At 70.7% G+C, this 115,343-nt stretch carries 90 protein-coding genes and 4 tRNA genes (1 of these 94 cut by a window edge); 29 read left to right on the top strand and 65 right to left on the bottom strand.

Annotated elements, in window-relative coordinates:
• Positions 1-597, top strand: partial view of a HAMP domain-containing protein gene (locus ACLVWQ_RS00250; protein WP_414105980.1) — the end only. It extends 3,552 nt beyond the left edge of the window; the window shows 597 of its 4,149 coding nt (coding positions 3,553-4,149); the start codon falls outside the window, past its left edge; it ends in the stop codon at positions 595-597.
• An 18-nt stretch (positions 598-615) separates the two neighbouring features.
• Positions 616-1,200 (top strand): two-component system response regulator, encoded by a 585-nt coding sequence (locus ACLVWQ_RS00255; protein ID WP_414105981.1) that lies wholly within the window; start codon positions 616-618, stop codon positions 1,198-1,200.
• Positions 1,201-1,290: 90 nt separating this feature from the next.
• Here ACLVWQ_RS00255 and ACLVWQ_RS00260 read toward each other — a convergent pair whose 3' ends face one another.
• Complete coding sequence (locus tag ACLVWQ_RS00260) at positions 1,291-3,171, bottom strand: AMP-dependent synthetase/ligase (RefSeq protein ID WP_414105982.1); 1,881 nt, start codon at positions 3,169-3,171, stop codon at positions 1,291-1,293.
• 332 nt (positions 3,172-3,503) lie between these two features.
• Entirely contained in the window at positions 3,504-5,378 is a 1,875-nt protein-coding gene (gene lepA / locus ACLVWQ_RS00265) for a translation elongation factor 4 (protein WP_414105983.1), read from the bottom strand.
• A 254-nt stretch (positions 5,379-5,632) separates the two neighbouring features.
• On the opposite strand from lepA, the gene rpsT reads away from it, so the two are divergent.
• The gene (gene rpsT / locus ACLVWQ_RS00270; protein WP_414105984.1) at positions 5,633-5,899 is read left to right on the top strand and encodes a 30S ribosomal protein S20; all 267 of its coding nucleotides are present in this window, start codon (positions 5,633-5,635) and stop codon (positions 5,897-5,899) included.
• 331 nt (positions 5,900-6,230) lie between these two features.
• Here the strand turns inward: rpsT and holA are convergent, their stop codons facing one another.
• The 9 genes from holA to leuS all read right to left on the bottom strand — a co-directional run bounded on the left by holA (position 6,231) and on the right by leuS (position 18,077).
• Complete coding sequence (holA, locus tag ACLVWQ_RS00275) at positions 6,231-7,226, bottom strand: DNA polymerase III subunit delta (protein ID WP_414105985.1); 996 nt, start codon at positions 7,224-7,226, stop codon at positions 6,231-6,233.
• Positions 7,227-7,280: 54 nt separating this feature from the next.
• The gene (locus tag ACLVWQ_RS00280; protein ID WP_414105986.1) at positions 7,281-7,526 is read right to left on the bottom strand and encodes a hypothetical protein; all 246 of its coding nucleotides are present in this window, start codon (positions 7,524-7,526) and stop codon (positions 7,281-7,283) included.
• 34 nt (positions 7,527-7,560) lie between these two features.
• Positions 7,561-8,445 carry a YceI family protein gene (locus ACLVWQ_RS00285; protein ID WP_414105987.1) on the bottom strand — a complete coding sequence of 295 codons (885 nt, stop codon included), beginning with the start codon at positions 8,443-8,445 and terminating at the stop codon, positions 7,561-7,563.
• A 199-nt stretch (positions 8,446-8,644) separates the two neighbouring features.
• Positions 8,645-9,469, bottom strand: a complete 825-nt coding sequence (locus ACLVWQ_RS00290; protein WP_414105988.1) for an arylamine N-acetyltransferase family protein — start codon at positions 9,467-9,469, stop codon at positions 8,645-8,647.
• A gap of 4 nt (positions 9,470-9,473) precedes the next feature.
• On the bottom strand, positions 9,474-12,083 hold the full coding sequence (locus tag ACLVWQ_RS00295) for a ComEC/Rec2 family competence protein (RefSeq protein WP_414105989.1): 2,610 nt from the start codon (positions 12,081-12,083) through the stop codon (positions 9,474-9,476).
• Positions 12,080-13,165 carry a helix-hairpin-helix domain-containing protein gene (locus ACLVWQ_RS00300; protein ID WP_414105990.1) on the bottom strand — a complete coding sequence of 362 codons (1,086 nt, stop codon included), beginning with the start codon at positions 13,163-13,165 and terminating at the stop codon, positions 12,080-12,082. The genes ACLVWQ_RS00295 and ACLVWQ_RS00300 overlap by 4 nt, the downstream gene beginning before the upstream one ends.
• A 142-nt stretch (positions 13,166-13,307) precedes the next feature.
• Entirely contained in the window at positions 13,308-14,153 is an 846-nt protein-coding gene (locus ACLVWQ_RS00305) for a DegV family protein (RefSeq protein ID WP_414105991.1), read from the bottom strand.
• Positions 14,154-14,226: 73 nt separating this feature from the next.
• Positions 14,227-15,036, bottom strand: coding sequence for a hypothetical protein (locus ACLVWQ_RS00310; RefSeq protein ID WP_414105992.1), 810 nt, complete (start codon positions 15,034-15,036; stop codon positions 14,227-14,229).
• Between the two features lie 155 nt (positions 15,037-15,191).
• Positions 15,192-18,077, bottom strand: a complete 2,886-nt coding sequence (gene leuS, locus ACLVWQ_RS00315) for a leucine--tRNA ligase (RefSeq protein WP_414105993.1) — start codon at positions 18,075-18,077, stop codon at positions 15,192-15,194.
• Between the two features lie 416 nt (positions 18,078-18,493).
• Here leuS and ACLVWQ_RS00320 point away from each other — a divergent pair, with 416 nt between their 5' ends.
• Together ACLVWQ_RS00320 and ACLVWQ_RS00325 are read left to right on the top strand one after the other, a co-directional pair.
• Positions 18,494-19,822 carry a cytochrome b/b6 domain-containing protein gene (locus tag ACLVWQ_RS00320; RefSeq protein WP_414105995.1) on the top strand — a complete coding sequence of 443 codons (1,329 nt, stop codon included), beginning with the start codon at positions 18,494-18,496 and terminating at the stop codon, positions 19,820-19,822.
• The gene (locus ACLVWQ_RS00325; protein ID WP_414105996.1) at positions 19,822-21,447 is read left to right on the top strand and encodes an NADH-ubiquinone oxidoreductase-F iron-sulfur binding region domain-containing protein; all 1,626 of its coding nucleotides are present in this window, start codon (positions 19,822-19,824) and stop codon (positions 21,445-21,447) included. The genes ACLVWQ_RS00320 and ACLVWQ_RS00325 overlap by 1 nt, the downstream gene beginning before the upstream one ends.
• A gap of 168 nt (positions 21,448-21,615) precedes the next feature.
• On the opposite strand, the gene ACLVWQ_RS00330 is transcribed toward ACLVWQ_RS00325, so the two are convergent.
• The 9 genes from ACLVWQ_RS00330 to ACLVWQ_RS00370 all read right to left on the bottom strand — a co-directional run bounded on the left by ACLVWQ_RS00330 (position 21,616) and on the right by ACLVWQ_RS00370 (position 27,114).
• A tRNA-Ala gene (locus ACLVWQ_RS00330) sits at positions 21,616-21,688 on the bottom strand.
• Between the two features lie 122 nt (positions 21,689-21,810).
• Positions 21,811-22,044 carry a hypothetical protein gene (locus ACLVWQ_RS00335; RefSeq protein ID WP_010986886.1) on the bottom strand — a complete coding sequence of 78 codons (234 nt, stop codon included), beginning with the start codon at positions 22,042-22,044 and terminating at the stop codon, positions 21,811-21,813.
• Between the two features lie 504 nt (positions 22,045-22,548).
• Positions 22,549-22,621, bottom strand: a tRNA-Ala gene (locus tag ACLVWQ_RS00340).
• 145 nt (positions 22,622-22,766) lie between these two features.
• The gene (locus ACLVWQ_RS00345) at positions 22,767-23,468 is read right to left on the bottom strand and encodes a histidine phosphatase family protein (protein WP_414105997.1); all 702 of its coding nucleotides are present in this window, start codon (positions 23,466-23,468) and stop codon (positions 22,767-22,769) included.
• The gene (rsfS, locus tag ACLVWQ_RS00350; RefSeq protein WP_414105998.1) at positions 23,465-23,911 is read right to left on the bottom strand and encodes a ribosome silencing factor; all 447 of its coding nucleotides are present in this window, start codon (positions 23,909-23,911) and stop codon (positions 23,465-23,467) included. The genes ACLVWQ_RS00345 and rsfS overlap by 4 nt, the downstream gene beginning before the upstream one ends.
• 92 nt (positions 23,912-24,003) lie before the next feature.
• Positions 24,004-25,842 (bottom strand): LCP family protein, encoded by a 1,839-nt coding sequence (locus ACLVWQ_RS00355; RefSeq protein WP_414105999.1) that lies wholly within the window; start codon positions 25,840-25,842, stop codon positions 24,004-24,006.
• 16 nt (positions 25,843-25,858) lie between these two features.
• The gene (nadD, locus tag ACLVWQ_RS00360) at positions 25,859-26,533 is read right to left on the bottom strand and encodes a nicotinate-nucleotide adenylyltransferase (protein WP_414106000.1); all 675 of its coding nucleotides are present in this window, start codon (positions 26,531-26,533) and stop codon (positions 25,859-25,861) included.
• A gap of 47 nt (positions 26,534-26,580) precedes the next feature.
• Positions 26,581-26,745 carry a hypothetical protein gene (locus ACLVWQ_RS00365; protein WP_414106002.1) on the bottom strand — a complete coding sequence of 55 codons (165 nt, stop codon included), beginning with the start codon at positions 26,743-26,745 and terminating at the stop codon, positions 26,581-26,583.
• Between the two features lie 213 nt (positions 26,746-26,958).
• Entirely contained in the window at positions 26,959-27,114 is a 156-nt protein-coding gene (locus ACLVWQ_RS00370; protein ID WP_414106003.1) for a hypothetical protein, read from the bottom strand.
• Between the two features lie 102 nt (positions 27,115-27,216).
• On the opposite strand from ACLVWQ_RS00370, the gene ACLVWQ_RS00375 reads away from it, so the two are divergent.
• Positions 27,217-28,353 carry a M48 family metallopeptidase gene (locus tag ACLVWQ_RS00375; RefSeq protein ID WP_414106004.1) on the top strand — a complete coding sequence of 379 codons (1,137 nt, stop codon included), beginning with the start codon at positions 27,217-27,219 and terminating at the stop codon, positions 28,351-28,353.
• Positions 28,354-28,953: 600 nt separating this feature from the next.
• Here the strand turns inward: ACLVWQ_RS00375 and ACLVWQ_RS00380 are convergent.
• The 5 genes from ACLVWQ_RS00380 to proB all read right to left on the bottom strand — a co-directional run bounded on the left by ACLVWQ_RS00380 (position 28,954) and on the right by proB (position 34,657).
• A complete protein-coding gene (locus ACLVWQ_RS00380) occupies positions 28,954-30,033 on the bottom strand; it encodes a hypothetical protein (RefSeq protein WP_414106005.1) in 1,080 nt (359 codons plus the stop codon).
• A 158-nt stretch (positions 30,034-30,191) separates the two neighbouring features.
• Positions 30,192-30,809: a hypothetical protein gene (locus tag ACLVWQ_RS00385; protein ID WP_414106006.1), complete on the bottom strand. Its 618-nt coding sequence runs from the start codon at positions 30,807-30,809 to the stop codon at positions 30,192-30,194.
• Positions 30,810-30,879: 70 nt separating this feature from the next.
• Positions 30,880-32,166: a glutamate-5-semialdehyde dehydrogenase gene (locus ACLVWQ_RS00390; RefSeq protein WP_414106007.1), complete on the bottom strand. Its 1,287-nt coding sequence runs from the start codon at positions 32,164-32,166 to the stop codon at positions 30,880-30,882.
• A 124-nt stretch (positions 32,167-32,290) separates the two neighbouring features.
• Positions 32,291-32,749: a hypothetical protein gene (locus tag ACLVWQ_RS00395; RefSeq protein WP_414106176.1), complete on the bottom strand. Its 459-nt coding sequence runs from the start codon at positions 32,747-32,749 to the stop codon at positions 32,291-32,293.
• Positions 32,750-33,550: 801 nt separating this feature from the next.
• The gene (gene proB, locus ACLVWQ_RS00400) at positions 33,551-34,657 is read right to left on the bottom strand and encodes a glutamate 5-kinase (RefSeq protein WP_414106177.1); all 1,107 of its coding nucleotides are present in this window, start codon (positions 34,655-34,657) and stop codon (positions 33,551-33,553) included.
• A 346-nt stretch (positions 34,658-35,003) separates the two neighbouring features.
• On the opposite strand from proB, the gene ACLVWQ_RS00405 reads away from it, so the two are divergent.
• Positions 35,004-37,088: a hypothetical protein gene (locus ACLVWQ_RS00405; RefSeq protein WP_414106008.1), complete on the top strand. Its 2,085-nt coding sequence runs from the start codon at positions 35,004-35,006 to the stop codon at positions 37,086-37,088.
• A gap of 344 nt (positions 37,089-37,432) precedes the next feature.
• Here the strand turns inward: ACLVWQ_RS00405 and obgE are convergent, their stop codons facing one another.
• The 9 genes from obgE to ACLVWQ_RS00450 form a co-directional block, all read right to left on the bottom strand.
• Entirely contained in the window at positions 37,433-38,869 is a 1,437-nt protein-coding gene (gene obgE / locus ACLVWQ_RS00410) for a GTPase ObgE (RefSeq protein ID WP_414106009.1), read from the bottom strand.
• A gap of 193 nt (positions 38,870-39,062) precedes the next feature.
• Positions 39,063-39,317 (bottom strand): 50S ribosomal protein L27, encoded by a 255-nt coding sequence (rpmA, locus tag ACLVWQ_RS00415; protein WP_107016287.1) that lies wholly within the window; start codon positions 39,315-39,317, stop codon positions 39,063-39,065.
• 14 nt (positions 39,318-39,331) lie between these two features.
• Positions 39,332-39,652, bottom strand: a complete 321-nt coding sequence (gene rplU / locus ACLVWQ_RS00420) for a 50S ribosomal protein L21 (RefSeq protein WP_006374708.1) — start codon at positions 39,650-39,652, stop codon at positions 39,332-39,334.
• 231 nt (positions 39,653-39,883) lie between these two features.
• Entirely contained in the window at positions 39,884-41,233 is a 1,350-nt protein-coding gene (locus ACLVWQ_RS00425) for a phospholipase D-like domain-containing protein (protein WP_414106010.1), read from the bottom strand.
• 260 nt (positions 41,234-41,493) lie between these two features.
• The gene (locus ACLVWQ_RS00430; RefSeq protein ID WP_414106011.1) at positions 41,494-45,789 is read right to left on the bottom strand and encodes an Rne/Rng family ribonuclease; all 4,296 of its coding nucleotides are present in this window, start codon (positions 45,787-45,789) and stop codon (positions 41,494-41,496) included.
• A 249-nt stretch (positions 45,790-46,038) separates the two neighbouring features.
• Entirely contained in the window at positions 46,039-46,833 is a 795-nt protein-coding gene (locus ACLVWQ_RS00435; protein ID WP_414106012.1) for a TIGR03936 family radical SAM-associated protein, read from the bottom strand.
• A 135-nt stretch (positions 46,834-46,968) separates the two neighbouring features.
• Positions 46,969-48,288 (bottom strand): hypothetical protein, encoded by a 1,320-nt coding sequence (locus ACLVWQ_RS00440; protein ID WP_414106013.1) that lies wholly within the window; start codon positions 48,286-48,288, stop codon positions 46,969-46,971.
• Between the two features lie 15 nt (positions 48,289-48,303).
• Positions 48,304-48,837: a GNAT family N-acetyltransferase gene (locus tag ACLVWQ_RS00445; RefSeq protein ID WP_414106014.1), complete on the bottom strand. Its 534-nt coding sequence runs from the start codon at positions 48,835-48,837 to the stop codon at positions 48,304-48,306.
• A 36-nt stretch (positions 48,838-48,873) separates the two neighbouring features.
• Positions 48,874-49,758, bottom strand: a complete 885-nt coding sequence (locus ACLVWQ_RS00450) for an SDR family oxidoreductase (protein ID WP_414106015.1) — start codon at positions 49,756-49,758, stop codon at positions 48,874-48,876.
• An 80-nt stretch (positions 49,759-49,838) separates the two neighbouring features.
• Between ACLVWQ_RS00450 and ACLVWQ_RS00455 the strand changes: the two genes are divergently transcribed.
• Positions 49,839-50,411, top strand: coding sequence for a TetR/AcrR family transcriptional regulator (locus ACLVWQ_RS00455; protein WP_414106016.1), 573 nt, complete (start codon positions 49,839-49,841; stop codon positions 50,409-50,411).
• 69 nt (positions 50,412-50,480) lie between these two features.
• Here ACLVWQ_RS00455 and ACLVWQ_RS00460 read toward each other — a convergent pair whose 3' ends face one another.
• The 14 genes from ACLVWQ_RS00460 to ACLVWQ_RS00525 form a co-directional block, all read right to left on the bottom strand.
• Positions 50,481-51,275 (bottom strand): S1 RNA-binding domain-containing protein, encoded by a 795-nt coding sequence (locus ACLVWQ_RS00460; protein WP_414106017.1) that lies wholly within the window; start codon positions 51,273-51,275, stop codon positions 50,481-50,483.
• Positions 51,276-51,428: 153 nt separating this feature from the next.
• Positions 51,429-51,836, bottom strand: coding sequence for a hypothetical protein (locus tag ACLVWQ_RS00465; RefSeq protein ID WP_414106018.1), 408 nt, complete (start codon positions 51,834-51,836; stop codon positions 51,429-51,431).
• Positions 51,837-52,111: 275 nt separating this feature from the next.
• A complete protein-coding gene (locus ACLVWQ_RS00470) occupies positions 52,112-52,297 on the bottom strand; it encodes a hypothetical protein (RefSeq protein ID WP_414106019.1) in 186 nt (61 codons plus the stop codon).
• 1 nt (position 52,298) lies between these two features.
• Entirely contained in the window at positions 52,299-54,260 is a 1,962-nt protein-coding gene (locus ACLVWQ_RS00475) for a TIGR03960 family B12-binding radical SAM protein (protein WP_414106020.1), read from the bottom strand.
• A 151-nt stretch (positions 54,261-54,411) separates the two neighbouring features.
• Positions 54,412-55,929: a CHAD domain-containing protein gene (locus tag ACLVWQ_RS00480; RefSeq protein WP_414106021.1), complete on the bottom strand. Its 1,518-nt coding sequence runs from the start codon at positions 55,927-55,929 to the stop codon at positions 54,412-54,414.
• Between the two features lie 221 nt (positions 55,930-56,150).
• Positions 56,151-57,350 carry a rod shape-determining protein RodA gene (rodA, locus tag ACLVWQ_RS00485; RefSeq protein WP_414106022.1) on the bottom strand — a complete coding sequence of 400 codons (1,200 nt, stop codon included), beginning with the start codon at positions 57,348-57,350 and terminating at the stop codon, positions 56,151-56,153.
• Positions 57,347-59,602, bottom strand: a complete 2,256-nt coding sequence (gene mrdA / locus ACLVWQ_RS00490) for a penicillin-binding protein 2 (RefSeq protein ID WP_414106023.1) — start codon at positions 59,600-59,602, stop codon at positions 57,347-57,349. Before mrdA ends, rodA begins: the two co-directional genes overlap by 4 nt.
• 34 nt (positions 59,603-59,636) lie before the next feature.
• Positions 59,637-60,308: a rod shape-determining protein MreD gene (gene mreD, locus ACLVWQ_RS00495; RefSeq protein ID WP_414106024.1), complete on the bottom strand. Its 672-nt coding sequence runs from the start codon at positions 60,306-60,308 to the stop codon at positions 59,637-59,639.
• Between the two features lie 14 nt (positions 60,309-60,322).
• Entirely contained in the window at positions 60,323-61,267 is a 945-nt protein-coding gene (gene mreC / locus ACLVWQ_RS00500; protein WP_414106025.1) for a rod shape-determining protein MreC, read from the bottom strand.
• A gap of 214 nt (positions 61,268-61,481) precedes the next feature.
• Complete coding sequence (locus tag ACLVWQ_RS00505; protein WP_107016277.1) at positions 61,482-62,501, bottom strand: rod shape-determining protein; 1,020 nt, start codon at positions 62,499-62,501, stop codon at positions 61,482-61,484.
• A gap of 336 nt (positions 62,502-62,837) precedes the next feature.
• Positions 62,838-63,251 carry a nucleoside-diphosphate kinase gene (gene ndk / locus ACLVWQ_RS00510; protein ID WP_414106026.1) on the bottom strand — a complete coding sequence of 138 codons (414 nt, stop codon included), beginning with the start codon at positions 63,249-63,251 and terminating at the stop codon, positions 62,838-62,840.
• 302 nt (positions 63,252-63,553) lie between these two features.
• Entirely contained in the window at positions 63,554-63,898 is a 345-nt protein-coding gene (locus ACLVWQ_RS00515; RefSeq protein WP_414106027.1) for a DUF4233 domain-containing protein, read from the bottom strand.
• Positions 63,899-63,901: 3 nt separating this feature from the next.
• Positions 63,902-65,407, bottom strand: a complete 1,506-nt coding sequence (gene folC, locus ACLVWQ_RS00520; protein WP_414106028.1) for a bifunctional tetrahydrofolate synthase/dihydrofolate synthase — start codon at positions 65,405-65,407, stop codon at positions 63,902-63,904.
• Between the two features lie 231 nt (positions 65,408-65,638).
• Positions 65,639-68,269: a valine--tRNA ligase gene (locus ACLVWQ_RS00525; protein WP_414106029.1), complete on the bottom strand. Its 2,631-nt coding sequence runs from the start codon at positions 68,267-68,269 to the stop codon at positions 65,639-65,641.
• A gap of 136 nt (positions 68,270-68,405) precedes the next feature.
• Between ACLVWQ_RS00525 and ACLVWQ_RS00530 the strand changes: the two genes are divergently transcribed.
• A complete protein-coding gene (locus tag ACLVWQ_RS00530; RefSeq protein ID WP_414106030.1) occupies positions 68,406-69,359 on the top strand; it encodes a hypothetical protein in 954 nt (317 codons plus the stop codon).
• A gap of 79 nt (positions 69,360-69,438) precedes the next feature.
• Here the strand turns inward: ACLVWQ_RS00530 and clpX are convergent, their stop codons facing one another.
• From clpX to ACLVWQ_RS00555, 5 genes are all read right to left on the bottom strand, one after another.
• A complete protein-coding gene (gene clpX, locus ACLVWQ_RS00535) occupies positions 69,439-70,725 on the bottom strand; it encodes an ATP-dependent Clp protease ATP-binding subunit ClpX (RefSeq protein ID WP_414106178.1) in 1,287 nt (428 codons plus the stop codon).
• A 160-nt stretch (positions 70,726-70,885) separates the two neighbouring features.
• The gene (locus ACLVWQ_RS00540; protein ID WP_414106031.1) at positions 70,886-71,563 is read right to left on the bottom strand and encodes an ATP-dependent Clp protease proteolytic subunit; all 678 of its coding nucleotides are present in this window, start codon (positions 71,561-71,563) and stop codon (positions 70,886-70,888) included.
• 101 nt (positions 71,564-71,664) lie between these two features.
• Entirely contained in the window at positions 71,665-72,270 is a 606-nt protein-coding gene (locus ACLVWQ_RS00545; protein ID WP_414106179.1) for an ATP-dependent Clp protease proteolytic subunit, read from the bottom strand.
• A gap of 422 nt (positions 72,271-72,692) precedes the next feature.
• Complete coding sequence (gene tig / locus ACLVWQ_RS00550) at positions 72,693-74,114, bottom strand: trigger factor (protein ID WP_414106032.1); 1,422 nt, start codon at positions 74,112-74,114, stop codon at positions 72,693-72,695.
• Positions 74,115-74,325: 211 nt separating this feature from the next.
• Positions 74,326-74,402: transfer RNA gene (locus ACLVWQ_RS00555), tRNA-Pro, on the bottom strand.
• Between the two features lie 152 nt (positions 74,403-74,554).
• Between ACLVWQ_RS00555 and ACLVWQ_RS00560 the strand changes: the two genes are divergently transcribed.
• Positions 74,555-74,625: transfer RNA gene (locus ACLVWQ_RS00560), tRNA-Gly, on the top strand.
• Between the two features lie 382 nt (positions 74,626-75,007).
• Here ACLVWQ_RS00560 and ACLVWQ_RS00565 read toward each other — a convergent pair.
• Positions 75,008-75,202, bottom strand: a complete 195-nt coding sequence (locus ACLVWQ_RS00565; RefSeq protein WP_414106033.1) for a hypothetical protein — start codon at positions 75,200-75,202, stop codon at positions 75,008-75,010.
• A 656-nt stretch (positions 75,203-75,858) separates the two neighbouring features.
• On the opposite strand from ACLVWQ_RS00565, the gene ACLVWQ_RS00570 reads away from it, so the two are divergent.
• On the top strand, positions 75,859-77,082 hold the full coding sequence (locus tag ACLVWQ_RS00570) for an acyltransferase family protein (protein ID WP_414106034.1): 1,224 nt from the start codon (positions 75,859-75,861) through the stop codon (positions 77,080-77,082).
• Between the two features lie 60 nt (positions 77,083-77,142).
• Here the strand turns inward: ACLVWQ_RS00570 and ACLVWQ_RS00575 are convergent, their stop codons facing one another.
• Positions 77,143-77,652, bottom strand: a complete 510-nt coding sequence (locus ACLVWQ_RS00575) for an HD domain-containing protein (protein ID WP_414106035.1) — start codon at positions 77,650-77,652, stop codon at positions 77,143-77,145.
• A gap of 167 nt (positions 77,653-77,819) precedes the next feature.
• Between ACLVWQ_RS00575 and ACLVWQ_RS00580 the strand changes: the two genes are divergently transcribed.
• Positions 77,820-79,007 carry a cation:proton antiporter gene (locus tag ACLVWQ_RS00580; RefSeq protein WP_414106036.1) on the top strand — a complete coding sequence of 396 codons (1,188 nt, stop codon included), beginning with the start codon at positions 77,820-77,822 and terminating at the stop codon, positions 79,005-79,007.
• Positions 79,008-79,382: 375 nt separating this feature from the next.
• On the opposite strand, the gene ACLVWQ_RS00585 is transcribed toward ACLVWQ_RS00580, so the two are convergent.
• Positions 79,383-80,564 (bottom strand): PP2C family protein-serine/threonine phosphatase, encoded by a 1,182-nt coding sequence (locus ACLVWQ_RS00585; RefSeq protein ID WP_414106037.1) that lies wholly within the window; start codon positions 80,562-80,564, stop codon positions 79,383-79,385.
• 186 nt (positions 80,565-80,750) lie between these two features.
• On the opposite strand from ACLVWQ_RS00585, the gene ACLVWQ_RS00590 reads away from it, so the two are divergent.
• From ACLVWQ_RS00590 to ACLVWQ_RS00605, 4 genes are all read left to right on the top strand, one after another.
• Positions 80,751-81,986 carry a GNAT family N-acetyltransferase gene (locus ACLVWQ_RS00590; RefSeq protein ID WP_414106038.1) on the top strand — a complete coding sequence of 412 codons (1,236 nt, stop codon included), beginning with the start codon at positions 80,751-80,753 and terminating at the stop codon, positions 81,984-81,986.
• 557 nt (positions 81,987-82,543) lie between these two features.
• Entirely contained in the window at positions 82,544-83,062 is a 519-nt protein-coding gene (locus tag ACLVWQ_RS00595) for a lytic polysaccharide monooxygenase auxiliary activity family 9 protein (RefSeq protein ID WP_414106039.1), read from the top strand.
• 196 nt (positions 83,063-83,258) lie between these two features.
• On the top strand, positions 83,259-83,993 hold the full coding sequence (locus ACLVWQ_RS00600; protein ID WP_414106040.1) for a chitinase: 735 nt from the start codon (positions 83,259-83,261) through the stop codon (positions 83,991-83,993).
• An 85-nt stretch (positions 83,994-84,078) separates the two neighbouring features.
• On the top strand, positions 84,079-85,272 hold the full coding sequence (locus ACLVWQ_RS00605) for a glycoside hydrolase family 64 protein (protein ID WP_414106041.1): 1,194 nt from the start codon (positions 84,079-84,081) through the stop codon (positions 85,270-85,272).
• A gap of 1 nt (position 85,273) precedes the next feature.
• Here the strand turns inward: ACLVWQ_RS00605 and ACLVWQ_RS00610 are convergent, their stop codons facing one another.
• Together ACLVWQ_RS00610 and ACLVWQ_RS00615 are read right to left on the bottom strand one after the other, a co-directional pair.
• The gene (locus tag ACLVWQ_RS00610; protein WP_414106042.1) at positions 85,274-86,098 is read right to left on the bottom strand and encodes an Fpg/Nei family DNA glycosylase; all 825 of its coding nucleotides are present in this window, start codon (positions 86,096-86,098) and stop codon (positions 85,274-85,276) included.
• A 326-nt stretch (positions 86,099-86,424) separates the two neighbouring features.
• The gene (locus ACLVWQ_RS00615; RefSeq protein ID WP_414106043.1) at positions 86,425-86,910 is read right to left on the bottom strand and encodes a ribose-5-phosphate isomerase; all 486 of its coding nucleotides are present in this window, start codon (positions 86,908-86,910) and stop codon (positions 86,425-86,427) included.
• A 231-nt stretch (positions 86,911-87,141) separates the two neighbouring features.
• On the opposite strand from ACLVWQ_RS00615, the gene ACLVWQ_RS00620 reads away from it, so the two are divergent.
• The gene (locus ACLVWQ_RS00620) at positions 87,142-88,680 is read left to right on the top strand and encodes an amino acid permease (protein ID WP_414106044.1); all 1,539 of its coding nucleotides are present in this window, start codon (positions 87,142-87,144) and stop codon (positions 88,678-88,680) included.
• A 61-nt stretch (positions 88,681-88,741) separates the two neighbouring features.
• Here the strand turns inward: ACLVWQ_RS00620 and ACLVWQ_RS00625 are convergent, their stop codons facing one another.
• Positions 88,742-90,556 (bottom strand): protein kinase domain-containing protein, encoded by a 1,815-nt coding sequence (locus ACLVWQ_RS00625; RefSeq protein ID WP_414106045.1) that lies wholly within the window; start codon positions 90,554-90,556, stop codon positions 88,742-88,744.
• A gap of 195 nt (positions 90,557-90,751) precedes the next feature.
• Between ACLVWQ_RS00625 and ACLVWQ_RS00630 the strand changes: the two genes are divergently transcribed.
• Complete coding sequence (locus tag ACLVWQ_RS00630) at positions 90,752-91,513, top strand: hypothetical protein (protein ID WP_414106046.1); 762 nt, start codon at positions 90,752-90,754, stop codon at positions 91,511-91,513.
• Between the two features lie 116 nt (positions 91,514-91,629).
• Here ACLVWQ_RS00630 and ACLVWQ_RS00635 read toward each other — a convergent pair whose 3' ends face one another.
• Positions 91,630-92,211, bottom strand: coding sequence for a biotin transporter BioY (locus ACLVWQ_RS00635; protein WP_414106047.1), 582 nt, complete (start codon positions 92,209-92,211; stop codon positions 91,630-91,632).
• Between the two features lie 430 nt (positions 92,212-92,641).
• Here ACLVWQ_RS00635 and ACLVWQ_RS00640 point away from each other — a divergent pair, with 430 nt between their 5' ends.
• From ACLVWQ_RS00640 to ACLVWQ_RS00665, 6 genes are all read left to right on the top strand, one after another.
• The gene (locus tag ACLVWQ_RS00640) at positions 92,642-93,862 is read left to right on the top strand and encodes an ROK family protein (RefSeq protein WP_414106048.1); all 1,221 of its coding nucleotides are present in this window, start codon (positions 92,642-92,644) and stop codon (positions 93,860-93,862) included.
• A 379-nt stretch (positions 93,863-94,241) separates the two neighbouring features.
• Complete coding sequence (locus ACLVWQ_RS00645) at positions 94,242-95,309, top strand: ABC transporter substrate-binding protein (protein ID WP_414106049.1); 1,068 nt, start codon at positions 94,242-94,244, stop codon at positions 95,307-95,309.
• A gap of 5 nt (positions 95,310-95,314) precedes the next feature.
• Positions 95,315-96,211: an ABC transporter permease gene (locus ACLVWQ_RS00650; RefSeq protein WP_414106050.1), complete on the top strand. Its 897-nt coding sequence runs from the start codon at positions 95,315-95,317 to the stop codon at positions 96,209-96,211.
• On the top strand, positions 96,187-96,954 hold the full coding sequence (locus ACLVWQ_RS00655; RefSeq protein ID WP_414106051.1) for an ABC transporter ATP-binding protein: 768 nt from the start codon (positions 96,187-96,189) through the stop codon (positions 96,952-96,954). Before ACLVWQ_RS00650 ends, ACLVWQ_RS00655 begins: the two co-directional genes overlap by 25 nt.
• Before the next feature lie 162 nt (positions 96,955-97,116).
• Entirely contained in the window at positions 97,117-98,034 is a 918-nt protein-coding gene (locus ACLVWQ_RS00660; RefSeq protein WP_414106052.1) for a TauD/TfdA dioxygenase family protein, read from the top strand.
• A gap of 334 nt (positions 98,035-98,368) precedes the next feature.
• Positions 98,369-98,581, top strand: coding sequence for a hypothetical protein (locus ACLVWQ_RS00665; RefSeq protein WP_414106054.1), 213 nt, complete (start codon positions 98,369-98,371; stop codon positions 98,579-98,581).
• A gap of 15 nt (positions 98,582-98,596) precedes the next feature.
• Here the strand turns inward: ACLVWQ_RS00665 and ACLVWQ_RS00670 are convergent, their stop codons facing one another.
• Positions 98,597-99,265 carry a DsbA family protein gene (locus tag ACLVWQ_RS00670; RefSeq protein WP_414106055.1) on the bottom strand — a complete coding sequence of 223 codons (669 nt, stop codon included), beginning with the start codon at positions 99,263-99,265 and terminating at the stop codon, positions 98,597-98,599.
• A 188-nt stretch (positions 99,266-99,453) separates the two neighbouring features.
• On the opposite strand from ACLVWQ_RS00670, the gene pepN (ACLVWQ_RS00675) reads away from it, so the two are divergent.
• Positions 99,454-102,069 carry an aminopeptidase N gene (gene pepN, locus ACLVWQ_RS00675; protein ID WP_414106057.1) on the top strand — a complete coding sequence of 872 codons (2,616 nt, stop codon included), beginning with the start codon at positions 99,454-99,456 and terminating at the stop codon, positions 102,067-102,069.
• Between the two features lie 369 nt (positions 102,070-102,438).
• On the top strand, positions 102,439-103,461 hold the full coding sequence (locus tag ACLVWQ_RS00680) for a hypothetical protein (RefSeq protein WP_414106058.1): 1,023 nt from the start codon (positions 102,439-102,441) through the stop codon (positions 103,459-103,461).
• 9 nt (positions 103,462-103,470) lie between these two features.
• On the opposite strand, the gene ACLVWQ_RS00685 is transcribed toward ACLVWQ_RS00680, so the two are convergent.
• Together ACLVWQ_RS00685 and ACLVWQ_RS00690 are read right to left on the bottom strand one after the other, a co-directional pair.
• Positions 103,471-105,234 (bottom strand): TIGR03767 family metallophosphoesterase, encoded by a 1,764-nt coding sequence (locus tag ACLVWQ_RS00685; RefSeq protein ID WP_414106059.1) that lies wholly within the window; start codon positions 105,232-105,234, stop codon positions 103,471-103,473.
• A 233-nt stretch (positions 105,235-105,467) separates the two neighbouring features.
• Positions 105,468-105,947, bottom strand: a complete 480-nt coding sequence (locus tag ACLVWQ_RS00690; protein WP_414106060.1) for an NUDIX hydrolase — start codon at positions 105,945-105,947, stop codon at positions 105,468-105,470.
• 300 nt (positions 105,948-106,247) lie between these two features.
• Here ACLVWQ_RS00690 and ACLVWQ_RS00695 point away from each other — a divergent pair, with 300 nt between their 5' ends.
• Positions 106,248-109,553 (top strand): S8 family serine peptidase, encoded by a 3,306-nt coding sequence (locus ACLVWQ_RS00695; RefSeq protein WP_414106061.1) that lies wholly within the window; start codon positions 106,248-106,250, stop codon positions 109,551-109,553.
• Between the two features lie 69 nt (positions 109,554-109,622).
• Here ACLVWQ_RS00695 and ACLVWQ_RS00700 read toward each other — a convergent pair whose 3' ends face one another.
• Together ACLVWQ_RS00700 and ACLVWQ_RS00705 are read right to left on the bottom strand one after the other, a co-directional pair.
• The gene (locus ACLVWQ_RS00700) at positions 109,623-110,510 is read right to left on the bottom strand and encodes a hypothetical protein (protein ID WP_414106062.1); all 888 of its coding nucleotides are present in this window, start codon (positions 110,508-110,510) and stop codon (positions 109,623-109,625) included.
• A gap of 1 nt (position 110,511) precedes the next feature.
• The gene (locus tag ACLVWQ_RS00705) at positions 110,512-111,078 is read right to left on the bottom strand and encodes an RNA polymerase sigma factor (RefSeq protein ID WP_414106063.1); all 567 of its coding nucleotides are present in this window, start codon (positions 111,076-111,078) and stop codon (positions 110,512-110,514) included.
• Between the two features lie 215 nt (positions 111,079-111,293).
• Here ACLVWQ_RS00705 and ACLVWQ_RS00710 point away from each other — a divergent pair, with 215 nt between their 5' ends.
• Positions 111,294-112,319 (top strand): aspartate-semialdehyde dehydrogenase, encoded by a 1,026-nt coding sequence (locus ACLVWQ_RS00710; protein WP_414106064.1) that lies wholly within the window; start codon positions 111,294-111,296, stop codon positions 112,317-112,319.
• Between the two features lie 377 nt (positions 112,320-112,696).
• Positions 112,697-115,294 carry an aminopeptidase N gene (gene pepN / locus ACLVWQ_RS00715; RefSeq protein WP_414106065.1) on the top strand — a complete coding sequence of 866 codons (2,598 nt, stop codon included), beginning with the start codon at positions 112,697-112,699 and terminating at the stop codon, positions 115,292-115,294.
• Positions 115,295-115,343 lie beyond the last annotated feature (49 nt).

Raw genomic sequence — 115,343 nt, forward strand, 5'->3', positions numbered from 1 at the left:
ACCGAGGACCTGACCCTGCCCGAGCCCGAGCAGCTGTCCGGCGAGCCCTTCACCGCCCACGACCAGGACGACGGCTGGCCGGCGCCCACGAAGCTGGAGGAGTGGCGGACGGGCCGGGCGGGCCGGATCCTGCCGGGGCGGCGAGTGCTGATCGTGGACGACGACATCCGCAACGTCTTCGCGCTCACCCAGGTGCTGGGCCGGGTCGGAATGCCCGTCCTGTACGCGGAGAACGGCCGCGAGGGCATCGAGACGCTGGAGAGCGATCCGGACGTCGACCTCGTCCTGATGGACATCATGATGCCGGAGATGGACGGTTACGAGACCATCTCCGTCATCCGTCGCACCCCTCGCTGGACCGGACTTCCCATCGTCGCCCTCACCGCGAAGGCGATGCCGGGCGACCGCGAGAAGTCCATCGCGCGCGGGGCGAACGACTACGTCCCCAAGCCGGTGGACGTCGATCAGCTGCTGACCGTCGTCTGCGCCCTGCTGGACCCGGAGGGGCCGGACGCCGAGGAGCAGGGCGACTCCACCGGAACCGTCATCGCGGGAACCGGCACATCGGAGGAGCCCGTCCCGCCGACAACCGAATGAGACAGGCAACCGATCACCATGAACACTGAGGCATCGACCGACGAGCGCGCCAGCATCCTCCTCGTGGACGACATGGAGGACAACCTGATCGCGCTGGAGGCCGTCCTGGGGTCCCTCAACGAGCCGCTCGTACGGGCCCGTTCGGGCGAGGAGGCGATGAAGGCGCTGCTGCGGCAGCGGTTCGCCGTCGTCCTGCTCGACATCCGGATGCCCGGCATGGACGGCTTCGAGACCGCGGCGAACATCAAGCGGCTCGACCAGACCAAGGACGTACCGATCATCTTCCTGACCGGCACGGACTCCGACGCGGGGTACGCGTTCCGCGGGTACGCCACCGGGGCCGCCGACTATCTCACCAAGCCGTTCGACCCCTGGGTGCTGCGCGCGAAGGTGACCGTCTTCCTCGATCTGCACCGCAAGAACCGGCAGTTGGAGCGGATGCTCGCCCGCGAGCAGGCGCAGTTCGACGAACTCACGGACCGGCTGCACGCGATCGAGAACCACATGGCGGCCAGCGACCTCACGGACGTGCACGCACTGCGCGACCATGTACGCCGCATGGAGGACCTGCTGCGCGAAATGCGCAGGGGACGAGGCCTGTGACCCCGTCCCCTGCCCACGCTCACCGCGCTGCGACTGCGACTGCGGCTGCGACTGCTGCTGCTGCTGCTGCTGCTGCTGCTGCTGTCACGGCTACGCCTCGCGCGTGCCCGCGTACATCTCGTCGATCAGGTACTTGTACTCGCGCTCCACGACGGGGCGCTTGAGCTTGAGGCTCGGGGTCAGTTCGCCGTGCTCGATGTCGAGGTCGCGCGGGAGGAGCTTGAACTTCTTGATGGTCTGCCAGCGCTGGAGGCCCTCGTTCAGCGTCCTGACGTGGTCGTCGATCAGCTTGACCGTCGTGGGGTCGGCGACCACCTCGGCGTACGACTTGCCCGCCAGGCCGTTCTCGGCGGCCCAGGCCAGGATGGCCGGCTCGTCGAGGGCGATGAGCGCGGTGCAGAAGTTCCGGTCGGCGCCGTGCACGAGGATGTTGGAGACGTACGGGCAGACCGCCTTGAACTGGCCCTCGACCTCGGCGGGCGCGATGTACTTGCCGCCGGACGTCTTGATGAGGTCCTTCTTGCGGTCCGTGATGCGCAGATAGCCGTCGGGCGACAGCTCGCCGATGTCGCCCGTGTGGAACCAGCCGTCCGACTCCAGGACCTCGGCGGTCTTCTCCGGCAGCCCGTGGTAGCCCTCCATGATGCCCGGACCGCGCAGCAGGATCTCGCCGTCGTCCGCGATGCGCACCTCGGTGCCGGGCAGCGGCTTGCCGACCGTGCCCGTGCGGTACGCCTCACCGGGGTTCACGAAGGAGGCCGCGGACGACTCCGTGAGTCCGTAACCCTCCAGGATGTGGATGCCGGCGCCGGCGAAGAAGTAGCCGATCTCGGGTGCGAGCGCGGCACTGCCGGAGACGCAGGCGCGGAGGTTGCCGCCGAAGGCCTCGCGGATCTTGGCGAAGACGAGGGTGTCCGCGACCTTGTGCTTGGCGGAGAGGCCGAAGGGCGCGGTGGCGACACCGGTACGGCGGAAGTTGTCCTGCGTGGCCTTCGCGTACTCGCGGGAGACCTCGGCGGCCCACAGGAAGATCTTGTACTTGGCCCCGCCGCCCGCTCGGGCCTTGGCGGCGACCCCGTTGTACACCTTCTCGAAGATCCGCGGCACGGCGGCCATGTACGTCGGACGCACGACCGGCAGATTCTCGATGATCTTGTCGACCCGGCCGTCGACGGCGCTGACGTGCCCGATCTCGATGTGGCCGGACGTGAGCACCTTGCCGAAGACGTGCGCGAGCGGCAGCCACAGGTACTGCACGTCGTCGGGGCCGAGCAGCCCGGTCGCCGCGATGGCCTTCGCCATGTACGACCAGTTGTCGTGCGGCAGCCGTACGCCCTTGGGGCGGCCGGTGGTGCCCGAGGTGTAGATGAGGGTCGCGAGCTGATCCTTGGTGATCGCCGCGACCTTCTCCTTGATCAGGTCGGGGTGCTTCTCCAGGTACGCGGCGCCGCGTCGCTCCAGCTCGGCGAGGCCGATCACCCAGTCGCCCTCGGCCTCGTCGGCACCGGCGGAGTCGATGACCACGACGTGGGTGAGCTCGGGCAGCTCGGCGCGCTTCTCACGGGCCTTGGCGAGCTGCTCCGCGTCCTCCGCGATCAGCACCCTGCTCTCCGAGTCGGAGAGGATGAAGGCCGCCTCGTCCGGCTTGGTCGACGGGTAGACGGTGGTGGTCGCCGCGCCCGCGCACATGATGCCGAGGTCGATGAGGATCCACTCGACGCGGGTGGAGGAGGCGAGCGCGACGCGCTGCTCCGGCCGCACGCCCAGCTCGATCAGGCCGGCCGCGATCGCGTAGACCCGGTCGGCCGCCTGGGCCCAGGTCAGCGACCTCCACTCGTCGGGCCCCTCCCCCGAGGCGGCGGGGACCGGATAGCGGTAGGCCTCCGCGTCCGGCGTGGCCGCCACGCGCTCCAGGAACAGGGCCGCCACCGAGGGCGGACGGTTCTCGATCAGGGTCTGTGTGTCGCTCACGACATCCTCCGGGGCCCGCGACAGTGCGTGTGCCTGGCTCATTGCGGTCGGCGTTGCGGTCGGCCTGCGATTGGCGTTGCGGTTGGCGTTGCTGGTGCGTGCGGTCGGCTCGACGCGATCCTTGTTTAACTCGTCAGTAACGTCGAGTGGTGATCAGAGTAAAGCCCGTCCGCCCGGTGCGTAAGAGGCGGCGGCCTGTCACTTCCTACAGAGCGTGGGCGGAGCGAGGCGGTGCGTGGACACGAAGGGCCCGCCGTGCGAAAGCACGACGGGCCCACGTTGCCGGGCGTTCTCGGGCCCGGCCCGGCGGCTGCCGGTGACTCGGCCGGGGGCTACTTCTTCCCCTTGCCGGTGCCGCCGCTCTCGTCGCTGGACAGCACGGCGATGAACGCCTCTTGCGGAACCTCCACAGAGCCCACCATCTTCATCCGCTTCTTGCCCTCCTTCTGCTTCTCCAGGAGCTTCCGCTTACGGGAGATGTCACCGCCGTAGCACTTGGCGAGGACGTCCTTGCGGATGGCGCGGATGGTCTCGCGGGCGATGACCCGGGAGCCGATGGCCGCCTGGATGGGGATCTCGAAGGCCTGGCGCGGGATGAGCTCGCGCAGCTTGGCCACGAGCCGCACCCCGTACGCGTACGCCGCGTCCTTGTGCGTGACGGCGGAGAACGCGTCGACGCGGTCGCCGTGCAGCAGGATGTCGACCTTCACCAGCGAGGCGTCCTGCTCACCGGTGGGCTCGTAGTCCAGCGAGGCGTACCCGCGGGTCTTGGACTTCAGATGGTCGAAGAAGTCGAAGACGATCTCGGCGAGGGGGAGCGTGTAACGGATCTCGACGCGGTCCTCGGAGAGGTAGTCCATGCCCAGGAGGGTGCCGCGGCGGGTCTGGCAGAGCTCCATGATCGAGCCGATGAACTCGCTGGGGGCGAGGACCGTGGCCCGGACGACCGGCTCGAAGACCTTGTCGATCTTGCCCTCGGGGAACTCGCTCGGGTTGGTGACCGTGTGTTCCTTCCCGTCCTCCATGATCACGCGGTAGACCACGTTGGGCGCGGTGGCGATGAGTTCCAGGTTGAACTCGCGCTCCAGGCGCTCACGGATGACGTCGAGGTGCAGCAGCCCCAGGAAGCCGACGCGGAAACCGAAGCCGAGGGCCGCGGAGGTCTCCGGCTCGTAGACCAGGGCGGCGTCGTTGAGCTGGAGCTTGTCCAGCGCCTCGCGCAGGTCGGGGTAGTCGGAACCGTCCAGCGGATACAGACCGGAGAAGACCATCGGCTTGGGGTCCTTGTACCCGCCGAGGGCCTCGGTGGCGCCCTTGTCCTTGCTGGTGATCGTGTCACCGACCTTGGACTGACGGACGTCCTTCACGCCGGTGATGATGTAGCCGACCTCGCCGACGCCGATGCCGTCGGCAGGCGTCATCTCGGGGGACGAGACGCCGATCTCAAGGAGCTCGTGCGTGGCGCCGGTCGACATCATCTTGATGCGCTCGCGCTTGTTGAGCTGGCCGTCGATGACCCGGACGTAGGTGACCACGCCCCGGTACGAGTCGTAGACCGAGTCGAAGATCATCGCGCGGGCGGGGGCGTCCGCGACACCGACCGGTGCCGGAACGTCCCGCACGACCCGGTCCAGGAGCGCGTCCACACCGACGCCGGTCTTCGCCGAGACCTTGAGCACGTCCTCGGGCTGGCAGCCGATGAGATTGGCCAGCTCCTCGGAGAACTTCTCAGGCTGGGCGGCCGGCAGGTCGATCTTGTTCAGCACCGGGACGATGGTGAGCTCGTTCTCCATCGCCAGGTAGAGGTTGGCGAGGGTCTGGGCCTCGATTCCCTGGGCCGCGTCCACGAGGAGGACGGTGCCCTCACAGGCGGCGAGCGACCGCGAGACCTCGTACGTGAAGTCGACGTGCCCGGGGGTGTCGATCATGTTGAGAACGTGGGTCTCGCCCTTGTCGTCCCCGGACGTCGGGGCCCAGGGGAGCCGCACCGCCTGGGACTTGATCGTGATGCCGCGCTCGCGCTCGATGTCCATGCGGTCGAGGTACTGAGCGCGCATCTGCCGCTGCTCGACCACCCCGGTCAGCTGGAGCATCCGGTCGGCGAGCGTGGACTTGCCGTGGTCGATGTGCGCGATGATGCAGAAGTTGCGGATCAGAGCCGGGGCGGTACGGCTCGGCTCGGGCACATTGTTAGGGATCGCGGGCACGCAGGGTCCTGTCTCTTGAGGCGCCTGTCGCCTCGGGTCGGATCGATACGTAGGTTCCATGGTCCCACGGGTGGCGAGGTGCGACCGGTTTGGGCCGTCCGCGGGGCGACTGCTAGCCTGGACAACTGTGTCTCGTGCCCTCTCTGCAGGAGACACGCAGTAAACGCAGAATTTTGGAAGAGAAATCACCGGCGCGTGAGACGCATGTCGTGAGACGTACCGTCTCGTGCGCCTGAACCTGAGAAGGCTCATTCGTGGCGAACATCAAGTCCCAGATCAAGCGGATCAAGACCAACGAGAAGGCTCGGCTGCGCAACAAGGCCGTCAAGTCTTCGCTGAAGACCGCGATCCGCAGGGCCCGCGAGGCCGCTGCCGCGGGTGACGTCGAGAAGGCCACTGCCGCCGCGCGCGAAGCCTCGCGCAAGCTGGACAAGGCCGTCTCCAAGGGCGTCATCCACAAGAACCAGGCCGCCAACAAGAAGTCGGCGCTTGCTTCCAAGGTCGCCACCCTCAAGGGCTGAACCTCTGCCGAGCGCCGGGCCACGGCCCAGCGCTCACTTGATTCGAACGCCGGAAGGACCTGAGCGGGCCCTCTCTCATCCGCTCCCGTCCGGCACCCCGACTCGTACGCGGCCTGCGTTCGCCACGCGGGTACGAGTCCACAGCTGGAACCGGGGCCCCGGTCACCCCCTCCCCAGGGCGGAGACCGGGGCTTTCGGCATGCACACCCCTCAGCCCGTCCGGCGTTTGAGGACGAGGCCGTTCAGGCCGATGCGGGGGTCCGGGGGCGCAGCCCCCCAGGAACGTGACGGGAATGGGTAGGGGCGGCGGGGGCGAAAAAAGCCGGCAGCGCTAACTCCGTCGCGCCCGCGCCGCAAGCGCGATCGCGACAACCGCCTTCTCCAACGCGTACTCAGGATCGTCCCCGCCCCCCTTCACCCCCGCATCCGCCTCCGCGACCGCCCGCAACGCGGCAGCGACCCCGTCCGGCGTCCACCCCCGCATCTGCTGCCGAACCCGGTCGATCTTCCACGGCGGCATCCCCAGCTCCCGCGCCAGATCGTTCGGCCGCCCACCCCGCGCGGAGGAGAGCTTCCCGATGGCCCGCACCCCCTGCGCCAGCGCGCTGGTGATCATCACCGGGGCGACCCCGGTGGACAGGGACCACCGCAGCGCCTCCAGCGCCTCCGCCGCCCGGCCCTCGACCGCCCGGTCCGCCACCGTGAAGCTGGAGGCCTCGGCCCGCCCGGTGTAGTACCGCCCGACGACGGCCTCGTCGATCGTCCCCTCGACGTCGGCGACGAGCTGCGCCACCGCGGAGGCCAGCTCCCGCAGGTCGCTCCCGATCGAGTCGACGAGCGCCTGGCACGCCTCGGGCGCCGCCGACCGCCCCAGCGCCCGGAACTCACCGCGCACGAAGGCCAGCCGGTCCGCCGGCTTGGTCATCTTCGGGCAGGCGATCTCCCGCGCCCCCGCCTTGCGCGCGGCATCGAGCAGGCCCTTGCCCTTGGCCGCCCCCGCGTGCAGTAGCACGAGCGTGATCTCCTCGGCCGGAGCGCCCAGGTACGCCTTCACGTCCTTGATCGTGTCGGCCGACAGGTCCTGCGCGCCGCGCACCACGACGACCTTGCGCTCGGCGAAGAGCGACGGGCTGGTCAGCTCGGCGAGCGTGCCGGGCTGCAACTGGTCGGACGTGAGGTCCCGTACGTCGGTGTCCGCGTCCGCGGCGCGCGCGGCGGCCACCACCACCTGCACGGCACGGTCGAGCAGGAGGTCCTCCTGCCCCACGGCGACCGTGACGGGAGCGAGCGGGTTGTCGTGCGCGGAGTGTGCAGAGTTCCTGGCCATCGCGCCCAAGCATCCCACGCACCACTGACAACGGGCCCCGGCCCACGACTCGGGCTACGGCTCCTCGCGCCAGCCGTCCCACTCCCCCACGAACTCGTCCAGCTCCCGCGCGTCGAGCCGCCCCCGCTCGTCCCGGAGCACGAGCAGCCACTGCGCGTCCTCGGCGTCGTCCTCACCGGCCAGGGCGTCCCGGACGAGCTGGGGCTCCTCGTCGAGTGCGAACCGCTCCCCGAGCGCCTCCGCCGCCTCCTGGGCGGCGTCGCGGTCGGGCAGCACCAATACATGTCTCACGTCGCTCACGCACCCATGTTCCGCCACGGACCGGGCAGCGCCCCTACCGGTCCTTGGGTACGACCTGTATGTCCAGCTCGACCGTGATGCTCGTCCCGACCATGGCGATGCCCCGCGCGAGCATCGACTGCCAGCTGACCGTGAAGTCGTCGCGGCGCAACTCGCAGGTCGCCCGGCAGGCCGCCCGCTCTTCGCCGTGTGTGCCGTTGCCTACGCCGAGATACTCCGTGTCGAGCGTGACCGTCCGGGTCACCCCGTGCAGCGACAGCGCCCCGGTGATCCCCCACCTGCTGCCGCCCCGGTGCGTGAACCGGTCGCTGTAGAACTCCACCGTCGGAAACCGGTCCACGTCCAGGAAGTCCGCCGACCTCAGATGCTCGTCCCGTGTCCTGACGTTGGTGTCGATCGACGCCGCGTCGATCACCACGTGCATGGCCGACTGCTCCATGTCCTCGGCCATCCGCACTATTCCCGCGAAGGTGTTGAACCTGCCCCGCACCCGCGCCGTCCCGATATGCCGTGCCGTGAACCCGATCGAGGAATGGGTCGGCTCAATCTCCCAGTCCCCCGGGCCGGGTAACGCGGGCGGCCGGGCGATGTTCAGCGTCACGTCGCCGAGCGCGGCCACGTCGTTCTCGGCGACGGTGGCGTTCGCCCGGTACGGGGCGAATCCCTCGGCCGACACCGCGAGGCGGTACTCACCGGCGGGCACCGTCACCAGGAAGGACCCGAACGGATCCAGCTGGCCGCCGACCACCCGGCGTCCCGCGGCGTCCGTGACCAGGAACTCCGCGTCCGGCACCGGCTGGTTGACCGGGTCCAGCACCCGGCAGCCGAGCACTCCTGCGCCCTCAGGCAACGGCACGGTGGCGAGATTGCCCGCCGCCTGCGCCCGGTTCGTACGGTTCCCCAGCCAGCTGCCGACCATCTGCGACCCACCCTCGCGTCAACGCACGCTGTGAAATCACTCGTTGTTGGGGAGGTATTCGACCACCGATGCGACTTTCGAGGCAACAGACGACTACATCGCAGGAAACCAGCGCATGTGCCGGTACTACGCACGAGTAGCCCGAATTAGCCGTTCCGTTTACCTCTGTCTTCCCTCGGCAACTCCCTTCCCCAGCCGGTCACTCCTTTCCCCGGACCACCGGGACGCGCTCCAGCACGATCCCGAACCGCTCCCGATACGCCTCCAGCACCTCCTCGTCCGACGCCAGCTCCTCCGCCTTCTTCCCGCCGCCGGGGGCCGTGGCCGTGAGAGTGCGCCCGCTGAGCGTGATCCGCCCGTCGTCCTCGGTGACCCGCGAGCAGACCAGCGACCGGGTGAAGCGCGACTCCGGAGAGGTGCTGTGCCACCAGGCCCCGGCCACGAAGTCCCCGAGCACCCGCGGCCTCCCCTCCAGCCGGTACTGCGACCTGCCGTCCCGCACCACCTCCAGATCCCCGAACTCCCCGGCGCTGCCCCGCACCCCCGCCGGATCCGCCCCGGCCACGATCACCCGGAACGTGCCGGCCGGATCCGTCTGCTCGCCCCGCTCCCCGAAGGCCAGCGGGTAGTGGCTGTGCTCCCCGAACCCGACGTCGGCCAGCCAGTCGCCCCCGTCCACCGTCCGGACCCGGAGCGCCAGATGGTCGTACGGGATCCCGAGCCGCTCCTTGTCCCCGTAGACCCGCCCCGCGAGCAGCGTCACATCGAAGCCCAGCGCCTTGAGCAGCGCGCCGAACGCCCCGTTCAACTCGTAGCAGAAGCCGCCCCTGCGAGCCCCCACCAGCTTGTCCAGGAGCCGCTTCTCGTCCAGCGAGATCTCCTCACCGAGGTGGACCGACAGGTTCTCGAACGGCACGGTCAGCAGGTGTCGCAGCTGGAGTTCACGGAGTACGTCGGCGGTGGGCCAGGCGGGGTGGGTGACGCCGATCCGGCGGAGGTAGGCGTCGACCTGTGCGGGTTTCATACCCTCAGTCTCGCGTGATCAGCAGCCGCCCGCCTCCCTCTCCCACCGCGACAGCCCCGTCCACGTCCGTCCGGAGCACCTGCGCGCCGCCCGCCTCCAGCGCCGCCACCGTGCTCGGCGCCGGGTGGCCGTAGGAATTGCCGGCACCGCAGCTGACCAACGCGAGACGCGGCGCCGCCCTGCGTATCAGGTCCGGGTCCTGGTACGCCGACCCGTGGTGGGCGACCTTGAGCACGTCCACGGCCTCCAGGGCGGCCCCGGCCGGTGATCTCAGCAGCGCCTGCTGAGCGGGTGGTTCGAGGTCTCCGAGCATCAGCATCGTCAGACCGGCCGACCTGACGAGCAGGGTGACGCTCGCGTCGTTCGGCCCCTCCGGCACCGGGCCCGGACCTGCACCGGGACCGGGACCGGGGCCTGGGCCTGGGCCTGGGCCTGGGCCCGGCGGTGGCCACAGCACCTGCCAGTCGAGCCCGCCCGTGCGGCGCCGCTCCCCCGCCGCCGCCCGCGTCACCGGGATGCGCCGGGCCGCCGCCTGTCTGTGGACGGACTCCACCTGGTCCGCCGGCTCCTCCAAGCCCGTCGTCTCGATCGCGCCCACCGAACGCCCGCGCAGCACACCCGCCAGCCCCGCCACATGATCCGCGTGGAAGTGCGTCAGGACGACGAGCGGGATCCGGGTGATGCCGAGCGCGTCCAGACACCGGTCGACCAGTGTCGGGTCCGGTCCCGCGTCGACCACCACACCGCTGCCGTCACCCGCCGCGAGCACCGTCGCGTCGCCCTGACCGACATCGCACATCGCGAACCGCCAGCCGGGCGGCGGCCATCCCGTGATCACCCGGGTGAGCGGCGGTGGCTGCACCAGGACGAGCAGGAGCAGCGCTCCGCAGACCCCGCTCAGCAGGGGATGCCGCAGGAGTCTGCGCCCGGCCAGGACGACGGCGACCATCACGCAGCCGAGCAGCAGGGCCCCGGTCCAGCTCCCCGGCCAGTCCACGCCTCCGCCGGGCAGCGCAGCCCCCGTCCGGGCGATGTCCGCGATCCAGCCGGCGGGCCAACTCGCGCACCACGCCAGCGCCTTCGCGACCGGCATCGCCCAGGGAGCCGTGGCCAGCGTGGCGAACCCCAGCACCGTGGCCGGCGCGACCGCGAACTCTACGAGCAGATTGCACGGCACCGCCACCAGGCTGACCCGCGCCGACAGGACGGCCACGACCGGTGCGCACACCGCCTGTGCGGCAGCCGCGGCCGCCAACGCCTCCGCCGCCCTCGGCGGCACCCCCCGCCCACGGAGCGCGGCGCTCCACTTCGGGGCCAGGGTGAGCAGCGCGCCGGTGGCGAGCACGGACAGCAGGAAGCCGTAACTCCGGGCCAGCCAGGGGTCGTACAGGACCAGTACGAGTACCGCCGTGGCCAGTGCCGGGATGAGTGATCTGCGGCGGCCGGTGGCGATGGCCAGCAGCACGATCGCTCCGCAGGCCGCGGCTCGCAGCACGCTCGGGTCCGGCCGGCACACGATCACGAAGCCGAGCGTGAGCGCGCCGCCGCACAGGGCGGTCGTCCGCAGCGGAAGACCGAGCCGGGGCGCCAGGCCGCGCCGTTCGACCCGCTGGGCCCGGCCCGGCGGCCCGATGAGCAGGGCGAGCACGATCGTGAAGTTGGCCCCGCTGACGGCAAGCAGATGTGTGAGGTCCGTCGCTCTGAACGCCTCGTCCAGCTCCGGGGTGATCCGCGAGGTGTCCCCGACCACCAGCCCCGGCAGCAGCGCCCGCGCGTCCGGGTCCAGCCCGTCGGTCGCGGCGCGCAGCCTGCTCCGTAGCTCCCCGGCGAACCGCTGTGTGCCGGACGGTCTCCCGACCACCCTGGGCGGCCCGCTGCCGCGCACCCGGAGCACCGCCGCGATCCGGTCCCCGCCGCCGAGCGCGGGCACCACCCGCGCCGTCACCCGCACCCGGGTGGAGGGCAGGAGGGAGAGCCAGGGTGAGCCCGCCCGCTCACGGGCCACCTCCGGCTGCGCGTTCACGATCAGCAGCACCGGCGTCCGGGTCCGCGTCACCGTCCCGTCCGGCCGCTCGACCAGCCGCACATCCGCGTCGAGCAGGATCGCGGTCGGGGCGACGTGGTCCCCGCTGATCCGGGGGCGGGTGAGCCGTGGGTCCGAGGCGACCTCCGCCTCCACGGTCACCTGGGCGTACCGCCGCGCCAGTTCCGGGACCGGGCCCCTGCGCGAATCCGCGCCGTGCAGCGCACCGGAGGCGGCCGCGGCGGCGACACAGAGCAGCACGGCCCCGGCGGAGGTGCCGGAGACGACGGACGCCTTCGACCTGGACCGGCGCCCGCTCCGCCCTGAACCGGCCTGCCGGTCTCCGCTGTCGCTCCCGGCGCGGGCCGCGATCAACAGCCATCCGGCCACGGCCACGCAGACACCCACCACACCCGCCACCCACCCCGGCGGCACGTCCAACGTCACCGCCGCCGTCGCCCAGGCCGCCAGCGCCGGTGGGACCAGCCGCAGATCCGTCGGCCCCTCCTGCCGCGGATGCGCGGCACCGAGCGGACTGCCGGAACCCGCGTGCACGCCCGGCCTGCCCTCATGGACACCCTGGCCCGTCATGGCCGGACGAGATTCCGCAGATCGGCGAAGCGGCTGTCGCCGATTCCGTTCACCTCGCGCAGTTCGTCGACCGAGCGGAAACCGCCGTGCTGGGTGCGGTAGTCGATGATGTGCCGCGCGAGTACCGGGCCGACACCGGGCAGTGTGTCCAGTTGTTCCAGGGTGGCCGTGTTGAGGGCGACCGGAGCCGCCGCGGCGGGAGCGGCTCCACCGGGGCCCGCGCCCGCCGGGCTCCCCGTCGTGCCGGGACCCGCCACGGCCGGTGGGGCTCCGACCACCACCTGCTCGCCGTCCACGAGGAACCGTGCGCGGTTGAGGCCTTCGGTGTCCGTGCCGGGACGCACCCCACCCGCGGCCTTCAGCGCGTCGGCGACCCGCGAACCGGCCGGCAGCCGGTGGACTCCGGGCCGGCGCACCTTCCCGCTGATGTCCACGACGATCTCGGTGCCGGCCGCGCCCCCTGGGCCTCGTGCGGCAGCGGACGTTCCATCCGCCGCCTTCTCACCGGCACCAGCACCAGCACCGGTCCCGGATCCGGACCCGCTCCGCTCCCCGTACGGCACCGCCGCCCGGACGATCTCCGGGGCCCGTACCGGCTGGGGCCGACCGGACCAGAAGTGCTGCGCCGCGAGGGCCGCCGCGACGACCAGGACCACAGCGAGCGCGACCACACTCCTCCGCTCCAGCCCGCACCTGGACTGCAGCCACAGAGGCATCCGCTCCCGAACGGCGAGCCCGACCCGCGCCCGCCACGCACCGCCCTGGCCCCCGCCCCCGCTGCCATCAGCTCCGGTTCCGACTCCGGCTCCGGCAGCCGCGGCCACGCCCTCCCCGCCCACCTCGCTCAGCCCCACCGCCCCCGGCGGCCCGTGCCTCAATTCACCGCGCACCCTCGCCCGTTCGGCGAAGACTGTCTCCGTGCGCAGCCGCAGTGCCCGCGCCCGCGCCTGTGTCGAGGCCTCTCGGCGCAGGGACCTGCTGCGGTAGGGCTGACGGCGGTGTCGCGTACGACCGTCGGAGACCGGGCCCCGGCCCGGTCCGCTGGTGGCCGTCGCGGTCCGTGGAAGTGATCGAAGTGCCATGCCACGAGAATCGGGCACATCACCCGATCCGCGATGATCTTGCTCAATTCCCGGGGATTACCCCCCGGTTGTGGACAACTCCGTCACCCGTGCGAATGACAGCCCCGCCGCCCACCAGCCCCTCCCCTCCCTTCACCTCACCTCACCGAGGAGAGACGACCGCCCCCAGCAGGCCAGGACCGGTGTGCGCCCCGATCACCGCTCCGACCTCGCTCACATGCAGGTCGGCCAGCCCCGAGACCCGTACCCTCAGCCGCTCCGCGAGCGCCGAGGCGCGGTCGGGCGCGGCGAGATGGTGGACGGCGATGTCGACCTGGGCGCTTCCGGCCCGGTCGGCCACGATCTCTTCGAGACGGGCGATCGCCCTCGTGGCCGTCCGCACCTTTTCGAGCAGCTCGATACGGCCGCCGTCCAGTTGCAGCAGCGGTTTGACGGCCAGCGCGGATCCGAGCAGCGCCTGCGCCGCTCCTATCCGGCCGCCCCGGCGCAGATAGTCGAGGGTGTCGACGTAGAAGTACGCGTAGGTGCCCGCGGCCCGCTTCTCCGCCGCCGTGACCGCGTCGTCGACCGTGCCGCCGGCCTCCGCGGACTCGGCCGCCGCCAGTGCGCAGAAGCCGAGGGCCATCGCGACCATGCCGGTGTCCACCACCCGCACGGGCACGGGGGCCGCACGCGCGGCCAGGACCGCCGCGTCATAGGTGCCGGAGAACTCGGAGGACAGGTGCAGCGAGACGATGCCGGTGGCGCCGGACTCGGCGACGCGGCGGTAGGTCTCGGCGAAGACCTCGGGGCTGGGCCGGGAGGTCGTGACGGGCCGCCGCTTCTGCAGCGCCAGAGCCAGTGAGCGGGCCGAGATCTCGGTGCCCTCTTCGAGCGCCTGGTCACCGAGGACCACGGTCAGGGGCACCGCGGTGATGCCGTGACGCTCCATCGTCCGGGGCGGCAGGTAGGCCGTTGAATCGGTGACGATCGCGACATGGCGGGACATGAGCTGGAGGTTACCTGTCAGGAGACGTGGACGGCAGCCCGGGCTCACGCCGCCCGCGGCCGGACCGGCGGGATCAAGTCGTGCTCTCGGGGCGGGGCTTCTTCTGCCAAGGGTAGACGGGCCGCTGTGCGGGGGCGTCGAGCGCGGGGCGGGTGGGCTCCTCAGCCCTGCGCGACTCGGAGCTCTCCGGCCAGGTCTGCCGGTCCGCGGCGGAACCCGGCGCCTTCGGCCACGGCGGCGAGGACGGCGCCGCAGCCGGCCCGGTCGCACCCGCGCCCTCGGACGTGGGCGCGGACGTGGGCGTGGGCGTGGCGGTGGACGTGGACGTGGGCGACGGCTCCGTCGTCCAGTGCCGCAGGGCGCCCGCCTCCATGTCGATCTGTGTGCTCAGCGAGTCCAGGTCGTCGCCCCCGAACCGCTGTGCGCGGTCGCGCGCCGCCCAGCGCAGCGCGTCGGCGGACTTCGTGATCTGTCCGGTGCGCTCCCGCAGCGCGGGCAGGCGCTCGGCGAGGCGCGCCCTGTCCGGTTCTCGCTCCAGGCGCTTCAACTCGCCGTCCAGTTCGTGGCCGTGCGCGCTGAGCCGGTCGAAGAGGGCCAGGGACTCCTTCAGCGACTCGTCCTCGCCCACGCCCGCCTGCAGCGCGTCCTGGGTGGCCCGCATCGAGGTGCGCAGGGAGAGGCGCAGTTGAGCCAGCTCACCCTGGGCTCCCGGCTGGGCGAAGGTCTTCGCCCTGAGCGTCGTGTCCTCCACGGTGCGGCGGGCCTGTGCCACGGTGCGGTCCACGCCCCGCTTGGCGGCGCCGACCGCCTTCACCGTGGCATACACGCCCAGAACCACGAACAGCACGAAGATCAGTGCCACGATGGCGACCACGGCTTCCATGACGGTCCTCTCGGGAACTGCTTCCTCGGGTACTGCTTCCGGTGCCCGCGGGCTCTTTCACGGTAAACGGAAAAGGCAGGCCGAGGGTTCCAGCGGAACCCCCAACCTGCCCGTAGGGGACTACCCCGAGACCGGACCGACCGCCCGGCCGTCACCTACGCCGGAACGATGTTCACCAGCTTCGGTGCCCGCACGATCACCTTGCGGATGCCCGCCCCGTCCAGCGCCGCGACCACCTTGTCGTCGGCCAGCGCCACCTTCTCCAGCTCCGCGTCCGAGATCGACGGGGAAACCTCCAGGCGCGCCTTGACCTTGCCCTTGATCTGCACGACGCAGGTCACGCTCTCGTCCGCCGCGTACGCGGGGTCGGCCACGGGGAAGTCCCGGTGGACGACCGAGTCGGTGTGGCCCAGCTTGCGCCACAGCTCCTCGGCGACGTGCGGGGCCAGCGGCGCGATCAGCAGCACCAGCGACTCGGCCACCGACCGCGGGACGGGAGCTCCCGTCTTGGTCAGGTGGTTGTTCAGCTCGGTGACCTTGGCGATGGCGGTGTTGAAGCGCAGGCCCTCCAGGTCCTGGCGTACGCCGTCGATCGCCTTGTGCAGGGCGCGCAGCGTGTCCGGGTCGATGTCGGCGTCCGCGGCCTCGACGACGGTGGCCTCGCCCGTCGCCTCGTCGACGACGTTGCGCCACAGCCGCTGCAGCAGCCTGAACTGGCCCACCACCGCGCGCGTGTCCCACGGCCGCGACACGTCCAGGGGGCCCATCGCCATCTCGTACAGGCGCAGGGTGTCCGCGCCGTACTCGGCGCAGATCTCGTCCGGGGTGACCGCGTTCTTCAGGGACTTGCCCATCTTGCCCAGCAGCCGGGAGACCTGCTTGCCCTGGTGGTAGTAGGAGCCGTCGCGCTCCTCCACCTCGGCGGCCGGTACGGCGATGCCGCGGCTGTCGCGGTACACGTAGGCCTGGATCATGCCCTGGTTGAACAGCTTGTGGAACGGCTCCGCGGAGGAGACGTGCCCCAGGTCGAACAGCACCTTGGACCAGAAGCGCGCGTACAGCAGGTGCAGCACGGCGTGTTCGGCGCCGCCCACGTACAGGTCGACGCCGCCGTGCGGCTGGCCCTCGCGCGGACCCATCCAGTACCGCTCGATCTCCGGGTCGACCAGCTTCTCGGAGTTGTGGGGGTCCAGGTAGCGCAGCTCGTACCAGCAGGAGCCGGCCCAGTTGGGCATGGTGTTGGTCTCGCGGCGGTACGGGCGCGGGCCGCGGCCGTCGCCCAGGTCCAGCGTGACGTTGACCCAGTCCTCGTTGCGGGACAGCGGGGTCTCGGGGGACGTGTTCGCGTCGTCCGCGTCGAAGGTGCGCGGCGAGTAGTCCTCGACCTCCGGCAGCTCCAGGGGCAGCATCGACTCGGGCAGCGGGTGGGCGATGCCGTCCTCGTCGTAGACGATCGGGAAGGGCTCGCCCCAGTAGCGCTGGCGGCTGAACAGCCAGTCGCGCAGCCGGAAGTTGACGGTGCCGCGGCCGATGTCCTCGCGCTCCAGCCACTCGGTGATGCGGGCCTTGGCCTCGACGACACCCAGGCCGTCCAGCGAGACACGGTCGTTCGCGGAGTTGATGATCTTCGCGTCGTGCGATCCGAAGGCGTTCTCCCACGTCGACGTGTCGGTGCCCCGGCCGTCGGTGGGCTCGATCACACAGCGGACGGGCAGCTCGAAGGCGCGCGCGAACTCGAAGTCGCGCTGGTCGCCCGCCGGGACCGCCATGATCGCGCCGGTGCCGTACCCCATCAGGACGTAGTCGGCGATGAAGACGGGGACGCGCTCGCCGTTGACCGGGTTGGTCGCGTACGCGCCGGTGAAGACGCCGGTCTTGTCCTTGGCCTCGGCCTGCCGCTCGACGTCCGACTTCGAGGCGGCCTGCGCGCGGTAGGCGGCGACGGCCTCGGACGGCGTGGCGTGGCCGCCCGTCCAGACGTCGTGGGTGCCCTCGGGCCAGCCGGACGCGGTGACCTTCTCGACCAGCGGGTGCTCGGGGGCCAGCACCATGTAGGTCGCGCCGAACAGGGTGTCCGGGCGCGTGGTGTAGACCGTGATGGCCTCGCCGTCCACGGGGAAGTCGACGCGGGCGCCCTCGGAGCGGCCGATCCAGTTGCGCTGCTGCAGCTTGATGGCCTCGGGCCAGTCCAGCGCGTCCAGGTCGCTCAGCAGCCGGTCGGCGTACGCGGTGATGCGCATGTTCCACTGGCGCAGCTTGGCCTTGAAGACGGGGAAGTTGCCGCGCTCGGAGCGGCCGTCCGCGGTGACCTCCTCGTTCGCCAGGACGGTGCCCAGGCCGGGGCACCAGTTGACGGGTGCGTCGGAGGCGTACGCCAGACGGTGGTCACTCAGCGTGTCGGCGCGCTCGGCGTGAGACAGCTCACTCCAGGAGCGCCCGCCGGGCAGCGCGCGCTCACCGCTCTCGAACAGGGCGACCAGTTCGGCGATCGGCCGGGCCCTGTCCGCCTCGGTGTCGTACCAGGAGTTGAAGATCTGCAGGAAGATCCACTGCGTCCACTTGTAGTACTCCGGGTCGATCGTCGCGAAGGACCGGCGCTTGTCGTGGCCCAGGCCCAGCCGGCGCAGCTGGGAGGTCATGTTGCCGATGGCCGCCTCGGTGGTGACCCGGGGGTGCTCGCCGGTCGACACGGCGTGCTGCTCGGCAGGCAGGCCGAACGCGTCGAAGCCCAGGGTGTGCAGGACGTTGTGGCCGGTCATGCGCTGGTACCGGGCGGTCACGTCGGTGGCGATGTAGCCCAGGGGATGGCCTACGTGCAGGCCCGTACCGGACGGGTACGGGAACATGTCCATGATGAACTTCTTGGGTCTGGCGACCAGATCGGGGTCCCCCGCCAGGTCGCCGCTCGGGTTCGGGGCCTCGTACGTGCCCTCGGCGTCCCAGAAGTCCTGCCAGCGTGCCTCGATCTGCTCGGCCATGGCGGCCGTGTAGCGGTGCGGCGCCACCACCTCGGGGGCGGCAGCGGTGTTCGTCTCGCTCATGATCCTCAAAGCTCCATCGATCGTCTCTGCCCGCGGCTCAGGAAATGAAAAAACCCCTCACACAGGAGGGGGCGCCGCGCCGATGCCGGTCGCGGCTCTTCGGCGACCGGGTGTGATCAGCGCGGCTCACTAAGCAGAAGGCGTACGGCACGCATGGCGTCAGGGTACCGCAGCGGCCGAGCGGGCCGCGACGCGCTTTCGGCTACGCTCCGGCACTGAGTGTCGCTCCCGCACCCGGTCGGCAAGAGCTGAACGAAGGTCAGATGTTACTTCGCGTAAGGGCTTCTAAGGGACATCACAGCTCCCTTATCGCCCTTTGATAACAGCGATATAACTGAAACCTCGTACTCCTCGGTATGGCTCGACCTAGAGTGCGGCAGCGGGACCGCTTTCCCGAACTGTTCGGAGTTGCACCCATGAACTCTCGCCGCAACAACAGCACGCTCTCCCGGCCGAGTCGCTCGGTCCAAGGCGGAGTGATGGCTGCCGTCTTGCTGCTCATACCCCTCGTCGTCGTGATCGGAGGTGACGGACTGCGGGACTTCCTCAACTTCGGCGCGGGCGTCCTGTCGCTCGTCGCCCTCACCCTCTCGGTGCTCTGGGGGCTCGTCGCCACCGACCGGGTCTTCCTCAACACCCGCCAGCGCCTGATAGCCCAGGCCGTGCACCGCACCACCGCGGTGAGCTCGGTCGGTTTCCTGCTGCTGCACGTCTCGGTCAAGCTCGCGCTCGACCACACCTCGGCGATCGCGGCCGTCGTCCCCTTCGGCCTCGGCGTCTCCGGCACCGGCGGGCTCATCGGGTTCGGCACGCTGGCCGGCCTCCTGATGGTCTTCACCGCCCTCACCGGCGCACTGCGCAGCGCGTTCGCGTCCCCGGTGCAGGTCGCCGCCCGCTGGCGCGCGGTGCACATGCTGGCCTACCCCGCCTGGTGCTCCGCGCTGATCCACGGCCTCTTCGCGGGCCGCGAGGCGAAGCCGATCTTCGTGATCCTCTACAGCCTCGCCCTGGTCGCCGTGATGGGCGCCCTGGCCCTGCGGGCGGCCCCCCTGTCGTTCAAGCGGAAGTTCGCCAGGCGCGTCCTGTCCCTGCTCGACAACGGCAACAACCGGGCGTTCCGCGAGGAGCCCCCGGCACGCCGTGCCGCGGAGGCCCCGAAGGGCGGCGGCGGCCGGCCCGGCTTCCCCGACCAGGGGATCCCCCAGCAGCGGAACCCCTCCCCACAGCCCTCCGGAAACCAGGACGGCAGGTCCTTCACGGACACCGGATCGCTCACCGACACCGGCGGTTTCGCGGCCGCCTACCGGGCCGTCTCCACCCCGCAGCGCGGCCAGGACACCCAGGTGCCCGACCCGGCCCGGCGCATGCAGGCACCGATGGACATGCAGCCCACCGAGACGATGCCGCGCGCCGACGGCAGCGCCACCGGCACCCGCTGGCCGACCCCGTCCCCGCCGCTGTACGAGGCCCCGCCGCGCCCCGCCGAGACGCCGAACTACGACACGGGAGCGTTCAGCCCCATCTCGGACACGGGCACCTACAGCGCCGTCTCGTACGACACTCCGCCGCCGGGCCCCTCGTACGGCACGAGTGACGTGTACAACACCGGTGAGTCGAACGACCCCCTCGGTACGTACAACCCGAATGACACGTACAACAGCGGTCCCGCCACTGAAACGCTGCCCGGTTCCTACGAGGCACCAAGCAACGGCGAACCCTGGAACGCGCCTTCCGGAGGCTTTTAGTGAACGAGGCCCTTCCCGACGTACCCGAAGTCCGAGTGGTGGGCCTTCCCCAGCTCACCTCCGGTTTCGATCTCGTCGAGAGACTCGACCTGCCCATGCACCTGAAGGTGCACGGGCCGCTCGAGCCCATGGGCGGTGAGCAGCTCGCGCAGCTCTCCGAACGCATCAACCTGAAGGGCCGCGGCGGCGCCGGCTTCCCGTTCCACAAGAAGCTGCGGTCGGTCGCCGAGGCGGCGATCCGCCGGGGCGTACGGCCCGTCGTCGTCGTCAACGGGAGCGAGGACGAGCCCGCCTGCCGCAAGGACACGGTGATGATCAACCGTGCCCCGCATCTGATCCTGGACGGCGCCCTGCTGGTCGCGGAGGCCCTGGGCGCCCGCACCCTGGTCATCGGCGTGACCCGCGAGTCCACGCAGCGGTCGATGGAGGCGGCGCTCTCGGAGCGCGGGCTCACCAACCGGCGCGGGGCGACCATCCGCGCGCGGGTCCAGCGCAACCCCGTACGGATGGTGACCGGAGCGGCCGCCTCGCTGGTCCGCTCCATCGACGGCGGTCCGGCGATCCCGCCCGGCCGCAAGACCAGCGCCTCGCAGAACGGCGTCGGCGGCGCGCCCACCCTGCTGTCGAACGCCGAGACGTTCGCCCAGCTGGCGATCGGTGCCCGCATCGGCGCCGAGCGCTACGGGAACACCGGCCTGTACGACGAGCCCGGCACCGTCATGCTCACCGTCTCCGGGGCGGTCGCCCGCCCCATGGTGATCGAGGCCCCGACCGGTGTGCCGCTGCGCTACATCCTTCAGCTGGCCGGTGCGCCGCCCGTCCCGCAGGGCGTGCTGACCGGCGGCTACCACGGCAAGTGGCTGGACTCCGCGACGGTCAACGAGGCGATCGTCTCCCGCAACTCCCTGGACGCGGTGGGCGGTGCGCTCGGCGCCGGCGCGATCCTCCCGATCAGCCAGACGACCTGCCCGCTCGGCGAGTCGCTGCGCGTGGCCCAGTGGCTGGCCGAGGAGAGCGCGGGGCAGTGCGGCCCGTGCTACCTCGGGCTGCCGGCCGCGGCCCGCGGCATGGAGGACATCCTCAACGGCGGCGGCCCGGCCGCCCTGGAGGCCCTCAAGCAGGTCGCCAACGCCGTGAAGCGGCGCGGCGCCTGCTCGCACCCGGACGGCTCCGCGATGTTCCTGGAGTCGACCATCAAGGCGTTCACGGACGACCTCGCCGCCCATGTCCTGGGCAACGGCTGCGGGCGGCCCGTGGAGGGCGTGCTGCCGCTCTTCGAGGGCGGCCAGCTGCCCACCGGTATCCCCGGCGGCCAGCAGCCGGAGGAGGAGCAGGGCCCCAGCCGCCAGAAGATCTACGTGGACTGGACGCTGTGCCGCGGGCACGGGCTGTGCGCGGACATCCTCCCGGAGGTCTTCCAGCTGGGCGCCGACGGCTTCCCGACCGTCGCCCAGGCGGGGGTTCCCCGGTACGCGGAGGCGAAGGCGCTGCGGGCCGTACGACGCTGCCCCGCGCTCGCCCTGCGCCTGGAGGAGGACACCCGCGGAGCGGCTCCCCGGCAGAACCTGCCCGCCGTGCGCGAGGGCGGCGGGGGCGGCCGTCGCGCGCTGGGCCGCGGCCGCTGACCCACCGGCGGCCCGGAGGTCCGGGCCGCCGCCGAAGCGCACGCGCCGGCACACGGCGGCACTCAGCCTCACATCAGCCAGACCTCAGCTGGACCTCAGCCGTACGAAAAGACCGCAGTCATGCGAGAAGCGGGCCATCCTGATTCGGATGACCCGCTTCATCTGCTGTGGAGCTAAGGAGATTTGAACTCCTGACCCCCTGCATGCCATGCAGGTGCTCTACCAACTGAGCTATAGCCCCGTGCGGTGTTCCTCCGGGTTTCCCCGGCGGCGACGCCAACATTACCGGTCCTCCCGGTGCACCACCAAATCGTTTCCGGTGCCCCTCCACGGAGGGGTCACCGGACCCGGGCCGTACCGGACTCACGCCGTGGCGAACGAGTAGAAACGCTTGAGCGTGCAGTGCTCGTCGAGGAGCCGGCCGTAGATCGGCTCCCCCTCCAGCTCGCGGTACGTCTCGATGGGGTCGCCTTTTATGATCAGTGCCCGTGCGCATTCCTCGCACCAGTACTGGTAGTCGTGGTTGACCGGTTCCATGTCGCGGACGATCGGCGTACCGCTGCCGCACCAATCGCACTTTCGCCTGTGTGCACCCATCGATCAGCTCCAGCTGTGGCCGCAGGCCGTGCACACGTAGGAAACTCCTCCGTTGTCGCCGAGAACCTGAGCAACGTGGGCCGAACCGCAGGAAGGGCAGTCGAGGCGCGTGATCGGGTCCCGTGTCACCTCGGATCCGGAAAGGTCGACGACCTTCCGGAGAATGCTCGCAGGCATCGCCACTCCCTCCCGTCGGGCCGCGCCCCCTTCCGGCCGTTTGATTCTGCCACGGCCGGAGCAAGACGGTCAGCGACGCCTTCGTACCAGTCCGGACACGGCACCCGTCGCGACGGTCGCGGCCAGCGCGAACGTGCGGACGAGGAGCGCGTCCGAAGAGGTATACGCCCCCGGGACCCCAAGTGACTCAAGTCGTCTGGAGAAGAGTGTGCCCAACACGGCGCCGCCCAGCCCTCGTCGGGCGTACCCGTCGGGTGACGGGTGACGGGTGACGGGTGACGAAAAATCCCGCCCCCTGGTGGGGACGGGATCGTCGGTCCTGATCTGTGGAGCTAAGGAGAATTGAACTCCTGACCTCCTGCATGCCATGCAGGCGCTCTACCAACTGAGCTATAGCCCCGCGCTGTGTCGTTCCCACCGGGTCTCCCCGGCGGCGGAACAAGAAGAACTTTAGCCTGCGGTCAGCCGGAAAGTGAAATCCGCTGCCGAGGGGGGCCAAGATCCTCCGGCCGGTGCGGGCGGCCCGCACGTGCCGGCCGGAGGTCCTAGTCGTCGTCGCCCAGTACCGGCTCCGGCAGGGTCCCCGCGTTGTGCTCCAGCAGACGCCAGCCGCGGGCGCCCTCGCCGAGGACGGACCAGCAGCAGTTGGAGAGCCCGCCGAGGCTCTCCCAGTGCTGGGACTCCAGGCCGAGGAGGCGGCCGATGGTGGTGCGGATGGTGCCGCCGTGGCTGACGACCACCAGGGTGCCGTCGTCGGGGAGCTTCTCGGCATGGCTGAGCACCACGGGGGCCGCGCGGTCGGCGACCTCGGTCTCCAGCTCGCCGCCGCCCCTGCGCACGGGCTCGCCGCGCTTCCACGCCGCGTACTGGTCGCCGTACCGCTCGATGATCTCCTGGTGCGTCAGGCCCTGCCACAGGCCCGCGTACGTCTCCCGCAGGCCCTCGTCGTGCGTGACGTCGAGGCCGGTGAGCCCGGACAGCTCACGCGCGGTGTTCGCCGCCCGCTGCAGGTCCGAGGCGACGATCGCGTCGGGCTTCAGGGACGCGAGCAGCCGGGCGGCGCGACGGGCCTGGCCCACGCCGGTCTCGGTCAGCTCGACGTCCGTGGTGCCCTGGAAGCGACGCTCCACGTTCCACAGGGTCTGGCCGTGGCGCCACAGGATGACGCGGCGCCCCCGGCCGGCCCTGCGGCCGGCCTCGGACAGCGGCTTGCCGACCGCCGCCGACTCCCCCTCGCCCGCGGTCATCGCAGCTCTCCACGCAACTCCGCGGTGTCCTCCGCGTCCTGGAGCTTGTTGTGCTCGGCGGCCTTGCCCCGCGTGGCCTTGGCGTCGGCGGGCAGCTCGATCTCGGGGCAGTCCTTCCAGAGGCGCTCCAGCGCGTAGAACACGCGCTCCTCGCTGTGCTGGACGTGCACCACGATGTCGACGTAGTCGAGCAGGATCCAACGGGCGTCGCGGTCGCCCTCACGGCGCACCGGCTTGGCGCCGAGCTCCTTGTTCAGCCGCTCCTCGATCTCGTCGACGATCGACTTGACCTGACGGTCGTTGGGCGCGGAGGCTAGCAGGAAGGCGTCCGTGATCGACAGCACGTCGCTGACGTCGTACGCGATGATGTCGTGCGCGAGCTTGTCGGCGGCTGCCTGCGCGGCAGCGGTGATGAGCTCGGTAGAGCGGTCAGTGGCGGTCACTACAAGGCTTTCCGTAGGCGGTCAGGAAACCCCGAGGGGGTCTGCCCCCAGGGTCTCACGGACCGCCGACGGCCCCCACGCGATGCCGGGACCTACCCGCCCACCTTGTAGTCCTGGCCCAGCACCACCGACACATCCGCGTTCGAGGTGACCTTGCCCTTCTTGACGGACGTGGTGGGCAGGTCCAGCGTCTTGGCGACCTCCACCGCGTCCTCCTTCTTGGCGGCGTCGGCGTATGTGATCTCCGACACGGTCTGCGCGGCATCGGCCGTACCGGCGTCCACGAAGGTGTAGCCGCCGTTCAGCAGCACCACCCGGGCCTTCTCGGTGGCGTCCTCGTCGGCGGTGGCGTTACGGATGCCGACCTGGACCGCGGCGCCCTTCTCGGGGCTCTTGGCGGCCCCGCCGAGCACGTTCTTCACGACGCTGCCGGCGGCCTGCGCGTCGAGCCGCCCGTCCGTCTGGACCGGCAGCATCGCCGTCTTGAAGTCGCCCTCCTTGGCCCGGTCCGCGAGCTTGGCGAGGAACGTGCCCAGGTCCTTGTCGGTCAGCGAGGGGTCGAGGATCTGCGCGAGCGTCTGCACGGTGGTCGTCGCGGCCCCCGAGTCGGACGACAGCTTGCGCAGCACGCTCTGCATGACCTGCCCGAACCGCTGCAACTGCGCGTCCTGCGGCTCACCGGAGGCGCGGTACGTGGCGTACGCGACGGCCATCTTGCCGCTGAGCGTCTGCTGCTCGCCCTTCTTGACGAGCGGGGCCTCGCCCTTCTTCTTCGCCTCGGGGTCCGGCACGTCCGCGTCGGTGTCCACGTCGATGTTGCCGACGAGTTCGACCAGGTTGTTGAGGTACGGGGTGTCGAGGCGCCAGGTGCCCTCGATGTCCGTACCGAGGACGGTGTCCAGCTCGTCGCGCGTCCCCGAGGAGCCGTCGTCGTCGACCGACTTGGAGAGCGTGGTCGCGCCGCCGTCCTCGTCCGTCAGGGCGAGGGAGTTGGGCAGCAGGACCGTGGTGCCCTGCTTGGTGGTGGTGTTGTTGACGAGCAGGGCCGTCGAGGTGCCGGTGCCCTTGGTGTTGTGCAGGTGGACGACGATCACGTCGCGCTTCTGGGCGCCGGCCGCGACGGTCGTGCCGGTCTTCGAGTCCGACGACGACCCGGGCAGCTTCCCGGCGAACCAGAGGTAGCCCGCCCCGCCGACCGCGACCAGCGCGAACACGACGACGAGGGCGACGACCCGGCCGCGCGCCCGGCGCTTGGCCTCCTCGCGCCGCTCGGTGCGGTTCTCGGTGAACTTGAGCCAGTCGATGACGTCCTCGGACTGCTCGGGCGGCTCCTCGACGAAGGCGAACTGCTCGGTGTGGTAGCCGGGTTCACCGCCCCGCTCGTCGTCCGCCGCGGGGGCCGGGGGCTGCGCGGGACCCGCCTGCTGCGGGATGTGCGCGCTCCGCTCGGCGACTCGGGGCCGCCGCCGGCCGGTGTCGCCCAGGTCGCCCGTGTCGCCGGTGTCGTAGGGCGGGACGGGTTGCTGCTGACCGGTGTCGTAGGGCGGCACGGGCTGCTGCTGACCGGTGTCGTACGCCACCCCGGGCGACGCCTGCTGCCCTGTGTGCTGCCCCGCCTGCTGACCCGTCGCGTACGGGTCGTAGCCGTAGCCCTGCCCGTACCCCTGCTGCCCGCCGAACTCCTGCCGGCCGTAGCCCTGTTGTCCGTACCCCTGCTCGTACGCCTGCCCTTGTGCCTGCCCCTGGGTCTGCCCGCCGTAGGAGTCGTACGAGCCGTACGCGTCCTGTTGCCCGGAGTGCTGAGGGTGCTGAGGGTGCTGCGGAGACTGCCCCGGCTGCGGCACCTGTCGGTACACAGGCTGCCCGAACTCGTCGTAGCCGACGAGCTCGTACTGGTCGCCCCCGTACCCAGCGTCGTATCGGTCGTTCACCGGTGCCCCTCTCGGCTCACTCGCCGCGGTACAGCTCTCGCTTGTCGATGTAGCGCACCACACCGTCCGGCACCAGGTACCAGACCGGATCACCCTTCGCGACCCGGATCCGGCAGTCCGTGGACGAGATGGCGAGCGCGGGAACCTCGACGAGCGAGACACCGCCCTCGGGCAGGCCGGTGTCGGTCAGTATGTGGCCGGGCCGGGTGACCCCGACGAAGTGCGCGAGGGAGAACAGTTCCTCGGCGTCGCGCCAGGTCAGGATCTGGCCGAGCGCGTCGGCGCCCGTGATGAAGAAGAGGTCCGTGTCGGGGTTGAGTACCCGCAGGTCCCGCAGCGTGTCCGTGGTGTACGTCGGGCCGCCGCGGTCGATGTCGATGCGGCTCACGGAGAACTGCGGATTCTCCGCGGTCGCGATGACCGTCATCAGATAGCGGTCCTCGGCCGGGGAGACCTTGCGGTCGGTCTTCTGCCACGGCTGCCCGGTCGGCACGAACATCACCTCGTCGAGGTGGAACTGCGCGGCGACCTCACTGGCGGCCACGAGGTGTCCGTGGTGGATCGGGTCGAACGTTCCGCCCATGACTCCGAGGCGGCGCTTGCCCGGGTTCGACGGTCCGTTGCCCGTGCCACGCCGCACGCCGTGCTCCACGGCGCCCGCCGGACCGGTAGGCATGTCCTGCTCTCCCATGCGTTCAGACCCTACCGGCCCGGACGGCGGGCTCTGTCGCACGGCTGTCAGCGGTCCCGGTTGAAGCGGGTGGTGATCCACAGCAGCAGCAGGAGGGCGAGGAAGGCTCCGCCGCCGATCAGGAGGGGGTTGAGGCTCTCGTGGTTGCCGCTGTGCTCCTCGCCCTCGGCGGCGAGTGTGACCAACTGGGCAGCGGTGCTGTGGAGGCTCATCTTCGACAGGACCTATCCGATGAAGGTCCCCCGCTCGAACGGAGTCGAGAGTGGGGGAGGGCGGGATACCGGGATACGGGATCAAGACTTCCGCACATCGTAAGCGGGCGCCCTCTCCCCCATCACTCCGACTCCGCCGCGGTGCGCGGCGCGGGGTACGAAAAGCCGCCACCGGAACCTCGCGGGAGGCTTCCGGGAACCTTCCACGGGGTCTCAGTCGTCCCGTTTGTAACCGCGCAACAAGAACCAGGCCACCAGCACACAGCCGACGACCATCGCGACCAGCACGACGCGCAGGAGATTGCCCGCCCCTTGCTGCTGGGCGGCGTTCGCCGCCTCGGTGAGCCAGGACTCGGGGGAATGATCCATGACGTACTACTCCTTCGCTGTACTGCCCGTCCACGGTATCTCCGCCTAGGCTGGGCCCCGCCTCGGGGGCACAGAAGGCCATCAAACGCATGGGGGACCCACATGCCAGACGACAGCCACGAGAACGTACCGAGCAGGCAGCGCAGGCGTTTCGAGGGGATCTCCTCCCGGGCGTACGAGCACCCCGCGGACCGCTCCGCCCTGGTCGCCCTGCGCAAGCTCAGCGGCTTCGACACCGTCTTCAAGGCCCTGAGCGGTCTGCTCCCCGAGCGCAGTCTGCGGCTGCTGTTCCTGTCGGACTCGGTGCGAGTCTCGGACGCCCAGTTCAGCCACCTGCACACGATGCTGCGCGACGCCTGTTACATCCTGGACCTGGAGAAGGTCCCGCCGATGTACGTGAACCAGGACCCCCAGCCGAACGCGATGTGCATCGGCCTCGACGAGCCGATCATCGTCGTCACCACCGGCCTCGTCGAGCTGCTCGACGAGGAGGAGATGCGGGCGGTCATCGGCCACGAGGTGGGCCACGCGCTGTCGGGTCACTCCGTCTACCGCACGATCCTGCTCTTCCTGACGAGCCTCGCCCTGCGCGTGGCGTGGATCCCCCTCGGCAACATCGCGATCATGGCGATCGTCACCGCCCTGCGCGAGTGGTTCCGCAAGTCCGAGCTGTCCGCCGACCGGGCGGGGCTGCTGGTCGGCCAGGACCTGCGGGCCTCCATGCGCGGCCTGATGAAGATCGCCGGCGGCAACCACCTGCACGAGATGAACGTGGACGCGTTCCTGGCGCAGGCCGAGGAGTACGAGGCCGGCGGCGACCTCCGCGACTCCGTGCTCAAGATCCTGAACGTGATGCCCCGTTCCCACCCCTTCACCACGGTCAGGGCGGCCGAGCTGAAGAAGTGGGCGGAGTCCCGCGACTACCAGCGGATCATGGACGGCCACTACCCGCGCCGCGACGAGGACGGGAACACCTCGGTCACCGACTCCTTCCGTCAGTCCGCGTCCAGTTACGCGTCCGACGTGAAGAACTCCAAGGACCCGCTGATGAAGCTGGTCAGCGACATCGCGGGCGGTGCGGGCGACCTCGGCGGCCGGGTGCGGCGGGGCTTCGGCGGCTTCGCGGGCGGCGGCGACAGCACCGGCGGCTCCGCCAAGGACGAACCGCGCACAGACCGAACCGACCGCCCGGACCGCCCGGACCGCCCGGACGACGAGAACCCGAACGGAAGCGCCTGACGGGCGGTGCGGTGCGGCTGGCCGCCGGGGCGGGGCCGCCGGGGGCTGAGTCCAGGCGCCAGGACCCGAGGCGCGGCAGGACGCGGCGCCAGACCGGGGCACGACGCGGCGCGGGGCCGCGCCTGGCCGGGGCAAGGCAGCGTGGCAGGCCAGGGCGCGACAGCCGGCCTGCCGGAGCCGCAACCGCAGGGACATCGGCCAGGGGCCGGGGCCGCCGGGCAGAGCCCGTCAGTAGCGCGAGGCTGGCCCGGGCAAGACGTGGCGCCAGAGCAGGGCGCGGCGCGGCAGCCGACCTGCGGAGCCGCGAGGAGACCGGCCAAAGGCCCGGCAGGAGCGTGGGGCGGCCGGGGCGGGGCAAGGCGCGGGCGCCAGGCCGGGGCGCGGCAGCCTGCTTGCCAGAGCCGCGAGGAGATCGGCCGAGGGTCCCTCAGGGGTGCGGGGCTGTGTCCGGATGCGGCTCCGCCGTGTGGGCCCCACCAGCCTGGCCCCACTGGTCCCCAGCGACCCGTGAGTCACCGACGGCGTCACTGGCTCCCGGTCGAGCCCTCGCCGAGCCCTCGTCCAGCCTCACCAGACCTCGCGAACCCCCGGCGGGACCCCTCAGAGCTTGGGCTGGGCGCTGGTTGCCAGTGAGCCGCACAGGGCCGTCGCGCTGCCCGTGGCGAACGGGTCCGTGCCGGCCGGGCCGCCCGCCTTGGCCGTCTCCCCCGCGAGCAGCGGACGCAGATGGTTCGTCGCGTCCTCGGCGCAGGCCAGCGGCCCGGCCTGGAGGTAGGAGACGAGCAGCTCGGCCTGGTGCATCCGCAGGTCGTCCCGGTCGAACCGGAAGTGCAGCTCCCGCCGCACGGTGAACAGCGAGGCCTCGGCGCGCTCCTGCGAGCCGCTCGGCCGCAGCGCGTAGACGAAGGTGTGGTCCGCGCTGACCTCAAGCGTGTCGGAGTCGGTCTCCGCCGCGGTCAGCGTGCCCTGCACCCGGATCTTCGGGTCGGCCAGCTCGGTGCTCGCCGGGTCGAAGCGGACCAGCCAGCCGGTCGGCGCGTGCCGCCCGTCCGCGGTGGGGCGCTGGAAGCTCTGGTCGAACTGGTCGAGCTGCTGCGGGTCGAGCAGGATCCGCACGGGCCGGCTGGCACCGCCGGTGAGCACGTCCGGGTCGAGCGAGGACTCGACGAGGTAGTCCTTCGCCGTGGTCAGCGCCGTGACGACCTGGCTGTCGGAGAAGTGCGCGGTCCGCCGGGAGGGAGGCAGGGTGATGCCCTCGGCACCGAGCCGGAACTGGTCGGCGGGGCTGTGCGCGTACAGGGAGTCCACGTCGGCCGCCCCGGGCACGCGGCTCTGCGGCGCGAGCGGGATCACCGTCATCCGCAGCGGCTCGGGGTGCTGGGCGACGGGGGTCTGGTAGGGATGGCGTACGCCCATGTAGATCGCCGTACCGAACGCCACGGCGATCAGGACCACGAGGACCAGTGCCTGCCGGGACAGACCGCGGCGCATCGGGGGGCGGCGGCGGACGGCCGGGGTGTGGTCGCCGATCCGTTCCTGCGCGGAGAACTCCTGGAGGCGGGCAGCACGAACGAACGATTCGTCGAAGACGACGGATCGGTACTCCTCCTCGCCACCGCCGGGAGCACCCTCGATCGGTCCTTCGGATGGTCCCTCAGGTGGGTCTCCAGGCCCGCCCATACATTCAGAGTAGGTCTCCTGGACCTCAGGTAAACGCCCTGGTACACGACAACTTCTGACAGGTTCTCACCAGGTTCACCACAAGGTCCCGGGCGGGCGCCGCAAGCTGCGGGAGAGGCTTCTCAAACCTCTTTCCGGCCCTGTTCGGCCGTGCGGCCCTATGGCGTGCGGGGCACCGCGGAGACGGCCGGCTGGGAGTAGTCGGCGGAGGCCGAGGGGCCCAGGCCGGGGCCCTGTTCGAGGCCGGAGGTGGCGGGCGGCGGGACTTGGTCCCCGCTGCTCGACGAGGCGCCCCGGTAGACCGCCGCGAAAGCCAGCGCGACCATGCCGACGCCCATCACGAGGGCGAGGACCCAGGCCACGGGGCGGTGCCAGTGGGACTGTTTCCCGTACGTGCCCGGCCTGCCGTAGCCGCCGTGCAGGACATCCCGGTCGTCCAGGTCGCCCAGATCCGGGTCATGGCCGAAATCGCCCCGGTCCTCCAGGTCGAACCAGTCTTCGAGAAGCTCGTCGTCGCCTCGTACGCCCCTGGCGTGCGCCCGGCGCGCCTCTGCCTCGGAGGCTTCCGCTCGCGCCTCTGCGGCGGCCAGGAGGCGCTCCACGGCGGTCGGTTCGTGTACGGTCGCCGCCCGTACGAAGGCCTCGTCGAAGACCACGGAGGCGAACTCTTCGTCCGCACCCCCGCGGTCGCGGTCGTCGTCGGGCTCCCAGCCGTCAGGGAACGGCGTGCCCCCCACGTCCTCCGGCACGGATCCAGAGTAGACCGGGGTGGTCAATTTGGGCAGACCGTAAGGAAATTCATCCGCCTGCCGAGACGCTTTTCCGGCAGCCTCACGCCGTACCGCCTCAGCGCCGGATGTGGCCGTCACCCGTGACGATGTACTTGGTGCTCGTCAGCTCCGGGAGCCCCATCGGCCCCCGCGCGTGCAGCTTCTGCGTGGAGATGCCGATCTCGGCGCCGAACCCGAACTGGCCGCCGTCCGTGAAGCGCGTGGACGCGTTCACGGCCACCGTCGTCGAGTCCACCAACTGGGTGAAGCGGCGGGCCGCCTGCTGCGAGGTGGTGACGATCGCCTCGGTGTGCCCGGAGGTCCACAGCCGGATGTGCTCGACGGCCCGCTCCAGCGAGTCGACGACGGCCGCCGCGATGTCGTACGACAGGTACTCGGTCTCCCAGTCGTCGGTCGTCGCCTCGACGACGGTGGCCTTGGAGTCCTTGGCGTAGCCGAGGACGCGCTCGTCGCCGTGCACGGTGACCCCGGCCTCCGCGAGGGCGTCGAGGGCGCGCGGCAGGAACTGGGGCGCGATGTCCTGGTGGACGAGGAGCGTCTCGGCGGCGTTGCAGACGCTGGGCCGCTGGGCCTTGGAGTTGATCAGGATGTCGATCGCCATGTCGAGGTCGGCCTGCGCGTCGACGTACACGTGGCAGTTGCCGGTGCCGGTCTCGATGACCGGGACGGTGGACTCCTGGACGACCGTGCGGATCAGCGAGGCGCCGCCGCGCGGGATGAGCACGTCGACGAGGCCACGGGCGCGCATCAGCTCCCGTACGGACTCACGGTTGTCGCCGGGGACGAGCTGGACGGCGTCGGCGGGCAGGCCCGAGCCGCCCACCGCGTCGCGCAGGACCCGGACGAGGGCGGCGTTGGACTCGTACGCCGAGGACGAGCCGCGCAGCAGCACCGCGTTCCCGGACTTCAGGCACAGGGCGGCCGCGTCGACCGTCACGTTCGGGCGGGCCTCGTAGATGATGCCGACGACACCGAGCGGGACCCGGACCTGGCGCAGGTCGATGCCGTTGGGCAGGGTCGAGCCGCGGACGACCTCACCGACCGGGTCGGGCAGCGCCACCACGTCGCGCACGTCGGAGGCGATCGCGCGGATCCGCTCGGGCGTGAGCGTGAGCCGGTCGACGACCGTCTCGCTGGTGCCGGCCTCGCGGGCGCGCTCGACGTCCTTGGCGTTGGCCTCGACGACGTCGCTCGTACGGACCTCGAGCGCGTCCGCGATCGCGAGGAGCGCGTCGTCCTTGTCGGCCCTGGGCAGCGGGGCGAGGTCGGCGGCGGCGGCCTTGGCACGGTAGGCGGCCCGGGTGACCGGGGACATCGAGTCGTACGGCGAAAGCGTGGTCATACGTCGCAGACTAGTGCGCCCGCGGAAGCTGTTCAGCCGTTGTCCCACACCGCGAGACGGGTCCGGAAACAGCCGTGGACGGCATGGAAAGCGTGTGCCCCAAGGGCACCTGCCGTACCAGGTACTAGAACGGGTGTACGCCCACGGGTGCGGCCGGCAGCTGCCCGTACCCCTCCGCGATCCGCTGGTGGTAGGTCTCGCGGTCGATGACCTCCAGGCCGACGATCTCCCAGGGCGGCAGCTTCGCGGTCTGGCGGTGCTCGCCCCACAGCCGCAGCGCGACCGCGGCGGCGTCGTGCAGGTCGCGGGCCTCCTCCCAGTAGCGGATCTCCGCGTGGTCGTTGGCGTACCGGCTGGTCAGCAGGAACGGGTGGTCGTGGGCGAGCTGTTCCAGGCCGCGTCTGATCTCCTTCAGCGGGGCCTCCTCTCCCGAGACGCTCAGTGTGACGTGCCACAGCCGCGGCAGGTCCTGCGGCTCCTCGACCTCGTACGTGTCACCGGCAGCGACGCTGGTGAGCGCCCGCTCCTCGCCGGCCGCGCGGGAGCCGGCCACACCTCGGGGCGCCGTCGCCCCAGGGCGCACTCGTCTCACGACGGCCTCCTTTACGCAATGGGTCCGGTCGGACTCAGGGGGTCTCCCTGAGACAAAGTTGAGCAGGTGGGGAGGCGCCGCGTGGCACTTTTACCGAAGGTCCACCTCCGGACCCGGGCTTTGTCGGGCGTTCCCCACTGTTTTCAGCCGATCCCGGTCACCGGACCACGACGACACCCGAACAGCGCCACGCGCCCCCACGTACGCCGGTCACACACCCGGCGCACCCGGATCGCGTACCCGACATACGCCAACTCAGACAGCCGTCGTCGTCACGCGGGCTGACTCGTTCATGGGGTTCGCGAGGCCGCTGGGCCACTGGGCCGCTGGGCCGCTGGGCCGCTGGCGACGGGGCACGGGCCGCCAGCCGGGTCCCGGGGCGGCGGGGCACCGGGCCGGTTCACAGGTCCTGGGGCCGCGGGCACCGGGTCACCGGCCGGGTCCCGGGGCGACGGGCCGCGGGCACCGGTCTCGGGGCCAAGACCACGGGCCGGTTCACAGGTCCCGGGGGGCCGCGGGCACCGGGTCACCGGCCGGGTCCCGGGGCGACGGGCCGCGGGGTACCGGTCTCGGGGCCAAGACCACGGGCCGGTTCACGGGTCCCGGGGCCGCGGGCACCGGGTCACCGGCCGGGTCCCGGGGCGACGGGCCGCGGGGCACGGGGTACCGGTCTCGGAACCCAAGGCCACGGGCCACCGGGCCTCCAGCCGGGTCCCGGGGCACCGGGTCACGCGTCCGCCCAGGGCACCCGTCCACCCAGGCACAGGTTCACCGGGTCACGCGTTCACCGGGTCAGGGGTTCAGCAGTACCAGGTCGTCCCGGTGCACGACCTCTCGTTCGTACGCGGGGCCCAGCTCGCGGGCCAGTTCGTGCGTGGAGCGGCCGATCAGCTGCGGGATCTCCCTGGCGTCGAAGTTGACCAGTCCCCGGGCGACCGGGCGGCCCGCGGTGTCGCGCAGTTCGACGGGGTCGCCCGCGGCGAAGTCGCCCTCGACGCCGGAGATGCCCGCGGGCAGCAGCGAGGTGCGGCGGTCGACGACCGCGCGCACCGCCCCGTCGTCGAGGACGAGCGCACCCTGCGGGGTCGACGCGTGCTGGAGCCAGAGCAGGCGGTCGGCCGAGCGGCGGCCGGTGGCGTGGAAGTACGTGCCGGTGTCCCGCCCCGCCAGGGCGTCCGCGGCGTGGACCGAGTTCGTCAGCACCACCGGGATACCGGCCGCGGCGGCGATCCGGGCCGCCTCGACCTTGGTGACCATGCCGCCGGTGCCGACCCCCGCCTTGCCCGCGCTGCCGATGTCGACGTGGGCGAGGTCGGCCGGAGCGCGCACCTCCGCTATCCGTGACGTACCGGGCCTGCTGGGGTCGCCGTCGTACACGCCGTCCACGTCGGAGAGGAGGACCAGCAGGTCGGCGTGGACCAGATGGGCGACCAGGGCCGCGAGGCGGTCGTTGTCACCGAAGCGGATCTCGTCCGTGGCGACGGTGTCGTTCTCGTTGACGACCGGCAGGGCGCTCATCGCCAGGAGCTTGTCGAGGGTGCGGGCGGCGTTGCGGTGGTTGGCGCGGCGGCTCATGTCGTCCGAGGTGAGCAGCACCTGGCCGACCCGGATGCCGTAACGGGCGCAGGAGGCGGTGTAGCGGGCGACGAGGAGGCCCTGGCCCACGCTGGCGGCGGCCTGCTGCCGGGCGAGGTCCTTGGGGCGGCGGCGCAGGCCCAGCGGGGCGAGGCCCGCGGCGATGGCGCCGGACGAGACGAGGACGACCTCCTTCTCACCGCCGCTGCGGCTCTTGGCGAGTACGTCCACGAGGGCGTCCACGCGGTCGGCGTCGAGGCCGCCGGACGCGGTGGTCAGGGACGAGGACCCCACCTTGACGACGATCCTGCGGGCGTCCACCACACCCTGCCTGCTTGCCGCTGACACGTTGTACCCCAATGTTCCGACCTGCCCGGTCCGTGCACCGGTCCACTGCAATCTACGGGACGGCGGGTGCCGGACGCCCCTGTGTTTCGAGTGGCGGACGGGAGGGGGAGCCCGGTCGGAACGTCCCATAGGCTCTCGTCGTTTTAAACCGATATCCGGTGATAGTTCTCACGCAAGATTGCTAGGCGGCCCGCAGAGGTCATACGGTCAGGGATCGGCTTCTCCCGTACGTGCTTCCGTACGAGCTTGTAGGGAGGCACGGCGAGGGCCGACCCCCACGTTTCCTCCTCCATCCACCGCACCCCTCGCAGGAGTCCATTCCGTGCCCTCCGCCGGACTCGCCCCCCGCCGCATCCTGCAGCTGATCGCGCTGCTCTCGATGTTCGCGCTCTTCACGGCTCAGATCGTCTCCGCTCTGGTGCCGGCCATCCCGGTGTTCATCGCCGCGAGCGCTGCGGGCCTCGCCCTCGACGTGTTCCTGCAGTACCGCGACCCCGGTCTGCTCTCGCTGCTCGGCAAGGTCCGCTTCGACGCCACGGTCCGGCAGCTGCTGCGCGACATGATCATCATGGTGGGTTTCCTGCGGATCGAGGGCATCAACCCGACACGCGAGCAGGCGCCGCTGATGGTCGGGCTGTGCCTCTTCTTCGCCCTGCACTTCGCCTGCCAGGGCGCCGCGGTCATGGTCCGCCGCGTCCGTACGCTGCCGGTCGTCACCCGGAACATCGACGCGTCCGCGCTGCACCTGACCACCGCGCCGCCGCGCATCCTGGCCCGCCGCCCCGGCCACCGGCTGCTCACCTTCTCCGTGCCGACCACGGTCGGCCTGATGATCACCGCGGCCACCGAGGACGCGTTCTGGGGCGCCGTCGGCCTCGGGATCGCGCTCGTCCTGATCGGCGGCGGCACGATCCACCTCGCCACCTGGCTGCTGCCGAAGAAGCGCGCCAAGAGCGAGCAGAAGGTCATGGAGTGGCTGGACAAGTGGCTGGCGGACTACAAGCCGACCGTGGCCATGTACTTCTCCGGCGGCACGACCTCCGCGTACCAGGCGAACATGTGGCTCTCCACGGTCTCCGCGATCGACGCGAAGCCGCTGATCGTGCTGCGTGAGCGGTTCATGGTGCAGAAGATCGACGCCACCGACGTGCCGGTCATCTGCTTCCCGAAGGTCTCGACGATGTTCTCGCTGGAGAACTCGACGCTGAAGATGATGCTGCACCCGGCCAACGCCGCGAAGACCTCGCAGGTCCTGCGCATCCCCACGGTCAAGCACGCCTTCATCAACCACGGCGAGAGCGACAAGCTCTCCTCCTGCAACCCGTACGCGAAGGCGTACGACGAGGTGTGGGTGGCCGGTCCCGCGGCCCGCGAGCGGTACGCGCAGGCCGAGGTCGGTGTCGAGGACAAGGACATCGTGGAGGTCGGCCGCCCGCAGCTCGCGCCGATCCGCCCGTACTCGGGGGCGCCGACGGGCGAGTTCACGACCGTGCTGTACGCCCCCACCTGGGAGGGCTGGGACGGCAACCCCGGCAACACGTCGGTGGTGCTGGCCGGCGAGAACATCGTGCGGCGGCTGCTGGCCGACGACGGTGTGCGGCTCCTCTACAAGCCGCACCCGATGACCGGGTCGGTCGAGCCGCGTGCGGGCGCCGCGAACGAGCGCATCAAGGCGATGATCCGCGAGGCCGCCGCGCTGCGCTCGGGCCCGCGGCCCGACGCCGGGGCCGCCGCCGAACTGGCGCGTCGTACGGCCGAGTTGGACAAGCTGACCTCGACGGACTTCCGGAACAGCGCGGACGAGATGGAGCGGATGCTGCTGCAGGGCGTGCCGCGGGGTGACCGTGAGGCCGCCATCACCGAGGCCACGCTGGCCTGGGAGAAGGCGTACTGGGCGTCCTTCCCGGAGTGGGAGCACCAGATCATCACGGATGCGCGGCCGGGCATCTTCGCCTGCTTCAACCAGGCGGACCTGCTGGTCAGCGATGTCTCGTCGGTGGTCTCCGACTGGCTGTCGAGCGAGAAGCCGTACGCGGTCGCGAACACCTCCGGGATGTCGGAGGCGGCGTTCCGTACGGGGTTCCCGACGGTGTCCGCGGGGGTTGTGCTCGCGCCCGGGGCGGAGGGGGTGCCGGCGCTTCTCGAGTCGGTGCGGCGGCCCGAGAAGGACGAGTTCACGGCCGCTCGTGCCGCGCTGAAGGAGCACCTGCTCGGGCCGTCCGACCCGCCGTCGATGGTGCGCTTCAACGGGGCGATCGACGATCTGTGCGGGAAGGCCGACGAGCGGCGGGAGCGGATGGAGTCGCGGCTCGCCGCGGAGATTCCTTCGCCGCGGTCGGCGAAGGAGGATGCGGCGGAGGAGGCCGCGCAGGATCCCACCGAGGCGGAGGACTCCGTCAGCGCGTAGGGGTAACCACCGGCACGTGTTCGACCGCGCGCCCGGTGGGGGCTGGTCGCGCAGTTCCCCGCGCCCCTAAAAAAACGGCCCCTCCCACCCAGAGGCCTTCTTCCAAGGGCGGCGAGGAACTGCACGCTCACCCCCCACCGGCCCGCACCTCCAGGGGCGCGGGGAACTGCGCGCCCAACCCCCACCGGCCCGCACCTCCAGGGGCGCGAGGAACTGCGCGCCCAACCCCCACCGGGGCGCGGCGAAGACACCCACCCCAGCCCCTCAGGGGCGCGGGGAACTGCGCGGCCTGCCCCCTCCGGCGCGCGGGCGTGGGGGCGGCCGCGCGGCGGAGGGGCGAACCGTCAGAACGGTTTGAAGTCGTGGAACTGTTCGTCCGACTCGTCCCGCTCCGCCTGCTTGTCACGCCTCCGCTGCTCAGCCGGCCGCGGCGGCTCGAACCGGTGGTCCTCACCACGGCGCCCGAGCATCTCCGCCCCCGCCATGACCGTCGGCTCCCAGTCGAAGACGACCGCGTTGTCCTCGGGCCCGATGGCGACGCCGTCACCCGAACGCGCACCCGCCTTCGTCAGCATCGTCTCGACACCCAGCCGGCTGAGCCGGTCGGCGAGGTACCCGACCGCCTCGTCGTTGCTGAAGTCGGTCTGCCTCACCCAGCGCTCCGGCTTCTCGCCGCGCACCCGGTAGAGGCCGTCCTCCTCCTTGACCACCGTGAAGCCGGCGTCGTCGACCGCCTTGGGCCGGATGACGATCCGCGTGGCCTCTTCCTTCGGCTTCGCCGCACGCGCCTTGCCGACCAGCTCGGCGAGCGCGAAGGACAGCTCCTTGAGCCCCGTGTGGGCCACCGCCGAGACCGCGAAGACCTGGTAGCCGCGTGCCTCCAGGTCCGGGCGGACCATCTCGGACAGATCCTTGCCGTCCGGCACGTCGATCTTGTTCAGGACGACCAGGCGCGGCCGGTTGCCGAGGCCGCCGTACTGGCTCAGCTCCTCCTCGATAATGTCGAGGTCGGAGACCGGGTCACGGTCGGACTCCAGGGTCGCCGTGTCCAGCACGTGGACCAGCACCTCGCAGCGCTCCACGTGCCGCAGGAACTCAAGTCCCAGGCCCTTGCCCTGGCTGGCCCCGGGGATCAGTCCCGGCACGTCGGCGATCGTGTAGACCGTCGAGCCGGCCGTCACCACACCGAGGTTGGGGACGAGCGTCGTGAAGGGGTAGTCGGCGATCTTCGGCTTCGCGGCCGACAGCACCGAGATCAGCGAGGACTTGCCGGCGCTCGGGTAGCCGACCAGCGCCACGTCCGCGACGGTCTTGAGCTCAAGGACGATGTCGTCGAGGCCACCGGGCACACCCAGCAGCGCGAAGCCGGGCGCCTTGCGGCGGGCCGAGGACAGCGCCGCGTTGCCGAGACCGCCCCTGCCGCCCTCGGCGACCACGTACGTCGTGCCCTGGCCCACCATGTCGGCGAGCACGTTCCCGGCCTTGTCCTGGACGACGGTGCCGTCCGGGACCGGCAGGACCAGGTCCTGGCCGTCCTTGCCGGAGCGGTTGCCGCCCTCGCCGGGCCTGCCGCTGGTGGCCTTGCGGTGCGGGGAGTGATGGTAGTCGAGAAGTGTGGTGACGGCCTGGTCGACGACCAGGATCACGTCACCGCCACGGCCGCCGTTGCCGCCGTCCGGGCCACCGAGGGGCTTGAACTTCTCCCGGTGGACGGAGGCACAGCCGTGACCTCCGCTACCCGCGGCGACATGCAGCTCGACGCGGTCCACGAAGGTGGTCATGGAATGTGCCTCCAGTTACGTACGGAAAATCTCTCATCGATGATCATCACGCGCTCGTCGACGGCCGTCGGCCGACTGCCGTCAGCGACCGTCAGCGGTCTTCGGCGCCCGGTGATCACTACTCAGTTAAAACACGCGAAAGGCGGACCCGCTTCCCGTACGGGAAGTGAGGTCCGCCTCGCGAAAGATCCGATCAGGCGACCGGAACGATGTTCACGACCTTGCGGCCACGGTGCGTGCCGAACTCGACCGCACCGGCGGCCAGCGCGAACAGCGTGTCGTCCTTGCCACGGCCGACCTTCACGCCGGGGTGGAAGTGGGTGCCACGCTGGCGGACCAGGATCTCACCGGCGTTGACGGTCTGACCGCCGAAGCGCTTCACGCCGAGCCGCTGAGCATTTGAGTCGCGACCGTTCCGGGTGGACGATGCGCCCTTCTTGTGTGCCATCTCTCCTCAGTCCCTTACTTCGCAGCCGCGGGGATCTCAGTGACCTTGATCGCCGTGTACTGCTGGCGGTGGCCCTGACGACGGCGGTAGCCGGTCTTGTTCTTGTAGCGAAGGATGTCGATCTTCACACCCTTGTGGTGATCCACGATCTCGGCCTGGACCTTGATGCCGGCGAGGACCCACGGGTCGCTCGTCACGGCGTCGCCGTCGACAACGAGCAGGGTCGAGAGCTCGACCGTGTCGCCGACCTTGGCAGTGGAAATCTTGTCAACCTCAACGATGTCACCAACAGCAACCTTGTGCTGGCGACCACCGCTGCGCACGATGGCGTACACGCGGATCTCTCTCTCGCTCGAAATCGGAATCCCCGCAGTCCAGCCACCGGAGGAAGCAGGCAGCCTCTCCCGGGGCGCGAGCCACCGGGAGGAAGAGGTTTACGGGAATGCGATGCGTCAACAAACACACCGAGGGTCAAGGTTACGGGGCCCCGACCTGGGGGTCAAACCGGGTCGGGGACCGCTCCCGACCAGCCCCTGACCTGGAGCTACGTCGGCTGACCCGGGGAGCTACGTCGGCTTCTCGCCGTCGTCGGGCAGCGGCTTCACGCCCTTGCACAGGTCCGTGGTGTCCGCGGTGCCCGGGTAGGCGACCTTGACGACCCGGTCGAAGTGGGCCCGGTACATGTCGTGCACGGCGTCGTCGTCGACCTTCACGATCGACTCGTCGTTCTCGCGCAGCGCGGGCCCCGTGTAGTTGCCCGAGCCGGTGAAGCTGACCTTGTTCTTCACACCGTCGTACATGCCGTCGACCAGGATGTACTTGGAGTGGATGATGAACGGCGCCGCGAGCTTCTTGCCGGGGTTCAGCGGGTCCCGGTCGTCGTTGTAGCAGCGTACGGTCGGGCCCCCGGTGGTGTGCATCTTCTCCCAGGTGCCCTTGGTGCCGCCGCTGCTCTTGGCGCTGTCCGACTCCGCGTAGACGATGCTCACGGAGCAGCCCGCCTTCTTCAGGTCGACCAGCTTCTCCGCGATGGCCAGCCGCGTGATCTTGAAGATCGCCACCCGGACCTTGGTCGACTGCGTGACGCCCGCGGTGTCCTTGTACTTGCAGGTCACGTTGTTGAGGAGGGAGTACACCGTGTCGGTGGCCCGCGAGTTGCCCGTCCGCGGGAAGAAGTACGCCTTGTAGAGGCCGTTGCTCACCGTGCGGTAGTTCCAGGACTTCCAGTTCTTCGCGACCATCGTGTCGAAGTAGTCCGCGTACGCGTCGTACATCGTCGGGTTGTCCGGCAGCAGCAGCGCGTCGTTGAAGAACCGGGTGTGCGCGGACGGCGTGGAGTTCGAGGTGGTCTCCACGACCACGTTCGTGGCGCCCTGCACCGCCGAGAACAGCCAGAACTTGTTGTGCATGATCGACTGGCCGAACTTCGGGTCGCCCAGGCACGACTTGTTCGCCGGACAGGTCGCGACGTACGAGCCCTGCGCGCGGTTCGTGCCGAGCCCCGAGGCGAGGATCCCGTACGAGGTGTTGGTCGGGCGGTCGCTGACGCTGGACTCGTCGAGCAGCACCTGTACGTTCACGCCGCGGTTCTTGGCGGCGACGAGCGCGTTGACGACGCCGGTCTCCCAGACGTGGTACACCGCGACCTTGATGTACGAGCCGGGCAGCGCCGAGTTCGTCAGCTCGATCAGCCGTGTACGGATCGCGGCCTGCTGGTCGGTGGTGCCGAGCGGGTCGTTGAAGATCGGCCCCTCGGTCCACGTCGGGTTGTCGAGGGCCTGTGCCGTACCCGCCGACGTGGCGGCCTGTACTCCCGCCGCGGACAGGACCGTCGCCAGCGCGACGGCCTGGCGTCCGCCCTTGACCGGCTTCACGGCGCGGTGCCGCCCGGTGCTCTTGAGGCGCACGCGCGCCATGTGTTTCCCCCTCCCCCTGACACGTGCGCGCGTCTCCCCAACGCCCACCCGTGTGTTCATACCGATGACCGGTCAAGTTTCACAGGTAGACGGTCGTGTTCCAAGTGGACGAGGGGTGAATGTGATGTCCGTGATGCCGATGCCGTCGAGTGGCGCCCGCCGCCCGCCTCGGCGCCCGTACCTCCGCCGGGCACGACGACGCCCCCCGACCGGCGGTGACCGCTGGTCGGGGGGCGTCGTGAGCGGGGCTCGGCCGGGGCTCAGTCCTCGTCGGTGGCGGCCGTGACGGTGGACGGGCTCTGCTGCTCCGCCGCCGCGGTCTTCTTCGACGTCGACTTCGCGGCCGTCTTGGCGGTCTTCGTCGCCTTCTTGGCCGTGGTCTTCTTGGCGACCGTCTTCTTGGCCGCCGTCGTCGTCTTCTTCGCGGCGGCCTTCTTCGCGGGCGCCTTCTTGGCCGCCTTGCGGACCGTCTTCTTCGCCGGAGCCGCCTCGCCCTCACCGGGCGCCTCGGCGGCCGGCTCGGTGGACGACTCGGCGGGCGAAGCCGCGGGGGCCTCGGCCGGCGCGTCGGCCGGGGCCTGCGCACTCTGCGCCGGGGCTTCCGGCGCCGACGACGGGACGACCACGACGGCGTCGGCGTCCGCCGACGAGGTCGGCGCAGTGGCCTTGCGGACCGCACGACGCCTCGGACGGGCCGGGGCGGCGCTGTCGGCGGCGGGCTGCTCCGCCGGAGCCTGAGCCGGAGCGGCGGCGGCCTCGGGTGCCTCCTCGGCCTTGGTCTCGGCGGGCGCGGCGACCGGCTCGGTGACCGTCACAGCGGCCTCCTCGGCAGCCTTGGGCGAACCGGCGGGCGCGGACACCTTGCGGGTCGCCCGACGGCGCGTACGGCCCTTGGGGGCGGCGTCGTCGACGGCCGGGGCCTCGGCGGCGGCCGGAGCCTCGACCACCGGGTCCTCGACGGCGACGGGCTCGCTCTGCGCGACCGCGGCCGGCTCCTGGTGCACCGGGCGCTCGGCCTCGTCCTGCGCCGTGACGGACTGCGCGGTCGGCGCCTCCTCGTCCCTGTGCTCGGCCCGCTCGGACCGCTCCGCCCGCTCCGACCTGCGGGACTCGGACCTCGGCGCACCCGCCGGGGCCGACGCGCGCCGGCTCGACCGGCGACGCGACCGGCCGCGCGTGGCGGCGGCCTCCGCCTCGGCGGCACTGCTGTAGAGGTCCTCGTCCGGTACGAACTCGGGCGAGGCGAGCGCGACGGGCTCGGCCACCTCCGCGGCGACCTCGGCCGCCGTCTCGGCCGGCTCGACGGCCTCGGCCGACTCCGTCTCGTACTCGTGCGTGTGGTCGTGCTCGTGGCCCTGGTCGGCGCCGCCGCGACCGCGCTTCTTGCGCTTGCCGGCGCTGCCGCCGCCGCCCACCGAGGTGGGCTGCTCCATGTGCACGATCACGCCGCGGCCGTTGCAGTGGACGCAGGTCTCCGAGAACGACTCCAGGAGGCCCTGGCCGACCCGCTTACGGGTCATCTGCACGAGGCCGAGCGAGGTGACCTCGGCCACCTGGTGCTTCGTACGGTCGCGGCCCAGGCACTCCAGGAGGCGGCGCAGCACCAGGTCCCGGTTGGACTCCAGGACCATGTCGATGAAGTCGATGACGACGATGCCGCCGAGGTCGCGCAGCCGCAGCTGGCGCACGATCTCCTCGGCCGCCTCCAGGTTGTTCCTGGTGACCGTCTCTTCGAGGTTGCCGCCCTGACCGGTGAACTTTCCGGTGTTGACGTCGATCACGATCATCGCTTCGGTCTTGTCGATGACCAGCGAACCGCCGCTCGGCAGCCAGACCTTGCGGTCGAGGGCCTTGGCGAGCTGCTCGTCGATCCGGTACGTCGCGAACACGTCGACCTCGGAGGTCCACCGCGACAGCCGGTCGGCGAGGTCGGGCGCGACGTGCGCCACGTACCCGTGGATGGTGTCCCACGCCTCGTCGCCGCTCACGATGACCTTGGTGAAGTCCTCGTTGAAGATGTCGCGGACGACCCGGACGGTCATGTCCGGCTCGCCGTAGAGCAGCGTCGGGGCGTTCGAGCTGCCGCCGCTCTTCGCCTTCTTCTCGATGTCCTCCCACTGCGCCTGGAGCCGCTCGACGTCACGGCGCAGCTCGTCCTCGCTCGCGCCCTCGGCCGCGGTGCGCACGATGACACCCGCGTCGTCGGGGACGATCTTCTTGAGGATGGTCTTCAGGCGGGCGCGCTCGGTGTCGGGCAGCTTGCGGCTGATGCCGGTCATCGAGCCCTCGGGCACGTAGACCAGGTAGCGGCCGGGGAGCGAGACCTGGCTCGTCAGACGGGCGCCCTTGTGGCCGATCGGGTCCTTCGTGACCTGTACGAGGACCGACTGGCCGGACTTCAGGGCGCTCTCGATGCGGCGGGGGCCGTTGGCCATGCCCAGCGCCTCGAAGTTGACCTCACCGGCGTAGAGCACGGCGTTGCGGCCCTTGCCGATGTCGATGAAGGCGGCCTCCATCGACGGCAGCACGTTCTGGACCTTGCCCAGGTAGACGTTGCCGACGTACGAGGTCGCCTGCTCCTTGTTGACGTAGTGCTCCACGAGCACGTCGTCCTCAAGCACGCCGATCTGGGTGCGCTCGCCGCTCTGGCGGACGACCATCACACGCTCGACGGCCTCACGGCGGGCCAGGAACTCGGCCTCGGTGATGATCGGGACACGGCGGCGGCCCTGCTCGCGCCCTTCACGGCGGCGCTGCTTCTTGGCCTCCAGACGGGTCGAGCCCTTGATGGACTGCACCTCGTCCGAACCGTCGTGGGCCCGGTCCTCCTTCTTGCGGGGCTCGCGGACCTTGACGACGGTGCGCTCGGGGTCGCTGTCGCCGGCGGGCTCGGCCTCGCCGGAGGAGTCACCGGCGCGACGGCGACGGCGCCGGCGGCGACGGCTGCTGCTGGAGCCGCCGGCGTCGTCGTGGTCGTCGTCCGCGTCCGCGGTGTCCTCTTCGGCCTGCTCGACGGCGGCCGTGTCCCGGGCGTCCTCGGCCTCGGGGGCGCCCTGGGAACCCTGCGTGTCCTGGCCCGACCGGGTCTGCTGCTCGCCGCGCTCGCCCTGCTCACCGGCGAAGTCGTCGTCCGCGTCGGAGGACTCGCCCCGACGGCGGCGGCGGCCGCCACGGCGGCGACGGCGGCGCGAACCGGTGTCCTCGTTGTCGTCACCGTCGGCGGCGTCCTCGGCGGACTCCTCCTCGGTGGCCTCCTCCTCGACGGGCTCCTCGGCCTCGGGGGCGCTCTCCACCGGGGCGGCGGGCTCCTCCGCCTTGCGGCGGCGGCGACGGCGCGAACCGCCGGTCTCCTCCTCGACGGCCGCGGGGGCGGCCTCCTGGACCGGCGCGGCGACCTCCTCGGTCTCCTCGGCGGCCTCGGCAGCGGCGGCGGCCGCGGCACGCTCCGGCGTCTGGAACATCGGCTCGGTGAAGACCGGCGCCTGGAAGACGGCGACGGCGGGGCGCGCGGGGCGCCTGCCCGAATCGTCCGACTGCGTGGCCTTGCGCGGGGCGGGCGCGGAGAAGCCTCCGGCCGCCTTGCGGGTGGCCCGGCGGCGGGCACGGCGCGGAGTGGCGTCCTCGTCGGCGGGGGTCTCGGTCTCGGTGGACCGGTCGTTCTTGGCAGCGGCCACGGGGGCCTCCCTGCGCTCGTCGCGGACAGCGGCCTCGGTGGGCTCGGTCGCGGTGGGGGTCTCGGCGCGCTGGTTCTTCCGGGTGGCGCGGCGAGTGGGCTCGGCGGCGGCCTCGACGGGCGCCGGCTCGGGGTTCTCGGTCTCCGCCTGCGGTGCGCCCGCGGGGGCGGTGGCGCGGCGGGTGGCACGACGGCGGGCACGCGGCGCGGGGGCGGCCTCGGACCCGTCGGCCGGAGCCTCTTCGGCGACCGGCTCGGCGGCCGGGGCCTCGGCGCTCGCGTCGGGCGCGGGCGTCACGACGGTCACCTGGGCGGCTTCGGGGTCGGCCGTATGCGGCGTGCCGGTGGGGGCGGTGGCGCGGCGGGTGGCACGACGGCGCGCACGCGGGGCGGGAGCGGACTCGTCGGCGGCCTCGGCCTCGACGGGCGCCTCGGGCTCAGCGGCCGTCTCGGGCTCGGGCTGCGCGGCCGGCGCGGTGGCCGTGGCCTCGGGGGCGGCGTCCGCCGTCCCCGCGGTCTGCGGCGCGCCCGCGGGGGCGGATGCCCGGCGGGTGGCCCGACGGCGGGTGCGGGGCGCGGGGGCCTCGTCGGCGGCGGGGGTGTCGGCGGTCACAGCCGCCTCTTCCGTCTCCTGTGCCTCTTCGCTCTCCGGCGCGTCGGGTGTCTCCCGCGCGTCGGGGGTCCCCTGTGCCGGGGAGGCGGAGCTCACGGCAGGTATGGCCGGCGCGGTGGTCTCCGCCTCGGCGGTACCCTCGGCGTTCCCCGAGGGTGGGCCCGCGGGCCGTGAGGCGGCACGACGGCGCCGGCGTGGCGGCAGCGTGTCGCTGGGGGTGCTGTTGTCGGGGCCCTGCGAGGCCTCGGTGGGTTCGGTCGGCTCGAGCATGCGGGTGGATCTCCCGTCAGGCTCCCGGGCGCCGCGGATCCGGTGACGTCCGCGGCTCGCGCGTTGCGCGGTGCCGCCGTCCGGGGCGCGGGCGCCGCACGGGAGCTCTCTGTGTCCTGTCTCGCCGGTTCCGTACGCCATGTGTGCGTACGGCCTGGCGAAAGTCTTCTGGTCGGTGCGCTGCCCGACCCAGGTGGCTCCCGGATACAAGGGCGGCGCTTCGACGTACGTCCCTACGCGGGACCTTCCTTACGCCGACGCCTTCGCGGCGGCAGCCGCGGTGTCCCCGGTGGGAACCGGAGAGGATGCTGCTGCCTCGCGGTCGGGCGCGAGCGGGTCGGTCACCGTGCCGGTCTCTTCATCGAAAAGCCCCTGCGCCAGCCTGGTCACCGCTGCGGGGACCGGCGGCGCCAGGTCGGCCACAGCTCGGAGACCGGACAGGACGTCGTCAGGTCGAACGGCAGGCGTCACGTGCCGAACAACCAGCCGCAGTATCGCACAGGCCTGGTCCGTCGGCCTATCAGCCTGGGGACTGTCTGCTTCCGCGGCTGCGCCGAGCACCTCCAGACCGGCGACGGCGGCGCGGGCGTCGAAGGTGCGGACACCGTTCTTCGCCTTGCGCCGGACCTCCACGGTCCCGGCCGCCGTGAAGGCGTCGACCGCGTGTTCCGCGTCCTTCTGGGACACGCCGTCGAGGCGCAGTTCCCACACGGACGCGGTGAGCCGGTCGGCGAGGCCCGAGGTACGGGCCTCCACGGCGTCGACGATGTCGAGCCCGGTGGGGAGCGACTCGTCGAGGAGCTCACGCAGGGTGTCGGGGTCGCGCGCGTCGGTGAGCGCGATCTCCAGGTACTCGGCCTCACTGCCGGTGCCGGTGGGTGCGGCATTGGCGTACGACACCTTCGGGTGCGGCGTGAACCCAGCCGAGTACGCCATGGGCACCTCGGCTCGGCGCAACGCGCGCTCGAAGGCACGCTGGAAGTCACGGTGGCTGGTGAACCGGAGGCGGCCTCGCTTGGTGTAGCGAAGTCGGATGCGCTGCACCGCGGGTGCGGGCGGCGGGCCTTCGGGCTGTCGCTTGCCCAGTGTCGTTCAGTCCTTCGTGAGAGCCGTCGTACTTCTCCCCAGAGTACGTGTCCCCGCGGCCGCCCGCTCCCTCCGGGAGGGGGCCGGCGTGCGCTACAGGGGCCCGCCGGGCTTGACCAGGCGTCCCGGCTCGGGTTCACCGAGCGGTGCGGGCAGAGGTGCGGGCAGGGGCGCCGGCTCGGGTTCGCGCGGGGCTCCGAACAGGGCGCTGCGGATGTCGGCCCTGGTCCGGCGCGCCGTCTCGCGGGCGCTCGCCAGGGCCTGCCGGGTGGCGCGGCCCACGCTGCGGGCGGCCTGTGCGGCGGGCCGCCAGACGGCGTCCCGCACGAGGTGCCCCACGGGCGTGAGCAGGGACTTGTACACCCACCGCACGGGCTCGACGAAGGTCCACCGGAAGAGCCGCGCGAGGAACCGGCCGACGGCCAGGGACACGTACCCGGCGACACGCCACGCGTGCCCCAGGGCCTCGCCGATCTCCCGCGCGACGACGGCGACGGCGCGTCCGACCGGGGCGAGCACCCAGCGCCACAGGGCGACGGCGGGTACGACGAGGAGCCACCGCAGGAGGGTCCCGACGACCACGCCGAGCCCGACCAGCACGGCCCGGATCCCCCGGCCCACCCAGGTCGCACCGGCCCACAGTCCCCCGCCGACCCAGGTGACCCCGGCCCACACACCACGCGAGACCCACACCACACCGGCCCACAGCCCGCGGGAAACCCACCCGACACCGGCCCAGACGCCTCGGGAGACCCAGGTCACGCCCGCCCACACACCGCGGCCCACCCAGGTGACGGCGGCCCACAACCCCAGTGCCAGCCAGGCGAACCCCCGCCCCGTCGGCGTGAGCAGCGCCCGGTACAGCCATCGCGCGGGAGTGACCACCGTCACCCGCCACAGCCAGGCGCACCCGGCCGCGAACCCCAGCAGCGCCCACACCACGCCGTGCCCGAGGGGCGTCAGCACCCGCTCGTACAGCCGGCGGGCGGGGACGACGAGCAGCACATGCCCGAGCCACGCCAGCGCCCGGCCCACCGGCACGGCGACGTAGCGCCACAGCCCCACCCACGGCCGGACGAACACCAGCCTGCCCAGCCACAGCAGCGCGTGTCCGAGAGCGGTCAGCAGCCGTCCGACGACGGTCGCGATGCCGTCGAGGAGCCACCCGGCGGCCCGCCCGACGGGCGCGAACACCCACAGGAGGGCCCGGCCGAGCGGGCGGAACAGCGCGTCCCTGAGGAACCGGCCGCCGACGACCAGCGCGTCCCATGCCATCCGTACGGGCACGATCAGCACGAACACCACGATCCGCACCGGGATGCGGATGGCGACGGTGAGGCATCCCTCGGGCGCGTCGTCCCGCTGCGCCCGCTCGGGGACGGGGTCCCGCCGCGGCGACTTCTCCAGGTCCATATCCACCAGGACGCGTCAGGGGTGCGTTCGGATCCAGAATCGGAGTTTTCCGCCGCGCTCGTCCTCCAGGCGCCCGCCGTTGGCCTCGATCACCTTGCGGGAGGCGGTGTTGGTGGTGTCGCAGGTGACGAGGACCTGGTCGAGCCCGAGGGCGCGCGCGTGCGGCAGGACGTCGCCGAGCATGGCCGTGGCGTGTCCGTTCCGGCGGGCCGAGGGCCGCACCCCGTAACCGATGTGGCCGCCGAGGTCGCGCAGGAACGGGGTGAGCCGGTGCCGGACCTGGATCCGGCCCAGGTAGACGCCCTCGTCGACGTACCAGAACCAGCTGGCCGGTACGAAGCCGTCGGGGCGCCCGCCCTCCTCCAGCTCCTGCTCGCGGACGGCCGCCACATAGCGCGCGAAACCGTCCGGCTCGCGCCAGGCGCCGCCGTACACGTCGAGTTCACGCTTCAGCGTGTCCCCGAACAAGTCCCCCTCGGCGACGTTCTCGTCCACGGCTTCCAGGAAGGAGACACGAAGGCCCTCGTCGGGCCTGACAAGGTGCGGCATCGCCCCATGGTGGCAGAGGGCGGACAGGGGCAGGTGTCAGCCGGTCGTGAAGTAGTGGCCCGCCTCCAGGTCGGCGATCAGGCCCGGCTGGACCGGCTCCCAGCCCAGCAGCTCCCTGGTGTCCGAGTCGGGCATCGTGACGTCGAGGGCGCTGAACGGGAAGCCCGTGAAGTGGTCCGCGGCCTGCTCGGCCGGGATGCTCACCGCCGGGACACCGAGGTGGCGGCCGATGGTCTCGGCGATCTCGCGCACCGTGATCCCCTCCTCCGCCACGGCGTACAGCTGTGCGCCGGCCGGGGCCTTCTCCAGAGCCAGCCGGTAGAGGCGGCCGACGTCCAGGGTGTGTCCCGCGGGCCAGCGGTTGGCGCCGTCGCCGACGTAGCCGGACACGCCCCTCTCGCGGGCGATCCTGATCAGCGTGGGGACGAACCCGGTCCGGTCCAGGGTGCTGTGGGTGACCGGCGGAATCGCGATGAACACGGTCCGCACGCCGCGTCCGGTGTACTCGGCGAGGGCGCGGGTGACGGCGGACCGGGGGTTGGCGTCGACGACCGCGTTGAACTTCGCGTCGTCGGTGTGCGTCAGGCCGACGCTGAGGAGTGCCTTGCCGGTGCCGGCCAGCGTGTCGCCGAACGCCCGCACCACGGTCAGGTCGGCGGCCACCGCGTCGCCGAACCTCCCGGCGGCGATGGCGGCGTGGTCGAAGGCGAGGTGGACGACCGCGTCCGCGTCGGCCGCGGCCTCGCGCAGACCGTCGAGGTCGCCGAGGTCGCCGCGCCTGACCTCGGCGCCCAAGGCCTCGACGGCGGCGGCCGAGGCGTCGGACCTGGCCAGGCCCACGACCTCGTGGCCGGCCTCGATCAGTTCGGGCACCACGGCCGACGCGATGTGGCCGCCGGCACCGGTGACGAATACACGCATGTGACTCTCCTAGTGATGTGACTTGGTAACGTCACTATAGCCCTGTGACGGTACCGAGTCACATCACTTATGATGTGCGCATGGCTCGATGGGAACCGAACGCGCGAGAACGGCTGGTGTACGCAGCGGTCGAGCTGTTCACCGAACAGGGATACGACGCCACCACCGTCAACGAGATCGCCGACCGGGCGGGGCTGACCAAGACCACCTTCTTCCGGCACTTCCCCAACAAGCGGGAGGTGCTCTTCGCCGGCCAGGACACGCACGCGCGCATCCTCGGCGACGCGATCGCCGCGGCGCCCGGCGAGGCCGCCCCCCTGGAAGCGGTCGGCGCGGCCCTCGACGCGCTCACGGCCACCTTCACCGACGACCGCCGCGAACTCAGCGCCAGGCTCCGCCCGGTCATCGCCGGCCACAGCGAACTGCGGGAGCGCGCCGCCCTCAAGCGCGCCGGACTCGGCGAGGCCATCAGCGCCGCGCTGCGCGCACGCGGCATCCAGGAACCGACCGCGAGCCTCGCCGCCGAACTGGGCATCCGCGCCTACTACCAGGCCTTCGACGAGTGGGCCGACCCGTCCAACGAACAGACGTGCACCGCCCTCACCCGCCACGCCCTGAACGAACTCCGCAGAGCGGCGGCGGCACTCGGCTAGCCCGGACCACTCGACGACCGCGTCAGTGCGTACGGCCACCCGCCCCGGTCGCCGCGGGCTTCTTGGCCGTCAGCGGCAGCAGTTCCTTGCCGGTTCGGCTCGTTTGTGGCCATGTGCCGAGCAGCGGGCGCAGTCCGCACCAGAACGACCTCGAGCCTGCCGTCGGGACAGGAGCAGCCTTCGACGCTCCACATCGATTTCCGTGACCACGACCGAGACCTGATCGGCGACCTGTACGACCTCGTCCGCAGTCGCCACCGCCGTCGGCGCGAGCTCACTCAGATGAACCAGCCCCTCGATCCCGTCAGCGACCTGGACGAAGGCACCGAACGGGACCAGCCTGGTCACCCGGCCGCGCAGAACCGCACCCACCTCAGTACTGTCGGCGAACGCGGCGAAGGGATCCGGCCGCAGCGCCCGCAGGGACAGCCGCGCTTCTCCGTTCCATGTGTCGAACTGCAGGAACTCGCCCGACACGCGCTGCCCGATCTCGACGACCTCCGAAGCGTCCGCGAAGCGCCGCCAGGACAACTCGGGAATCGTGATGAAGCCGACCCCGGGGAAAACCGGGTGCCGTGGGCCGTCGTCAAGGGCGACGAACACGCCGAAGCTCTCGACCGCCGCGACCGTACCGGACAGGATCTCGCCGAGTCGAAGGCGCTTGAGGAACTTCCAGAGTTCCCGGTCCGCAGTGGCCGCCGTCGACAATCGGACCTTGCCCTCATCGAGATCGACTGCGGTCACCTCAGCGGTGATCCGCTGTCCGACCTCCACACCCGCGGCCGGACGCCGAGTCCAAGGATCGTCCAGCGGCCCCACCACCTCCAACGGGCGCCCGGCGCAGCCGTCCAGGACCACCGACATCCCAGACCGAGCAACCTCCGCAACCGTGCCTCTGCAGAGATCACCGACATGCACCGTCGCCAGGAACCTCCGAACAGCGTCGGACGATACGTCCCCCATGCCGGCCAGACTCTCACGAGGAGCCTCGCGCTGGACCCACTCGCCGCCGTCCCCCTAGCTGGCAGTGCGGTTGAAGCTGGTGATGTTGAGCTTGACGCCCTTCACGCTCTTGAGCGTCGTGGGGTACTCACCCCGGGCGGTCTGACCGGGCTGCACGTCGGTCTCCAGTTGAGAACCGTTCGTGAGTCGGGTGCCGCTGGCGTCGACCGCCTCCCAGTCCCATGAGTAGTCGGACTGCTCGCCGCTGCTGTTCTTGATCGTCCAGGCGACCCAAATATTGGTGATACCGGCTTCTGAGCGGTCGTCTAGCTGGAAGCTCGTGAGGTCCGCTCGTTCGCCCCGGGGTTCCTGCGTCTTCTCTCGCGGCGTCGTGTCGGTGTTGGTGCTACTGGGCGCAGGTGTAGTGCTCTCATCGCTGTCCCCCTGCGCGATCACCAGCACCACCACGACGATGAGGATCACCGCGGCCAGGGCGCCACCGCACCCCCAGAGACAGGCACGGCCCCGCGGCTTCTTCTGAGGCGGCTCAGCGGGAGACGTCCACTGCCCAGAGGGGGTTGGACCGTCACCCGGACTTCCCCACCGAGGACCGCCATCAGGCGGCTCATTCGCCGGCATGACTGCCTCCTCCGTAGCGGATATCGCCACGCTAGGAAGCAAGGGCGCGCCTCGCGATCTGAGAGCAGCCACTCAGGTGACAGAAGCGCCAAGTACGGCGCTCCCAGGCCGTGAGCTCCTCAGACCCACTCCACCTCGGACTGGACGGTCGCCGGGCCTCCAGGCGGCGGCAGAGGCGTTCTCGGCGCCTCCCGCACGATCGCCTGCCGGCTGCTCCGAGCGCCGAGTGTCCTGAGGACGGCAGCAACCTCTTCCTCGCTGCCGTCCCCCAGCGCCTCCACCACCCGCCGCAACGCCTCACTCACGTCAGTGGGTATGTCCGCTGGTCGTGGCGTCCTTCTTGACCGACAGTGGGAGCAGCTTCTTGCCGCTGTCGCTTACTTGTGGCCAAGTATCCATCTGCGGGCACACCCCGCAGTCGAAGCACGGTGTCCACCGGCAGTCCTCGACCTCGGTCTCGTCGAGCGCGTCCTGCCAGTCCTCCCAGAGCCAGTCCTTGTCGAGGCCGGAGTCCAGGTGGTCCCAGGGCAGGACCTCCTCGTAGGTCTTCTCGCGGGTCGTGTACCAGTCGACGTCCACACCGAAGTCGGGGAGCGTCTTCTCCGCGCACCGCATCCAGCGCTCGTAGCTGAAGTGCTCGCGCCAGCCGTCGAAGCGGCCGCCGTCCTCGTAGACGGCGCGGATGACCGAGCCGATGCGGCGGTCGCCGCGGGAGAGCAGGCCCTCGACGATGCCGGGCTTGCCGTCGTGGTAGCGGAAGCCGATGGAGCGGCCGTACTTCTTGTCGCCGCGGATCCGGTCTCGGAGCTTCGTCAGCCGCGCGTCCGTCTCCTCGGCGGACAGCTGCGGGGCCCACTGGAAGGGCGTGTGGGGCTTGGGGACGAAGCCGCCGATGGACACCGTGCAGCGGATGTCGTTCTGGCCGGATACCTTGCGGCCCTCGGCGATCACCTTCGTCGCCATGTCCGCGATCTGGAGGACGTCCTCGTCCGTCTCCGTCGGCAGGCCGCACATGAAGTACAGCTTCACCTGGCGCCAGCCGTTGCCGTACGCCGTCGAGACCGTCCGGATCAGGTCCTCTTCCGAGACCATCTTGTTGATGACCTTGCGCAGCCGCTCGGAGCCGCCCTCGGGGGCGAAGGTCAGCCCGGAGCGGCGGCCGTTGCGGGTCAGCTCGTTGGCCAGGTCGACGTTGAACGCGTCGACGCGGGTGGAGGGGAGGGACAGGCCGACCTTGTCCTCCTCGTACCGGTCCGCCAGGCCCTTGGCGATGTCGCCGATCTCCGAGTGGTCCGCCGAGGAGAGGGAGAGCAGGCCCACCTCCTCGAAGCCCGTCGCCTTGAGGCCCTTCTCGACCATCTCGCCGATGCCCGTGATGGAGCGCTCACGGACCGGCCGGGTGATCATGCCCGCCTGGCAGAAGCGGCAGCCACGGGTGCAGCCGCGGAAGATCTCCACCGACATGCGCTCGTGGACGGTCTCCGCGAGCGGCACGAGGGGCTGCTTCGGGTAGGGCCACTCGTCCAGATCCATCACCGTGTGCTTGGACACGCGCCACGGGACACCCGACTTGTTGGGGACCACCCGGGCGATACGGCCGTCCGGCAGGTACTCGACGTCGTAGAACGCCGGGACGTACACCCCGCCGGTCCTCGCGAGCCGGAACAGGACCTCCTCGCGGCCGCCCGGCCGGCCCTCCGCCTTCCAGGCACGGATGATCTCGGTCATGTCGAGCACGGCCTGCTCGCCGTCGCCGATGATCGCCGCGTCGATGAACTGGGCGATCGGCTCGGGGTTGAACGCGGCGTGCCCGCCGGCCAGCACGATCGGGTCCTCGATGGAGCGGTCCTTCGACTCCAGCGGGATGCCGGCGAGGTCGAGCGCCGTCAGCATGTTCGTGTAGCCCAGCTCCGTGGAGAAGGACAGACCGAACACGTCGAAGGCCTTCACCGGGCGGTGGCCGTCGACCGTGAACTGCGGGACGCCGTGCTCGCGCATCAGCTCCTCCAGGTCCGGCCAGACGCTGTAGGTGCGCTCGGCGAGCACACCCTCACGCTCGTTCAGGACCTCGTAGAGGATCATGACGCCCTGGTTGGGCAGTCCGACCTCGTACGCGTCCGGGTACATCAGCGCCCAGCGGACGTCGCAGGCCTCCCAGGGCTTGACCGTGGAGTTGAGCTCTCCGCCGACGTACTGGATCGGCTTCTGCACATGCGGGAGCAGCGCTTCGAGCTGTGGAAAGACCGACGCGGCGGTTTCGGCAGGCATCTGGCGAACCTTCGTGAGCTGACAAGGGATGACTTTCAAGCCTAACGTGCCCGGCGGCGCCCCCCGTCCGCCGTTCGGCGCAACCCCGCCCGGCCTCGCCTCCGGTCCCACGACCGCCCTCGCCCCGCCCCCTCCTCCCTCAGATCCTCCCTCAGAGAGCCGTCCTGCTCCTGATCGCCTCCCACACCCCGGGCAGCTCGGCCTCCACGTCCGCCGCGGCGCGCTCCTGGCGCCCGTACAGGACCCCGTACGTGAAGCCGCTCTCCCCCGCCGTGTGCGCCTGGGCGGCCAGCTCGCGCAGCGTCTGGCGGGCCATCACGCTGTCCTGGTGCTCGCCGAGCAGGCTCTGGAGGGACTTCATGTCGCTCACCAGGCTCTTCGCGGGCTTCCCGAGGAGGGGGGTGGCGAGCTCGGCCGCGTAACGGGTGCGCTTGGTCTTCTTGCGCGCGTCGTGGACGGCGAGGTCGCGGTCCGGTCCGGCGGGCAGGTCGACGGCCCTCCCGACCAGGCCGGAGAGCTTGTCGAAGTCCTTGCGGACCGCCTTCGTGATCGCCTTGCCCGTGGTGTCCGCGGCGGTCCGGACCAGCGGCGGGGTGGCGAGCAGCGCGTCCAGGGAGACGAGGAGGTCCAGATAGCGGCCGCCGTCGAGGACCGCGACCAGCCGCTCCCGGGAGCCGGACCGGCCGGCCCGCGCCCAGGTGGTCAGCCGGTCGGGGACGGGGCCGGTGAGCAGGTCGCCCGGCAGGGCGGCGAGGGCCGCCGTGAGCCGCTCGGTCAGGACCTCCTGGTCGCGGCCGACGCCCAGTTCCCCGGCCAGCCACTTCAGTTCGTCGCGGATCGGGTCGGTGACGCCCCGGTCCAGGACGTCGCCGTACGAGCGGAACGTGCTGCGCAGCCGGCGGGTGGCGACCCGCATGCTGTGCACGGCGTCGTGGACGTCCCGCCGGACGGCCGGGTCGAGTTCGACGATCGCGTCGCGCTGGGCGCGGACGTACGCGAGGACGTGGTCGCCGGCGGTGACGGGTGCCGCCGCCACGACGGCCTCCTTGCGCGGTGCGCGGCCGCCGGTCTCGCCGAGCGCCCTGGCCAGCTTGGACGCCGACCTGGAGCGGGAGACGCCGGCCTTGCGCAGTTTCTTCTCGACCTTGTCGAGGAAGGCGGGGTCGCCGTCGTCCGCCAGCTCGACCTCGATCTCGGTCCACCGGGCGGTGCCGTCGCCGCCGTTGAGCCGGTCGGCCCGTACGCGGTCGACGCAGACCTCGGCGAGCAGGCCCCCCGCCTCGTCGAGGAGGTGGCGGGTGTCCCGGGCCGACCGCAGCCGTACGACGGGGACCAGCTCGGCGTCGCGCACCCGGGAGCGGACCAGTCCGGTGAAGGCGGCGGGCACGGTGTCGGACAGCGGGGCGTGCACCTCGTCGCGTACGCCCTCGGAGACCGGGAGTTTCAGATGCCAGCCCGCGTCGCCGCCACCGGTGCGGCGGCGCAGGGTGAGGGACGCGGCGGCGAGGCGTTGGTCGGCTGTGTCGTAGTAGGTCGCGTCGAGTTCGGCGACGCCCTTGTCGATGACGGCGAAGACGCCAGGAACACGCGTCAGGTCCGGCAGATCCGACAGTCCGGCATCCGTATCGGCTTCGTACTTACGCTCGATCTCCCGCTTGATGTCCGCCATGCCCCGAATCTAGACGCGATCGAGCCCCCTGGGCAGCCCCCGAACCCCGCCGACCTGCACCGGGCCGCACACCGGCGCCCCGTCAGGGGCGCGGGTCCGACGTCGAACCGCACACCGGCGCCCCGTAAGGGGCGCGGGGAACTGCGCGCTCAGCCCCGGCGGACCGGCACCCGACAGATTCCCCGCGCGCCCGAATAAAACCGCCCAACCCAGTGGAACGCTCACGCCGACATGGGTCGCTGCACCCTGATCGACTGCAACAACCCCACCGCCACCCACACCGCGAACATCGACGACCCGCCGTACGACACGAAGGGCAGTGGCAGCCCCGCGACCGGCATGATCCCGAGGGTCATCCCGACGTTCTCGAAGGCCTGGAAGGCGAACCAGGCGATGATCCCGGCGGCGACGATCGTGCCGTACAGCTCCGTCGTCTCGCGGGCGATCCGGCAGGCCCGCCACAGGACGACCCCCAGCAGGACCAGGATGAGCCCCGCGCCCACGAAGCCGAGCTCCTCGCCCGCGACCGTGAAGACGAAGTCCGTCTGCTGCTCGGGCACGAACTGCCCGGTGGTCTGCGAGCCCTTGCCGAGCCCGGTGCCGAACAACCCGCCGGAGCCGATCGCGATCCGTGCCTGGTTGGTGTTGTAGCCGACGCCCGCCGGGTCCAGCTCGGGGTTGGCGAAGGCCGCGAAGCGGTTGATCTGGTACTCGTCGAGGATCTTGAGCTGCCAGACCGCGATCGCCCCGAGCGCGCCCGCGCCGATCAGACCGAAGATCCAGCGGTTGGAGGCGCCGGAGGCGAGCAGCACCCCGAGCACGATGATGACCATGACCATGACCGAGCCGAGGTCGGGCATGAGCAGCACGACCAGTATCGGTACGACGGCCAGGCCGAGCGCCTGGAGGACCGTACGGTGGTCGGGGTGCGGCTTGTCGCCCGCGTCGACCCGGGCCGCGAGCAGCATCGCCATGCCCAGGATGATCGTGATCTTCACGAACTCGGAGGGCTGGAGCGAGAAGCCGCCGCCGATGACGATCCACGCGTGGGCACCGTTGATGGTCGCGCCGAGCGGGGTCAGCACCGTCAGGACCAGCAGGACGGAGATCCCGTACAGGATCGGTACGGCCGTGCGCAGGGTGCGGTGGCCGAGCCAGACCGTGGCGATCATCAGGGCGAACCCGATGCCCGTGTTGAGCAGATGCCGGAACAGGAAGTAGTACGGGTCTCCCTGGTTGAGCTCGGTGCGGTTGCGGGTCGCCGAGTAGACGAGGGCCGCGCCGATGAAGGAGAGCGCCAGGGCCGCGAACAGTATCGGCCAGTCGAGTCTGCGGGCCAGTGAGTCACGGGCGAGCAGCCGCGTCCAGCCGGCGCGTTCGGGCCCGTACCCGGAGACGGAGAAACCGTTCGCGCCGGTCATACGATCAGCCTCCGCCTCTTCCTCGGGCGGGCCGAGCGCCGGCGCGTGTCCCGGTTGGTTCCGTTGTCGCGGCCCGGCACCGTGGCGGCCGGGTCGTCGGCCGCCACCTGCTGCTGCCCCTCCTCGGTGGCCTGCTCGTCGGCCTTCGGCGGGTACACCTCGGCCTTCGGGGAGTCGATCGACCCGTCCTTCTCGATCTTCGGGAGGCTCTTCTGCGGGGTGGGGAGCAGGGCCTTCTTCTGGTCGATGGCGCCGTCGTCGGAGACTCCGTACAGCGCGTCGTAGATGTTGCGCACGGCGGGGCCCGAGGCGCCGGAACCCGTACCGCCCTGGGAGATGGTCATGATGACCGTGTAGTCCTTGGTGTACGTGGCGAACCACGAGGTCGTCTGCTTGCCGTAGACCTCGGCCGTACCCGTCTTGGCGTGCATCGGGATCTTGTCCTGCGGCCAGCCGCCGAACCGCCAGGCGGCCGTACCGCGGGTCGCGACTCCCGCGAGGGCGCCGTCTATCTCGTCGCGGGTCTTCTTCGTCATCGGCAGCTTGCCGTGCGACGTCGGCTCGATCTCCTGGACGGTCTTGCCGTCCGGGCTGACGATCGCCTTGCCGACGGTCGGGTCGTAGAGCGTGCCGCCGTTGGAGATGGCCCCGTAGATCGCCGCCATCTGTATCGGGGTGACGAGTGTGTCGCCCTGGCCGATCGAGTAGTTGACGGAGTCACCGGCGCGCATCCGGTTGCCTTCGAGGCAGTTCTCGTAGGCGATCTGCTGGGCGTACGAGCCGCCCTTCTTGCCGTACTTGCACCAGGCGTCCTTGTTGGCCTTCCAGTAGTCCTGCTTCCACTGGCGGTCGGGGACGCGGCCGGTGACCTCGTTGGGGAGGTCGATGCCGGTCTCCTTGCCGAGGCCGAACTGGTGGGCGGTCTTGTAGAACCAGTTCTTGGCGTTCTTCTTCGGCGTGATGCCGCCGTCCTTCTTCCACTCCTCGTGCGAGAGGCCGTAGAAGACGGTGTCGCAGGAGACCTCCAGGGCGCGGCCGAGGCTGATCGGGCCGTACCCCTTGGACTCGAAGTTCTTGAAGACCTGGCCGCCGATGGAGTACGAGGCGCCGCACTGGTAGGGGCCGTTGAAGGAGTAGCCGGCGTTGATCGCGGCGGCCGTGGGGATGACCTTGAAGATCGAGCCGGGCGCCGACTGGCCCTGGATGGCGCGGTTCAGGAGCGGGTAGTTGGAGTCCTTGCCGGTGAGCTTCGTGTAGTCCTTGCCGGAGATCCCGCCGACCCAGGCGTTCGGGTCGTACGACGGGTTGGACGCCATCGACACGACGCGGCCGGTCTTGGCCTCCATCACGACCACGGCGCCGGAGTCGGCCTTGTAGTTCTCGCCGGTGTTCTTGTCGAACTCGGTACGGGCGACCTTCATCGCCTCGTTCAGTTCGTACTCGGCGACGCGCTGGACGCGGGAGTCGATGCTGGTGACGACGTTCGCGCCGGGCTGGGCCCGGTCGCTCTCGGCCTGGCCGATGACGCGGCCGAGGTTGTCGACCTCGTAGCGGGTGACGCCGGCCTTGCCGCGCAGCTCCTTGTCGTACTGGCGCTCCAGGCCCGAGCGGCCCACCTGGTCGGAGCGCAGGTACGGCGACTCGGTGTCCTCGGCCTTGGTGATCTCCTCGTCGGTGACGGGTGAGAGGTAGCCGAGGACCTGCGCGGTGTTGGCCTTGCCGGGGGCGGCGTAGCGGCGGACGGCCTGCGGTTCGGCGGTGATGCCGGGGAAGTCCTCAGCGCGCTCGCGGATCTGCAGGGCCTGCTTGGGCGTGGCCTCGTCGGTGATGGGGATCGGCTGGTAGGGCGAGCCGTTCCAGCAGGGCTGCGGTGTCTTCGCGTCGCAGAGCCGGACCTTGTCCCGTACGTCCGCGGCCTTCATGCCGAGGACGTCCGCGAGCTTGGTGAGGACGGCGTCGCCGTCGTCCGGCATCTTCGACAGGTCGGTCCGGGACGCGGAGACCACGAGCCGGGTCTCGTTGTCGGCGATCGGCACTCCGCGGGCGTCCAGGATCGAGCCGCGCACGGCGGGGCTGACGACCTGCTGGACGTGGTTGCCGGAGGCCTCCTTGGCGTACTCGTCGCCGTTGCGGATCTGGAGGTACCAGAGGCGCCCGCCGAGGGTGCCGAGCAGGGAGAGGACGAGGATCTGGATGACGATGAGCCGGATCTGGACCCGTGGGGTCCGGCCGGTCTCCGGAATGTTGGTCACTGCTCCCCCTCCCTCGGCGTGTTCGGTGTCGCTGTCACAGCCGCTTGACCCCCTTGATGCGTCCCGCGCGGGCCACGCGTGCCTTGGCGGCCTTCACTCTCAGTCCGCCGCGCTGGTTGCCGATGCGCAGGCCCGTGCCGGAGGTCAGCCAGCCCGCGGCGACGTCGGCGGATTTTCCGGAGCCGCCCGTGTCGGCGAGCGGGTCGTTCTCGGCGCGCCGGGCCAGGGCCATGATCCCGGGGACGACGAACGGCGCGAGCAGCAGGTCGTACAGGGCGGCGGTGAACAGCAGGCTGCTCAGGCCGACATGGCGGGCGGCGGTGTCGCCGACGAGGGCGCCCACTCCCGCGTACAGGAGGGTGGAGCCGATCGCGGCGGCCACCACCACGGCCATCGGGCCCGTCGCGGATCGGAGCTGGCCCTTGTCTGGCTTGGCGAGTCCGGCGAGGTAGCCGATGACGCACAGCACGAGGGCGTAGCGTCCGGCGGCGTGGTCGGCGGGCGGGGCCAGGTCGGCGAGCAGGCCGGCGCCGAAGCCGACGAGGGCGCCGCCGACGTGGCCGTAGACCAGGGCGAGGCCGAGGACCGTGAGCAGCAGGAGGTCCGGCACGGCGCCCGGCAGGTGCAGCCGGGCGAGGACGCTCACCTGGACCACCAGGGCGACGATCACCAGGGTCGCGGAGAGCAGCATTCGGTTGAAGCGCATGGGGAACTCAGCTCCTACTGCTCTTGCTGCACGCCGTCGGCGGGCGCGCCCGCCGACGGCGTGACCGTCACGGTCACGGTCGGCGTGGGCGTGGGCTTGGGTTTGGGCGGCAGCACCTCGTCGCGCGGGTCCTTGCGCGGGGCCTGGACGACGACACCGACGACGTCGAGCTTGGAGAACGACACGAACGGCGTGACGTAGAGCGTGCGGGTCAGGTCACCGCCGGAGGGGTCGACGCGGGACACCAGACCGACCGGGACACCGGGCACGAACGGCTTGTCGGCCTGGGAGCCGAAGGTGACCAGACGGTCGCCCTTCTTGATCTTGGCCTTGCCGTTGAGCAGTTCCACGCGCATCGGGCGGTCGCCCTGGCCGGAGGCGAAACCGAGCTCGTCGGTGGCCTCCATGCGGGTGCCGACCGTGAAGTCGGGGTCGTTGGCGAGCAGCACGGTGGCGGTGTGGGGGCCCACGGTGGTGACGCGCCCGACCAGGCCGTCGCCGTTGAGGACCGTCATGTCGCGCGTGATGCCGTCGTTCTCGCCCACGTCGATGGTGACGGTCCAGGAGAAGCCCTGGGCCGCTCCTATGGCGATGACCTCGGCGCCCTTGATGCCGTACTGACCGGCGCCCGCCGTCTTGAGGATCTTGTCGAGCTGTCCCGAGCGGCTGCGGTTGCGGTCGTCGCTGCCCAGTTTCGCCTTCAACTCGGCGTTGTCGCGCTCCAGTCGGGCGATGCGGTCGTGGCGGTCGCCGGAGTTCTTCACTGCCTCGATCGCGTTGCCGACGGGATCGACAGCGGTCGACACCCCGTCCTCGATCGGACCGAAGACCGTCGCGGCGGCGCCGCGGGCACCGTCGACCGGCGAGTCCTCACCGCCGCGGATGTCCACCGTGATCAAAGCGAACGCGATGGCGATCAGCAGCACCAGGAGCAGCCGGCTCTCTCGTGTGTCCCTCACGTGCGGCGGCCGTGCCTTCCTCGTCGGAATTCATGTATGGCTCACCCGGCGGGGTCCCGAAGAACCCGGAGCGCCCGGAAGGGCGGAACTCACCGATGTCGTTCCGTGGGTGTCGTGCGGAACTCGCGGGTGTTATGGGAGAGCTTATGCCTCGATATCAACGATCCGCCGCACGAGAGGAGATCATCTCGTACGGCGGAATCGAAGAGTTACGTCATCTGCGCGGCTGGGCGTCCAGCACCTGCTGGAGCGCCTCGAATTCCTCGACGCACTTGCCGGCCCCGAGCGCCACGCTGTCCAGCGGGTCCTCGGCGATATGGATCGGCATGCCCGTCTCGCGGCGCAGCCGCTCGTCGAGGCCGCGCAGGAGGGCGCCGCCGCCGGTCAGTACGATCCCTCGGTCCATGACGTCGCCGGACAGCTCCGGCGGGCACTTGTCGAGGGTGGTCTTGACGGCGTCGACGATCGAGTTGACCGGTTCCTCGATGGCCTTGCGGACTTCGGCCGCCGAGATGACCACGGTCTTCGGGAGGCCGGAGACCAGGTCCCGGCCGCGGATTTCGGTGTGTTCGTCATTGTCGAGGTCGTACGCGGAACCGATCGTGATCTTGATCTGTTCGGCCGTCCGCTCACCGAGGAGGAGGGAGTACTCCTTCTTGATGTGCTGGATGATCGCGTTGTCCAGTTCGTCGCCGGCCACCCGGATGGACTGTGCCGTGACGATTCCGCCGAGCGAGATGACCGCGACCTCGGTGGTGCCGCCGCCGATGTCCACCACCATGTTGCCCGTGGCCTCGTGGACCGGCAGGCCGGAGCCGATGGCCGCGGCCATGGGCTCCTCGATGATGTGCACCTGGCGCGCGCCGGCCTGGGACGACGCCTCGATGACGGCACGGCGCTCGACGCCCGTGATGCCGGAGGGCACACAGACGACGACGCGAGGACGGGCGAGGTAGCGCCGCTTGTGGATCTTCAGGATGAAGTAGCGGAGCATGCGCTCGGTGATCTCGAAGTCGGCGATGACGCCGTCCTTCAGCGGGCGCACGGCAACGATGTTGCCCGGCGTCCGCCCGATCATCTTCTTCGCTTCCGCGCCGACCGCGAGGATGCCACCGGTGTTGGTGTTGATCGCGACGACTGACGGCTCGTTGAGTACGATCCCGCGACCCCTGACGTACACCAGCGTGTTGGCGGTCCCGAGGTCGACAGCCATGTCACGGCCGATGAACGACATTGAGTTCCCCATCAGGATTCGTCTGGCCTTCCCAAGTGGAGCTTTTGATGGCTTTTTAGGACGGCGAGGGTGAGCGCTGTGGCGTGAAGGCTTCCATCGTAGTCTCGCCTGCACGAACACTGCGCGAGGGTCTTCGCCATTGTCACCAGATGACGCGCCGCCTCGCTGCCGGAGACGGGCCATCGGAGCAACGCGTTCCCCCGATCGCCACGCATATGCCGGTGGATGACCACCATTCTGCGTGGCGCCCAGGTCAGACGCCTACCCATCTGACAAGGCTTCAGAAGATTTTCACACCGGGCTGCCACCAGGGTGCCACCGGGGTGTGCGCGAGGGTTACGCCAGGCCGGGGAAGAAGATCTTCAGCTCGCGCTCGGCGGACTCCTCGGAGTCGGAGGCGTGGATCAGGTTCTCCCGGACGATCACTCCGAAGTCACCACGGATGGAGCCGGGCGCGGCGGCGATCGGGTCGGTCGGGCCCGCGAGCGCGCGTACGCCGTCGATGACGCGCTCGCCCTCGACGACCAGCGCCACGACCGGGCCGGAGGCCATGAAGGTGACCAGCGGCTCGTAGAAGGGCTTGCCCTTGTGCTCGCCGTAGTGCTGCTCCAGCGTGTCCTGGTCCAGGGTGCGCAGCTCCAGCGCGGTGATCTGCCAGCCGGCCTTGCGCTCGATCCGGGTGAGGATCTCGCCGGTCAGGCCGCGACGGACCGCGTCGGGCTTGAGGAGGACGAGGGTGCGCTGGCTCACGGTGGTGGCTCCTTCGGGTCACAGATGTGCGGATGACGAGGCTACAGGGCGTGTCGGGGTGCGCGTCACGCAGTGTCAGCTGCTACGCGGGCACGGGCCGGGATTCCTCGCCCCCGCCGCCCCTACCCGTCCCGTCCCTGGGGCTGCCGCCCCAGCCCCCGCATCGCGCTGAACGCGCTCGTCCTCAAACGCCGGACGGGCTGAAAGACGAAAAGCCGGGGCGCAGCCCCGCTTTCAAGGGGCGCGGGGAACTGCGCGGCCGGCACCGACCCACCCGCACCCTTCGGCGGGCGCCCCGCTTCCTACCCCTCCGCCCCAGCCTCCGCAGCAAACCGTGACTTCGCCTCGTCGATCTTCCGCCCGAAGTGAACCGACGCCCACCACAACCCGGCGAACACCGCCCCGAGGAAGAACATCGTCGGCACCACGAACCCACTCGCGATCAGCAGGACCTGCAGCACCCAGCCCAGCTGGACACCCCCCGGCCGCGTGATCACCCCGCACAGGAGCACACACACCAGCATCGCGACCCCGCTCACCGTCCAGACCGTGGCCATGGACAGATCGGGATCCTTCATCGCCACCAGCCCGGCGAACCCGATCACGAAGAACTCACCGATCAGCGTCGAAGCACAGAGCGTCCGCACGACTCAGCTCCTCCCCAGCAGCAGCCGGGCCTCGCCGACCGTGACGACGGAACCGGTCACGAGGACACCACCGCCCGCGTACTCCGCCTCCTCCTCGGCCAGCGTGATCGCGGCCTCCAGCGCGTCGTCCAGCCGCGGCTCGACCTGCACCCGCTCGTCCCCGAACACCTCGACGGCGATCGCGGCCAGCTCGTCCGCGTCCATCGCCCGATGCCCGGAGTTCTGCGTCACGACGACCTCGGCGAAGATCGGCTCGAAGGCCTCGAGCAGCCCTCGTACGTTCTTGTCCGCGCTCGACCCGACGACCCCGATCAGCCGGCTGAAGTCGAAGACCTCACGGACCGCCTCGGCGGTCGCCCGCGCGCCCGCCGGGTTGTGCGCGGCGTCCAGCACGACCGTCGGCGACCGGCGCACGATCTCCAGCCGTCCGGGCGAGGAGACCGACGCGAAGGCCTTGCGGACGGTGTCGATGTCGAGCGGCTCGGGCCGCTGGGACCCGACACCGAAGAACGCCTCCACCGCGGCGAGCGCCACCGCCGCGTTGTGCGCCTGGTACGCGCCGTGCAGCGGGATGTACACCTCTTCGTACTCCCCGCCGAGCCCGCGGAGCGTCAGCAGCTGCCCGCCGACCGCGACGTCACGGCTGACCACACCGAACTCGAGCCCCTCACGGGCCACGGTGGCATCGACCTCGACGGCCTTCTTGAGCAGCACCTGGGCGGCGTCGACGGGCTGCTGGGCCATGATCACCGTCGCCCCCTGCTTGACGATCCCGGCCTTCTCCTTGGCGATCTCGCCGGGGGTCTCCCCCAGCCGGTCCGTGTGGTCCAGGTCGATGGGGGTCACCACGGCGACATCCCCGTCGATCACGTTCGTCGCGTCCCAGCTGCCGCCCATCCCGACCTCCACGACGGCCACGTCGACGGGCGCGTCCGCGAAGGCCGCGTACGCCATGCCCGTGAGCACCTCGAAGAAGGAGAGGCGGAACTGCTGACCGGCGTCGACCATCTCGACGTACGGCTGGATGTCCTGGTACGTCTCCACGAACCGCTCGGCCGGGATCGCCGCGCCGTCCAGGCTGATCCGCTCGGTGATCGACTGGACGTGCGGGGAGGTGTACCGCCCGGTGCGCAGGTCGAAGGCGCCGAGCAGCGCCTCGATCATGCGGGCCGTGGACGTCTTGCCGTTGGTCCCCGTGATGTGGATCGCGGGGTACGCGCGCTGCGGCTCGCCGAGCACGTCCATGAGCGCGGCGATCCGGCTCACCGACGGCTCCAGCTTGGTCTCGCCCCATCGCGTGGCGAGGTCGGCCTCGACCTGGCGCAGCGCCTTGTCGGCCGCCGGGTCGTCCGGGCGCGCGGGGACGTCGTCCTGCTGCTGGGCGCCCCGCGCGCGCAGGGTGCGGCTGCCGGCCTCGATCACCGCGAGATCGGGATCACGCTGCGTCTCGGCCTCGACGATCTCGTCGAACGGGTCGGACTCACTGCTGTCCTGCGGGATCTCACTCACCCCCCCAGTCTACGGAGCCCCCGCCCCCACCCGACGCGGGGCACAGCCCTCCCAGGGACGCGGGGAACGGCGCAATCTTCAGGGGCGCGGGGAACGGCGCAATCTTTTGTCTTCAGGGGCGCGGGGAACTGCGCAATCTTTTGTCCTTAGGGGCGCGGGGAACTGCGCGACCAGCCCCCACCGGACCCGCAGATCACAGCGCACCCACACGCACCCACCCCCCGCCAACCGCTACGCCGCAGGCAACCCCGCCAGCTGCACCCCGATCCGCGCGATATCCTCCTCCGCCTTGGCCAGCCGCCCCCGAATCTTGTCCACCACCTGATCCGGCGCCTTGGCGAGAAACGCCTCGTTCCCGAGCTTCGCGTTCGCCTGCGCCTTCTCCTTCTCCGCGGCGGCCAGATCCTTCGCGAGCCGCTTCCTCTCGGCGGCCACATCGATCGTCCCGGAGAGGTCGAGCGCGACCCGCGCCCCCGCGACCGGCAGCGTCGCCGTCGCCGAGAAGTCGTCCCCCTCGGGCTGCAACCGCAGCAACTGCCGGATCGCCGCCTCGTGCGGCGCGAACGCCGTCCCGTCGAGCGTCAGCCGGGCCGGAACCCGCTGGCCGGGCTGCAGCCCCTGGTCGGCACGGAAGCGGCGGACCTCCGTGATGACCTGCTGGAGCGCCTCGATCTCCCGCTCCGCGCCGGCGTCACGGAAGCCACTGTCCTGCGGCCAGTCCGCGATCACGACCGACTCGCCGCCCGTGAGAGTCGTCCAGAGCGTCTCCGTGACGAACGGCACGACCGGGTGCAGCAGCCGCAGCGTGACGTCGAGGACCTCGCCGAGGACCCGCTTGCTGACGTCGGCGGCCGCGCCGCCCGCCATGAACGTCGTCTTCGACAGCTCGACGTACCAGTCGAAGACCTCGTCCCAGGCGAAGTGGTACAGCGCGTCGGAGAGCTTCGCGAACTGGAAGTCCTCGTAGAACGCGTCGACCTCGGTGACCGTCTCGCCCAGCCGGGAGAGGATCCAGCGGTCCGTCGCCGACATCGACGAGGCGTCCGGCAGCGGGCCTTCGACCGTCGCGCCGTTCATCAGCGCGAACCGCGTCGCGTTCCAGATCTTGTTGGCGAAGTTGCGGGACGCCTGGACCCAGTCCTCGCCGATCGGCACGTCCGTACCGGGGTTGGCGCCGCGGGCCAGGGTGAAGCGGACGGCGTCGGAGCCGTACGCGTCCATCCAGTCGAGCGGGTCGACGACGTTGCCGAACGACTTCGACATCTTCTTGCCGCGCTCGTCACGGACCAGACCGGTCAGCGCGATGGTCTTGAAGGGGACCTCGCCGTCCATCGCGTACAGGCCGAACATCATCATCCGGGCGACCCAGAAGAAGATGATGTCGTGGCCGGTGAGCAGGACGTCGGTCGGGTAGAACTTCTTGAGGTCCGGGGTCTGTTCGGGCCAGCCGAGCGTGGAGAACGGCCACAGGCCGGACGAGAACCAGGTGTCGAGGACGTCGGTGTCCTGCCGCCAGCCCTCGGCCTCGGTGCCCGGCGGCTGCTCGTCGGGGCCGACGCAGACCGTCTCGCCGTCCGGGCCGTACCAGATCGGGATGCGGTGGCCCCACCACAGCTGACGCGAGATGTTCCAGTCGTTGAGGTTGTCGACCCAGTCGAAGTACCGCTTCGACATGTCCTCCGGGTGGATCTTCACCCGGCCGTCGCGGACCGCGTCACCTGCGGCCTGCGCGAGCGGGCCGACCTTGACCCACCACTGCAGGGACAGGCGCGGCTCGATGGTGGTACGGCAGCGCGAGCAGTGCCCGACGCTGTGGACGTACGGACGCTTCTCGGCGACGATCCGGCCCTGCGAGCGCAGCGCGGCGACGATCGCGGAGCGTGCCTCGAAGCGGTCGAGTCCCTCGAAGGGGCCGTGGACGGTGATGACCGCCCGCTCGTCCATGACCGTGATCGACTCCAGGTCGTGCCGGCGGCCGATCGCGAAGTCGTTCGGGTCGTGGGCCGGGGTGACCTTGACGGCACCCGTGCCGAACTCGGGGTCGACGTGCTCGTCCGCGACGACCGGGATGGTGCGGTCGGTGAGCGGGAGCTTGATGCGCCGGCCGACGAGGTGGCGGTAGCGCTCGTCGTCGGGGTGCACGGCGACGGCGGTGTCACCGAGCATGGTCTCGGCGCGCGTGGTGGCCACGACGAGGGTCTCGTCGCCCTCGCCGTACGTGATGGAGACCAGCTCGCCGTCGTCCTCCTGGTAGTCCACCTCGATGTCGGAGATGGCCGTCAGACAGCGGGGACACCAGTTGATGATGCGCTCGGCGCGGTAGATCAGCTCGTCGTCGTACAGCTTCTTGAAGATGGTCTGGACGGCCTTGGACAGGCCCTCGTCCATGGTGAACCGCTCACGGGACCAGTCGACGCCGTCGCCGAGCCGGCGCATCTGCCCGAGGATCCTGCCGCCGTACTCTTCCTTCCACTGCCAGACGCGCTCGACGAACTCCTCGCGCCCGAGGTCCTGGCGGGACTTGCCCTCCTCGGCGAGCTGCTGCTCGACCTTGTTCTGCGTGGCGATGCCCGCGTGGTCCATGCCGGGCAGCCACAGCGCCTCGTACCCCTGCATGCGCTTGCGCCTGGTCAGCGCGTCCATCAGCGTGTGCTGGAAGGCGTGGCCCAGGTGGAGGCTGCCGGTGACGTTCGGCGGCGGGATGACGATGGTGTACGGCGGCTTGTCGCTCGTCGCGTCGGCGGCGAAGTAACCCCGGTCGACCCAGCGCTCGTACAGCTTCCCCTCTACCTCGGCCGGCGCGTACTGGGTCGGCAGTTCGGGGGTTTCGGCTGGCGGCTGCTGCTGAGCGTTGTCGGTCACCCGCTCAGTTTAGAGGTGTCACAGGCCCGCTCCGAAACTCGATTACTTGGTAACGGTGCGGCCCCCGATGCTCCCGCCCTCCCGACCTTGGGCGAGGATGTTCGGAACACATAAGCATCTGGAGGGGAACCCAGAAATGAGCTACAACCAGCCGGGCCCGTACGGCGGGCAGCCCCAGCAGCCTGGACCGTACGGTCAGCCGGGTCCTTACGGCCAACCGCCGCAGGCCCCCCAGCCCGGCTACGGCTACCCGCAGCAGCCTCCCGGGCAGCAGCAGGGCTACGGGTACCCCCAGCAGTCCCCTCCCGGGGTTCCTCCGCAGCAGCCCGGCTACGGCCAGCAGCCGCCGTACGGTCAGCAGCCGCCCGGCGCCCCCTACGGCGCCCCGGTGCCGCCGGCTCCCGGCGGGGGCAAGAAGAAGACGGGCCTGGTCATCGGCGCGGTGGCGGTCGTGGCCGCGATCGCCGTCGGCGCGTACTTCATCATCGGCGGCAGCGGCGGCGGCTCGGACGTCGCGGACGACGGCCCGCACAAGCTGACGACTCCGGCGACGGTGCTCACCGAGTACAAGAAGTCCGAGGGCTCCGGCGGCGAGGGCATGTCCAAGTCGGACCTGAAGGACGCCGAGTCGTGGGGCGTGACGAACCCCAAGGACGTCAGCGCCTCCTACCAGTCGGGCGACAAGGACAACCCGCTGGCCGGCAAGGTGCTCAGCTTCGGCGGCGTGTACGGGGAGATCGAGGACCCCGAGAAGGCCGTCGACGGGATGTTCGCGTACATGGAGAAGGAGTCCAAGACCGAGGGGTCGGACAGCGACGTCCAACTGGTCGGCAGCCCGAAGGAGTACAAGCCCGCGTCCCTCGACGGCGCCGTGCTCAAGTGCCAGGAGGCCAACGTGGACAACTCCACCGGCGGCACGGGCCAGCCCAAGAACGTCAAGATGACGATGTGCGTCTGGGGCGACCACAGCACCATCGGTTTCGTACTGCCGATGGAGCTCTCGGACCTCGCGGCGGGCAAGAGCGCCGACCCCGTGGAGGCGGCCGAGACCACGGCGAGCTTCCGCAAGGAGGTCCGCGTCAAGATCTGACCGACGCGCACGACGACGGCGGCGGGGCCCCGGTCACCTGACCGGGGCCCCGCCGCCGTACTCACCCTGTGCGCAGGTGCTACGCGGTCTTCTGCTCCCCCGGGCCCCGGCCCCGCGCCTCGCGCGGGATCAGTGTCGGGTTCACGTTCGAGCGGACGACCTCCGAGGTGATGACGACACGGGCCACGTCCTTGCGGGACGGCACCTCGTACATCACCGCCTGCAGGACCTCCTCCATGATGGCGCGCAGGCCGCGCGCGCCGGTCTGGCGGAGGATGGCCTGGTCGGCGATGGCCTCAAGGGCCTCACGCTCGAAGTCCAGCTCCACGCCGTCCAGTTCGAAGAGGCGCTGGTACTGCTTCACCAGTGCGTTGCGCGGCTCCACCAGAATCTGGAGGAGCGCCTCGCGGTCGAGGTTGTGGACCGACGTGATGACCGGGAGACGGCCGATGAACTCGGGGATCATCCCGAACTTCACCAGGTCCTCGGGCATGACGTCCTCGAAGCGGTCCTTCGCCTCGAGTTCCTTCTTCGAGCGGATCGTCGCACCGAAGCCGATGCCCTTGGCACCCGCGCGGGACTCGACAAGCTTCTCCAGGCCCGCGAAGGCACCGCCCACGATGAACAGCACGTTCGTCGTGTCGATCTGGATGAACTCCTGGTGGGGGTGCTTGCGTCCGCCCTGCGGAGGCACGGAGGCCGTGGTGCCCTCCAGGATCTTCAACAGGGCCTGCTGGACGCCCTCGCCCGACACGTCACGCGTGATCGACGGGTTCTCGCTCTTGCGCGCCACCTTGTCGATCTCGTCGATGTAGATGATGCCCGTCTCGGCCTTCTTGACGTCGTAGTCCGCTGCCTGGATCAGCTTCAGCAGGATGTTCTCGACGTCCTCGCCCACGTACCCCGCCTCCGTGAGCGCCGTCGCGTCGGCGATGGCGAACGGGACGTTCAGCATGCGGGCCAGGGTCTGGGCAAGGAGCGTCTTGCCGGAACCCGTGGGGCCGAGCAGCAGAATGTTGGACTTCGCCAGCTCGATGGCGTCCTCGCGGTTCTGACCCGCGCTGTTCTCTCCGGCCTGGACCCGCTTGTAGTGGTTGTACACCGCGACCGAGAGGGCCTTCTTGGCGGACTCCTGGCCTACGACGTACCCCTCGAGGAACTCGTAGATCTCACGAGGCTTGGGAAGTTCCTCCCAGCGCACCTCGCTCGTCTCCGCGAGTTCTTCCTCGATGATCTCGTTGCAGAGATCGATGCACTCGTCGCAGATGTACACACCAGGGCCTGCGATGAGCTTCTTGACCTGCTTCTGGCTCTTGCCACAGAACGAGCACTTGAGCAGATCGCCGCCGTCACCGATGCGTGCCACGGTGTGCTTCCCCTTCGCCTGGGAGACGCCTAGGTCCAGCGGCTCCTGGTGCTGCCTTATGTCCGACGGTACCTTGCCGAGCCCCTCGTTCGGGCCCCCCTTGGCGCGGTTCACTTTGTCGTGAACCGAGCCAAGGAGCGGCAGACGATACAGCGCCGCGTCACGCGACCGAGGCGTTGTTCATCTTCCGGGTCGAAATGATCTGGTCGATCAGGCCGTACTCGAGGGCGTCCTCGGCCGTGAGGATCTTGTCGCGCTCGATGTCCTCGCGGATCTTCTCGATCGGCGTCGTCGAGTGCTTGGCCAGCATGTCTTCCAGCTGCGCGCGCATCCGGAGGATCTCGTTGGCCGCGATCTCGAGGTCCGAGACCTGGCCGCGGCCGGTCTCGCTGTAGGGCTGGTGGATCAGCACGCGGGCGTTCGGAAGGGCCATCCGCTTGCCCGGCGTACCGGCCGCGAGGAGGATCGCGGCGGCCGAGGCGGCCTGTCCCATGCAGACGGTCTGGACGTCCGGCTTCACGAACTGCATCGTGTCGTAGATCGCCGTGAGCGCCGTGAAGGAGCCGCCGGGGCTGTTGATGTAGACCGAGATGTCACGGTCGGGGTCCATCGACTCCAGGCACAGCAGCTGCGCCATGACGTCGTTGGCGGAGGCGTCGTCGATCTGCACCCCGAGGAAGATCACGCGCTCCTCGAAGAGCTTCGCGTACGGGTCGTACTCGCGGACGCCCTGCGAGGTGCGCTCGACGAAGCGCGGGATGACGTAGCGGGACTCCGCGCGAGGACCTGTGTACTCGGCCTGCGCGCGGTGGAATCCGCTGCCGGGGAAGTCGTTCACTGTGTCTCCTGAAGAGCCTGATAAGGGCTGAGGCGGTCGGCTGGGGGCTCGGAGGGGCTGGTGTCGGCCTGCACCGACGCCAGGGTCGGCGCTGAGCCGCCCTACGCCGCCCCGGTACCGCCGCCGCCCGGCATTCCGGCAGCGGTGGGCATGATGTCGTCGATGAGGCCGTAGGTCTTGGCCTCGATCGGGTCGAACCAGCGGTCCCGGTCCGAGTCGCGGGTGATCTGCTCCACCGTCTGGCCGGTGTGGAACGAGGTCAGCTCCGCCATCCGCTTCTTGGTGTGCAGCAGCCGCTCGGCGTGGATCTTGATGTCCGACGCGGAACCGGCGAGACCGGCCGAGGGCTGGTGGATCAGGATCTCCGCGTTCGGCAGCGCGAAGCGCTTGCCGGGGGTGCCGGCGCTCAGCAGGAACTGGCCCATGGAGGCCGCCATGCCCATCGCGATCGTCACCACGTCGTTCTTGATGTACTGCATGGTGTCGTAGATCGCCATGCCGGCGGTGATCGAGCCGCCGGGGCTGTTGATGTAGAGGAAGATGTCCTTCTCCGGGTCGGAGGCAAGGAGCAACAGCTGCGCCGTGATCTTGTTGGCGATGTCGTCGTCGACCGCCTGGCCGAGGAAGATGATCCGCTCGCCGAGCAGCCGGTTGTAGACCTGGTCGCCGAGGCCACCACCGATGGGGTCGCCGGCGGCTGTGGGCATCAGATTCGTCACGTATCCACCTGCTCGTCTTACGACGGCGCCGGGCCGTCTACACGTCTTCTGCTGGGGGCGTGGGACCCCGTGTGCGCGCCGTGTCGGACGGCTCCGGGGACTCCCCTGCCCTCGTACTCATGGACCCTAACGCGCGGGTCCCTCCGGGGAATCCCGCAGATGGAACTGTTCGCTGTGAGCGCATGTGCTCCGCCGGGTTCAGCAGGGAATTCACCGGGCTCGGCGCCCGCCGGCGCCCACCGCATGGGGGCGCGCCCGGCCCGGGACGGGGCCGCGGTCGCGTCTGCCACGGACGGCGCATCGGCGGGTGCGGCTCGTCGTGGGCCGCTCGCGCAGTTCCCCACGCCCCCAGAAAGGCCCTACGGGCCCCCAGGACATGTCCTGGGGGCCCGTAGTACGCACTGTGAGGATCAGGCCTCGGGCTTGGCCTCGGCCTCGGGCTTGGCCTCGGCGGGGGCCTCGGTGGCCTCCTCGGACTCGGCCGCGTCCTCGGTCGAGCCCTCGGCGGAGACCTCGTCCTCGTCGTCGTCCAGGTCCACGACCTCGCCGTTGGTGTCCTTGACGGTGGCGGCCTCGACGACCACGGCAAGCGCCTTGCCGCGGGCGACCTCGCCGACCAGCATCGGGACCTGGCCGCCCTCGACGACCGCCTGGGCGAACTGGTCGGGGGACATGTTGGAGGACGCCGCACGCCGCATGAGGTGCTCGGTGAGCTCCTCCTGGTTGACGTTCAGCTTCTCCTTGTTGACGAGCTCGTCCAGGACGAACTGCGTCTTGATGCCCTTGACCGCCGCGTCCTTGGTCTCGGCGTCGAACTCCTCGGCCGTCTTGCCCTGGATCTCGAGGTACTTCTCGAGGTCGAGGCCCATCTGGCCGAGCTGGTGGTGCTCCAGGTTGTGCTTGCGGGTGTTGATCTCTTCCTCGAGGAGCTTCTCGGGGACGGGCACCTCGACGAGCTCGAGCAGCTTCTCCAGGACGCGCTCCTGGGCCTGCGTGGCCTGGTCGTACTGCTTCATGTTCTCGAGGCGCTTGCGGCTGTCCGCGCGGAGCTCCTCAAGGGTGTCGAACTCCGACGCGAGCTGCGCGAAGTCGTCGTCCAGCTCGGGCAGCTCGCGCTTGGCGACCTGGGTGACCTTGACGGTGACCTCGGACTCCTTGCCGGCCGCGGAGCCGCCCTTGAGCTCGGAGGCGAAGGTGGCCTCGCCACCGGCCTCCAGGCCCGTCACGGCCGCGTCCACGCCGTCCAGCAGCTCACCGGAGCCGATGGTGTAGGTGACGCCGCTCGCGACGCCGTCCTCCAGGACCTCGCCGTCGACCTTGGCCTCCAGGTCGAGGGTGACGACGTCACCGTCCTCGGCGGCACGCTCGACGGGCGTGGTCGAGGCGAAGCGCTCGCGCAGCTCCTCGACGGCCTTGTCGATGTCCTCCTCGCCGACCTCGACCGCGTCAACCTCGACCTCGATGCCGGAGTAGTCCGGGATCTCGATGGCCGGGCGGATGTCGACCTCGGCGGTGAAGTTCAGCGTCTCGCCGTCCTTCAGCTCCGTGATGTCGACCTCGGGCTGGCCGAGCACGTTCAGCTCGGACTCGTTGACCGCGTCGGTGTAGAACTTCGGAAGCGCGTCGTTGACCGCTTCCTCAAGAACCGCACCGCGGCCGAACCGCTGGTCGATGACGCGCGCCGGAATCTTGCCCTTCCGGAACCCCTTCACCGTGACCTGCTGGTTGATCTTCTTGTACGCCGCGTCGAGGCTGTCCTTGAGCTCCTCGAAGGGCACCTCGATGCTGAGCCGAACCCGGGTCGGGTTCAGGGTCTCCACGGCGCTCTTCACGGTTCGGTCTCCTTGGGGGCTGACTTCTCTGGGTCCCGCTGACGATCTCCGCCGGATGGGGCGGGGACTCAGCGGATGGGCGGCCCTTGTTGGCGACCCTTGAGGGACGTAACAATGCAGACACACGGGCGCGCAGTTTGCATACTAGCCGCAGGCGCTACACGCCCCAAAAGGTGATCTCGCCGATCGTCCGGCACATGGTCCGGCACGGTGGTCGGGGTGGCGGGATTTGAACCCACGGCCTTCCGCTCCCAAAGCGGACGCGCTACCAAGCTGCGCCACACCCCGTCTGGTGCGACACGTAGGGTACATGCCCGCGGACCGTGCGACGCCCCATTTCCCCGGGCGCCGGCGCACGCCGGAACAGGGTGTGCGTCGAGGGGGTACGACCCGCTACGATGCTCCAGTGCCGCGCGTCACTGACCTGCGGCGCACGCTGTGCGGGCGTAGCTCAATGGTAGAGCCCTAGTCTTCCAAACTAGCTACGCGGGTTCGATTCCCGTCGCCCGCTCTCGACCGTCAGGGCCGGCCGGAGGTTCTTCCTCCGGCCGGCCCTGACGCGTTTCCGACTCTGGCGCCTTCCGGTCCAGGGGGACGAGGGTGGCCGACGTCCGGGATCGTGCGCAGGCGGGCGCCGGGAGCTGCCCGAAGACGTCGGCGTGGTCCGCGATCAGGCGGAAGAAGGGGGAAACCCCAGGGCGCCGGCGCGACGGGGTCGATCCGTGCGAGACGGCGGTACTCGGCCTGGCGGAGGGCGTACGGGGCCGGTGTCTGCCCAGGGCCGAGGTCGTCGGTCGGCCGGGGGCGAGCTCGCGTGTACGGCGGTCCGGGCGGTACCGCCCCGTCCGCTTCTCCGCCGCTCGCCCACCGTTCGCCGGGCCCTGGGAACCCGCTCAGAACTGGATCGAGTTGATGGTCTCCGCCAACGAGTCGAGGAAGCGTTGAATGTCGTCCGCCATGCCGGTGGAGGCCAGGAAGAAGCCGAAGAGGACGGCGACCACCGCCGGCCCTCCCTTGATCGACCCACCCCGTATCAACACCACCAGGACGATCCCCAACAGCAGCACCACTGACAGCGAAATGGCCACAACTGATCACACCCTACGGTCGGTCCGCTCTCCCGGCCCGGAGGTGCAACCCCACACCCCCGCCAGAACCATCGTGCCACCAACAGGCCCGCCGTATGCGGCGGGTGGGGCATCCATCGACCTCCGACGCGAACAGACGGACCTCTCCCGGCAATTCGAGCGGGCCCTCCCACGGGAAATCAAGGGTGATCGTTTCCATGTCCACACATCTGTTCACCCACTCGCCCGCACGCCCGTCCGCACACCGACTCACACCCTCGTCGGCACAACCCGTTCGCAGGTAATTCGAATAATTCGAATTGTCGCCACGGGCACATCGACGACCCCTCGAACAGGGCACCAACAGGACGCCAACAGGCCATCAAACGCGACTCAATCGGATATTTCACCAGAGTCACCCCTGGGCGTTATGCGACCTTTCGTCATGACGAATCGGGACGTAACACCCATACAGGGTGTGGTGATCGCCATAGTCGTCACCATGTCGACTTCGCCAAATCCTGGGTACCCGCAGGAGGATAAGCAGGAATCACCTCAGGGGTTTTACGGAATCCCATGGACAACGCTAGGGTGCCTCAGATGTCCTACGCTGCCTCGTCCCCCGCAGGTGCAGCGAGGTCGCGGATCGTCTCCCCCAGCTCCTGGTGGGAGGGTCTGTGACGAACTCGCTCCGCCCGCACGGCCAACAGAGGGTTCCACTCCCGCCGGCCCAGTCGTCGGCACCGGGAGCAACAAGCCCGCACCCGTCCACGGTGCCGCGGACTCCGCAGGCGGGCGCCGCCGCCGCCGGGCCGGACGCCAAGCCCGCCAAACAGCGCGACGCGTTCTTCGACAACGCCAAGTACCTGGCCATCGTCTTCGTCGCGATGGGCCACGCCTGGGAGCCGCTGACCGACCACAGCCGCGCCGCGGAGGCGCTCTACATGGTCGTCTACACCTTCCACATGCCGGCCTTCATCATCATCTCCGGCTATTTCTCCCGCAGTTTCGACATGCGCCCCGACCGGCTGCGACGGCTCATCACCGGTGTCGCCGTGCCGTACGTCCTCTTCGAAGTGGCGTACTCCCTCTTCAAGAGATGGGCGGACGACGACCCGGGGCACCCGATCAGTCTGCTCGACCCCTGGTATCTCACCTGGTTCCTGGTCGCGTTGTTCGTCTGGCGGATGACCGTCCCCCTGTGGAAGGTCGTGCGCTGGCCGGTACCGCTCGCGCTCGCCATCGCGATCCTCGCCTCCGTGTCCCCCGACATCGGCGACGACCTGGACCTCCAACGCGTCCTGCAGTTCCTGCCGTTCTTCGTCGTGGGCCTGTTCATGAAGCCCGAGCACTTCCAGCTGATGCGGCGCCGCGAGGTCCGGATCCTGTCGGTGCCGGTTCTCGCGATCACGCTGACCTTCGCCTACTGGGCGGCGCCGCGCATGAAGTCGGCCTGGTTCTACCACCGTGACAGCGCCCAGGAGCTGGGTGCGCCCTGGTGGGCCGGTGTCGTGATGACGCTCGCGCTGTTCGGCTGCTCGATGGTGCTCACGTCGTGCTTCTTCGCCTGGGTGCCGCGCCGCAAGATGTGGTTCACGGTCCTCGGCGCGGGCACGCTGTACGGCTACCTGCTGCACGGCTTCCTCGCCAAGGGCTCCCGTTTCTGGGGCTGGTACGACGAGTACACCTGGATGAGCCATCCGGTCGGCGAGGTCGTGATCTCCGTCTTCGCGGCGGCCCTCATCACCGCGCTGTGCACTCCGTTGGTGCAGCGGATGTTCCGCTTCGCGATGGAGCCGAAGATGGAGTGGGCGTTCAAGCGGGACGCCACGGAGGTCGCCCGCGAGCGGGCCAAGTCCGCCGCCGCGTCCGCCACATCCGCCAAGTCCGTCAAGTCCTGAGCCCGGCTCGACGCGTCCCGTGGGGCCCCGCGGCCCCACGGGCGTGCGTGCCGCGTCGATTCAGCCCGCGGGTTCGCCGTGGCCGGTCTCGCGGTTCCCCGCTCCCGCGCCCCTTCGAGGTGCCAGGCCCAGAAGTCCGCGCATCGTCGCGTACTTCTGGGCCAGTCTCGTCCTGGTCGGTTCGTCCAGGGCCGCGAGCCTCACCGGGTCCGCGTTGTGGGCCAGGTCCGACTCCTTCACCAGCAGGGCCCCCGGCGTGGCCAGCACGCGCTCCGCGTACGCCTCGGGAGACTCCCCCGCCCGCTTGGTGACAGCCAGCACGACAGCCTTCGTACGCGCGCTGAGCGCGGCCTCGGCCAGCCAGTCCGCGGAGAGCGCGTCGTCCTCGACGGAGTCGTGCAGCCAGGCTGCGGCGATCTGGTCCTCGTCACCGCCCCTGGCCCGCACCCCGTCGGCCACGGCCCGCAGATGCTCGGCGTACGGCCGCCCCGCCTTGTCCGTCTGAGCCGCGTGCGCGGCGCACGCCAGAGCCTCGACCTCGGCGAGCGTCAGCGTCCCGTTTTCAGTCATGTGTCGAGTGTGACCCAGGGGCCGGGACAGTGTCCCCCTTGTCACCCTTAATCGTTTGGTAAACTAACTACTGACGCTTTCTTGACGGTCTCTTGACCTGCACATCACGCTTGCCTTACACACCACGGAGGAACGGGCCCATCGGACACGCAGAGCTCCTGATCGCCATGGGCGGTGCCTTCCTGGCCGCCGCCGTTCTCGCCCGCGCGGGTGCCCGGATCGGGCTCCCCACCATCCCCCTCTTCATCCTGGCCGGGATACTGCTCGGCCCTCACACGCCCGGATTCGTGCTCGTCTCGGACCCGCACGACATGGAGATGCTCTCCGCGCTGGGCCTGGTGCTGCTGCTCTTCTACCTCGGCCTCGAGTTCCACATGGACGACCTCAAGGCGGGCGGGCGCCGGATGGCACTCGCCGGGGGCACCTACCTCGCCCTGAACGTCGGCGCGGGGCTCGGCTTCGGGTTCGCCCTCGGGTGGGGTACGTCCGAGGCGCTGGTGCTCGCCGGTGTGCTCGGTATCTCCTCGTCCGCGATCGTCACCAAAGTGCTGGTCGACACGGGACGGCTGGGCAACCCCGAGACCAAGCCGATCCTCGGCATCATCGTCGTGGAGGACGTCTTCCTCGCCCTCTACCTGGCGGCCCTCCAGCCGATCCTGTCCGGCTCCGACTCCCTCGGCTCGGCGCTCATGGACGGCGGCAAGGCCTTCGCCTTCCTGCTGCTCCTCGCGCTCGCCGCCCGCTTCGGTACGCGGATCGTGGGGCGCCTCTTCGACACCAAGGACGACGAGCTGCTCGTCATCTCCTTCCTCGGCGCGGCCGTGTTCGTGGCGGGGGTCTCGGAGTGGTTCGGGGTCGCGGACGCGATCGGGGCGTTCATGGTCGGTCTGATGCTCGGCAGTACGACGTCCGGCGAACGCATACTCAAGCTGGTGCATCCCCTCCGGGACGCCTTCGGCGCGATGTTCTTCTTCGCCTTCGGCCTCTCCATCAACCCGGGCGACCTGCCGACGGTTCTGTGGCCGGTTCTCGCCGCGGTGGCGCTGACGCTGGTCATGAACGTGCTGGCGGGGTTGGCCGCGGCCCGTGTCTACGGCTTCGGGCCCGGCCCTGCGGCGAACATCTCCACCACGCTGCTGGCGCGTGGGGAGTTCGCGCTGATCCTTGCCACGATGGCGGCGGTGGCGGGGCTGGACGCCCGTCTCTCGCCCTTCATCGCGGGGTACGTGCTCGTGTTGGCCGTGCTCGGGCCGCTGGCCGCGGGGCGGTCGGGGTGGCTGGCACGGGTGCTCCCTGGCGGGAAGGCTGCGCGGGAGGAGGAGGTCGGGGTGCGGGAGCCCGCGCAGGTCGGTTGACGGCCTTTCCTCGCCCCCGCCGCCCCTACCCTTCCCGTCCCTTCTGGGGGCTGCCGCCCCCAGACCCCCGCATCGCGCTGAACGCGCTCGTCCTCAAACGCCGGACGGGCTGAAAGACAGGGGCGCAGCCCCGCCTTTCAGGGGCGCGGGGAACGGCGCGCCCAGCCACAGCGGACCCGCACCCGACGAACGCCCGGGAAGGCGAGGGCGAAGCCCCGCCTACAAGGGGCGCGAGGAACTGCGCGACCAGCCACACCCGACCCGCACCCACCGAACGTACCCAGGAGGCGAGGGCGAAGCCCCGCCTCCAAGGGGCGCGAGGAACTGCGCGCCCAGCATCGACCCAGAAAGCGCCGCCGACGGGGCCCGTCACGCTCAGAGCGTCGCAGGCCCCGTCGTCGCGCCCTCACGGCAGATCAGCAGCAGCGCCCGGTCGTCGTTCACGTCCTTCGCCACCGCCTCGATCAGATGCCACGCCGCCCCGTGGAACCCGCCGGCCACATACCGGTCGGCCTCCCCGGTCAGCCGGTCGATGCCTTCGACGATGTCCCGGTCGGACGTCTCCACCAGTCCGTCCGTGAACAGCATCAGTACGTCCCCGGGCCGCAGCGACCCCTTCACCGGGTCGAACTGCGCGCCGTCGTAGACCCCCAGCAGCGGCCCGTCCGCGGTCTTCTCCTCCCAGCGGCCGTTGCCCGCACAGAGCTGAAGGCCCGGCGGGTGGCCTGCGGAGAAGAGTTCGTAGTCCCCCGAGTCCAGGTCCAGCACGAGGTGGATCGACGTCGCGAACCCCTCGTCCCAGTCCTGCCGGAGCAGATATCCGTTGGCCGCGGGCAGGAAGGCGTGCGGCGGCAGCGACCCCAGCAGCCCCCCGAACGCGCCGGAGAGCAGCAGCGCCCGCGACGCCGCGTCCATCCCCTTGCCGGAGACGTCCGTCAGGACCACTTCGAGGGTGCGCCCGCCGTTCGTACGGGCCGCGACGACGAAGTCGCCGGAGAACGACTGCCCTCCGGCCGGCCGCAGCGCCATCTCCCGGTGCCAGCCCATCGGCAGCGTCGGCAGCTTGCTCTGTACCCGGATCCGCTCACGCAGGTCGAACAGCATCGTGCCGCCCCGCCGCCACGGCACCCCGACCCGGCTGCGGAACTGGGCGATCAGCAGCCCGAAGAACCCGCACGCGGCCACGACCAGCACGATTCCCGGTGTCACCCTGGACGCGCCCTCGGTGTAGGGCCCGAGTCTCACGGACTCCACGATCAGCGCGGTGGCGGCCGCCGCGTACAGCCCGAGCAGGCTCGACGGGCGCAGCAGCAGCCCGCCCGCCACGATCGGCAGGACGAGCATCGCCGGTGAACACCAGACGGAGTTGACGAGTGTGACGCAGGCGATCACGGGAATGGTCATCAGGAGGCCGGCCAGCGCGACCCAGTCCGATCCGTCGCCCCGGAAGTAGTCGACGGCGGATCTGCGCAGGCCGGTGCGGACCCGGTGTACCTGCTTCTTCAACCGGGCCGTGAACGTATCGGCCTCTGCGCGCCGCTCGCGTCCTGCTGCCATTAGTTCGGGACCCTATCCATCGGACCAGGTGCTTGGCACGGGAGGTCCCACTTGTCCCCCGTCCGGGGACGGAAGTCACAGGGAAGCCCGGCCCCCCGAGAGCGTACGGCCGGATGGGGACCTGACACCGCCGAGCCGGGAGAAATCCAGTCGCTCATCCCGGATTGCCCTGGTAGGCATGGGGACATGACGACAGATCTGCGCGTGCTGCATCCGGACGACTGGGACGAGTGGTACTGGAAGCTGCAGCTCGCGTTCGGCGGAGTCGCGGAATCTCCCGAGGAGCGCACTCTATGGAATGATCTCACGGAGTTCGACCGCTCCCTCGGGGTCTGGGACGGCGCCGAGTGCGTGGGCACGGCCGGCGCGTTCTCCTTCCGGGTCACGGTCCCGGGCGGCGCCGCCGTACCGGCCGCCGGCGTCACGATGGTGAGCGTCGCCTCGACGCACCGCAGGCGCGGGGTGCTGACCTCGATGATGCGGCGTCAGCTGGACGACGTACGGTCCCTGGGCGAGCCCCTCGCCGTGCTCACCGCGTCCGAGCCCGCCATCTACGGCCGATTCGGCTACGGCATCGCGACCCAGCAACTGCGCGCCGAGATCGACACGGCCCGGGTACGGCTGTCGGTGCCGGACGGCACGGACGACGTACGGCTGCGCCTGGCAAAGCCCGACGCCCCGGACGTACGCGACGCCTGCGAGGCGGTGTACGCGCGACAGGTGGCGGCCCGGCCCGGGATGCTGCGGCGGGCGCCCGGCTGGGAGCGGCTGCCGCTGCTCGACCCGGTGAGCGAGCGCAAGGGCACCTCGCCGCTGCAGTGCGTGCTGGCGCGCCGCGGCGACGAAGTCGTGGGCTACGCGCGCTACTTCGTGAAGCCCGACTGGGACGCGGCCGGGCCCGAGGGCACGGTCGAGCTGCGCGATCTGGAGGCGCTCGACCCGGCGGCGTACGCGGCGCTGTGGCGTCACCTCTTCCACATCGACCTGACGTCCACGGTGAAGACGTACAACAGGCCCCTGGACGACGCCTGGCAGCACCTCGTCTCCGACATCCGGCGGTGCGGCGTCGCGCCGCGGGACTCGCTCCATGCGCGGCTCGTGGACGTCGGCGCGGCGCTGGACGCACGGACGTACCAGGCCCCGGTGGATGTGGTGTTCGAGGTCGAGGACGCCTTCTGCCCCTGGAACGAGGGGCGTTGGCGGCTCAGCGGGGACACGAAGGGCGCGTCCTGCGCGCGGACCACCGACCCGGCCGATCTCAGCCTTTCCGTACGGGAGTTGGGGGCGGCCTATCTCGGTGGCGTGTCCCTCGCCTCGCTGGCCGCGGCGGGGCGGGTGCGGGAGCTGCGCCAGGGCGCCCTCGCGGAGGCCTCGCTGGGCTTCGCCTCCACCGTGGCCCCCTGGCTGCCGCACGGTTTCTGAGGGAGCCTCAGGTCCCTCGCGCGCCGGAGGGGTCTCCTGCGCGCCCCGCCTCCCTCCCGTACGCCGGAGCACGGAAGCGCGGGAGGGGCCTGCGGCGCACAGGGCCGAGCGGGGCGGGGGAAGTTTTCGATGTTCGTGGCACGTGTCCAGCCGGTCCCGTGGGGCGGTGCCGCCCGCGCCGCTCCCCCGCCGCTCCCTCCGCGGCCGCCGCTCGACCTGCGGAAACCATCACCCCACGCACACATCGCGCCCATCGCCCCGTCCGCCGTGCCGCCGCGCGGGCGCTCCCGCCGGCCGGCGAGGACCACCGGGCGCCCTCCGACGCCGCTGTGCCATCCCTTGACACAGCGCGAAGAGCCGCTTGTATGGTCTAGTCCAACAGAACGCGCCGTTCCGTTCTGGGAGTTGGTCCTTCGCGGGATCGACACCCCCTGCGCGAACGGCCGGAGCGCGTCACCTTCGCGCCTCTTGGCCCCACCCGAGAGGCCGGTCCCGCCGCGTGCGGTCCCCCACACAGCCGTGCGTGCCCGGGAAGGCCTGATGTGAAGGAGTTCCACATGCACGCCAGCAGGAAGACGGCTGCCCTCGTAGGCGCCGTCCTCGCCCCGGTCATCGCCGTGAGCCTTCCCGCCGGTTCGGCGAGCGCCCACGGCTACATCTCCGACCCGCCCAGCCGCCAGGCGCAGTGCGCCGCGGGCACGGTGTCCTGCGGAGACATCACCTACGAGCCCCAGAGCGTCGAGGGCCCCAAGGGTCTGACCAGTTGCAGCGGCGGCAACAGCCGCTTCTCCGAGCTGGACGACGACAGCAAGGGCTGGACCGTCACACCGGTGCAGAAGAACACCACGTTCTCGTGGAAGCTCACCGCCCAGCACGCCACCAGCACCTGGGAGTACTACGCCGGCGGGCAGCAGATCGCCGTGTTCGACGACGGCGGCGCCCAGCCGGGCGCAGTGGTCAACCACCAGGTCGACTTCGGCGGTCTCAGCGGCCAGCAGAAGGTCCTGGCCGTCTGGAACGTGGCCAACACCGGCAACGCCTTCTACGCCTGCATCGACGTCAACGTCGGCGGCTGACAGGCCGGTCCTCGGCAGACGGGCGAACGCCCCGGCCGGGAGAGCACTCGGGCCGGCTGAGCAGCCCGGCCCGAGAAGTATCCCGGCCGGGTGAACATCCCCGCCCGACCGGCGCGTACCCACGGCGGAAACCCCCACCTTCCTTCCGCCGCCCCGCGCGCCGTCCCCCCACACCCCATCCCCAGGAGTCGACACTGTGCACCGACGCATACTCGGACTACTGACCGCCACCGGCGCGGCCGCCGCCCTGTGCAGCCTCATGCTCGCCCCGACGGCATCCGCCCAGAAGGCGGGCGAGGACACCACCGCCGCCGAATTCGTGGTCGGCGAGGCCCAGTTCAACGAGATGTTCCCGGGCCGGAACGCGTTCTACACGTACAGCGGTCTCACCGCCGCGCTCGACGCCTACCCCGGTTTCAGCAACACGGGCAGCGACACGGTGAAGAAGCAGGAGGCCGCCGCCTTCCTCGCCAACGTGAGCCACGAGACCGGCGGCCTGCAGTACGTCGTGGAGCAGAACACGGCCAACTACCCGCACTACTGCGACTCCACCCAGCCCTACGGCTGCCCGGCCGGCAACGACAAGTACTACGGCCGCGGCCCCGTCCAGCTCAGCTGGAACTTCAACTACAAGGCCGCGGGTGACGCCCTGGGCATCGACCTGCTCAACAACCCCGACCTCGTACAGAACGACGCGGCCGTGGCCTGGAAGACGGGCCTGTGGTACTGGAACACCCAGACCGGGCCCGGCACCATGACGCCGCACGACGCCATGGTCAACGGCGCCGGATTCGGCGAGACCATCCGGTCCATCAACGGCAGCCTGGAGTGCAACGGCGGCAATCCCGGCCAGGTCCAGAGCCGGATCGACAACTACCAGCGCTTCACCCAGCTGCTCGGCGTCGAAGCCGGTGACAACCTCAGCTGCTGAGACCGAGCGCGTGGCCGCCCGGCTCCGGCCCCACCCGAGCCGGGCGGCGCGCTCAGACCCCCCACCCCCTAGCAAAGAGGACCGCATGCCTTCCGCACGCAAGCTGACAGCATCCCTGGCCGTCGCGGCCGCGCTCGGTGCCGTCGCCGTCATCGTCGGACCGGCCGACCCGGTCGCCGCCGTCGGGGACACCATCCCGCTCACCCTGAAGAACACCTCGGGCAGCGGCGAGCAGGTGTACGTGTACGTGATCGGCACCGAGCTCGCCTCCGGCAAGCAGGGCTACGCCGACGAGAGCGGCGCCTTCCACGCCTGGCCGGCCGGTGGCAACCCGCCGGCCCCGGCCCCCGACGCCTCGTTCGCCGGACCGGCCGACGGCGCGTCCAAGACCGTCGAGCTCCCGAAGTTCTCCGGCCGGGTCTACTTCTCGTACGGCCAGAAGCTGGACTTCCGGCTCGCCGACGGCGGCCTCGTGCAGCCCGCCGTGCAGAACCCCTCCGACCCCAACCACGACATCCTGTTCAACTGGACCGAGTACACGCTCAACGACTCCGGTCTGTGGCTGAACTCCACCCAGGTGGACATGTTCTCCGCGCCGTACTCGGTGGGCCTCACCGGCGGCGACGGCTCCACCAAGGAGACTGGCAAGCTCAAGGCCGGCGGCTACCAGGCGGTCGTCAACGGCCTCAAGGAGCAGGGCGGCGGCTGGGAGGGGCTGGTCCAGTCCAGCGGCGACGGAACCCCGCTGCGCGTGCTGGCCCCCGGGCACGGCATCGCCTCCGGTGACATCCCGGCCGGGGTGATGGACGACTACATCGACCGGGTCTGGTCCAAGTACTCCTCCGAGACCTTGACGGTGACCCCGTTCAAGGACCAGCCCGACAACAAGTTCGAGGGCAAGGTCAACGGCGGCAAGATGGAGTTCACCGACGGCACCGGCGCCGTCGTGACGTCCTTCGACAAGCCCGACTCCGACTCCGTCTTCGGCTGCTACAACAAGCTGGACGCGCCCAACGACCAGGTCCGCGGGCCCATCTCACGGACCCTGTGCGCCGCGTACAACCGCTCGACGCTGCTCACCAACTCCCAGCAGCCCGACGCCGACGCCTCCGGCTTCTACCAGGACGACGTCACCAACCACTACGCCCGCCTGGTCCACGACCAGATGGAGGACGGGCAGGCGTACGCCTTCGCGTTCGACGACGTCGGCAACCACGAGTCGCTGGTCCACGACGGCGACCCGAAGGACGCGACCATCACCCTCGGCTCCTTCAACTGAGTCAGGTCCTCTGACAGGCAGGGCACCAGAAGAGGTTGCGGGCGGCGAGATCGGCGGTGCTGATCTCGCCGCCACAGATGTGACAGGGCAGGTCGGCCCTGCGGTACACGTAGACCTCGCCGCCGTGGTCGTCCTTGCGCGGCGGGCGGCCCATCGCCTCGGGTTCGTGCTCCGGACGGACCGTGTCGATACGGTTGTTGCGGACCCCCTCGCGCATGAGCGCCACCAGGTCCGCCCACATCGCGTCCCACTCGGACCGTGTGATGTCCCGGCCCGCTCGGTACGGGTCGATGCCGTGCCGGAAGAGGACCTCCGCGCGGTACACGTTCCCCACGCCCGCGATGAGCTTCTGGTCCATCAGGAGGGCGGCGATCGTCGTACGGCTGCGCGCGACACGTTCGTACGCGCGGGCCGGCTCGGCGTCCTCGCGCAGCGGGTCGGGGCCCAGGCGGTCGTGTATAGCCTGCTTCTCCGCGTCCGCGATCAGGGCGCAGGTGGTGGGGCCGCGGAGGTCGACGTACGCGGTCCGGTTCGCGAGCCGGAGGCGGACCGTGTCGGTGGGCGGGGGCGCGGGCGGGCCGTCGGCGGCCACCTTCCCGAAGTTCACCTTGCCGAAGAGGCCCAGGTGGATGTGGACCCAGCCCTCCGTCTCGAAGCGGAGGAAGAGGTGCTTTCCGTGAGCCTCGGCGGTGCTGAGCGCCGTGCCGTCCAGGAGGGCCGCGGCGTCCGCGAACTTGCCCTGCGGGCTGGTCACTCGGGCCGGGCGGCCACCGAAGGCGGCGAGGTAGTCGGCGGCCAGCCGGTGAATGGTGTGCCCCTCCGGCACGAGAACCTCCTGGGACGGTCGCGGTAAGGGGGCGCCCGTCCCTCCTGGGGGCTCCGCCCCCAGACCCCCGCATCGGCCTGAACGGCCTCGTCCTCAAACGCCGGACGGGCTAAAAACCCGACCCCCGGCCGGGCGGCGCTGAAAAGCAGGGCGCAGCCCGCTTTTCAGGGGCGCGGGGAACTGCGCGACCAGCGACAGCGGACCCGCACCCGCACCCGCAGGACGGACCCAGGAGGCGAGGGCGAAGCCCCGCCTTCAAGGGGCGCGGGGAACTGCGCGACCAGCCCCCACCCCGCCGCACCCGACGCACGAACCCGGGGAGGGCTTCAGCTCTGCGGATGGTGCGGCGGAATCGGCGGGAGTTCACCCGTCGTCTCGTACGCCGCCAGCATCTCGATCCGCCGCGTATGCCGCTCGTCCCCGGAGAACGGCGTACCGAGGAAGGTCTCGACGAACTTCGTCGCCTCCTCCTCGGAGTGCATCCGCGCGCCGACGGCCACGACGTTCGCGTCGTTGTGCTGTCGCCCGAGCGCCGCCGTCTCCACGCTCCACGCGAGAGCGGCCCGCACCCCCTCGACCTTGTTCGCGGCCATCTGCTCGCCGTTCCCGGACCCGCCGATCACGACGCCGAGCCCCTCGGGGTCGGCCGCGGCACGCTCGGCGGCGCGCAGGCAGAACGGCGGATAGTCGTCCTGGGCGTCGTAGATGAGGGGCCCGCAGTCGACGGGCTCGTGCCCCGCGGTCTTGAGCCACTCGACGAGGTGGTTCTTGAGTTCGAAGCCGGCATGGTCGGAGCCGAGGTACACGCGCATGGTCCGAGTGTGACATGGCTGTTTCGGATCGGCCCCGCCGGGGCAGGCGCGGGAAACCCTTTCAAGGCGAATGCCGGAATTCCCTCAAGAAACACTATAGAACCTCAAGAAAACCTCAAGTAACGATCTGGATTCAAAGGTTCACGAATATATTCGCCTGGGATTCACTGAACCGGCTCGTCACGTCCCCGCAGTCCCCCCACAGTCCCCGGCGCAAAGGAACCTCCCCCCATGACTTCGCAGCCGACCCTGACGAAGGCCGGTAACGGCCCCGACGGCCCGGGAGAACCCGGCGATCCCGGCGACGGCCTGCACGCCGGGCTCAAGAACCGCCATCTGTCGATGATCGCCATCGGCGGCGTCATCGGCGCCGGCCTCTTCGTCGGCTCCAGCTCCGGCATCGCCACCGCGGGCCCCGGCATCCTCCTGTCGTACGCCCTCGTCGGGACGATGGTCGTCCTCGTGATGCGGATGCTCGGCGAGATGTCCGCCGCGAATCCGACCTCGGGCTCGTTCTCCGCACACGCCGACCGCGCGCTCGGCCGCTGGGCGGGCTTCTCGATCGGCTGGCTGTACTGGTTCTTCTGGGTCGTCGTCCTCGCGATCGAGGCCACCGCGGGCGCGGTGATCCTGGAGAGCTGGGTCCCGGCCGTACCGCAGTGGGGCTGGGCCCTGCTCGTCATGCTCGTGCTGACCGCGACGAACCTGGTCTCCGTGGGCTCGTACGGCGAGTTCGAGTTCTGGTTCGCCGGGATCAAGGTCGTCGCGATCGGCGCGTTCATCGTCATCGGCGGGCTCGCGGTCTTCGGCGTACTGCCGGGTGTCGACAGCGACAGCGCCGGCCTCGGGAACCTCACGGAACACGGCGGCTTCCTGCCGAACGGGCCCGGCGCGATCCTCACCGGCATCCTGCTCGTCGTCTTCTCCTTCATGGGCAGCGAGATCGCCACCCTCGCGGCGGGCGAGTCGGAGAACCCCCAGCGCGCCGTCACGAAGTCCACCAACAGCATCATCTGGCGTATCGGCATCTTCTACCTCGGCTCGATCTTCGTCGTCGTCACGCTGCTGCCCTGGGACTCGAAGGCCATCCAGGACGACGGCTCGTACGTCGCCGCCCTGAACTCGCTCGGTATCCCGAACGCCGGCGAGATCATGAAGTTCATCGTGCTGACGTCCGTCCTGTCCTGCCTGAACTCCGGCCTCTACACGGCCTCCCGCATGGCCTTCTCGCTCGGCAGGCGCGGTGACGCCCCGAAGGCCTTCTCCCGCACCACGAGCCGTGGCGTGCCGATGGCCGCGATCCTCGCGTCCGTCGCCTTCGGCTTCGTCGCGGTCTTCTTCAACTACGAGTTCCCGGACTCGGTCTTCCTCTTCCTGGTCAACTCCTCCGGCGCGGTCGCCCTGTTCGTCTGGCTCGTCATCTGTCTCTCGCAGCTGCGCATGCGGAAGATCATCGAGCGTGAGACGCCGGAGAAGCTGGTCGTACGGATGTGGCTGTACCCGTATCTGACGTGGGCGACGATCGCGCTGATCGTCTTCGTGCTCGGCTACATGCTCACCGACACCGAGCACGACGGCCGCGAGACCGTCCTGCTGTCGCTCCTGGTGGCGGCCGTCGTGGTGGGCATCGCGCTGGTCCTGGAGAAGGTGCGCCGCGGGAAGAGCCGCCTCCAGGAGGGATCCGAGGAGAAGGAAGGCGCGGAGCAGGTGCCGGCCGGGCAGGACGAGGAGCCCGGCGAGGCCGGGGCCTCCGGCGCCGAGCGGGTCTGACGGTCCGCCTTCCGTACGACGCCTTCGCGGTTCCCTGCCGCGGAGGCGTCGTCGTTCGCGGTCACAGCGGCGTGAAGCTCTTCTGGACCTTCTCGTAGACGGGGAGCGCCCGGTCCTCGATCTCCGGGTAGTACCAGGTGGTGATCTCGTAGGACTTGCCGCCGGTGTCGAACCCGAGCAGACGGGCGTGCCAGGGCAGCCCCTTGGCGGTGACGGTGTACTCCCAGACGACCGCGGGCCGCCCCTTGAACGTGGTCTCCTCCAGGCGGATCCGCCGATAGTCCAGGCCCTTGCTGGTGCTCTTCTCCGTCTTCTGCCACTGGTCCATCAGGTCACCACGGGCCGGGGACGCGTTGGCCAGGACCTCCTGCTTGCGGTCCGGTGAGGTGTAGTGGACCTCGGCGCCGCTCTGCACCACCCGTTCCCAGCCCTTGGGCGGCACCCAGGCGTACAGCCCGGCCTCCGTGCGGGAGCCCGCCGGAAGGCTCGGCGGGCGTGCGGTGCCCTCGACGGTGGGCGGCGGGGTGTCCGCGCCGGAGCCGGACCGGGAGGCCTTGTCCTTGTCACCGGGCGAGCCGCCGAGCAACGGGACGAGCAGACCGGCGAGGGCTCCGGCGACGGCCACGCCCACGGCGGCCGTCAGGACCTTGCGGCGAGAACCTGGGCGCCCGGGAGTCGCGCCCTCGGAGGGGAGCTCGGGGGTGCTCCCGGGCGGGGCTTCGGAGGACGTGTTCCCGACGTCGGGGGGCGCGGGACGTGGTTCGGGGGCGGGTGCCTCCGGCTCGGCCGGCGTCGGCTTCGCTCCGGAGGGGCTGGAGTTGTCCGTGGTGTCAGGGGTGGATGGAGTGGCCGGAGAGGCTGGAGTGGCCGGAGTGCTGGGGTCGGGAGTGGTCCGCAGCGTCGGTGTACGCCGGACCGGTATCGCGTCCTGCACGGGCTGTACGGGCTGTGCCGGCTTCGGCGTGCCCAGGGCCGTCGTCTCCTCCTCGTCCCCCGGGGCGGTCTCCGGGGCGGGCTCCGGTTCGTCGGGGGGCGTGACGTCGGGCGGCGGCGGTGTCACCGTCACCGTGCTGTCGTCCGCCACCGGGCTCAGCAGCGCGGCCAGTTGTTCCAGCGCGGGGCGTACCGCCGGGTCCTTCCGGAGCAGGTCCGTGAGCGGTTCCCGCAGTTCCCCCGCCGTGGGCGGGATCTCGGGCTCCTCGTACAGCACGGCGTGCAGCGTCGCGAGGGTCGTCCCGCGGGAGAAGGGCGACCGCCCGCCCAGTGCCGCGCAGAGGGTGGCGCCCAGCGACCAGAGGTCGGACGGTGGGCCCTGCGGGCGGCCGGAGACCCGCTCGGGTGCCATGTAGTCGGGCGAGCCGACCAGCATGCCGGCCACCGTCAGGGCTTCCGTGTTCTGGATGGCGGCGATGCCGAAGTCGGTGAGGACCACCCGGCCGGCCCGCCGCTCGACCAGTACGTTGCCCGGTTTGATGTCCCGGTGCAGCACGCCGCCCGCGTGCACCTGGCCGAGCGCCGCCACCAGTTCGAGCCCGATCCGGGCCGTGTCGCGCGGGCTCAGCGGACCGTCCTCCGCCACGACCTGTTCCAGGGAGCGGCCGTCGACCAGCTCCATCACGATCCACAGGCGCTCGCCCTCGTCCACGACGTCGTACACGCGCACCACGTTGGGATGGTCGATCCGGGCCGTGGCCCTGGCCTCGCGCAGGGTCCGTTCACGGCGGACCCTGGCGTCCTCCTGGTCCAGCTGGTCCATGCGGTCGATGCGCATCTCCTTGACGGCGACCTGCCGGTCGAGCGTTTCGTCGGCGGCCCGCCACACCCGCCCCATTCCTCCTTGACCAATACTCTCGACCAGTCGATATCGACCTGTCACAAGCAATCCCGGAATACCGCCCCTCGTTGTTTCCGGCACCCCTATGTCCCCCCTTCAACACCTGCCACAGAAGAACCGCAAAGAAGCACGATGGACACATCTTTGTGTCGACCAGCATAGTGCGGAGAAATCTTGTGGTACCTCTTCAAGTACTGCGAATTCCGGCGCAGACATGGGGTTACAAGGGGGACGAACATGAGCTCTCGTCGCATGACGATCACCACGGGATCGCTGCTCACCGCATCTTTCTCGGCGGTGCTGATCTTTTCCTTTCCCGCCGGCGCGGACGATCCCGGGCCCATGAGCGACAAAGGGGGAAAGGTCGTCGACGAAGCGCCCGCAGGTGTGAAGCTGACGACGTCACTGCCCGAGAAGATCAACGTCGACAACAGTTCGCAGGAAACCGCTATTACTGCCACGGTGAAGAACGGGGGGACGAAGGACAGCGGCGCGATCCGAATGCTGGTGGTCGGTTTCGACGGCCTCACGGTCAAGGCTGTCGAGGGGTGCTCGAAAATCGCGGAGAAGGATCTCTCCGAGGGCTGGAACAGTGGCTTCACCTGCACCATCGACAATCTGGCCGCCGGCAGGTCGAAGACGTACGCCGTGGACGCGACGTTCGACGTGAAGAAGGAGGGCAAGATCTGTCTGCCCGTCCAGACGACCGACGGCAAGAAGACGTTCTGGCAGCAGGGTCCCGTCCCGTTCGGTGCGAACAACCCCGCGCCGAACGCCCCGACGACACCTCTGCTGCTCGGCACCGACAACAGCCCGGTCACTCCGGGCGGTGACGCGTCCGGGGACAAGGGCGGCGGCAGGACCGGGGGCGGGGAACTGCCCAGGACCGGTCCCGCCGATCAGGTCCTGCCGCTCGGCGCCGCGGGCGCCGCGCTCATCTCCGCGGGAGCGGTGGGGCTGTGGTGGACGCGGCGGGGGCCGGGCCGGAGCGAGTCCTGACGTACTGACGTACCTGACGCACAAGAGGTTCGCCGGGGTGACGGCGTGATGCCGTGACGGCATGACGTCCTGTACTACCCCGGCGAACCTCTTGCGGGAGAACTACCGCGCGGTCGTCAGCTCTCCCGCTTGACGAACTTCCACGCGGCGGGGAGCACGCCCATCGCCAGCGCGGCCTTGACCGCGTCCCCGATGAGGAACGGGGTGAGGCCCGCCGCCACGGCCTGGGTCGCCGTCATGTCGGCCACGAGGGCCAGGTACGGGACACCGATCACGTAGATGATCGCCTCGCCCAGCAGCATCGTGCCCGCCATGCGGACGACCGAGCGGTCCGCGCCGCGGCGGGCGAGCGTGCCCACGACGGTCGCGGCGAGCAGCATGCCGAGGATGTAGCCGAAGGACGCGGTGGCCCCGGAGGTGCCTCCCGCGAACCACGGCACCCCGGCCAGGCCCAGCAGCGCGTACAGGGCGAGCGAGGAGAGGCCGCGGCCGGCGCCGAGCGCGGTGCCGACGAGGAGGGCGGCGAAGGTCTGGCCGGTCACCGGGACCGGGGAGCCCGGGACGGGTACCGCGATCTGGGCGGCGATGCCGGTGAGGGCGGCGCCGCCCGCCACCAGTGCGACGTCCCTGACGCGGGAGACGGGGAGGAGGTCGGCGATGACCTGGCGCGGGCGGGCGGGGGCGACGGCGGTTGTCATGAGGGCTCCGGCGGGGGTGTGGGCGGCGGGTCTGGGCGTGGGCGGGGTCATCGTGACGCTATCCCAGGGGGGTGCGGCGATCACCGTCAGCGGTCGACAAAGGGGGGAGGTGGGGGTTGGTGCACCTCCGACAAAGGGTGTCCTGTACACCTGTGGGGGCGTGATGCTGGTCACTGGAGCGGGTCCCGCCAAGGGTTTCCGCCTCCGCCGCCGCCCCCGGCGGCACTGGTCGTACCCCCGTGCACCGCCTACCCTCAAGGCATGGTTGCCCAAGCCGAGAACTTCGCGTCGCGTCGCTATGTCGACCTGCGGCGCCAGGGCACCGCCACCTGTCGCCTCGCCTGAGGCGAGCACGGAGGCACTCCGGCTCGCCGAGACGGGACAGACAGACGTCGGCGCAGTGTCGGACCAGCCTCCGAGGAAGTTCTCCATGCCCAGCTCCTCCCTCGCCCCGGTTCGTCGGGGTGCCGTCGACAGCGATCGGCGCAGGACCAGTGCCAGCGCCGTCCTGCGGTCCGTCCTGGACCACGGCCCGGTCGCCCGCAGCACCGTCGCCCGGCTGACCGGCCTCTCCCCCGCGTCGGTCACCGGCCACTGCACGCGGCTCGCCTCGCTCGGCCTGATCCGGGAGGCGTCCGGACCCCGCAGGTCCAACGGCGTCGGGCGGCCCCACGTACCGGTCGACCTGGACGACTCCCGGTTCGTGGTCGGCGGCATCCACGTGGCGGTGCCGTACACCACGGTCGCGCTCCTCGACCTGCGCGGCCGGGTCGTCGTCGAGCGGCGGCTGAGCCACGACGGCGGCACCGGACCCGACCGGGTGCTGACCGTCGCCGCGGCCGGACTGCGGGCCCTCCTGGCGGGCGCCAGCGGCCGGACTCCGCTCACCGTGGGCATCGCGGCCGGCGGCTGGGTGGACCGGGACTCCGGGACCATCGTGGACCACCCGCTCCTCGGCTGGCACGACGTCCCCGTACGCGAGACGCTCCACGCGCACACCGGACTGCCGGTCCATGTGGACGGCCACGCGCGGGCGTTGGTCAACGGCGAGCGGCTCTTCGGCACGGCGGCCCGCGGCAGCCGCAGCGTGCTGCACCTCTTCGTCGGCAACGTCGTCGACGCCGCCTTCGCCACTCATGACGAGGTCCACCACGGCCCCCGCTCCCAGGCCGGCTCGATCGCCCATCTGCCCCTGACGGGCGGCACGGAGCCCTGCGGCTGCGGCCGGAGCGGCTGCCTCCAGGCGGAGTTGAGCGAGCGGACCCTGTGCCGGCGGGCGCGGGAGGCGGGGGTCATCCGTACCTCGAACCCCCTGCACGTGCTGGCCGCGGCGGCCCGCGGTGACACGATCGCCGTACGGCTGCTGCTGCACCGTTCCCGGATGACCGGCCGGGCCGTGGGACTCCTGCTCGGCGTGCTCAACCCGGACACGGTCGTCGTCACCGAGATGGGCGCCGTCCACCGGGAGGACTGCCTCGCGGCGCTGCGCGAGGAGGTCGGGTCCGACCGTGCGGCGGCCGTCGTGCCGACCAGTTTCCCGGACTCGGTGCTGGCCGTCGCGGGCGGTTCGGTCGCCCTGGACGTCCTGTACCGCGACCCGCTCGGCATGTCGCCCGGTCGGCTCCGGGCCCTCTCACCGGGGCCGACTTAATTCAGAAAATCCGAATGTTGACAGGCGTCATACCAGGCCAGGAGCATCGTGCCCATGAGCTGTCGCACCTTCTGTTGCTGACACGTCGACGCACTGACGCACTGACGCACTGCCGTTCCACCGCGCGGATCGGCCGGATGCCCTGACGTCCGTCAGACCACCGACGATCCGGCCGCGTCCGGCCGTCCAGTCGTCCGGGCCGTCCGTTCGCCCGGCCGCGTCCCGCTGTCGCCCCCGCCACGCCCCGCGCGTGCGCCTTTCCTGTGCGCCTCTCGCTTCCCCGGTTCCGCCTGCCTGGTTTCACGCGCCCTGCCGCCCCCTGCCCCCGCCTCCGCGGCACGGCCCCGTGAACCACCTCATGAATTCAGGGAGTCCTCCCATGCCACCTCCTTCCGTGCCCGGAGTCGACCGGCGGCTCTTCCTCTCCTCCCTGCTCGGCGCCGCCGCCACCGCCGGGCTCAGCGGCTGTGCGGGCAGCAGCGCCGCCGACACCGGGGCCGCCGGGAACACCTCCGCTCCGCTGACGAACAAGGTCCCCTCGGGTACGAGCCTCAAGATCTCCTCGTATCAGGGCGTCCAGCAGGTGCAGTTCAAGCTCGCCGGCCTGACCGATCTGCCGTTCGAGGTGTCCTCCTGGGCGAACATCGGCGCGGGGCCCGATGTCATCAACGCCTTCCGGGCCAAGTCCCTGGACCTCGCCAACAACGCCGGCATCCCGCCCATCCAGGCGTACTACCAGGGCTTCGACGCGAAGATCGTCGCGATCGACCTCACCCGCAAGCCCAACTACCTCTTCGCCACCAAGCCCGGCAGCGACATCCGGTCGGTCCAGGACTTCAGGGGGAAGAAGCTGGCCTTCTCACAGGGGCAGGCCCAGGGGGTCGTCCTGCTGCGGGCGCTCAAGCAGGCCGGGTTCACGTACGACGACGTGGACCTGGTGCCGCTGACCAGCAACCAGTTCCTCACCGCGCTCCAGTCGGGCCAGGTGGACGTCGCCCCGCTGGCCAACAGCCAGTCGCCCGCCTACCTCAAGCAGTACGGGTCCAAGGGCGCCCACACCATCCCCACCGACGTCGTGGACCTGCTCAGCCTGCTGTGGGCGCCCACCTCCGTGCTGGCCGACAGGGCGAAGGCGGCCGCTGTCGCCGCGTACATCCCCCGGTGGGCCCAGGGCCAGGTGTGGGCGTACGAGCATCCGGACGACTGGAACAGGGAGTTCTACGTCAAGACGCAGAACCTGACGCTCCCCCAGGCCGAGGCGATCACCGAGCTGGCCAACAAGCCGTTGTTCCCGCCGCGTTGGGACGAGGCCGTCAGGTGGGAGCAGGAGACCGCGGACCTGCTGGCCGAGGGCGGCTTCGTGAAGGCGTTCAAGGTCGACTCGCTCTTCGACCGCCGCTTCGAGGGCATCGCGGCGAAAGCCGTCCCCGCCGAGTACCGGAGGTGAGCACGATGGCCACCACGTCCACCACTGGCTCCGTCGGCCCCGACACCGAAGCCGAAGCCGGGGCCGAGGCGCTCGGAGGTTCCGCTGCCGCGCCCGGCGCTTCCGGGGTCCGGCGGGCCGGGCGGCGTCGCGCGCTCTCCCCCGGCAAGCGGCTGCCCGCCTCCCGGCTGATCGGCCCCGCCCTGTTCGTCGTGGTCTGGGCCGTCGCCTCCGCGGCCGGGCGACTGGACCCGAACGCGATCCCCGCGCCCTGGACCGTCCTGCGCACCACCGGTCAGCTGTGGAGCGACGGCACGCTGTCCACCGACATCCTCACCTCGCTGCGACGCGCCGGTTCCGGGTTCGCGCTCGGGCTGACCACCGGGGTGGTCCTCGCCCTGACGGCCGGGCTCAGCCGGGTCGGTGAGGCGCTGATCGACGGGACGGTCCAGCTCAACCGGGCGATCCCCACCCTCGGTCTGATCCCGCTGTTCATCCTCTGGCTGGGCATCGGCGAGACCTTCAAGGTCGCGATCATCGCCATCGTCGTCTACATCCCGATCTATCTGAACCTGTACTCCGCACTGTCCGGCATCGACCACCGCTTCGTCGAACTCGCCGAGGTCCAGGGTCTTTCGAAGTTCCGCTTCATCCGGGAGATCGTCGTTCCCGGCGCGCTGCCCGGGTTCTTCGTGGGACTCCGGCTCGGCGTCACCGGCTCCTGGCTGGGACTGGTGGTGCTGGAGCAGATCAACGCCACCAGCGGACTGGGCTACATGATGTTCCAGGCCCAGAACTACGGGCAGACCGACGTGATCCTCGTCGGCCTGCTGATCTACGGGGTCTTCGGCCTGGCCTCCGACAGCGCGGTCCGTCTCGTCGAACGGAGGGTGCTGTCATGGCGACGCACACTGAACAGCTGACGCACGCCGTACGGCTCCGGGGGCTGACCCGCTCCTTCGACGGCCGGACCGTCCTCGACCACGTCGACCTGGACCTGCCCGCCGGACAGCTCACCGCCCTGCTCGGGCACAGCGGCTCCGGCAAGAGCACGCTGCTGCGCGCCATCGCCGGCCTCGACCACGAGGTCACCGGCAGCGGGCGGCTGAGCGCGCCCGACCGGGTGTCCGTCGTCTTCCAGGACTCCCGGCTGCTGCCCTGGCGCCGCGTCCTCGACAACGTCCTGCTCGGCACCGAAGGAAAGCAGGCCGCCGAGAGGGGCCGCGCCGCCCTCGCCGAGGTGGGCCTCGCGGGCCGCGAACGGGCCTGGCCCAACGAGCTGTCCGGCGGCGAGGCCCAGCGGGCCGCACTGGCCAGGTCCCTGGTCCGCGAGCCCGAACTCCTGCTGGCCGACGAGCCGTTCGGCGCGCTGGACGCGCTCACCCGGATCCGGATGCACGCTCTGCTGCGGGAGCTGTGGGAGCGCCACCGGCCCTCGGTCCTCCTGGTCACGCACGACGTGGACGAGGCGATCGTGCTGGCCGACCGGGTGCTCGTACTCGACGAGGGGCGGATCGGCCTCGACCTGGCCGTCGACCGGCCGCACCCGCGCTCGTACCGCGACCCGCTGCTCGGCGAGTACCGCGAGCGGCTGCTCGCCGCCCTCGGCGTGACGGAGGACCACCCGGACCAAGGAGCCGGCAAGGGCCAGGAGGGTCACCGGTGAGGCGGCGCCGACGGCCGCACTCGGCCCCCTCCTCCTGGACACCGGCCACCCACGAGACCCGCTCCCCGACCTGACCCGCCCCGCCCCGCCCCTGCCATCCCGCACCCGCACCCGCACCCGCACCCGCACCCGCACCCGCACCCGCACCCGAGAGGAACCTCCATGCCCGACATCGAGATCCGCAAGGTCACCGCGAAGATCGGCGCGCGGATATCCGGCGTCGACCTCGCCGCGCCGCTCGACGCCGAGACCGTCACCGCCCTGCGCGCCGCCCTCGACGAACACAAGGCGCTGGTCTTCGACGACGTCGACCTGGACGACGAGGGCCAGCAGGCCTTCGCCCGGCACTTCGGCGACCTCACCACCGCCCACCCGACCGTGCCCGCCGTGGACGGCGCCCCGAACGTGCTGCCCGTGGACAGCGAGCGCGGCCGTGCCGCCAACAACTGGCACACCGACGTCACGTTCGTCCTCAACCCGCCGCAGGCCAGCACCCTGCGCAGCATCACCGTCCCGCCGTACGGGGGCGAGACGCTGATCGCCAGTTCCGCCGCCGCCTACCGCGGTCTGCCCGAACCCCTGCGCCTGCTCGCGGACACGCTGTGGGCCGAGCACACCAACGACTACGACTACGCGGTGCCCGAGGAAGAGGTCGACGAGAGGCTGGCCGCCCACCGGGCCCAGTTCACATCCATCAAGTACCGCACCGTCCACCCCGTGGTCCGGGTGCACCCGCTGACCGGTGAGCGCGGGCTGTTCATCGGCGGCTTCGCCCAGCGGATCGCCGGTCTGTCGGTGAGCGAGTCCCGCAAGGTCCTCGACCTGCTCCAGAGCTATGTCGTGCGGCCGGAGAACGTCCTGCGCCACCGGTGGTCGCCGAACCAGCTCGTGCTGTTCGACAACCGGATCACCCAGCACTACGCCATCGACAACTACGACGGGCTGCCGCGCCGCCTGAACCGGGTGACGGTCGCCGGTGACGTACCGGTCGGCATCGAGGGCAAGGAGAGCTACTCGATCGCGGGCGACGCGTCGCACTACACACCGGTCCACCCACCGGTCCGCACACCGGTCGCCTAGACGGCGGGCGGTCGTCGGTCAGGGAAGGGCCCTCGCGCGGAGGACGGTTCGCGCGAGGGCCCTTCTTGCGCGCTCGAGCACGCGGAAACCACTCTCTTGCTGTTAGTCTGCACTTGCAAGTCAGTTGCAATAAGAGCTGAAGGCTGTGCCCGGAACGCCCTGCCTCGTGATCGTCTTCTCACCTTTCACGCGGGCGGGGAGCTGGAAGGAGAGCCCCCGCGAGGACGTGACTCGCGGGGGCTCTCCCGGCTCCCGGCACTCAGCGAGAGACCCCCGTGGGCAGGTGGCCTACGGGGGTCTGCCGGTACCCGGAATTCCGGTGCAAGGTTACAGAATGCCGAACTCCAGGATGATGTGGTGCATTACCTGCAACCGGGAAGAACCCCACCGCGCGCTGACCAGGGACGAGCAGCAGCAGGTGCGGAGCGCCACCGGCCGCCGGTTCGTCGGGGACTTCTTCACGTGCGTCGCTCCCGGCTGCGGCACCCTGCGCACGGGGCTCAACAAGGCGCCGTTCGACAAGCCGAGGAAGCTGCCCGAGCCCTGACGAGCCGCCGTCCGCTCAGAGGTTGCCGAAGTCCGGGCCCTTCGTGCGGGTGCGCTTGAGCTCGTAGAAGCCCGGGACCGAGGCGACCAGGAGCGTGCCGTCCCACAGCTTGGCGGCCTCCTCGCCCTTGGGGGCCGGGGTGACGACCGGGCCGAAGAAGGCGATCTGCTCGCCGTCCTCACCGGGGACGGCGATGACGGGCGTGCCGACGTCCTGCCCGACCTTCTCGATGCCCTCCTTGTGGGAGGCGCGCAGCTCGGTGTCGAACTCGAAGTCGGCCTGGTCCGCGTAGTCGATCAGGTCCGCGGGGAGGCCGACCTCGTCGAGCGCGCCGGCGATCGCTTCCTTCGTCGGGCCCTGGCCGTCGTTGTGGATGCGGTTGCCGAGCGCCGTGTAGAGCGGGCCGAGCACCTCGGCGCCGTGCTTCTGCCAGGCCGCGGTCACCACGCGGACCGGCTGCCAGGCCTTGGTGGACAGCAGCTCGCGGTAGTGGTCGTCGAGCTCGTCCAGCTTCGGCTCGTTCAGTACCGCGAGGCTCATGATGTGCCAGCGCACCTCGATGTCCCGGACCTTCTCGACCTCCAGGACCCACCGTGACGTCATCCACGCCCAGGGGCACAGCGGGTCGAACCAGAAGTCGACAGGAGTCTTGGCGGAGGTCGTGACGGTGGTCTGCTCGGACATGGTTCTCCTCGGTAGGGGTGTGTCGGTGCCAGGAGCCCTGCGTGCTGTCTCAGAGGCCCAACGCGATCGGTCGCCCCTGCCATTCCCGGGTGTGCCGTGTCAGGGGTGCATGGCAGGATCGGTCCTGTTCACCCGTACTTTCACACGTGCCTTCGCACGTACCCATGACCCACGAGGGAGTGCCGCCCGTGCCCGGTGAGAATCTGTCCCGCGACGAGGCCCGCGAGCGGGCAGCACTGCTGTCCGTCGAGGAGTACGAGGTGTCCCTGGACCTGCGCTCCGCGGTCGGCGGGGCGGACGCCGGGCCCCGGACGTTCCGGTCGGTGACGACCATCCGGTTCCGCAGCGCCGAGCCGGGGGCCACGAGCTTCGCGGACCTGATCGCGCCGAGCGTCACGGCCGTCTCGCTGAACGGCAGGGACCTCGACCCGGGCGCGGTCTTCGACGGCTCCCGCATCCTCCTGGAGGACCTCGCCGAGGACAACGAACTGGTGGTCGACGCCCAGTGCGCGTACAGCCGCACCGGTGAGGGCATGCACCGCTTCGTCGACCCGGAGGACGGCGAGGTCTATCTCTACACGCAGTACGAGCCGGCCGACTCCCGCCGCGTCTTCGCCAACTTCGAGCAGCCCGACCTCAAGGCCCCCTTCCGTTTCGAGGTGCGGGCCCCCGAGGGCTGGGTGGTGTGGAGCAACGGCGTCGGTGAGCTCACCGACGGGGTCTGGAAGTTCGCCGGTACGAAGCCCATCTCGACGTACATCACGGCCATCGTCGCCGGCCCGTACCACTACGTGACCGACTCCTACGAGCGGGTGCTGGACGACGGCACCCGGCTGGAGATCCCGCTCGGCGCGCTGTGCCGCAAGGGGCTCGCCCGGCACTTCGACGCCGACGACGTCTTCCTCGTGACCAAGCAGGGGCTCGACTTCTTCCACGACCACTTCGACTACCCGTACCCCTTCGGGAAGTACGACCAGGCGTTCGTGCCCGAGTACAACCTCGGCGCGATGGAGAACCCGGGCTGTGTGACCTTCCGCGAGGAGTACATCTTCCGGGGCAACGTGACCCGGGCGTCGTACGAGCGCCGGGCGAACGTGATCCTGCACGAGATGGCCCACATGTGGTTCGGCGACCTGGTCACCATGGTGTGGTGGGACGACCTGTGGCTCAAGGAGTCCTTCGCGGACTTCATGGGCACGTTCTCGATGGTCGAGGCGACCCGCTTCACGGACGGCTGGGTCACCTTCGCCAACAACCGCAAGGCGTGGGCGTACCGCGCCGACCAGCTGCCCTCCACCCACCCGATCACGGCCGACATCCGTGACCTGGAGGACGCCAAGCTCAACTTCGACGGGATCACCTACGCCAAGGGTGCCGCCGTCCTCAAGCAGCTGGTCGCCTACGCCGGGCGGGACGCGTTCCTGGAGGGCGCCCGCCGCTACTTCAAGCGGCACGCGTACGGGAACACGCGCCTCGGTGACCTCCTGTCGGTCCTGGAGGAGACGAGCGGGCGGGACATGGCCGCCTGGTCGCGGTCCTGGCTGCAGACCGCGGGCGTCAACTCCCTCACGCCCCAGGTGATCCTCGACGCCGAGGGCCGCGTCACCGAACTGGCGGTCCTCCAGGAGGCGGCCGAGTCGCATCCCGAACTGCGGCCGCACCGGGTGGCGGTCGGCCTCTACCGGCGGGAGTCCACGGACGGCACGGCGGGCACGGACGGCACGGCGGGCGCGGGCGGTTCGCTCGTGCGGTACGCGCGCGCCGAGGTGGACGTCGAGGGTCCGCGTACGGTCGTCGGTGAGCTGGCCGGCGCCGACGCCCCCGAGCTGGTCCTCGTCAACGACGACGACCTCACGTACTGCAAGATCCGCTTCGACGAGGGGTCGCTGGACACGCTGCGCGCCCATCTCGGTGACCTCACCGACCCGCTCGCCCGCGCCCTGTGCTGGTCGGCGCTGTGGAACCTGACCCGGGACGGGCTCATGCCCGCGCGGGACTTCGTCGGTCTGGTGCTGCGCTTCGCGGGCCGCGAGTCGGACATCGGCGTGCTCCAGACGCTGCACGCCTGGGCGAACTCCGCGCTCACCTTCTACGCGGCGCCCGAGTGGCGGGCCACCGGTGGGCGGCTGCTCGCCGAGGGCGCGCTGCGGGAGCTGCGGGCCGCCGAGCCCGGCAGCCAGCACCAGCTGACCTGGGCGCGTTTCTTCGCGGCGGTGGCGGCGGGCGAGGCCGATCTCCGGCTGCTGGAGGGGCTGTTGCAGGACACGGAGAAGATCGACGGTCTTGAGGTCGACCAGGAGCTGCGCTGGGCGTTCCTGGAACCGCTCGCCGCGCACGGGGTCGCTGACGAGGGTGCGCTCCGCGCCGAGCTGGCCCGGGACGACACGGCGTCCGGCAAGCGGCATCAGGTGCGGTGTCTGGCGGCGCGGCCCTCGGCGGCGGTCAAGGCGCAGGCGTGGGCGACCGTGGTCGAGTCGGACTCGCTGTCCAACGCGCTGGCCGAGGCGACGATCGCGGGGTTCGCGCAGGCGTCGCACCGGGAGTTGACCGCGCCGTACGCCACGAAGTACTTCGAGGCGATCGAGCGGGTGTGGGAGGAGCGGTCGATCCAGATCGGGATGGATGTGGTGAGGGGGTTGTTCCCCTCGTTGCAGGATTCTCCGGGGACGGTGGCAGCGGCGGACGCGTGGCTCTCCTCTCGGGGGGAGGCCGCGCCGGCGCTTCGGAGGCTGGTGCTGGAGGCGCGGGACGATCTGGCGCGGGCTCTTCGGGGGCAGGCGTGTGACGCGGGGGCGTCTGCCTGAGCCGGTCCGGGGTGCGGTGCGGTGCGTTGTCGGGTGCGGGTGGGTGGGGGCTGGTCGCGCAGTTCCCCGCGCCCCTGAAAAGCGAAAAGATCGCGCCGTTCCCCGCGCCCCTCAAAGCCAAAAGGACTGCACCGTTCCCCGCGCCCCGGGGTCTCCTGTCGTCTCCTCTAATGGGTGATGGGGCCCTTGCGGTTGACTTGGGTTGCTTTCGTGACAGTTACGGGATTCGGGTGATCGGTGCCGTTACCCCGTTCGGACCAGGGGGTTTCGGCAGGGTGGGTGGGGGACTTTAGGGCGGGGTTGTCCTGGTCTCTCGACGGGCGTGTAACAGCGGTTAGGCGGGGGATCGGGAGCGGGACATTCGAGGTCATGAACCACGACACCCCGCTCTCCCCCCGGCCTCTGCGGCACCTGTCCGACATCCAGCAGCGCATCCTCACCACCGCGCAACTGCGGTCGCGGGGCGTGAGCGCCGCCGACATCACCGCGCAGTGCCGGCCCGGCGGTTCCTGGCAGCAGCTCCTGCCCGGCGTCTTCCTGCTCCGCCCCGGGCCCGCCACCGGTGAGGAACTGCTGCACGCAGCCCTCACGTACGCGGCCCGGTGCGCAGCCACGGAACCGGCGGAACCCGACGCCCCGCACGGGTACCCCGACGCGCTGATCACCGGTCTCGCCGCGCTCACCCTGCACCGCGTCCCGTCCGCTCCCGCGCTGCTGTCCCTGGACCGCGTCGACGTCCTCGTCCCGCGGCTGCGCCGGCTGCGGTCGACGGGCCGCGTCCGGATCGTCCGTACGCCGGACATGCCGGAGCCCGAGCAGATCGGCGGCGTCCCGGTGGCGCCGGTTCCGCGTGCGCTGGCCGACGCCGTCGCCGGCATCTCGGACGCCGGAGCCGTACGCCTGCTGCTCACCGAGGCGGTCCGCGGCGGACACTGCGAACCTGCGGCGGTCGTACGGGAGCTGGCTCGGGCCCGGCTGCTGAGCCGGCCGCACGTGGTGGACGCGGTCGACGCCCTCCTCGCGGAGGGCCGTGCCGTCGCCGAGGACCGCCTCTACCGGATGGTCGCGGAACACGCGCTGCCCGACCCGGTCTGGAACGTCGACCTCCGGCTGCCCGGCGGCCCGGTCCTCGGCGGCCTCGACGCGTACTGGCCCGACCAGGCCGTCGCCCTCGAACTCGACACCCGGGCCCCGCGTCAGGACGACGACGCGACGTGGTCGAAGTACGCCCACAAGCGCGAGCACCTGGAGCGCCTCGGCATCACCGTCGTCCAGGTCACGCCGAAGAAGCTGCGGGACGCGATGGAGCAGCAGGCCGTCGTCGTACGGACGGCCCTGATGGCGTCGGGCGACCGCGATCCGGCCGCCTACGTCGTCGTGGTGCCCCGTTAGGCCGGTGGCTCAGCCCTTCTTCAGGATCAGTTCCGTGTTGCGGTCCACCGCGTCGCCGCTCAGATCCGTGCGGGCGCCCGGGGCGTTGAAGGAGAGTTCGCGGTACAGGGCGGCCAGACCCGTCTGGGAGAGGTCCTCGAAGTCCGTGTCGTGCGGGGCCGCGGACTCGATGAGCGTGGTGAACAGCGAGAGCGTGCCGTCGTGGTTGTCGACGACCTCGATCACCCGGGCGAGCTGCGGGAAGTCGACGTGCGAGGCGGTGGAGACCTCCCAGAAGGAGCGGCCGTCCGGTCCGGCGTGCGGGGTGATGTCGTTCTTGTGGCTGTGGCCGTTCACCCAGGCGAGCACCGCGCGGTGGGCGCCGAGCACGGAGAGGACCTCGCCGCCGCCGTGCCGCTGCTCCCCCGGGTGCGCCGGGTCCTCGCGGAGGTTGCGCATCGTCTTGCTGGTGTGGTGGCTGAAGACGACGACGTGTTCCTTGTTCTTCTCGGCCGCCTTCAAGGTGCGCTCCAGCCACCGCAGTTGGGCGGTGCCGATCGAGCCCTCGTAGTGGCCGCCCGGGTCGGTGGTGTCGATGCTGACCCCGAGCAGGCCCTCGGCGATCCGGAACGTGTAGTACTGGGTCTTCGCGGCGAGGTTGGCCTGCGAGTAGCCGTGCCCGACGGGCCCCACGCCGACGTGCGCCGGGTCGAGGTGGGCCTGGAGGTACTCGGTCGGGGTGAAGGGCGCGCGGGCCTCGTCCGGGGTGACCGGACGCAGCTTGCGCGTCTGGGACGTGAGCATCGCCTTGAAGTCCGCGCCCTTGGGGTCGCCGCCCTTCTTGACGTTCTTCCAGAGGGCGGTGCCCACCGCCCCGTCGAGCGTCATCAGCTTCTTGCCCCCGACCGCGAACTCGGCGAAGAAGGAGTCGCCGGGCGCGTAGCAGCCGCCGGGCAGGGAGTCGTGGTTGCCGACCGTGGAGTACCAGGGCAGGTTGAGGCCGGGGCTGCGCAGTTCGCGGATCGCGGCGGCGAGGAACCCGTCGACGCGCGGGAAACCGAGCTGCTTGTCGGCGTCACGCAGGGCCGCCTCGGGCTGCCAGTACAGCTTGAGGTCGCTGTTCTGGACGCCCTCGTAGCGGGCCGGGTCGCCGGAGTTGGGGGTGATGCGGCCACCGCTCATCACCTTGAGGAACCAGTCGAGTTCCGTCTTGGCGTTGTTGTCGGTGTTGTCGCCGGTGGTCATCACGAAGTGCAGCGGGGATCCGGTGACGGGGGCTCCGCGCAGCGCGTTGACCCGCTCGACGAGCGAGACCGCGCCGGCCACCGACAGGGACTCCTGGGGGCGCCAGGCGCTGGAGGTCTGGGCGCGCAGGTACTCGTACCGCAGCGGGTGCTGGACATCGACCAGGTGCAGGTCGGTGAACTGCACGAACGCGGCGAGCGCGGTGCGCCGTTCGCCCCGGCCGGCCCTGGGCTCGGCGAGGTCGCCGCGGACGACGCGCGACCAGGCGGGCCCGTCCCCGAGCCGCCGGTACCCGGAGCCGGGGTGGGCGGTCGCGATGGAGGAGAGGGTGGTGCCCCGGGTGTACGGGGCCAGGGGCGCGGCCGGCGCCCTGCGGGAGACGGCCACGGGCCGGCCCTGAGTGGTGGCGGCGGTGTCGGTGGCGGCCTCGCTGGTCCCCGGCCGCAGCGCGAAGCCGATGCCCGCGGAGAGGGACACCGCCCCGGTGGCGGCCAGGAAGGCGCGGCGGTCACGGACAGTGGAGGTGGCGACAGAGCGTATGCGCGACATGGCGCGGTCTCCCCGAGTGCGAACGCGTCGGCAGTGGTCGCGGGCGGTTCGCTCACGCGAACTTCCCGCTCATACTGGATGGTTGGCATCGGGGATGGCCTGTGCGTTAACTGGACGGCAACGGGCAGCGCCGATCACCGTACGTCGATCTTGGACTACCCTCCGCGTCCACCGAGCCCTCGCGCAACCGAGGCGGGGCGGTCACTCCGTGTTCACTTCGCTGGGTAGGGGACCTAACTCCCGGCCCCCTCGGCGCCCTCGGGGGCCTTCGTCGGTCGGCCGTCCGCGGGCCGCTCCCGCCACAGCGCGAGTCCGACGTCGACGAGTCCCACCCGGTCGAGGCCGGGCACCTCGTCGAGCGGGTGCCAGGCCGCCATGTCGGTGGAGCCGTCGGTCTCGTAGCGGAGTTCACCGCCGGTGACGCGGGCCTCGTAGACGATGCCCAGCCCCTGGAAGTCGACGGTGCCGCCGAGGCGGCGGGGGTGGGTGCGGCGGATCGAGTCGACGCCCAGCAGGGCGACCGGTTCGACCGCGTAGCCGGTCTCCTCCTCGACCTCGCGGATCACGGTGTCGTACGGGGTCTCGCCGTGGTCCATGCCGCCGCCGGGCAGTGTCCAGCGCTTGCCGCCGTCCCGTGCCACCCAGCGCGCGAGCAGTATCCGCTCGTCCCTCACACAGATGGCGTACGCCGCCACCCTCAGCTCCTTGTGCATGGCCAGACGGTACGACAGGACACCGCGGCAGGGGCGCCGCGCGTCCCGCCCGCCCGGGAACACGGCCCTGCCCGGTGGGAGCACGTCCCGGTTTGGCCGGAGATCGACGCGGTGACGTATGGCGGAATTACGCCATGGGCACCTCACGCCACGGTCAGCTCTCCCCAAACATCCGTCTCTTACGTAAAGCTGAGCGGTCATCCGGGTACACATTCCGGACCGACACGATCGATCCGTCTGATCGTGCACGAACTTCCCGCGAACTTCCCACGGACTTCTCCTTTACCTCCAAGGATGCTGATGACCCTCACCTCTCAGCGCGCTCCGATCAGCGGCGCGAGACGCGCGGCACGCATAGCCGTGGCCGCCGGTCTCGTGGCCGCCCTCTCCGCGGCGGGGCCCATACCCATGGCCTTCTCCGCCGACGACCCGGGCACACCCGCCGACGCGGCCGTCAAGTCCGCGAGCGGCAAGCTCGGTTCGGCCGACGCCGACCTCCTCGCACAGGCGAAGGCGGACGGCGCCAAGAACGTCACGATGATGATCGCCACCGCCCCCGGGCAGACCGAGCAGGTCGCGGGGCAGCTGGACGCGGTGAAGGGCGGCTCCGTGGGCCGCACCTACGACAAGCTCGGCTACGTCCGCGCGACCCTCCCGACCGGCCGGGCCTCCGCCGCCATCGAGGCGGCCGCCAAGCTCCCCTCCGTGCACGGCATCGACCTGCGCCAGGAGATCGAGCTGGACGACCCGACCCCGGCCGCGGACACCGCCAAGGGCGCCAAGAAGGCCCCGACCGCGGCCACGTACCCGGCGCCGAGCAAGAAGACGCCCGCCGAGAACCCGTACAACCCGTCCTTCGAGACGGGCGCCATCGACTTCGTGAAGGACCACCCGAAGGCCGACGGCCGCGGTGTCACCATCGGCATCCTCGACTCCGGTGTCGACGTGGCGCACCCCGCGCTGCAGAAGACCACGACCGGCGAGCGCAAGATCGTCGACTGGGTCACCTCGACCGACCCGATCGTCGACGGCGACGCGACCTGGCGCGCCATGGTCAACGCCCGCTCGGGCCCCGTCTTCACCTTCGACGGTGAGACCTGGCAGGCCCCGGCCGGTGACTACGCGGTCAGCCGCTTCCGCGAGTCCGCGTCCACCGGCGGCGACGCGAACGGCGACCTGAACCGCGACGGCGACACCACCGACAGCTGGGGCGTCCTCTACGACGCCGCCGCCGGGACCGTCCGCGTCGACCTGAACGACAACAACGACTTCACGGACGACACCCCGATGAAGCCGTACAAGGACGGCTACCGGATCGGCTACTTCGGCACCGACGACCCGGCGACGGAGATCGCCGAGCGGGTGCCGTTCGTCGTGGAGATCCGCAAGGACGTCCCGATGGACCCGCTGGGCGGCGACTGGGTCGGCAAGAAGTCCGACTACGTCAACATCGGCATCATCGAGTCCGAGCACGGCACGCACGTCGCCGGCATCACCGCCGCCAACAAGCTGTTCGGCGGCAAGATGAACGGCGCGGCGCCCGGCGCGAAGATCGTCTCCTCGCGCGCCTGCACCTGGAGCGGCGGCTGCACGAACGTCGCGCTCACCGAGGGCATGATCGACCTCGTCGCGAACCGCGGCGTCGACATCGTGAACATGTCGATCGGCGGCCTGCCCTCCCTCAACGACGGCAACAACGCGCGCGCCGAGCTCTACACGCGCCTCATCGACACCTACGGCGTGCAGCTGGTGATCTCGGCCGGCAACTCCGGCCCCGGCGCCAACACGATCGGCGACCCCGGCCTGGCCGACAAGGTCATCTCGGTCGGCGCGTCCATCTCCAAGGAGACCTGGGCCGCCAACTACGGCTCGGCGGTGCAGAAGAAGTACGCGATGCTGCCCTTCTCCTCGCGCGGACCGCGTGAGGACGGCGGCTTCACCCCGACGCTGACCGCTCCCGGCGCCGCCATCAACACCACGCAGACCTGGTTCCCCGGCGGCCCGGTCGCCGAGGCGGGCTACTCCCTGCCGCCCGGCTACTCGATGCTCCAGGGCACCTCGATGGCGTCCCCGCAGGCCGCGGGCGCGTCCGCGCTGCTGCTCAGCGCGGCGAAGCAGAAGCACCTGGACCTGACGCCGGCCACGCTCCGCACCGCGCTGACGTCCACCGCCGACCACATCAGCGGCACGCAGGCGTACGCGGAGGGCGCGGGCCTCATCGACATCCCCGACGCCTGGGACTCGATCCGTGACGGCGCCACCGCCCACGAGTACGCCGTCAAGGCGCCGGTCGACACCGCGATCGACTTCGCGCTGAAGACCCCGGGCTTCGGCACGGGCCTGTACGACCGCGAGGGCGGCCTCAAGAAGGGCCAGAAGAAGACGTACGACGTCACCCTGACCCGTACCACCGGTGCCGACCGCGCGATCCGGCACGAGCTGCACCTGGCGAACAACCAGGACAAGACGTTCCGGATCGTCGGCAGTGACAAGATCTCGCTGCCGCTGAACGAGCCGGTGACGGTGAAGATCGCGGCCCAGGCGAAGAACGCCGGTCTGAGCAGCGCGATCCTGGAGGTCGACGACCCGCGCACCGAGGGCGTCGACAAGCAGGTCCTCACCACCGTGGTGGTCTCCGCCCCGCTGAAGTACACCTACTCGGCGTCCGGCAAGGTGCAGCGCAACTCCACCACCTCGTACTTCGTGACCGTCCCCGAGGGCGCCAGGAACCTGGAGATCGCGCTCGGCGGGCTGAAGGGCCTGAGCCAGACCCGGTTCATCGCCATCCACCCGTACGGCGTGCCGGTCGACAACACCTCGACGCCGTACTGCTACAGCAACTACCTCGACGGCAACGGCTGCCGCCCCGACCTGCGGTCCTACAGCGACCCGCAGCCGGGCGTCTGGGAGATCGAGGTCGAGTCGCGCCGTACGTCGCCGCTGCTCGACAACCCGTACAAGCTGGACGTCGCGGTCCTCGGCGCCGACTTCGACCCGGCGGTCGTGACCGTCCCCGAGGCCAGGATCGGTACGCCGACCCCGGCCTCCTGGAAGGTGACGAACAAGCTCGGCCCGATCGACGGTTCGCTGGAGGGCGGCCCGCTCGGCTCGTCCAAGAGCACCCGGCCGACCATCGCCGAGGGCGCCACGGACACCACCACGGTGGAGGTGCCCGCGGGCGCCGGTTCGCTCGACGTGAGCATCGGCAACGTCTCGGACGCCGCCGCCGACCTCGACCTCGCGGTCTACGACGCGCAGGGCAACCTGGTCGGCCAGTCCGCGGACGGTGACTCCGAGGAGGCCGTCTCCGTCGCGTCGCCCGCGGCCGGCACGTACACCGTGGAGGTCGCCGGCTACTCCGTCCCGGCGGGCACGACCGCGTACGACTACCTCGACGTGTACTTCGCGCCCTCGCTCGGGCGGATCGAGGTCGACGCGACTCCCGTGAAGCTCGCGACCGGGGCCTCAGCGTCGGTCACCGCCGAGGTCGTCGCGAGCGCGACGCCCCCGGAGGGCCGTACGTTCTTCGGGCGGGTGCAGCTCGTGAACGCGCGGGGCACCGTGGCCGGATCGGGCAGCGTGCTGATCGAGAAGGTCACGCCGTAGCCTTCGGCAGACCCTTCGGCAGACTGAGCAGGGCGGGCGTCCGGTCGAACCGGGCGCCCGCCCTTTGCGTCATCCGCCGGCCGGTTCCGACGGATCTCCGCTCGGGCCCGCGCACTCCATGCCGCGGGCCCCCGGCAGCGCCCTGAGGATCTCCTCGCGGGCGTCGGCGACCCCCGGACCGGTCTCCCAGTCCTGCCGGTCCTGCGCGAACACCGGCACCCGTACCAGCATGTACGTGCCGGCCTTCAGGTCCTCGCGCGCGCTCGCCGCCAGGGTGACGGTGACCGTCGGGTGGTCCCGCACTGATCGCTCGGGCCGGTAGGAGCGCTTCACCTTCAGCTCGACGCGTACGTTCCCGTCGACGACCGGCCCGACGCTCAGCACCGTCCCCTCCACGAGGACCTTCGAGCAGGCCAGGCGTGTCTCGGGCGACTGCGCCGATGTGTCGCCCGAGTCGGCCGCCCCGGCCTCCCGCTTCGAGGAGGCCGAATCGTCACTGGCCCCCGTGCCGCCGGCGCCGCCCTGCACACCCAGCCACACCGTCCCGCCGAGCAGCACCGAACCCGCCGCCACGACGAGGGTGCCGAGTGCCAGGCCCGCGGGGCGCCGGTACCAGGGGGTCTGGAACGGCCTGCTCGGTTTCGCCGGCCTGGACGGCTTCGGGTCCCTGGACGGCTTCGGGTCCCTGGACGTCTTCGGGTCCCTGCTCGGTTTCGGGTCCCGGAGCGGTCGGGGGTCCCGGAGCGGCTCCGGTGTCTCGGTGGCCAGGGTGTCGCCCATGATCCGCAGCTGTTCCCCGATGAGGGCCACGTCCGCGACCGCCGACCGGTGCTCCGCCATGAACTCCGCGTCGTCCCTGGCCCCTTCGGGGAGGGGTTCGTCCGTGAGCGCGGCCAGCAGCGCGTCGACTCCCTCGTACTCGGTTCCTCGGTACTCGGCTCCTCCGTACTCGGGCATGTCACACCACCTCGTCCTCGTGCAGGCGGGAGCGCAGCGCGCGGACCGCCGAGTGCAGCCTGCTCTTGACCGTGCCCTCCGGGATGCCGAGCTGCTCGGCGATCCCGCGGACGGGCAGGTCGGCGTAGAAGCGCAGCACGAGGATCTGCCGCTGGGCGTCGGGCAGCTCGTCCAGGCCCTGGGCCACCGCGAGCGACAGCACCTTGGTGTCCTCGCCCGAGCCGGCCACGGCGTACTCCGCGGGCCGCAGCGAGGCCAGGCGTTCACCGATCCGTTCCTGCCGGCGCCTGGCCCGGTGCCAGTCCATGGCCAGGTTCGAGGCGACGACCGCCGCCCACGCCGACACGTCACGCGGCGCCTCGGCCCCGCTCGCCGCCCGCTCCAGCAGCCGCAGACGGACCTGCTGCACCCCGTCCGGCAGGTCCGCCTGCGGCACCCCGCCGAGCGCGAGCACCGCCCGCACCCGGCGTTCCTGTGCCGCGTCCAGAGGGTCGTCAGGTGCTTTCCCGGCCGTTCTCCCGGCCTTCTCCCCGACCCCCTGGACGCGGCGGGCTTTTCTGCGCAGCACAGCCACCCTCCCCTCACCGCGTTTCCTCTACGACGCCGGTGGCCCTGAAAACGTTCGCCCGGGGTGCGGAACGTCTCACTTCGCGGGCAAAGGATTGGACACGCGGGCCCGGGTGAGACGCATGATGGAAACGCTGGCCGGTGACGCGCGGGCGATCACGCGGGCGAACCACCAGGCGAGCGATCAGGCAATCGGACAGGCAAGAGGGAGTCGCTGTGAAGGTAGGAATCGTCGGAGCCACCGGTCAGGTCGGCACGGTCATGCTGAGGATCCTCGCCGAGCGTGACTTCCCGGTGGAGACGCTGCGGCTGTTCGCCTCGGCCCGTTCGGCCGGTTCGACGATCGACTACAAGGGCGCCCCGGTCACGGTGGAGGAGGCGGCCACCGCCGACTACTCCGGCCTCGACATCGTGCTGTTCTCCGCGGGCGGCGCCACGTCCAGGGCCCTCGCCGAGAAGGTCGCCGCGCAGGGCCCCGTCGTGATCGACAACTCCTCCGCGTGGCGCCGGGACCCCGAGGTCCCGCTGGTCGTCTCGGAGGTCAACCCGCACGCCGTGGCGGACCGGCCCAAGGGGATCATCGCCAACCCGAACTGCACGACCATGGCCGCGATGCCCGTCCTGAAGCCCCTCCACCAGGAGGCCGGCCTGGAGGCCCTCGTCGTCGCCACCTACCAGGCGGTCTCCGGTTCCGGTCTCGCCGGTGTCGCCGAGCTGCACGGCCAGGCGCAGAAGGTCGTCGCCGACGCGGACCGGCTGACCCACGACGGTTCCGCGGTCGACTTCCCCGCGCCCGAGGTCTACCAGCGGCCCATCGCCTTCAACGTCGTCCCGCTGGCCGGCTCCCTCGTGGACGACGGCCTGAACGAGACCGACGAGGAGCAGAAGCTCCGCAACGAGTCCCGCAAGATCCTGGAGATCCCGGGCCTCAAGGTCTCCGGCACCTGTGTCCGCGTGCCCGTCTTCTCGGGCCACTCGCTCCAGGTCAACGCCCGGTTCGCGCGGCCGCTGAGCGTGGAGCGGGCGACGGAGCTGCTGGCCGGGGCCCCGGGGGTCGCGCTCTCGGAGATCCCGACGCCGCTGCAGGCCGCGGGCCAGGACCCGTCCTTCGTCGGCCGGATCCGCGCGGACGAGACAGTGGAGCACGGTCTGGCGCTGTTCGTCTCGAACGACAACCTCCGCAAGGGCGCTGCGCTGAACGCGGTGCAGATCGCGGAGCTGGTGGCAGCCGAACTCAGCTGACCGACTGCCCCTGTCTCCTGGGGGCTGCCGCCCCCAGACCCCCGCATCGCGCTGAACGCGCTCGTCCTCAAACGCCGGACGGGCTGAAAGGCAGGGGCGCAGCCCCGCTTTTCAGGGGCGCGGGGAACTGCGCGACCAGCCCCCACCGGACCCGCACCCGCCGAACGCCCGGGAAGGCGAGGGCGAAGCCCCGCCTCCAAGGGGCGCGAGGAACTGCGCGACCAGCCACACCCCACCCGCACCCACCGAACGGACCCGAGAGGCGAGGGCGAAGCCCCGCCTTCAAGGGGCGCGGGGAACTGCGCACCCAGCCCCCACCGGACCCGCACCCGCCGTGGAAAGATGGCGCAACTGACCCATCACGAGGAGATGACCGCGTGCCTGGCACAAACCTGACCCGCGAAGAGGCGCAGCAGCGGGCGAAGCTGCTCACCGTTGACTCGTACGAGATCGATCTCGACCTCTCCGGCGCGCAGGGCGAGGGAGGCACATACCGGTCCGTGACCACGGTGCGCTTCGACTCCGCCGAGACCGGTGTCGGCACCTTCATCGACCTGGTGGCCCCGACCGTCCACGAGGTCGTCCTCAACGGCGACCCCCTCGACCCCGCCGAGGTCTTCGCGGACTCGCGGATCGCGCTCCCGGGCGTCCTGGAGGGCCGCAACATCCTGCGGGTCGTGGCCGACTGCGCGTACACGAACACCGGTGAGGGACTGCACCGGTTCGTCGACCCGGTCGACCAGCAGGCCTACCTCTACACCCAGTTCGAGGTCCCGGACGCGCGCCGCGTCTTCGCGAGCTTCGAGCAGCCCGACCTGAAGGCCACCTTCCAGTTCACCGTGAAGGCGCCCAGCGGCTGGACCGTGATCTCCAACTCGCCGACGCCGGAGCCCAAGGACGACGTCTGGCGGTTCGAGCCGACGCCGAGGATCTCCACGTACATCACGGCGCTGATCCTCGGCCCGTACCACTCGGTGCACAGCGTGTACGAGAAGGACGGGCAGAGCGTGCCGCTGGGCATCTACTGCCGGCCCTCGCTCGCCGAGTTCCTCGACTCCGACGCGATCTTCGAGGTCACGCGCCAGGGCTTCGAGTGGTTCCAGGAGAAGTTCGACTACGCGTACCCCTTCGAGAAGTACGACCAGCTGTTCGTACCGGAGTTCAACGCGGGCGCGATGGAGAACGCGGGCGCGGTGACCATCCGCGACCAGTACGTCTTCCGCTCGAAGGTGACGGACGCCGCGTACGAGACTCGCGCCGAGACCATCCTGCACGAGCTGGCCCACATGTGGTTCGGCGACCTCGTGACGATGGAGTGGTGGAACGACCTGTGGCTCAATGAGTCGTTCGCGACCTACACCTCCATCGCCTGCCTGGCGTACGCCCCGGACTCCCGCTGGCCGCAGTCCTGGACCACGTTCGCCAACTCCATGAAGACCTGGGCGTACCGGCAGGACCAGCTGCCGTCCACCCACCCGATCATGGCGGAGATCAACGACCTCGACGACGTGCTCGTCAACTTCGACGGCATCACGTACGCGAAGGGCGCCAGCGTCCTCAAGCAGCTCGTGGCGTACGTCGGCACGGACGAGTTCTTCCGGGGCGTGCAGGCGTACTTCAAGGCGCACGCGTTCGGGAACACGCAGCTGTCCGACCTGCTCGGCGCGCTGGAGGAGACCAGCGGGCGCGACCTGGGCACCTGGTCGCGGAAATGGCTGCAGACGGCCGGCATCAACGTCCTGCGCCCGGAGATCGAGACGGACGCGGCCGGTGTCATCACGTCGTTCGCGATCCGCCAGGAGGCCCCGGCCCTGCCCGCCGGCGCGAAGGGCGAGCCGACGCTGCGCCCGCACCGCATCGCGGTCGGCCTGTACGACCTGGACGACGCCAGCGGCAAGCTGGTGCGCGGCGAGCGCGTCGAGCTGGACGTGGACGGCGAACTGACCGCCGTGCCCGAGCTGGTGGGCAAGCAGCGCGCGGCCGTGATCCTGCTCAACGACGACGACCTCAGCTACGCCAAGGTCCGGCTCGACGAGCAGTCCCTCGCCTTCGTCACCGAGCACCTCGGCGACTTCGAGGCCTCCCTGCCGCGCGCCCTGTGCTGGGCCTCGGCCTGGGACATGACCCGGGACGCCGAGCTGGCCACCCGCGACTACCTCGCGCTCGTCCTGGCCGGCATCGGCAAGGAGTCGGACATCGGCGTCGTGCAGTCGCTGCACCGCCAGGTGAAGACGGCGATCGAGCTGTACGCCGACCCGAACGCCCGCGAGGCGCTGCTGACCCGCTGGACGGACGCCACGCTGGCCCATCTGCGGTCCTCCGGGGCCGGCGGCGACCACCAGCTGGCCTGGGCGCGCGCCTTCGCGGCGACGGCCCGTACGCCGGAGCAGCTGGACCTCCTGGAGGGCCTGCTCGACGGGCGGGAGACCATCGAGGGTCTGGCCGTCGACACCGAGCTGCGGTGGGCGTTCGTGCAGCGGCTCGCGGCGGTGGGCCGTTTCGACGACGCCGAGATCACCAGCGAGTACGAGCGGGACAGGACCGCCGCCGGTGAGCGCCACGCGGCCAGTGCCCGTGCCGCCCGCCCGACCGAGGAGGCGAAGGCGGAGGCCTGGGCGTCGGTCGTGGAGTCCGACAAGCTGCCGAACGCCGTGCAGGAGGCCGTGATCGGCGGCTTCACGCAGACCGGCCAGCGGGAGCTGCTCGCCCCTTACACGGACAAGTACTTCGCGGCGGTCAAGGACGTCTGGGACTCGCGTTCGCACGAGATGGCCCAGCAGATCGCGGTCGGCCTCTACCCGTCGGTCCAGGTCTCCGCGGACACCCTGGCGAAGACGGACGCGTGGCTGGCCTCGGCCGAGCCGAGCCCGGCGCTGCGGCGGCTGATCTCGGAGTCCCGCTCCGGTGTCGAGCGCGCGCTGAAGGCGCAGGCGGCGGACGCGGCGGCGTCGGCGGCGTCACCGGCCGCGGAGTAGGCGGTACGTAGCGGTGGTGACGGCCCCCGCCGGCCCGCGCGGTGCGCGG

It is taken from the genome of Streptomyces sp. CWNU-52B, assembly GCF_047444975.1.
GTDB lineage: Bacteria > Actinomycetota > Actinomycetes > Streptomycetales > Streptomycetaceae > Streptomyces.

Coding starts and splice junctions, on each gene's coding strand:
- ACLVWQ_RS00655 (WP_414106051.1), top strand. CDS start 96,187: ATGGCGACGCACACTGAACAGCTGACGCACGCCGTACGGCTCCGGGGG.
- ACLVWQ_RS00700 (WP_414106062.1), bottom strand. CDS start 110,510: ATGCCCGAGTACGGAGGAGCCGAGTACCGAGGAACCGAGTACGAGGGA.
- leuS (WP_414105993.1), bottom strand. CDS start 18,077: ATGAGCGAGACGAACACCGCTGCCGCCCCCGAGGTGGTGGCGCCGCAC.
- ACLVWQ_RS00630 (WP_414106046.1), top strand. CDS start 90,752: ATGAGCTCTCGTCGCATGACGATCACCACGGGATCGCTGCTCACCGCA.
- ACLVWQ_RS00590 (WP_414106038.1), top strand. CDS start 80,751: ATGACGACAGATCTGCGCGTGCTGCATCCGGACGACTGGGACGAGTGG.
- ACLVWQ_RS00650 (WP_414106050.1), top strand. CDS start 95,315: ATGGCCACCACGTCCACCACTGGCTCCGTCGGCCCCGACACCGAAGCC.
- ACLVWQ_RS00665 (WP_414106054.1), top strand. CDS start 98,369: ATGCCGAACTCCAGGATGATGTGGTGCATTACCTGCAACCGGGAAGAA.
- mreD (WP_414106024.1), bottom strand. CDS start 60,308: ATGCGCTTCAACCGAATGCTGCTCTCCGCGACCCTGGTGATCGTCGCC.
- ACLVWQ_RS00440 (WP_414106013.1), bottom strand. CDS start 48,288: ATGGACCTGGAGAAGTCGCCGCGGCGGGACCCCGTCCCCGAGCGGGCG.
- ACLVWQ_RS00295 (WP_414105989.1), bottom strand. CDS start 12,083: ATGACGGGCCAGGGTGTCCATGAGGGCAGGCCGGGCGTGCACGCGGGT.
- ACLVWQ_RS00530 (WP_414106030.1), top strand. CDS start 68,406: ATGAGCTACAACCAGCCGGGCCCGTACGGCGGGCAGCCCCAGCAGCCT.
- ACLVWQ_RS00335 (WP_010986886.1), bottom strand. CDS start 22,044: ATGGGTGCACACAGGCGAAAGTGCGATTGGTGCGGCAGCGGTACGCCG.
- obgE (WP_414106009.1), bottom strand. CDS start 38,869: ATGACCACCTTCGTGGACCGCGTCGAGCTGCATGTCGCCGCGGGTAGC.
- ACLVWQ_RS00450 (WP_414106015.1), bottom strand. CDS start 49,758: ATGCGTGTATTCGTCACCGGTGCCGGCGGCCACATCGCGTCGGCCGTG.
- ACLVWQ_RS00620 (WP_414106044.1), top strand. CDS start 87,142: ATGACTTCGCAGCCGACCCTGACGAAGGCCGGTAACGGCCCCGACGGC.
- holA (WP_414105985.1), bottom strand. CDS start 7,226: ATGGCCAGGAACTCTGCACACTCCGCGCACGACAACCCGCTCGCTCCC.
- ACLVWQ_RS00660 (WP_414106052.1), top strand. CDS start 97,117: ATGCCCGACATCGAGATCCGCAAGGTCACCGCGAAGATCGGCGCGCGG.
- nadD (WP_414106000.1), bottom strand. CDS start 26,533: ATGGGAGAGCAGGACATGCCTACCGGTCCGGCGGGCGCCGTGGAGCAC.
- ACLVWQ_RS00255 (WP_414105981.1), top strand. CDS start 616: ATGAACACTGAGGCATCGACCGACGAGCGCGCCAGCATCCTCCTCGTG.
- ACLVWQ_RS00475 (WP_414106020.1), bottom strand. CDS start 54,260: ATGCCTGCCGAAACCGCCGCGTCGGTCTTTCCACAGCTCGAAGCGCTG.
- ACLVWQ_RS00310 (WP_414105992.1), bottom strand. CDS start 15,036: ATGGAAGCCGTGGTCGCCATCGTGGCACTGATCTTCGTGCTGTTCGTG.
- ACLVWQ_RS00505 (WP_107016277.1), bottom strand. CDS start 62,501: ATGTCGTTCATCGGCCGTGACATGGCTGTCGACCTCGGGACCGCCAAC.
- ACLVWQ_RS00425 (WP_414106010.1), bottom strand. CDS start 41,233: ATGGCGCGCGTGCGCCTCAAGAGCACCGGGCGGCACCGCGCCGTGAAG.
- rodA (WP_414106022.1), bottom strand. CDS start 57,350: ATGACCGGCGCGAACGGTTTCTCCGTCTCCGGGTACGGGCCCGAACGC.
- ACLVWQ_RS00290 (WP_414105988.1), bottom strand. CDS start 9,469: ATGAAACCCGCACAGGTCGACGCCTACCTCCGCCGGATCGGCGTCACC.
- ACLVWQ_RS00365 (WP_414106002.1), bottom strand. CDS start 26,745: ATGAGCCTCCACAGCACCGCTGCCCAGTTGGTCACACTCGCCGCCGAG.
- ACLVWQ_RS00645 (WP_414106049.1), top strand. CDS start 94,242: ATGCCACCTCCTTCCGTGCCCGGAGTCGACCGGCGGCTCTTCCTCTCC.
- ACLVWQ_RS00370 (WP_414106003.1), bottom strand. CDS start 27,114: ATGGATCATTCCCCCGAGTCCTGGCTCACCGAGGCGGCGAACGCCGCC.
- ACLVWQ_RS00455 (WP_414106016.1), top strand. CDS start 49,839: ATGGCTCGATGGGAACCGAACGCGCGAGAACGGCTGGTGTACGCAGCG.
- ACLVWQ_RS00445 (WP_414106014.1), bottom strand. CDS start 48,837: ATGCCGCACCTTGTCAGGCCCGACGAGGGCCTTCGTGTCTCCTTCCTG.
- ACLVWQ_RS00695 (WP_414106061.1), top strand. CDS start 106,248: ATGACCCTCACCTCTCAGCGCGCTCCGATCAGCGGCGCGAGACGCGCG.
- ACLVWQ_RS00585 (WP_414106037.1), bottom strand. CDS start 80,564: ATGGCAGCAGGACGCGAGCGGCGCGCAGAGGCCGATACGTTCACGGCC.
- ACLVWQ_RS00690 (WP_414106060.1), bottom strand. CDS start 105,947: ATGCACAAGGAGCTGAGGGTGGCGGCGTACGCCATCTGTGTGAGGGAC.
- ACLVWQ_RS00320 (WP_414105995.1), top strand. CDS start 18,494: ATGAACTCTCGCCGCAACAACAGCACGCTCTCCCGGCCGAGTCGCTCG.
- ACLVWQ_RS00545 (WP_414106179.1), bottom strand. CDS start 72,270: ATGCCCACAGCCGCCGGCGACCCCATCGGTGGTGGCCTCGGCGACCAG.
- ACLVWQ_RS00685 (WP_414106059.1), bottom strand. CDS start 105,234: ATGTCGCGCATACGCTCTGTCGCCACCTCCACTGTCCGTGACCGCCGC.
- ACLVWQ_RS00605 (WP_414106041.1), top strand. CDS start 84,079: ATGCCTTCCGCACGCAAGCTGACAGCATCCCTGGCCGTCGCGGCCGCG.
- ACLVWQ_RS00345 (WP_414105997.1), bottom strand. CDS start 23,468: ATGACCGCGGGCGAGGGGGAGTCGGCGGCGGTCGGCAAGCCGCTGTCC.
- ACLVWQ_RS00375 (WP_414106004.1), top strand. CDS start 27,217: ATGCCAGACGACAGCCACGAGAACGTACCGAGCAGGCAGCGCAGGCGT.
- ACLVWQ_RS00430 (WP_414106011.1), bottom strand. CDS start 45,789: ATGCTCGAGCCGACCGAACCCACCGAGGCCTCGCAGGGCCCCGACAAC.
- ACLVWQ_RS00635 (WP_414106047.1), bottom strand. CDS start 92,211: ATGACAACCGCCGTCGCCCCCGCCCGCCCGCGCCAGGTCATCGCCGAC.
- ACLVWQ_RS00285 (WP_414105987.1), bottom strand. CDS start 8,445: ATGGTCGGCAGCTGGCTGGGGAACCGTACGAACCGGGCGCAGGCGGCG.
- ACLVWQ_RS00580 (WP_414106036.1), top strand. CDS start 77,820: ATGGGCGGTGCCTTCCTGGCCGCCGCCGTTCTCGCCCGCGCGGGTGCC.
- ACLVWQ_RS00680 (WP_414106058.1), top strand. CDS start 102,439: ATGAACCACGACACCCCGCTCTCCCCCCGGCCTCTGCGGCACCTGTCC.
- ACLVWQ_RS00615 (WP_414106043.1), bottom strand. CDS start 86,910: ATGCGCGTGTACCTCGGCTCCGACCATGCCGGCTTCGAACTCAAGAAC.
- ACLVWQ_RS00480 (WP_414106021.1), bottom strand. CDS start 55,929: ATGGCGGACATCAAGCGGGAGATCGAGCGTAAGTACGAAGCCGATACG.
- ACLVWQ_RS00670 (WP_414106055.1), bottom strand. CDS start 99,265: ATGTCCGAGCAGACCACCGTCACGACCTCCGCCAAGACTCCTGTCGAC.
- ACLVWQ_RS00640 (WP_414106048.1), top strand. CDS start 92,642: ATGCCCAGCTCCTCCCTCGCCCCGGTTCGTCGGGGTGCCGTCGACAGC.
- rpmA (WP_107016287.1), bottom strand. CDS start 39,317: ATGGCACACAAGAAGGGCGCATCGTCCACCCGGAACGGTCGCGACTCA.
- ACLVWQ_RS00305 (WP_414105991.1), bottom strand. CDS start 14,153: ATGTCCCGCCATGTCGCGATCGTCACCGATTCAACGGCCTACCTGCCG.
- ACLVWQ_RS00575 (WP_414106035.1), bottom strand. CDS start 77,652: ATGACTGAAAACGGGACGCTGACGCTCGCCGAGGTCGAGGCTCTGGCG.
- ACLVWQ_RS00460 (WP_414106017.1), bottom strand. CDS start 51,275: ATGTCGGTGGTCCTGGACGGCTGCGCCGGGCGCCCGTTGGAGGTGGTG.
- ACLVWQ_RS00300 (WP_414105990.1), bottom strand. CDS start 13,165: ATGGCACTTCGATCACTTCCACGGACCGCGACGGCCACCAGCGGACCG.
- ACLVWQ_RS00390 (WP_414106007.1), bottom strand. CDS start 32,166: ATGACCACGCTTTCGCCGTACGACTCGATGTCCCCGGTCACCCGGGCC.
- ACLVWQ_RS00380 (WP_414106005.1), bottom strand. CDS start 30,033: ATGGGCGGGCCTGGAGACCCACCTGAGGGACCATCCGAAGGACCGATC.
- ACLVWQ_RS00595 (WP_414106039.1), top strand. CDS start 82,544: ATGCACGCCAGCAGGAAGACGGCTGCCCTCGTAGGCGCCGTCCTCGCC.